The organism is Chryseobacterium taichungense (assembly GCF_900109935.1).
In the GTDB taxonomy this organism is placed as follows: Bacteria; Bacteroidota; Bacteroidia; order Flavobacteriales; family Weeksellaceae; genus Chryseobacterium; species Chryseobacterium taichungense.
In genome coordinates this window covers 57,672-157,443 of sequence record NZ_FOBV01000009.1, presented here as the reverse complement: position 1 = coordinate 157,443, position 99,772 = coordinate 57,672, and the positions used below count along the sequence as shown (strand labels likewise).

Annotated in this window: 78 protein-coding genes, 1 tRNA gene and 1 pseudogene (1 of these 80 running past the window's edge); 21 read left to right on the top strand and 59 right to left on the bottom strand. The window is 35.9% G+C overall.

Annotated features, from left to right (window positions below):
* Nucleotides 1–816: 816 nt before the first annotated feature.
* The 3 genes from BMW64_RS17485 to BMW64_RS17475 all read right to left on the bottom strand — a co-directional run bounded on the left by BMW64_RS17485 (nucleotide 817) and on the right by BMW64_RS17475 (nucleotide 4,862).
* On the bottom strand, nucleotides 817–1,479 hold the full coding sequence (locus tag BMW64_RS17485) for a copper homeostasis protein CutC (protein WP_090001486.1): 663 nt from the start codon (nucleotides 1,477–1,479) through the stop codon (nucleotides 817–819).
* Nucleotides 1,480–1,562: 83 nt separating this feature from the next.
* Complete coding sequence (locus BMW64_RS17480) at nucleotides 1,563–2,558, bottom strand: isoaspartyl peptidase/L-asparaginase family protein (protein ID WP_090001484.1); 996 nt, start codon at nucleotides 2,556–2,558, stop codon at nucleotides 1,563–1,565.
* Nucleotides 2,559–2,609: 51 nt separating this feature from the next.
* Entirely contained in the window at nucleotides 2,610–4,862 is a 2,253-nt protein-coding gene (locus tag BMW64_RS17475) for a beta-N-acetylhexosaminidase (protein ID WP_090001482.1), read from the bottom strand.
* A gap of 360 nt (nucleotides 4,863–5,222) precedes the next feature.
* Here BMW64_RS17475 and BMW64_RS17470 point away from each other — a divergent pair, with 360 nt between their 5' ends.
* Nucleotides 5,223–5,903 carry an outer membrane beta-barrel protein gene (locus tag BMW64_RS17470; protein ID WP_090001480.1) on the top strand — a complete coding sequence of 227 codons (681 nt, stop codon included), beginning with the start codon at nucleotides 5,223–5,225 and terminating at the stop codon, nucleotides 5,901–5,903.
* A gap of 94 nt (nucleotides 5,904–5,997) precedes the next feature.
* Here the strand turns inward: BMW64_RS17470 and BMW64_RS17465 are convergent, their stop codons facing one another.
* Both BMW64_RS17465 and BMW64_RS17460 read right to left on the bottom strand, forming a co-directional pair.
* Nucleotides 5,998–6,651 carry a CoA transferase subunit B gene (locus BMW64_RS17465; protein WP_090001478.1) on the bottom strand — a complete coding sequence of 218 codons (654 nt, stop codon included), beginning with the start codon at nucleotides 6,649–6,651 and terminating at the stop codon, nucleotides 5,998–6,000.
* Nucleotides 6,652–6,767: 116 nt separating this feature from the next.
* Nucleotides 6,768–7,472, bottom strand: a complete 705-nt coding sequence (locus tag BMW64_RS17460) for a CoA transferase subunit A (protein ID WP_090001476.1) — start codon at nucleotides 7,470–7,472, stop codon at nucleotides 6,768–6,770.
* 171 nt (nucleotides 7,473–7,643) lie between these two features.
* Between BMW64_RS17460 and BMW64_RS17455 the strand changes: the two genes are divergently transcribed.
* The 8 genes from BMW64_RS17455 to BMW64_RS17420 all read left to right on the top strand — a co-directional run bounded on the left by BMW64_RS17455 (nucleotide 7,644) and on the right by BMW64_RS17420 (nucleotide 14,611).
* Nucleotides 7,644–8,021 carry a DoxX family protein gene (locus tag BMW64_RS17455; protein WP_090001474.1) on the top strand — a complete coding sequence of 126 codons (378 nt, stop codon included), beginning with the start codon at nucleotides 7,644–7,646 and terminating at the stop codon, nucleotides 8,019–8,021.
* A 311-nt stretch (nucleotides 8,022–8,332) separates the two neighbouring features.
* Nucleotides 8,333–8,689 (top strand): 50S ribosomal protein L19, encoded by a 357-nt coding sequence (gene rplS, locus BMW64_RS17450; RefSeq protein WP_007846341.1) that lies wholly within the window; start codon nucleotides 8,333–8,335, stop codon nucleotides 8,687–8,689.
* Nucleotides 8,690–8,875: 186 nt separating this feature from the next.
* The gene (locus tag BMW64_RS17445; protein WP_090001472.1) at nucleotides 8,876–10,597 is read left to right on the top strand and encodes a cellulase family glycosylhydrolase; all 1,722 of its coding nucleotides are present in this window, start codon (nucleotides 8,876–8,878) and stop codon (nucleotides 10,595–10,597) included.
* Nucleotides 10,598–10,661: 64 nt separating this feature from the next.
* Nucleotides 10,662–11,540, top strand: coding sequence for a CGA/CIA family class A beta-lactamase (gene bla-A / locus BMW64_RS17440; protein WP_090001470.1), 879 nt, complete (start codon nucleotides 10,662–10,664; stop codon nucleotides 11,538–11,540).
* A gap of 30 nt (nucleotides 11,541–11,570) precedes the next feature.
* Nucleotides 11,571–11,978 carry a hypothetical protein gene (locus tag BMW64_RS17435; RefSeq protein WP_090001468.1) on the top strand — a complete coding sequence of 136 codons (408 nt, stop codon included), beginning with the start codon at nucleotides 11,571–11,573 and terminating at the stop codon, nucleotides 11,976–11,978.
* Between the two features lie 28 nt (nucleotides 11,979–12,006).
* Complete coding sequence (locus BMW64_RS17430) at nucleotides 12,007–12,897, top strand: 3-hydroxybutyryl-CoA dehydrogenase (protein WP_177175318.1); 891 nt, start codon at nucleotides 12,007–12,009, stop codon at nucleotides 12,895–12,897.
* A gap of 116 nt (nucleotides 12,898–13,013) precedes the next feature.
* A complete protein-coding gene (locus BMW64_RS17425; RefSeq protein ID WP_090001464.1) occupies nucleotides 13,014–14,330 on the top strand; it encodes a hypothetical protein in 1,317 nt (438 codons plus the stop codon).
* A gap of 38 nt (nucleotides 14,331–14,368) precedes the next feature.
* Nucleotides 14,369–14,611, top strand: coding sequence for a hypothetical protein (locus tag BMW64_RS17420; RefSeq protein ID WP_090001462.1), 243 nt, complete (start codon nucleotides 14,369–14,371; stop codon nucleotides 14,609–14,611).
* 56 nt (nucleotides 14,612–14,667) lie between these two features.
* Here BMW64_RS17420 and BMW64_RS17415 read toward each other — a convergent pair whose 3' ends face one another.
* From BMW64_RS17415 to dnaN, 3 genes are all read right to left on the bottom strand, one after another.
* Nucleotides 14,668–15,075 carry an META domain-containing protein gene (locus BMW64_RS17415; protein ID WP_090001460.1) on the bottom strand — a complete coding sequence of 136 codons (408 nt, stop codon included), beginning with the start codon at nucleotides 15,073–15,075 and terminating at the stop codon, nucleotides 14,668–14,670.
* Between the two features lie 200 nt (nucleotides 15,076–15,275).
* Entirely contained in the window at nucleotides 15,276–17,678 is a 2,403-nt protein-coding gene (gene pheT, locus BMW64_RS17410) for a phenylalanine--tRNA ligase subunit beta (protein ID WP_090001458.1), read from the bottom strand.
* Nucleotides 17,679–18,264: 586 nt separating this feature from the next.
* Nucleotides 18,265–19,395, bottom strand: a complete 1,131-nt coding sequence (dnaN, locus tag BMW64_RS17405; RefSeq protein ID WP_090001456.1) for a DNA polymerase III subunit beta — start codon at nucleotides 19,393–19,395, stop codon at nucleotides 18,265–18,267.
* Between the two features lie 200 nt (nucleotides 19,396–19,595).
* On the opposite strand from dnaN, the gene BMW64_RS17400 reads away from it, so the two are divergent.
* The 3 genes from BMW64_RS17400 (at nucleotide 19,596) to BMW64_RS17390 (ending at nucleotide 21,038) form a co-directional block, all read left to right on the top strand.
* A complete protein-coding gene (locus BMW64_RS17400; protein WP_090001454.1) occupies nucleotides 19,596–19,952 on the top strand; it encodes a diacylglycerol kinase family protein in 357 nt (118 codons plus the stop codon).
* Nucleotides 19,953–20,109: 157 nt separating this feature from the next.
* Entirely contained in the window at nucleotides 20,110–20,484 is a 375-nt protein-coding gene (locus tag BMW64_RS17395; protein ID WP_090001452.1) for a hypothetical protein, read from the top strand.
* A 2-nt stretch (nucleotides 20,485–20,486) separates the two neighbouring features.
* Nucleotides 20,487–21,038: a hypothetical protein gene (locus BMW64_RS17390; protein ID WP_090001450.1), complete on the top strand. Its 552-nt coding sequence runs from the start codon at nucleotides 20,487–20,489 to the stop codon at nucleotides 21,036–21,038.
* Nucleotides 21,039–21,120: 82 nt separating this feature from the next.
* Here the strand turns inward: BMW64_RS17390 and BMW64_RS17385 are convergent, their stop codons facing one another.
* The 14 genes and pseudogenes from BMW64_RS17385 to BMW64_RS17320 all read right to left on the bottom strand — a co-directional run bounded on the left by BMW64_RS17385 (nucleotide 21,121) and on the right by BMW64_RS17320 (nucleotide 41,411).
* Nucleotides 21,121–21,513 carry a barstar family protein gene (locus BMW64_RS17385; protein WP_090001448.1) on the bottom strand — a complete coding sequence of 131 codons (393 nt, stop codon included), beginning with the start codon at nucleotides 21,511–21,513 and terminating at the stop codon, nucleotides 21,121–21,123.
* A complete protein-coding gene (locus tag BMW64_RS17380) occupies nucleotides 21,491–25,195 on the bottom strand; it encodes a phosphoribosylformylglycinamidine synthase (protein WP_090001446.1) in 3,705 nt (1,234 codons plus the stop codon). Before BMW64_RS17380 ends, BMW64_RS17385 begins: the two co-directional genes overlap by 23 nt.
* Before the next feature lie 272 nt (nucleotides 25,196–25,467).
* Nucleotides 25,468–25,940: pseudogene (locus BMW64_RS17375) on the bottom strand (IS200/IS605 family transposase).
* A gap of 113 nt (nucleotides 25,941–26,053) precedes the next feature.
* Nucleotides 26,054–27,013 carry a WG repeat-containing protein gene (locus tag BMW64_RS17370; RefSeq protein ID WP_090001444.1) on the bottom strand — a complete coding sequence of 320 codons (960 nt, stop codon included), beginning with the start codon at nucleotides 27,011–27,013 and terminating at the stop codon, nucleotides 26,054–26,056.
* Nucleotides 27,014–27,030: 17 nt separating this feature from the next.
* Nucleotides 27,031–27,564 carry a hypothetical protein gene (locus BMW64_RS17365; RefSeq protein ID WP_090001442.1) on the bottom strand — a complete coding sequence of 178 codons (534 nt, stop codon included), beginning with the start codon at nucleotides 27,562–27,564 and terminating at the stop codon, nucleotides 27,031–27,033.
* Nucleotides 27,565–27,616: 52 nt separating this feature from the next.
* The gene (gene purB / locus BMW64_RS17360) at nucleotides 27,617–29,044 is read right to left on the bottom strand and encodes an adenylosuccinate lyase (protein WP_090001439.1); all 1,428 of its coding nucleotides are present in this window, start codon (nucleotides 29,042–29,044) and stop codon (nucleotides 27,617–27,619) included.
* Between the two features lie 211 nt (nucleotides 29,045–29,255).
* Nucleotides 29,256–29,591, bottom strand: a complete 336-nt coding sequence (locus tag BMW64_RS17355; RefSeq protein WP_228400949.1) for a hypothetical protein — start codon at nucleotides 29,589–29,591, stop codon at nucleotides 29,256–29,258.
* 80 nt (nucleotides 29,592–29,671) lie between these two features.
* Nucleotides 29,672–31,999 carry a beta-glucosidase BglX gene (gene bglX, locus BMW64_RS17350; protein WP_090001437.1) on the bottom strand — a complete coding sequence of 776 codons (2,328 nt, stop codon included), beginning with the start codon at nucleotides 31,997–31,999 and terminating at the stop codon, nucleotides 29,672–29,674.
* A 152-nt stretch (nucleotides 32,000–32,151) separates the two neighbouring features.
* On the bottom strand, nucleotides 32,152–32,853 hold the full coding sequence (locus BMW64_RS17345) for a carboxylesterase family protein (protein ID WP_090001434.1): 702 nt from the start codon (nucleotides 32,851–32,853) through the stop codon (nucleotides 32,152–32,154).
* A gap of 169 nt (nucleotides 32,854–33,022) precedes the next feature.
* Nucleotides 33,023–34,411, bottom strand: a complete 1,389-nt coding sequence (locus BMW64_RS17340) for a glucoamylase family protein (RefSeq protein WP_090001432.1) — start codon at nucleotides 34,409–34,411, stop codon at nucleotides 33,023–33,025.
* 22 nt (nucleotides 34,412–34,433) lie between these two features.
* Complete coding sequence (locus BMW64_RS17335; protein WP_228400948.1) at nucleotides 34,434–35,771, bottom strand: glucoamylase family protein; 1,338 nt, start codon at nucleotides 35,769–35,771, stop codon at nucleotides 34,434–34,436.
* Between the two features lie 121 nt (nucleotides 35,772–35,892).
* Nucleotides 35,893–36,966 (bottom strand): LamG-like jellyroll fold domain-containing protein, encoded by a 1,074-nt coding sequence (locus BMW64_RS17330; RefSeq protein ID WP_143052724.1) that lies wholly within the window; start codon nucleotides 36,964–36,966, stop codon nucleotides 35,893–35,895.
* Nucleotides 36,967–36,985: 19 nt separating this feature from the next.
* A complete protein-coding gene (locus tag BMW64_RS17325; protein ID WP_090001496.1) occupies nucleotides 36,986–38,536 on the bottom strand; it encodes a RagB/SusD family nutrient uptake outer membrane protein in 1,551 nt (516 codons plus the stop codon).
* A 13-nt stretch (nucleotides 38,537–38,549) separates the two neighbouring features.
* Nucleotides 38,550–41,411, bottom strand: a complete 2,862-nt coding sequence (locus BMW64_RS17320) for a SusC/RagA family TonB-linked outer membrane protein (protein ID WP_177175317.1) — start codon at nucleotides 41,409–41,411, stop codon at nucleotides 38,550–38,552.
* A 433-nt stretch (nucleotides 41,412–41,844) separates the two neighbouring features.
* Between BMW64_RS17320 and BMW64_RS17315 the strand changes: the two genes are divergently transcribed.
* Nucleotides 41,845–42,522 (top strand): DUF4197 family protein, encoded by a 678-nt coding sequence (locus tag BMW64_RS17315; protein ID WP_090001426.1) that lies wholly within the window; start codon nucleotides 41,845–41,847, stop codon nucleotides 42,520–42,522.
* A gap of 41 nt (nucleotides 42,523–42,563) precedes the next feature.
* Nucleotides 42,564–42,869, top strand: coding sequence for a DUF493 family protein (locus BMW64_RS17310; RefSeq protein ID WP_042721409.1), 306 nt, complete (start codon nucleotides 42,564–42,566; stop codon nucleotides 42,867–42,869).
* Nucleotides 42,870–42,927: 58 nt separating this feature from the next.
* Here BMW64_RS17310 and BMW64_RS17305 read toward each other — a convergent pair whose 3' ends face one another.
* From BMW64_RS17305 to BMW64_RS17260, 10 genes are all read right to left on the bottom strand, one after another.
* The gene (locus BMW64_RS17305; protein WP_090001424.1) at nucleotides 42,928–43,278 is read right to left on the bottom strand and encodes an ArsC/Spx/MgsR family protein; all 351 of its coding nucleotides are present in this window, start codon (nucleotides 43,276–43,278) and stop codon (nucleotides 42,928–42,930) included.
* A gap of 75 nt (nucleotides 43,279–43,353) precedes the next feature.
* Nucleotides 43,354–43,968, bottom strand: coding sequence for a deoxynucleoside kinase (locus BMW64_RS17300; protein ID WP_090001422.1), 615 nt, complete (start codon nucleotides 43,966–43,968; stop codon nucleotides 43,354–43,356).
* Nucleotides 43,969–44,000: 32 nt separating this feature from the next.
* A complete protein-coding gene (locus tag BMW64_RS17295) occupies nucleotides 44,001–44,954 on the bottom strand; it encodes a hypothetical protein (RefSeq protein WP_228400947.1) in 954 nt (317 codons plus the stop codon).
* 104 nt (nucleotides 44,955–45,058) lie between these two features.
* Nucleotides 45,059–46,093 carry a glutaminyl-peptide cyclotransferase gene (locus BMW64_RS17290; protein WP_228400946.1) on the bottom strand — a complete coding sequence of 345 codons (1,035 nt, stop codon included), beginning with the start codon at nucleotides 46,091–46,093 and terminating at the stop codon, nucleotides 45,059–45,061.
* 10 nt (nucleotides 46,094–46,103) lie between these two features.
* The gene (locus BMW64_RS17285) at nucleotides 46,104–47,126 is read right to left on the bottom strand and encodes a glutaminyl-peptide cyclotransferase (protein WP_090001418.1); all 1,023 of its coding nucleotides are present in this window, start codon (nucleotides 47,124–47,126) and stop codon (nucleotides 46,104–46,106) included.
* 97 nt (nucleotides 47,127–47,223) lie between these two features.
* Complete coding sequence (locus BMW64_RS17280; protein ID WP_090001416.1) at nucleotides 47,224–47,649, bottom strand: SRPBCC family protein; 426 nt, start codon at nucleotides 47,647–47,649, stop codon at nucleotides 47,224–47,226.
* Between the two features lie 262 nt (nucleotides 47,650–47,911).
* A complete protein-coding gene (locus BMW64_RS17275) occupies nucleotides 47,912–48,586 on the bottom strand; it encodes a DUF2490 domain-containing protein (RefSeq protein WP_090001414.1) in 675 nt (224 codons plus the stop codon).
* 152 nt (nucleotides 48,587–48,738) lie between these two features.
* The gene (locus BMW64_RS17270) at nucleotides 48,739–49,188 is read right to left on the bottom strand and encodes a VOC family protein (RefSeq protein WP_090001412.1); all 450 of its coding nucleotides are present in this window, start codon (nucleotides 49,186–49,188) and stop codon (nucleotides 48,739–48,741) included.
* Nucleotides 49,189–49,208: 20 nt separating this feature from the next.
* Nucleotides 49,209–49,580 carry a VOC family protein gene (locus BMW64_RS17265; RefSeq protein WP_090001410.1) on the bottom strand — a complete coding sequence of 124 codons (372 nt, stop codon included), beginning with the start codon at nucleotides 49,578–49,580 and terminating at the stop codon, nucleotides 49,209–49,211.
* A gap of 49 nt (nucleotides 49,581–49,629) precedes the next feature.
* Entirely contained in the window at nucleotides 49,630–50,085 is a 456-nt protein-coding gene (locus BMW64_RS17260) for a DUF1569 domain-containing protein (RefSeq protein WP_090001408.1), read from the bottom strand.
* 245 nt (nucleotides 50,086–50,330) lie between these two features.
* Between BMW64_RS17260 and BMW64_RS17255 the strand changes: the two genes are divergently transcribed.
* On the top strand, nucleotides 50,331–51,596 hold the full coding sequence (locus BMW64_RS17255; protein WP_090001406.1) for a hypothetical protein: 1,266 nt from the start codon (nucleotides 50,331–50,333) through the stop codon (nucleotides 51,594–51,596).
* A 95-nt stretch (nucleotides 51,597–51,691) separates the two neighbouring features.
* Here the strand turns inward: BMW64_RS17255 and BMW64_RS17250 are convergent, their stop codons facing one another.
* Nucleotides 51,692–57,550, bottom strand: a complete 5,859-nt coding sequence (locus BMW64_RS17250; protein ID WP_090001404.1) for an alpha-2-macroglobulin family protein — start codon at nucleotides 57,548–57,550, stop codon at nucleotides 51,692–51,694.
* 19 nt (nucleotides 57,551–57,569) lie between these two features.
* On the opposite strand from BMW64_RS17250, the gene BMW64_RS17245 reads away from it, so the two are divergent.
* The 3 genes from BMW64_RS17245 to BMW64_RS17235 are packed head-to-tail and all read left to right on the top strand — an operon-like array spanning nucleotide 57,570 to nucleotide 59,752.
* On the top strand, nucleotides 57,570–58,325 hold the full coding sequence (locus BMW64_RS17245) for a UbiA prenyltransferase family protein (protein ID WP_090001402.1): 756 nt from the start codon (nucleotides 57,570–57,572) through the stop codon (nucleotides 58,323–58,325).
* Between the two features lie 3 nt (nucleotides 58,326–58,328).
* Nucleotides 58,329–59,408 (top strand): DNA replication/repair protein RecF, encoded by a 1,080-nt coding sequence (recF, locus tag BMW64_RS17240; RefSeq protein ID WP_090001400.1) that lies wholly within the window; start codon nucleotides 58,329–58,331, stop codon nucleotides 59,406–59,408.
* Nucleotides 59,409–59,455: 47 nt separating this feature from the next.
* The gene (locus tag BMW64_RS17235; protein ID WP_090001398.1) at nucleotides 59,456–59,752 is read left to right on the top strand and encodes a hypothetical protein; all 297 of its coding nucleotides are present in this window, start codon (nucleotides 59,456–59,458) and stop codon (nucleotides 59,750–59,752) included.
* Here the strand turns inward: BMW64_RS17235 and BMW64_RS17230 are convergent.
* Genes BMW64_RS17230 through BMW64_RS17220 form a run of 3 tightly spaced genes read right to left on the bottom strand, consistent with a single transcriptional unit; the run spans nucleotide 59,730 to nucleotide 63,504 of the window.
* The gene (locus tag BMW64_RS17230; protein ID WP_090001396.1) at nucleotides 59,730–61,760 is read right to left on the bottom strand and encodes a recombinase; all 2,031 of its coding nucleotides are present in this window, start codon (nucleotides 61,758–61,760) and stop codon (nucleotides 59,730–59,732) included. The two genes, BMW64_RS17235 and BMW64_RS17230, sit on opposite strands and share 23 nt — an antisense overlap.
* 13 nt (nucleotides 61,761–61,773) lie before the next feature.
* On the bottom strand, nucleotides 61,774–62,418 hold the full coding sequence (mtgA, locus tag BMW64_RS17225; protein ID WP_090001394.1) for a monofunctional biosynthetic peptidoglycan transglycosylase: 645 nt from the start codon (nucleotides 62,416–62,418) through the stop codon (nucleotides 61,774–61,776).
* A gap of 39 nt (nucleotides 62,419–62,457) precedes the next feature.
* On the bottom strand, nucleotides 62,458–63,504 hold the full coding sequence (locus BMW64_RS17220) for an ABC transporter substrate-binding protein (protein WP_090001392.1): 1,047 nt from the start codon (nucleotides 63,502–63,504) through the stop codon (nucleotides 62,458–62,460).
* Nucleotides 63,505–63,552: 48 nt separating this feature from the next.
* Between BMW64_RS17220 and BMW64_RS17215 the strand changes: the two genes are divergently transcribed.
* Nucleotides 63,553–63,626: transfer RNA gene (locus BMW64_RS17215), tRNA-Arg, on the top strand.
* An 81-nt stretch (nucleotides 63,627–63,707) separates the two neighbouring features.
* On the opposite strand, the gene BMW64_RS17210 is transcribed toward BMW64_RS17215, so the two are convergent.
* The 4 genes from BMW64_RS17210 to BMW64_RS17190 all read right to left on the bottom strand — a co-directional run bounded on the left by BMW64_RS17210 (nucleotide 63,708) and on the right by BMW64_RS17190 (nucleotide 69,974).
* A complete protein-coding gene (locus BMW64_RS17210; RefSeq protein ID WP_090001391.1) occupies nucleotides 63,708–65,132 on the bottom strand; it encodes an MFS transporter in 1,425 nt (474 codons plus the stop codon).
* A 54-nt stretch (nucleotides 65,133–65,186) separates the two neighbouring features.
* Nucleotides 65,187–65,831, bottom strand: coding sequence for a uridine kinase family protein (locus BMW64_RS17205; RefSeq protein ID WP_090001389.1), 645 nt, complete (start codon nucleotides 65,829–65,831; stop codon nucleotides 65,187–65,189).
* Between the two features lie 25 nt (nucleotides 65,832–65,856).
* Nucleotides 65,857–66,984, bottom strand: coding sequence for a glycoside hydrolase 100 family protein (locus BMW64_RS17200; protein ID WP_090001387.1), 1,128 nt, complete (start codon nucleotides 66,982–66,984; stop codon nucleotides 65,857–65,859).
* A gap of 566 nt (nucleotides 66,985–67,550) precedes the next feature.
* Entirely contained in the window at nucleotides 67,551–69,974 is a 2,424-nt protein-coding gene (locus tag BMW64_RS17190; protein ID WP_228400945.1) for a TonB-dependent receptor, read from the bottom strand.
* A 244-nt stretch (nucleotides 69,975–70,218) separates the two neighbouring features.
* On the opposite strand from BMW64_RS17190, the gene BMW64_RS17185 reads away from it, so the two are divergent.
* Nucleotides 70,219–71,154, top strand: a complete 936-nt coding sequence (locus BMW64_RS17185) for a LacI family DNA-binding transcriptional regulator (protein WP_090001383.1) — start codon at nucleotides 70,219–70,221, stop codon at nucleotides 71,152–71,154.
* 136 nt (nucleotides 71,155–71,290) lie between these two features.
* Here the strand turns inward: BMW64_RS17185 and BMW64_RS17180 are convergent, their stop codons facing one another.
* From BMW64_RS17180 to BMW64_RS20765, 16 genes are all read right to left on the bottom strand, one after another.
* Nucleotides 71,291–73,513 carry a pyocin knob domain-containing protein gene (locus BMW64_RS17180; protein WP_090001381.1) on the bottom strand — a complete coding sequence of 741 codons (2,223 nt, stop codon included), beginning with the start codon at nucleotides 73,511–73,513 and terminating at the stop codon, nucleotides 71,291–71,293.
* 1 nt (nucleotide 73,514) lies between these two features.
* Complete coding sequence (locus BMW64_RS17175) at nucleotides 73,515–74,933, bottom strand: autotransporter outer membrane beta-barrel domain-containing protein (RefSeq protein WP_090001379.1); 1,419 nt, start codon at nucleotides 74,931–74,933, stop codon at nucleotides 73,515–73,517.
* 2 nt (nucleotides 74,934–74,935) lie between these two features.
* On the bottom strand, nucleotides 74,936–75,787 hold the full coding sequence (locus tag BMW64_RS17170) for a hypothetical protein (RefSeq protein WP_090001377.1): 852 nt from the start codon (nucleotides 75,785–75,787) through the stop codon (nucleotides 74,936–74,938).
* A 170-nt stretch (nucleotides 75,788–75,957) separates the two neighbouring features.
* Entirely contained in the window at nucleotides 75,958–76,398 is a 441-nt protein-coding gene (locus BMW64_RS17165) for a lysozyme (RefSeq protein ID WP_090001375.1), read from the bottom strand.
* Nucleotides 76,395–76,967, bottom strand: coding sequence for a hypothetical protein (locus BMW64_RS17160; protein WP_090001373.1), 573 nt, complete (start codon nucleotides 76,965–76,967; stop codon nucleotides 76,395–76,397). The genes BMW64_RS17165 and BMW64_RS17160 overlap by 4 nt, the downstream gene beginning before the upstream one ends.
* Nucleotides 76,968–77,359: 392 nt before the next feature.
* On the bottom strand, nucleotides 77,360–78,676 hold the full coding sequence (locus tag BMW64_RS17150; RefSeq protein WP_090001369.1) for an ATP-binding protein: 1,317 nt from the start codon (nucleotides 78,674–78,676) through the stop codon (nucleotides 77,360–77,362).
* 77 nt (nucleotides 78,677–78,753) lie between these two features.
* Entirely contained in the window at nucleotides 78,754–78,972 is a 219-nt protein-coding gene (locus tag BMW64_RS17145) for a hypothetical protein (RefSeq protein ID WP_090001367.1), read from the bottom strand.
* A 723-nt stretch (nucleotides 78,973–79,695) separates the two neighbouring features.
* Nucleotides 79,696–80,436 (bottom strand): hypothetical protein, encoded by a 741-nt coding sequence (locus tag BMW64_RS17135; RefSeq protein ID WP_090001364.1) that lies wholly within the window; start codon nucleotides 80,434–80,436, stop codon nucleotides 79,696–79,698.
* A gap of 779 nt (nucleotides 80,437–81,215) precedes the next feature.
* Nucleotides 81,216–82,067: a hypothetical protein gene (locus BMW64_RS17130; protein ID WP_090001362.1), complete on the bottom strand. Its 852-nt coding sequence runs from the start codon at nucleotides 82,065–82,067 to the stop codon at nucleotides 81,216–81,218.
* Between the two features lie 109 nt (nucleotides 82,068–82,176).
* Nucleotides 82,177–84,186, bottom strand: a complete 2,010-nt coding sequence (locus BMW64_RS17125) for a hypothetical protein (RefSeq protein ID WP_090001360.1) — start codon at nucleotides 84,184–84,186, stop codon at nucleotides 82,177–82,179.
* A gap of 558 nt (nucleotides 84,187–84,744) precedes the next feature.
* On the bottom strand, nucleotides 84,745–85,155 hold the full coding sequence (locus BMW64_RS17120; protein WP_090001358.1) for a 5-fold beta-flower protein: 411 nt from the start codon (nucleotides 85,153–85,155) through the stop codon (nucleotides 84,745–84,747).
* A gap of 436 nt (nucleotides 85,156–85,591) precedes the next feature.
* On the bottom strand, nucleotides 85,592–86,464 hold the full coding sequence (locus tag BMW64_RS17115) for an immunity 49 family protein (protein ID WP_090001356.1): 873 nt from the start codon (nucleotides 86,462–86,464) through the stop codon (nucleotides 85,592–85,594).
* A 2-nt stretch (nucleotides 86,465–86,466) separates the two neighbouring features.
* Nucleotides 86,467–90,618, bottom strand: coding sequence for a hypothetical protein (locus tag BMW64_RS17110; RefSeq protein WP_090001354.1), 4,152 nt, complete (start codon nucleotides 90,616–90,618; stop codon nucleotides 86,467–86,469).
* A 322-nt stretch (nucleotides 90,619–90,940) separates the two neighbouring features.
* Complete coding sequence (locus BMW64_RS17105) at nucleotides 90,941–91,336, bottom strand: hypothetical protein (protein WP_090001352.1); 396 nt, start codon at nucleotides 91,334–91,336, stop codon at nucleotides 90,941–90,943.
* 55 nt (nucleotides 91,337–91,391) lie between these two features.
* Complete coding sequence (locus tag BMW64_RS20770; protein WP_177175316.1) at nucleotides 91,392–91,559, bottom strand: hypothetical protein; 168 nt, start codon at nucleotides 91,557–91,559, stop codon at nucleotides 91,392–91,394.
* A gap of 228 nt (nucleotides 91,560–91,787) precedes the next feature.
* Nucleotides 91,788–91,946: a hypothetical protein gene (locus BMW64_RS20765; protein WP_157456450.1), complete on the bottom strand. Its 159-nt coding sequence runs from the start codon at nucleotides 91,944–91,946 to the stop codon at nucleotides 91,788–91,790.
* Nucleotides 91,947–92,817: 871 nt separating this feature from the next.
* Here BMW64_RS20765 and BMW64_RS17100 point away from each other — a divergent pair.
* Nucleotides 92,818–93,483: a S24 family peptidase gene (locus BMW64_RS17100; RefSeq protein ID WP_228400944.1), complete on the top strand. Its 666-nt coding sequence runs from the start codon at nucleotides 92,818–92,820 to the stop codon at nucleotides 93,481–93,483.
* Nucleotides 93,484–93,551: 68 nt separating this feature from the next.
* On the opposite strand, the gene BMW64_RS17095 is transcribed toward BMW64_RS17100, so the two are convergent.
* From BMW64_RS17095 to BMW64_RS17085, 3 genes are all read right to left on the bottom strand, one after another.
* Nucleotides 93,552–94,502: a hypothetical protein gene (locus tag BMW64_RS17095; protein ID WP_090001350.1), complete on the bottom strand. Its 951-nt coding sequence runs from the start codon at nucleotides 94,500–94,502 to the stop codon at nucleotides 93,552–93,554.
* Between the two features lie 66 nt (nucleotides 94,503–94,568).
* Nucleotides 94,569–97,151 carry a PKD domain-containing protein gene (locus BMW64_RS17090; RefSeq protein ID WP_090001347.1) on the bottom strand — a complete coding sequence of 861 codons (2,583 nt, stop codon included), beginning with the start codon at nucleotides 97,149–97,151 and terminating at the stop codon, nucleotides 94,569–94,571.
* Nucleotides 97,152–97,242: 91 nt separating this feature from the next.
* Nucleotides 97,243–99,772, bottom strand: the 3' portion of a protein-coding gene (locus BMW64_RS17085) for a PKD domain-containing protein (protein WP_090001343.1). It continues 449 nt past the right edge of the window; the window shows 2,530 of its 2,979 coding nt (coding positions 450–2,979); the start codon falls outside the window, past its right edge; its stop codon occupies nucleotides 97,243–97,245.

Here is a 99,772-nt window from a genome sequence, read left to right as displayed (position 1 = left end):
TTCCCTGAAATTTCTTGTACTCATCTAAAAACTAATAAAGTATAAAAGTAGGAATAATTGTGTCCAAACGATAGTCCATGGGAGGGGAATTTTTGTGACGCTTTAAACTCTTCAGAGCCCACACTCTAAAATTCTAATCACTCAATTTGTCATTTTCGTAGGAATCTCAGCTTCGTTGATAATAGTCAGATGGTAATATCCGTGCTTAGATCCCTACGGGATGACAATCGGAGTACCCAGAATGGAAGTTAAAATTTGTAGTTAGTCCTTAAAATATTAGATTTGCTATCATTTGCTGAGCGTTATAGTTTATGCTGAGCCTGGCGAAGTACCTTTGTGAACGAAAAAATAAGCGAAATTATTTCAAATAAACCCTTACGCTCATTGCGTTAAATTCACATAAGAAGTCGGGCGAATGCAAAAAACAACGGTCGACAAATCCTTACCAAGCCAAAGTAAAATATTACAATAAATATCCTATTAAGGTTTGTCGTTTCCGAGAGGTGTTCTCATCGGTCGATGAGAACACCTTATTACGCTCGAGATAGCCTTCTTATTTCGCCCGATGAGAGACCCTTGTGTCGGGCGACGAAAGCATCTCTCGGAAAATAGAGACCTAAGACCTATGCTACCGTCAGTATTTATCGAGAATAGCGGTTCTTGGGTCTTTTAATAAAGTCCCACCGCTATATTACGTTACTACTAATTCATTTTAACGCTATCGACGCGAAGGTTTGTTGAAAGGGTTGCGCATATTTTTGTAGAATGCTAATGCTGAATGCTGTTCGTAAGATTTTATATTTAACAATGCGTATTCTACTTACTTTTTAAAGCAATAACCTCATCCGCATCGGCAAAAGCACCACCATCTGTAATAGCAGAAGAATGGAAATACGAAGCTTTTGTAAAGTCCCGGATTTCCTGAATATTGGCAGAGCGGAGTCCGCCACCAACAAGAATTTCTATTCTTCCTGCTGACATCTCCACCAATTTTTTCAGGTTTTCTTTTCCTTCAGAAACATTTGGTTTCTGACCGGAAGTAAGGATTGTTTTAAATCCACATTCGATTACTTTTTCTAGTGAACCTTCCAGATCAACGGCTCTGTCGAATGCACGGTGAAATGTACATGGATAAGGTTTTGCCAGTTCAACCAATTCCTTATTTTGCTCTACATTAATCTCATCATTTTCATTTAAAATTCCAAAAACGAAACCATCAACATTTAAAGATTTTAATTGGATCAGATCTGATTTCATTTCCTCAAATTCTGTATCTGAATATGTAAAATCTCCCCCTCTTGGACGAATCATCACAAAAATAGGAATGTTGATTTTTTCACGAAGTTGTTTTACTGTTTCAAAATTCGGAGTAGTTCCGCCTTCGTTTAATCCGCCACACAATTCTATCCGGTCGGCCCCGTTTTCAAATGCAGTGATGGCTGATTCGGGATTGAAGCATGCTATTTCTATTTTGGACATTTTAGGTTTAGGTTTAGGTTTAGGTTTAGGTTTAGGTTTAGCAAAATTAATTTCTAATTTCTAATTTCTAATTTCTAATTTAATTATTTCAATGCAAAATCAGGTTTTTCCAAACGGTTGCCTTTCTGATCGTAAACGGCAAAATTGAATCCGTCCTGAATACAATATGAGCCGTATTCCCCTTTTTTATTAATTGCAATAAAACCAACTTGAATATCTTTCAGGTTTTTGTTTCGTCTTTTGGTAATCTGTACAATTCTTTCCACCGCTTCTTTACAGGCCTGCTGTGGATTCCTTCCCTGTCTCATTAATTCTACTACTAAATGAGTTCCGACAGTTCTGATCACTTCTTCACCATGACCTGTAGCCGTTGCTGCTCCGACTTCATTATCTACAAACAATCCTGCTCCGATGATGGGTGAATCTCCTACCCTTCCATGCATTTTAAAAGCCATTCCACTGGTGGTGCATGCCCCGGAAAGGTTTCCCTGAGCATCCATTGCGATCATTCCGATGGTATCATGATTTTCGATATTGACAATCGGCTGATATTTACTGTCTTTCAGCCAGTCTCTCCATTCTTTTTCTGATTCGGGAGTGAGAAGATTTTCTTTTTTAAACCCTTGGGAAACCGCAAACTGCAAAGCTCCATCACCGACCAACATGACGTGAGGTGTCTTCTCCATCACTGCCCTGGCTACAGAAATCGGATTTTTAATATTTTCCAGGCAGGCTACTGAACCGATGTTGTAATTTTCATCCATGATGCAGGCATCCAGCGTTACTCTTCCATCTCTGTCGGGGCGTCCGCCGTAGCCAACACTTCTTTCACTGGGATCATCTTCTACGAGTCGTACTCCTTTTTCCACTGCATCCAAAGCTCTTCCTCCTTTTCCTAAAATGGTCCAGGCTTCTTCATTGGCTTTCAAACCGAAATTCCAGGTAGAAAGAACGATCGGCTTATTGATTATTGTGTGGTCGTTTTCAGGTGCATTCTTGCCAAAAAGATCGAGAGGATTCAGCAATAATGCGGATGATGCAATGGCTGTATGTTTTATAAATTTTCTGCGTGAGTTCATATGTATTTAAGGTTGAGGTTGAGGTAAAGGCTAAGGTTGAGTAAAAATTATTTAGTTTGCTCCGATTTCATCGACGAATAGCCAGGCTTTTGAATCGGCACCGGGATTTCCGGCCGGAATAATTCCTGCATTTTCGATTTTTATTTTTAAATATTTTGAATTCTGATTTCCTACATTTAACCTGATTTTCCCATTGGCAGAAAGAATTTCATCTTTTCCAATTTCTTTGATCATCTTAAAATCAGTTCCATTATCTGATCTAAAAATCTGTGCGGATTTTGCAAAATGGATCCAGCTTCCTTTATTATCCAACGTATTAAAATAAACTTCCGAGAAAGAAGTTTTCTGTCCAAAATCAATGGTCGCAACGACATCTTTTCCCTGAAATCCTAACCATGTTTTTCCTAATCGTCTTGGATTTCCGATAATTCCGTCAACTAAGGTAAAAGCGCCTCCGAAAGAATAATTTTCACTTGGCTGCTCTTCAAGTATAATCTTTTTTCCGGTGCTTTTTGATATGGTAAAATTTTGTGAAGAAATGGCACTTTTCAGTTGTCCGTTTTCAAAATAAGCAGATTTTATTGTTAATGACTTTGAAACTGGTAGAGGGCTTTGATAAGATGGAGAATTTACTGTAGGGTTTGTTCCATCCAACGTATAACGGATTCCATTGGGATTTTGCGAGGTAGAAAGTTCATAAGCGACCCCATTATTAACAGAAATCACTTTTCCTGAAACATTATAGATGCTTTTTGCATAATTAACACCCATTTTATCCAACGTTTTGAATTCATTAATGACTCTCCCTTCAAATTCTTTATAATTTTTAGGATCTGAAGTTCCCCATCCTACTTCTGAAAGGGCGAGTAATCTAGGAAAAATCATATACTGAACCTGTTTAAAATCAAGAATATATTCTGTCCACAGATTAGCCTGAACACCTAGAATATATTTTGCTTCGTCCTGATTTAATTCTTCAGGAATCGGGTTATAAGAATATACTTTATCCAATGGTGTAAAACCTCCGAAAGCATTGGGCTCGGTAGCAGGATCTCCCTGATAGTGGTCGAAATAACAATAAGATCCGGGGGTCATTACCGCGAAATGGCCCGATTTTGCAGCTTCAACTCCGCCTTTAATTCCCGTCCAGCTCATGACGGCAGCGTTTGGCGCTAAACCGCCTTCCAGAATTTCATCCCATCCGATAATCTTTCTGTCTTTTGAATTGACATATTTTTCAATCCTGTGAATAAAGTAGCTTTGTAAACCATGTTCATCCTTGAGATTATTTTTCTTTATTAATTCCTGGCAGTGGGCACATTCTTTCCATCTTGTTTTGGGACATTCGTCGCCACCGATGTGAATATATTTTGAAGGGAAAAGCGTTATTACCTCATCTAAAACATTTTCCAAAAATTTAAAAGTTTCATCCTTTGGACAGAAAACATCATCAAAAACACCCCATTTCGTAGCCGGCTCAAATGGCCCTTTTGTACAAGCCAACTCAGGATAAGCAGAAAGCGCGGCCAGCGCATGCCCCGGCATTTCGATTTCCGGAACAATGGTGATATGCCTTTCCGTAGCGTATTTTACAACTTCTTTAATCTGTTCCTGAGTATAAAAATAGGGCCCGTAGGGTTTTCCGTCGAAAGTATTGTCAACGTAAGCTCCAATCATGGATTCTTTACGTTTCGAACCGATTTGTGTTAATTTTGGATATTTTTTAATTTCAATTCTCCAGCCCTGGTCGTCTGTCAAATGCCAGTGAAATGTATTCAATTTGTACATCGCGAGATAATCGATGTATTGCTTAACTTCATCGACTGTGAAAAAATGACGGCAGACATCGAGGTGCATTCCGCGCCAGGCGAATTTTGGTGTATCAGAAATTTTTACTGCCGGAATATTTCCGTTTTTAGAATTTCGGATAAGCTGAAGCAAAGTCTGCAGCCCATGAAATAAGCCCTCTTTATTTTTTGCTTTTAGTAAAATTAATTTTTTATCAACAGTTATTTCGTAATCAACAGCATCATTTATTTTTTTATCGATGGTCATAAAAATAGCATTCTCTCTACTGCTTCTTTTATTTTTTGATAAATCAAGATTATATTGTTGTTTTAATGAATTTAAAAAAAACTGATATTCAAAAGAGGTTTCAACACCTTTAACAGCTGTTTGATCATTTACATTAAATTCACCATTCTGAAATTCCACTTTTTGTGGATAAGGAATTATATTTAATCTTGTTTGAGTATGAAACAGACTTGAAAACAATACAGAAAATACCAGTAAAAAACGCTGCATTTTGTGAGTTTAAGATTTAGGCGAATATACTTATTTTCTGAAAATTTACAGACGATTTAATATCTTAAGTCTTAACGCGGGAAATTTTTATGAAATCTTAATTTAAATGTAGAAATCCATCCATATAAAATCCGGGCTTACGCAATAGGAAAACCCAATGTAAATAATTCAAATCAAAATAATATAATTTAAAAATATTTAAAACATACACCTTAATCTACTGTAAATTTAAAAACAAAAATTTTATTTTTTAATGAAAATGATAAATATCAAAAGTGACAAATATCAGTAATAAATACTCATAAAAAATGTTAAAACGATAATAAATTTGATCTTGTTAAACAAACAAAAATTAGGAACATGAGAAAATTATTATTGACCAGTTTTGTGGTAATAATGGGATTATGCAACGCTCAAACAAAACAGGAAGGTTTAAAAGGAACATGGTTTGCTACAGCCCAAATCGGTTATCAAAGTACAAATGATGGCTCAGAAAATGGTAAATCGTCTAGTACAACAATTTTGCCTCTTGCAGGATATTTTGTCGGCCCATCTACTGCTGTAGGAATCGCTGTAGGGAATATTGGAGTAAAATCGACCAATCAATTTGCTGAAAATGTTACTTTAAAAACCAATCTGTTAGTGGTTGAGCCGCTGGCAAGAAAATACTGGAATATACACGGAGGTTTATTTTTCTTCGGACAACTTGCAGTTCCCATCATTTCAGGAAAAACCAAAGTAACGGCAAACGGACAATCTATACCGGACAGCGATATCAAAGTAAATCAGATTGGATTAGCTTTATCAGGAGGTTTGGATTATGTACTGACAAAACATTTTACGGTAGAATTCTCTTATAATCTGGCTAATCTCTCTTATACAACAATTAAAAATTATCCGGGAACAACAAAAGATATTAAAACAACAGATTTTTCATTGGCCCATGTAGCAACGGTAACACCAGATTATAATAAAGCTGTACTCGGACCAAACGGTAATGCAATTTCTACCTTATCTTTCGGGTTTAAGTTCTTATTCTGAAAACACAATGAATATTATATTTTCAACACTTTAAAAACATAATACTTTTTCTAAAAAAGCTGTTTCAAGAAAATTGAAACAGCTTTTATTTTATTTAAAACGCCATTTCAGGAATTTCTCCTTCTATAATAAGATCTGCTTCTGTTGATTGTATAATGTGCTCTACGGAAACTCCGGGAGCCCTTTCAATCAGTTTAAAACCGGCAGGAGTAACATCCAGTACCGCCAATTCTGTCACCACTCTTTTTACACAGTTGACACCCGTTAATGGAAGCGTACACTTTTTCAGGATTTTGCTTTCTCCGGCTTTGTTGACGTGCATCATCGCAACGATAATATTCTCTGCAGAGGCTACGAGATCCATTGCACCACCCATGCCTTTCACCATTTTCCCCGGGATTTTCCAGTTGGCAATATCTCCGTTTTCGGAAACTTCCATTGCTCCTAGAATGGTAAGATCTACTTTTTTGCTTCTGATCATCCCAAAACTGAAAGCAGAATCGAAGAAGGAACCACCATCTAAAATTATAATGGTCTGTTTTCCGGCATTAATGATATCTGCATCTTCTTCGCCTTCAAAGGGAAACGGTCCCATTCCCAACACTCCGTTTTCACTTTGGAATTCTACGTTGAGATTTTCCGGAACATAATTGGCAACCAGAGTAGGAATTCCGATTCCGAGGTTTACATAATATCCGTCTTTGACTTCTTTTGAAATACGTTTTGCTATATCTTCTTTACTTAACATGGTAATAATTTGAAAATTTGTTTGATGGGCCAATCTGGAATTGACCTGTTTTTTAACTCAAAATGCGTAAGATTTAATATAAATTACTTTAAATATGAAAGCAATTATCATCTTTACTAATGATCTCTTTTTCTTACGGTACGCTGTTCTATTCTTTTTTCAAATTTTTCACCCTGGAAAATTCTCTGGATCATAATTCCCGGAATGTGTATCTGATTGGGATCTAGTTCGCCAGGTTCTACCAATTCTTCTACTTCTGCGATGGTAATTTTTCCTGCTCCGGCCATCGGATGATTAAAATTCCTTGCTGATCCTTTAAAAATAAGATTACCTGCATGATCACCCTTCCAAGCTTTTACAATGGAAAAATCTGCTTTGAATGCATGTTCCAGAATATGAGGCTTCCCATCAAAATCTTTTACTTCCTTTCCTTCTGCCACCTCTGTTCCGAAACCTGCCGGCGTATAGAAGGCCGGAATTCCTGCCTGTGCCGCTCTACATTTTTCCGCCAAAGTTCCCTGTGGAGTAAGCTCAACTTCAAGTTCGCCGGAAAGCATCTGTCTTTCAAACTCTGCATTTTCTCCAACGTAAGAGGAAATCATTTTTTTGATCTGTCTTTTCTGCAACAGCAATCCCAATCCGAAATCATCGACTCCTGCATTGTTTGATATGCATGTAAGATCTTTTACATCACTCTCTACCAAGGCGTTAATTGAATTTTCAGGAATACCGCAAAGTCCGAACCCGCCCAGCATTAATGTCATTCCGTCTGTAATGCCTGCAATGGCTTCCTTTGCATTTTTTACTCTTTTATCTATCATGAAATATTAGATTTTTCTGTTGGCTTAAATTTAATACTTTTTCTCATATCGGGAAGAAACAGCTAAGGATTTAGCATAGTGCATAATACATCTTACCAGACAATAGCTTATCATGGTCTGGATTTTGGTTAAGATATGACACACCTTTTATCACAATTAAATTTTATTATTATGGAAGCGAAAAACATTTCAAGAATTGCCTTAGGTGCATTTCTCATAACAGCAGGAATAGGACATCTCACTTTTGCAAGGAAAGAATTCCAGGCACAGGTTCCTGAATGGGTTCCTTTGGATAAGGATGACACGGTTGTTTATTCCGGAATTGCTGAAATCGCATTAGGAACAGCCGTTATTGCAACACCCAAGAAGTACCGCAAAACCATGGGAAAGATAGTAGCCGGCTTCTTTGCCGCCGTACTTCCGGGGAATATTGCCCAATATAAAAACAGAAGAGATTCTTTCGGACTCAATACCGATAATCAGCGATTTGCGAGGCTGTTTATGCAGGCACCGCTAATTGCCTGGGCCTTAAAATCTACGGATGAATAATTGAAGCGGCAAAAATTTTAAATTTTTGCCGCTTCTTTTTAAACAGGATGCTTAATTTTGATTGGACTGACATCCAATCCTGATATAGGTCGTCCCTTCGGGACTCTTTAACGGATGATTCTTCAATTTGGTTAAATGATAGAATTATTGTCCCTATTCTTAAATTATTACTTTGGACATATGATTTTTATTTAACGTATTAATTTATTTGGAATATTTGAAAAATGATTTGTATATTTGCAGCCTGTTATTCAACCTCTGACGAAGTCCGTGTAAGTTGCTTAGCTTTAAACATTTTATTTTAATTAATAATGGATTTATTAAAGTACGTACAAGACAAGTACATTACAAAAAAAGAATTCCCTGAATTCAAAGCGGGTGATACAATCACTGTGTATTACGAAATTAAGGAAGGACAAAAAACAAGAACTCAGTTCTTCAAAGGAACAGTTATCCAATTAAGAGGTACTGGTTCTACAAAAACTTTCACGATCAGAAAAATGTCTGGTGATGTAGGGGTAGAAAGAGTATTCCCTATCAACATGCCTGCTCTTCAGAAAATTGAAGTTGACAGAAGAGGTAAAGTTAGAAGATCAAGAATTTACTACTTCAGAGATCTTAGAGGTAAAAAAGCGAGAATTAAAGACGCTGCTTACAAAAAGAAATAATTCAGACAACAATACATACGAAAAGAGACTGTTTATCAATAAGCAGTCTCTTTTCATTTATACCTATACCACATTTTTCTTCATGTATAAATATTTAAATTCTATTTAATAAATTTTAAATATATTTGTCATTATCAAATAATCATTCTTAAAAATATCCCATAATATTTAATAATTAAAACAACTATGAAACGAGCCATCCTACTTTCCGCTTTTTTATTGTCTCAATTTGGGACATCACAACTTTTAAAGACAAACGGACAAAAGATCGTAAATGACAAAGGTGAAAACATACAATTGAGAGGTCTCGGTCTGGGAGGATGGATGCTTCAGGAGGGATACATGTTGAAAACCGCTGATTTTGCCGGTCCGCAATATAAAATCAAGGAAAAAATCGCAGAGCTTATCGGTGAAGACGGAATGAATGAATTCTATAAAGCTTATCTTAAAAACGGAATCACCAAACAGGATATTGATTTTCTGAAGAAAGCCGGATTTAACTCAATCAGGTTGCCGATGCATTATAATCTGTACACATTGCCGATTGAAAAAGAGCCTAAAAAAGGGCAGAATACCTGGCTGGAAGAAGGATTTAAAATGACAGACGACCTTCTGAAATGGTGCGCTGACAACAAAATATACCTGATTCTGGATCTTCACGCTGCTCCAGGAGGACAGGGAAATGATGTGAATATTTCCGACAACGACAAGTCTAAGCCATCACTGTGGCAAAACGAGGAAAATCAGAAAAAAACTATTGCACTCTGGAAAAAATTGGCAGAAAGATACAAAGATGAGCCATGGATCGGAGGATACGATCTGATCAATGAGCCAAACATCAATTTCACAGGAAAAAATCCGAACGGAACTGATGAAATGTCAAATGCTCCACTTTGGAAATTACAAAAAGATATTACGGATGCTATCCGTACCGTTGATAAAAAGCATATTATCATTATCGAAGGAAACGGTTGGGGAAATAATTATAACGGATTAACGCCACTTTGGGACAACAATATGGTTTTCAGTTTCCATAAATATTGGAATTACAATGATGACGCTACCCTTAAGTTTGCTTTGGATCTTAGAGAAAAGCACAATATCCCAATCTGGCTGGGAGAAACAGGAGAAAACTCAAATGTGTGGTTTACAGAGCTGATTCAGCTTCTGGATAAGCATAATATCGGTTATGCATTCTGGCCGATGAAAAAAATCGACAATATCGCAGGAATTACCAACGTAAAAATCACTCCGGAATATCAGAAACTGCTGGATTACTGGAAAAACGGCGGCGAAAAACCATCAAAAGAATTTGCCAGAAAAGCACTAATGCAGATTGCTGACAATTATAAGTTCAGCAATGTGGAAATAAAAAATGATGTCATTGATGCGATGTTCAGGCAGACAACCGATTCTTCTACAAAACCTTTCAAAAATCTCCAGGCTCCGGGGAAAATTTTGGCCACAGATTATGATTTAGGAAGAATGGGTTCAGCTTATCTTGATAAAGATTTTGTCAATCTTTGGGTAAGTGATCCTGAAAAAAGATCGGAATGGAATTCCGGAAATCAATTGAGAAATGATGGAGTTGATATTTATAAAACCGGCAATAATCAATATTATGTAGGAAAAACAGAAAGCGGTGAATGGCTTCAGTACACGATTAACGCTAAAGCCGGGAAAGCCTATACTTTTGATATTAATTATGCGAGTAATTCTCCGGCAAAAATCAGGATTGAAGATGCTTCCGGAAAGCAATTGGCAACAGTTTCTCTCAGCTCCACAGGAGGAAATGAAAACTGGAAAACTGTTTCTGCCAAAGGAATTAACCTTACGAAAGGCGAAAACAAGATCAGGATCTATTTTGAAAATGACGGTGTCAACCTGAATTATTTAGACGTTAAATAAAAAAAATCTTAAATTGCAAATCCCTTTTAGTTTCTAAGAGGGATTTCTTTTTAAACAAAATATTATGAAAAAGATAAGCCTGATTCTTCTTTTGATTTCAGCATTTACATTTGCCCAGCAATCTGTTTTGGAACAAAAAATTGACAGTATTATTCAGGATAAAAATGCAACGGTAGGAATTTCCGTTCTGGGTTTTGAAGATGGTTTTAAATACTATAAAAATGCCGATAAGAGACTTCCGATGCAGAGTGTTTTTAAATTTCATATTGCCGTCGCTTTGCTGAATTATGTGGATAAAGGGAAACTTTCTTTAGATCAGAAGGTTTTATTAGACAAAACCAATTTATTTGAAAATACATGGTCGCCACTTCGTGACAAATATCCTGACGGAGTCGTTGAAGTTCCTTTAAGTGAAATTCTTGAATATACGGTAGCTAAAAGCGATAATAACGGTTGTGATATTATACTGAAACTACTGGGTGGCACACAGACCGTTCAGCGATTTATGGATTCCAAAGGTGTAAAAGGCTTTCAGATTAAATACAATGAAGCTGAAATGCGCAAAGACTGGAATATTCAGTACAAAAATTACAGCACCGCAGCTTCTGCAACGGATGTACTGAAAAAATTTTATGATGGAAAACTGATCTCTCGAAAGTCGACAGATTATTTAATGCAAATTATGTTTTCAACATCAACAGGAAAAAATAAACTGATCGAACAACTTCCGGAAAATACACCTGTGGCAAGAAAAACGGGAGCTTCCGGCAAGAATAATTCAGGCTTAACCGGTGCCGAAAATGAAATTGGCATCGTGACTTTGCCCAATGGCAAGCATTATGCAATAGCTGTATTTGTCAGTAACTCAACGGAAACGAATGTGGTGAACTGCAAAATGATTTCAGATATTTCAAAGTCTGTCTGGGATTATTTTAATAAATAAAAATTTAAGCTTAATTTTAAAACCGTTAACATGAAAAAAATAGTATTAACAATAGCAATCTTCGGCTGCACCTTATTCTTTGCTCAAAAGAGTGAAAATTACCTTCAGATAGGATACGCAAGTGTATGCTGCGGAACTCCTTCTGACAAGCCTGTCATGGATTATTTGACAAAATTTAAACAGAAAAATAAGGTAAAAAATCTTGAAATTTATAAACAGAGCGGATTGGGAAGAGAAGGCGAATATAACCTTTATATTGGTACCGATGGACTTTCAAAAACTCAGAAGAATAATTTCATTAAAGGATTAAAAGCCGCGGTTAGCAGCCAGAATAATGCAAGAAGCAAAAACAGTGACGGAATGGTCAATTTTAATGAATCAGAAATTATAAAAAAAGCTGACCTTTCCAATGCAAGAAATTTAACGCAGATTAAATAATAAATAAATTAAACTAAAAGGTAAAATGATCAAAAACATTGTAGTTATCGGAGCCGGAACCATGGGGAATGGTATTGCGCATACATTTGCACAAAGTGGTTTTAAAGTAAATCTTGTAGACGTATCACAGGAAGCTTTAGACAAAGGCCTGAAAACTATCACCACTAATCTTGACAGAATAATTGCAAAGGGAAACCTTACTGAAGAACAAAAAGCTGAAACTTTAGGAAATATTACCACTTTTACAGCGCTTAAAGATGCTGTCGGAAACGCAGATCTTATTGTGGAAGCTGCAACGGAAAATCAGGAATTAAAACTGAAAATTTTCGGCCAGATGGACGAGTTTGCTCCTGAAAACTGCATATTGGCTACAAACACCTCATCCATTTCCATCACAAAAATTGCAGCGGCCACCAAAAGAGCAGAGAAAGTAATCGGAATGCATTTTATGAATCCTGTTCCCATCATGAAGCTGGTGGAAATTATCAAAGGCTATTCGACCTCAAAAGAAACTTTTGATGCGATTTATGAAATGAGCAAAACATTAGGAAAAGTGCCTGTGGAAGTAAATGATTATCCCGGTTTTGTGGCGAACAGAATCTTAATGCCGATGATCAATGAATCTATTGAAACACTTTACAACGGTGTTGCCGGTGTTGAGGAAATTGACACAGTAATGAAATTGGGAATGGCGCATCCGATGGGACCGCTTCAACTGGCAGATTTTATTGGACTTGATGTTTGTTTGGCGATCTTAAATGTAATGTATGACGGTTTCAAAAACCCTAAATATGCACCAAATCCGTTATTGGTCAACATGGTGATGGCTGGAAAATTAGGCGTAAAATCAGGTGAAGGTTTCTATGATTACTCAGAAAGCAAAAAAGCAGAAAAAGTAGCGAAAATGTTTTTAAAATAAATGGTCGTGAATGGTGAATTGTTAATGGTCAGCTTAGATAGGTAAAAATTGTGAAGTTCAATTTAAATTCACTTGAAGAAATTGACTTATTTATTAAAATTCACTATTTTCCATCCATGAAATTTAAAGAAAGAACAATTCAAATATCAATGATCATCATTACTTTAATGATGATCATTTTGCGTTTTTTACTCAACGAGAAAGGAAGAACAAATCCTGATTCTATACGCTATATGCGTTTTGCGCACGTTTTTCCAACAATTGACAATACGACGACGCCATTGGGCTATCCTTTAAGCATTAAATTTTTTACTTTTTTCGGGCCTGATGAATTCTGGAGCAGTAAAATTGTGGGAATTTCAGCATTTTTATTTATTATTTTTTTTGCCTGGAAAAAGAAATTTTTCTTTAAAGAAGCAGTTGTCTTAAGCGCATTATTCAGTTTTCTTTCGATATTCTCGTATACCATGAGTGAGGCAGTAATATTACCTTTTGTATTATTATTTCTTTACACTTCATCTCTTATCATCGAAGGAAAAATTACTGGCGGAAAAGCTATTTTTTATCTTTCATTGAATTTAATTTTGCTATATAATATCCGTTACAGTTCACTATTTATTATGGCAGGTACAGGACTTTTCGGATTGATTTTCTGGAAAAAGCCATATTCAAAACCATTTGTTATTTCAGGATTGATCGGAGGGATTTTTGTTGTTTTATATAAATTTTTATTTATCGATTATTTTAATGAAAATTATGTAAATGAATTTTTAGAAATTGGTCTTCATCCAACCTCAAAGCTTTTAAAAGAACTATTTCAGGGATTATGTACCACTTTCAATCCGTTTATTCATATTGCGAATCCGGCAGGAGGGGCAATTAATTATGCAATCTATGGAATTGGCTTTCTCAATATCCTTTTAATGGTATACCTGTTTATCAAATATAAGCTTTCAGAGACTGAGTTTTTCTTTATATTCGTAAGTATTGTCGGAATAATCTGTTCTTATTTTATCCAGTATTTCTATTCTGTGAATGCTATTGATTATCGTCTGATGGCGCCATTCAGCTTTCCTATATGGCTCGTTTATTTCAGAAAATTATTTTTTATTTTTAATTATAAAGTATATGCGATAGGCTTTTTAAGTATTCTTTCAGGAATTGCTTTCACATGGCTATCAAGAGGAAATTATCTTGAAAACAGAAAAGAGATGAAACAGTTTTTAAAATCCGAAAATCTTGATAAAGGCCCGGTAAAATTTTACGTGGAAGATATTGAGGATCTTGAATATATTCAGGTTGCAGAACTTATCAGTACCGTAAATCCCTATGTAGTACTCAGTTTCAAGCCAAAAGACACCTTACAGAAAACAACTTTAACGAGGTATAAAGTTTTACAAAAAATGAAGATTGACAAGAACAAATATCAATAATTTTATTATCTTTGAGTTAAAGTTAAAACATTAAAAAAATGAAATTACCAAAGTTTTTATTAGCAGATAATTCGGAATTTCCAGAAGATTTGTTCGTAGTTCATACAGAATATCCGAGATTCATCCTTAATGTAGAGGAGGAAGAAGTTGAGTGGCTGGATGATCTTGAAGGTGACGACGAAGAAACTATGGCAGACGAAGCTACAAAGGTGGTAGAAGCTGCATTCAAATGGTGCGATGAAGAGCTGGCTAAGTACGACGAGGAAGAAGATGAAGATTAAATTTTAATAATCTAAGCATAAAAAAGGAACTCAAATGAGTTCCTTTTCTTATTTTATTATTCTGCTTTGTTGAATTTTAGCAAGAGGAGATTATCCTGATACAATTCGAGAACATTTCCGGTGATGACGTATTTGTTGGCTTTCGACATCATGTCCATAAAGTTTTTCTCTACGCTCATATTCTCACAAGCCATTTTTGTGGAACCCATCTGCCCTGCAGAAAAATTTCCCGTAGAAGGCTCTACCTTAGCTGTTCCGAAATAGTTGTTACATCCTGTATTTCCGTTGATCTTTTCCCCTTCAATATTTAAAGTAGGTGTTTTTCCTTTCACATTGTCCGCCAATGCCCATTTTGTCCCTGACAATGAAGGTTGAGCCTTACCTACTTTCGAGGCAGAACCAGACATTGCACCACAAGAAACCAAAACTGCGGCCGTACATATACTTAAAAAAAGATTTTTCATTTGTTTATTTTTGATTTAAATCAAATTTACGGAAATAATATTATTTAAACAGCCCTCATAAAACTTTATTGTTTTCCGAAAGCTATTTTTTCTTTGCTGATATGTAACTTTTATCTATTCGAACTCATTAAATATCATGATAAAGAGCAATAAAAAAACGGACAAAAGTCCGCTTTATATAAATGTATTTATTTTATAAATTATCCTCTTAATTCTGCATTAAATTCTTTTTGGAAAGATTTAATCAAAGAATCCATTACAGTTGCAATTTCTTTCTCTTCCAACGTTTTTTCTTCGTTTAAAAGTTCAAAACTCATGGCATAAGATTTTTTACCTTCAGGAAGATTTTTTCCTTCATACACATCAAAAAGATTGATATTTTTAATATAAGGAGATTTATTCTTTTTAGCAGCCTGATAAAGATCTTCATAATTCACATTTTTATCAATCAGTAAAGCTAAATCTCTTCTGATTTTGTTAAATTTAGGAATATCTATAAACTTCAGATCATTTTCAACACGGAGTTCTTGGGCAAATTCGAGCTCGATTTCTGCATAAAAACATTCCTGATCAATATCAAAATCTTTTAGCATCTGGGCGCTTACTTTTCCGATTCTTACTAATGTTTTGCCGTTAACCTCATACGACAGAGCATCAGAGAATCTTTCATCAGACAAAGCAACTTCTTTATAATCAATAGCAAGTTTCTCCAATAAAACTTTTACATAAGCTTTCAAATAATAAAAGTTTGTTGCTGATTTCGGCTGAAGCCAGTTTTCTGCAACTTCCCTTCCAGAAACAAGAATCGCCAGTTGTTTTCTTTCTTCGTATTTTTCTCTTTTATGATAAATTTTTCCGAATTCGAAGAATTTGATATCCTGGTTTTTCCTGTTGATATTATAGATTGTATTCTGTAAAAGTCCTTCCAGCAAAGATTTTCTCATGAATGCAAGATCATTGCTTAGCGGGTTTAACAGCTTTACAGCATCTGTTTCATCTTTTACGGCAGTGAGTGAATTATTCATTACTTCATTGAAACCAAGACTTTGCAATGTTCTTGCCCAGCTGTTTTCTAATTCATCCTGATCTTTTGCATTTAATTTCACCGGAGTAAAAGATATTTTCTGAGGAGCATCGATCTTATTGTATCCGTAGATTCTTAAAATCTCTTCAATCACGTCGATCTCTCTCGTTACGTCTGCTCTGTAAGCCGGAACGGAAATCTCAAGGCCATTCTGAATTTCATTTAAAACCTGAATATCCAAAGCCTTCAAAATTTCTTTCACTTTTTCCCTGTGAATTTTTGTTCCTAAAATCTGTTCGATTTTGGAAAATCTGATAATCACATAATTATCTTCAATTTTCTTTGGATATTCTTCCAAAAGGTCTCCTACTAATTTTCCTTCGGCCAGTTCCTGAATTAATTTGATGGCGTGAGTAATGGCTGTTCTGGTAATATTAGGATCCACACCTCTTTCAAACCTGAAAGACGCATCTGTATTTAGTCCGTGAAATTTAGCCCCTTTTCTTACCGCAACAGGATTAAAATAAGCGCTTTCCAGGAAAATGGTTTTCGTTTCAGCAGAAACCCCTGAATTGGCACCACCGAAAACTCCGGCGATACACATCGGATTGTCTTTTCCGTCTTTAATCATGATTTCAGAACCATTCAGCGTTCTTTCCACACCATCTAATGTTGTGAATTTCGTGCCTTCTTTTACGGTTCCTACCTTAACGGTTTTGTCAGTGATCTTATCAGCATCAAAAGCATGAAGCGGCTGACCGAAACCGTGAAGAATATAATTGGTAATATCCACAACATTGTTGATCGGGCTTAAGCCGATGGCTTTCAGTCTGTCTTTCAGCCATGCCGGAGAATCTGTTACCTTCACATTTTCGATTACTGCCCCGATGTATCTTGGGCAAAGCTCAGCGTCTTCCACAACCAGCTTAAAATCATTGGTTCCTTCATTGTTTAATGCAACTGAAGAAACTTTTTCAAATTCTGATTTCTGCTTATTGGTAGAAAGATAGGCATGTAAGTCTCTTGCCACTCCGTAGTGCGACATGGCATCGGTACGGTTCGGAGTCAAACCAATTTCTATCACTTCGTCATTGGCAATTTCAAAATAATCAGCGAAGTTTTTTCCGACTTCAAATTTTTCTTCATTCAGCACCATGATTCCTCCATGATCATCACTAAGACCCAGCTCATCTTCTGCACAGATCATTCCCTGAGAAACCTCTCCTCTGATTTTAGCTTCTTTGATTTCAAAAAAGCTTCCGGTTTTATCATAGATTTTTGTACCGACCACTGCTACAGGAACTGTTTGTCCGGCTTCTACATTTGGAGCACCGCAAACGATATTCAGAATTTTTCCGTTTCCAACATCTACCGTGGTTTTTTTCAGTTTATCTGCATTCGGATGTTTTTCGCAGGTCAGAACTTTACCTACAACAATTCCTTCCAGGCTACCTTTTATGCTTTCAAATTTTTCTATCCCTTCAACTTCAAGACCGATATCTGTAAGGAACTCACCGATTCTTTCAGTTTTCAATTCCGTTTTGATAAAGTCTTTAAGCCAATTGTTTGATATTTTCATCTGATAATTTTTATTTTTTCTGAAGTCAGATGTAATCTATGGTTTCATCTGATCTGGTTTGAAAAATTTAGTTAAATTTTAAGTCTACAAATGTCGTGTTTTTTTGAGAAATAGAGAAATTTATAACAGACTTTAAGAGCTTAATGTATGCTTTTTTTGCCACCTTTTTTTATCTTTCATGTTAAAAATTGGTAGATTTATTTTTTAATTTACTTTTATTGAATCTGTTTTTTCTCTCTTTGATTTCACAGATTTACGCAGCTTATTGCTCATAAATATTTGAAAAAACATTTAAGGCTGTCAATTATGAAAGCATCTAATCTTTCCAGAATTTTTTCTAAACTATGTCTAGATATTTTCAGAAGGATAGACGTTGAATTTCCTAATGTTTATCAAGCGACTGTCTCATAGCCCCGATTGCAGCATTTGTTTGAGCTCATTTTTGTGATTTCGGCTGCGGCGGCTTTGCCGCCGCAGCCGAAATCACAAAAATAGCGAGTGCGGAAAGCGGGAAAAAGCTCCTAAGAAAATAAAAGAGGCTTTGATTTGAAACCAAAACCTCTTTATATTTTATTTATGTTTACTATTACAATCCGATCACCGGCATTGATAACATTAAGATACTTTCATTTTCTTCAAGACCATCAAGGGGCTCAATAATACCTGGTCTGTTTGGCTGCGACATTTTCATTGTAATATCGTCTGAACCAAGAATTGTCAGCATTTCAGTTAAGAATTTAGAGCTGAATCCGATATTGATATCTTCCCCGTTATAATCGCAAGGAATCTGCATATCTGCCTTGTTTGCATATTCAGTGTCTTCAGCATGAAGGTGAAGAATATTCGCAGACAATTTAAATCTCACCTGGTTGGTAGATTTGTTTGACATGATGGAAGCTCTTTTGATAGCCCCTAAAAGAAGATTTCTATTAATCGTCAATACATTCGGATTTTCTTTTGGAATTACCGCTGTATAATTAGGATATTTTCCATCAATTAATCTACAGATCCATGTATGTTTTCCGAAAGTAAATCTGGCCATATTCTCATTGAAGTCGATGGTGACGTCATCATTAGAGCTTGCCAAGATATTTTTGAAAATATTCAATGGTTTTTTCGGCATGATGAATTCCATAGGCTCAGCATTCATCAGATCATTTCTTTTATATACGACCAATCTGTGAGAATCTGTAGAAACGAAATTCGTTTCATTTTCTCCAAACTGGAATAAAACCCCTGTCATTACAGGACGAAGTGAATCGTTACTTGTTGCAAAAAGGGTGTTGGTAAGGGCTTCAGACAAAACTCCTGCAGACATGGTAACACTTTGTGAAGCATCGAATTCAGGAAGTTCAGGATAATCATCTGCATTGTCAAGCGCCACGGCAAAGTTATCTTTTTCATCTAAAATCTCAAGCTGACTTCCCGTACCTTCTGCATTATCCTTCACAACCAATGTCAACGGCTGTTCTCCATACGTCTTGATAAAATCCTGAAAAATCTTTGCAGGAACGGCAAACTTACCGGTATCATCAGACTTTACTTCAAGAGAAGTAACAAGAGTTGTCTCGCCATCGGATGCTGTAATGGTAACCTGAGTTCCGTCTAATTCAAAAAGATAATTTTCTAAAATCGGTCTCGACTGAGAGCTTGATATTACGCCACTTACAGTTTGCAAAGCCTTCTGCAGTTCACCACTTGAAATAATAAATTTCATAGATTTAAAAATAAATTTTTACAAATATAATAAATAGAAAACAGATGGAAAAGAATAATCCTGAGAGTTACTAACAACCATCAAAAGATTTCAGCCCTGTTTTTCCTTCTTCATTTTGAGATAAAAGCTGCCAAATGACAACAACTAAAGATAAGGATTTTCTTTGAGTAAATCCCTATATTTGTAAATATCTTTTCAGTATGCGAAAACCACCTGTTCATAAAAGTTTTTTCAATGCTTTACGTGGTATTTTCCTGATGATAAAATGGGAAAGAAATTTTCAGATTGAAATGGTGGCTTTACTTATTAATCTTTTTCTGATTTTTTATTTGAAACTGACAACGATCGATGCTATTCTTATTGTGATCGTCTGTTTTGGTGTTTTAGCTGCTGAAATTTTTAATACAGCCATTGAGAAAATCTGCGATATTATACGGCCGGAATTTGATACAAGAATTGGTTTTATTAAAGATATTGCTGCCGGAGCGGTTCTTTTAATGGCTGCTTTATCGGTTATTGTTGGCTTTCTCACATATATCAACTATATTTTTCCTTAAATCGATTATTTTAAAAAATTCTATTTAACATCGTATAACTGTATTTTTTTTAATTAAATTCATTTTAAAACTAAAATTTTTACACTAAAATTAATTTTTCACTATGTTTTGATTAATATTTTAATTATATTTGTTTTACAATTAACAATTTAATAATATGAAAATCAAATTACTCTATGCCTTTCTTCTGGCAGGAATTATTTCGTGCAGTACCGAATCATCAACAATCAATCCGTTGAGCACGAAAAAAAGTGAAGAAGTTTTGAATTTTGAAAAATCTATTAAAAGTCTTTTCAGACCTGAAAATGCCGAAACTCCCGAGGAAATGAGAACTCACAAACCGATGGAATTAAGCGACAGACGTAAAGCTATTCTTATCCCCTCTGCAATCGAGCTTATAAAATCCAGTGGAGTAAAAGAAAAAGAAATTGAAAAAGCCACGCAAGGAGACAAAGAGAAAGTTCTGACGTGGGCAATGAAAGTTTATAATGCTAAAATAGATCAGATTAACAAAAATTCAAAACTACAATAATCATGAAGAAAATACTTACCTTAATCTTAGGCTTAACTTTAGGAGCCACTACTTTTGCGCAGATCGATCCCGTTACCGGAGAGGGAATTATCCATATCTGGAATACGAATGATTACCATGACTTAAATCTTAACTTTACGCTTTTTACACTGAATCCTACAACCTGTTCACCCAGTTTCCAGGCAATGGGACCTTCGATTCCACTGCCTCCTGGTGAGCTGACGAAATACGCAAAATACACAGACTCCGATACTGCAGCCGGACATCCTTATCCTATAGACAGCTGGTATGACGGGAGCTATCTTTTACCTAATCAGATACCGCAAAGTATTGCAGATGACCAACGATGGACGTATGTGAAATTTGAATTGAGGGAACCCAGCAATCCGGGACAATTTATTCCAGGAATGAGTGGTTCAGTAGGATTTTATCAGTCATGTACAGGTATTCCTGATTATTTGGTCGGAAGTGGTACCACATCAGGAGGCACAAATTATAATTTTGAAGTTAAAGCCTATGTCATAGGAGGCGATTTATGGGTTGAATTCCATTAATTGTCAACAATACAAAATCCTGTCAAAATAATGACAGGATTTTTATTTTATTATTGTTCTTACAGTGATTTTTTTACATAAATCAATCCAAAATAAGGTGAATATTCTTATGTGATTCTATAATTTCAAGTAAAATTTCAAATAAGGTTTGTCCGTTTCCATCTATCAATTCATCCAGTTTTTGTTGAATTAATTCTGTATTAAAAGGCTTCCCTTGCCTAATTTTATTTTGGTAGAATTCTTTGGTTACATCAAAACCTAAATCTTCACTAGACTTTTGAGAATTTTTCCATATAATTTCGCCCTGAAATCCATATAAAATATCATTAAAACCATCCAAAGTCCCAACTTTCCAATCTTCATCTTTCATAAAAAGCTGAGAAACTTCTTCATAAAACCCTTCCAGATTTGAAAAATGACTGCCATTAATGACAGTCACTTTCTTTTTATTGTTATTTGAAGTATTCCACTCCATTTTTAAAGATGTTATGATAATTTGCGGTCGGAATATTTTTCATCAATCCTTCTGCAAAACGTTCCGGGTGTCCCATTCTACCGAATATTTTCCCGTCCGGACTGGTAACTCCTTCAATTCCGAACAATGAATTATTTGGATTGAACGGCATTCCGTGAGCGATATTTCCTTCTAAATCTAAATATTGCGTTGCAATTTGTCCGTTTTCGTATAACTTCTGAATTTCACCTTCCGAAGCCATAAAACGACCTTCACCGTGAGAAATCGGAATGGTGAAAACCTGGTCTTTCATTCCTTTTAACCAAGGAGACTCGTCATTCACTACTCTTACGTTTACCATTTGTGAAATGTGTCTTCTGATGGCATTGTGAGCCAACGTCGGAGAGTTTTCATCCAAATCTTTGATTCTTCCGTAAGGCAACAATCCAGATTTAACTAATGCCTGGAAACCATTACAGATTCCGATGATCATTCCGTCTCTGTCAAGCAATTCGTGAACCGCATTTCTCATCTTTTCGTTTTTCAAAACATTAACAATGAATTTTGCAGAACCGTCCGGCTCATCACCCGCAGAGAAACCTCCTGAGAAAGCTAAAATCTGAGAAGTTTTGATTTCCTCTACCCACGCATCAATACTTTCATCCAATAATTGGTGATTGATATTGATTAAAGGTAAACTGCTGATAACAGCACCTTCTTTTGCGAAAGCGTTCAGCGTATCGTACTCACAGTTTGTTCCCGGAAAAACCGGCGCAAATACTTTTGGCTGGGCAATTCCGTGCTTTTTAATGATGATATTTCTTGGGTTGATCGAGTTTAATTTTTCATCGATTTCAACCGTTAATTTTTCTTTTTCGATTGTTGGGAAAAGATTCTCGAATGTATTCGTATTTGCCGCTAATAATTTCTCAATCGCGAATTCAGCATCATTAATTTTAATAACATTTGAATCTTTAACTTCTCCGATTAAATGAAGATTGACAGAGTTTAATTCCTCTTTAGATTCAATGATTAAGCTACCAATATTTTTAGCTAATAAAGAATCTGTTACATTGAGCGGAGTCGAAATGTCAGCACCTAATCGGTTTCCAAAGCTCATTTTTGCTAAAGCAACAGGAATTCCGCCTTCTTTCACTGTTTTTACAGAGACGATTTTTCCGGCTTTAATATTTTCGAAAATAAATTCATAAACATTTTTTAAAGCATCATAATTCGGAAGTCCGTTTTCCTGAGCGGTATGGCTGAAGAGATACACTTTATTTCCTGCATTCTTAAATTCAGGAGAGATAATATTTTTCTTTTCTCCGTTAGCACAAGCGAAAGAAATCAACGTTGGCGGTACATTCAGATCCTGATATGTTCCACTCATTGAATCTTTACCTCCGATGGCTGCCAAACCAAAGTTGATCTGGGCATCATAAGCTCCTAAAAGCGAAGCCAATGGTTTACCCCATTTTTCAGGGTTCTGGCCTAATTTCTCAAAATATTCCTGGAAACTGAATCGGATATTTTTGTAATCGCCACCCATTGCAACGATCTTCGCAACACTTTCAACTACGGCATAAGAAGATCCTAAAAGTGAATTCTGCTTAGAAATCTCTGCATCGAATCCCCAACTTGCCAAAGAAACCGTTTCAATATCTTTTGCTCCGATGATCGGCAATGTCTGAACACTTCCTTCCATCAACGTCTGCTGATATTTTCCACCCAAAGGCATCGCCACCGTAGTGGCACCAATCGATGAATCAAACATTTCCAGCAACCCTTTTTGAGAAGCTACATTTTTATCGCCTAATATTTTCAGGAAATTCTCTTCGTTAAATGCAGGAGTTTCTTCTTTTACTTCATTAAGGTGGGTAATTTTAACTTCCTGACTTTTTGAACAGCCGTTCGTATCTAAAAATGCTCTTGAAAGGTCAACAATTTTATCGCCCTTCCAGAACATTTGCATTCTTCCGGAATCTGTCACTTTTGCAACCTCAACAGCCACAATGTTTTCAGCTTCACAGAATTTGATAAACTGCTCTTTATCTTTTGGTTCAACCACAACCGCCATTCTTTCCTGAGATTCAGAAATAGCAAGCTCGGTTCCGTTCAGACCTTCATATTTTAAAGGTAAAACATCTAAATTAACTTCCAAAGAATCGGCAATTTCACCGATAGCCACAGAAACACCTCCCGCTCCGAAGTCGTTTGATTTTTTGATCAGTCTCGTCACTTCAGGATTTCTGAATAATCTTTGGATTTTACGTTCTTCAACAGCATTTCCTTTCTGAACTTCAGAACTCATCGTATGGATAGAAGTCTCATCTTGCTCTTTCGAACTGCCGCTCGCTCCACCAACACCGTCACGACCTGTTGCACCTCCTAAAATAATGATAGAATCGCCAGCTTCAGGCTTTTCACGTCTTACCCAATCCACAGGAACGGCTCCGGCAACGAAACCAACTTCCATTCTTTTCGCTTTGTAGCCTTCGTCATAGATTTCGGAAACCATAGTAGTCGCCAGACCGATCTGGTTACCGTAAGAAGAATATCCGTTTGCAGCCTGCTTTGTAATGGTTTTTTGAGGCAATTTACCTGGTAAAGTCTGATCAACCGATTCTAAAACGTCTGCAGCACCCGTTAATCTCATCGCCTGAAAAACGAAAGAACGCCCGGACAAAGGATCTCTGATCGCTCCTCCCAAACACGTTGAAGCCCCACCAAAAGGCTCAATTTCTGTCGGGTGATTGTGTGTTTCGTTTTTGAATAATAAATACCAAGGTTCTTTTTTACCATCGTATTCCGCTTCGATTTGGATCGTACAAGCATTGATTTCATCAGAAACCACAAGATTCTCCAAATTACCTGTTTTATGGAAATATCTGCCGCAAACTGTTGCAAGATCCATCAAAGAAATTGGCTTTAATTCACGTCCTAAGAATTTCCTTTTTTCAATATAGTCATTGAAAATGGTTTCCAATGTATGTTTAAATTGTCCTTCAAATTCAATATTTGACAATTCTGTTTCAAAAGTTGTATGACGACAGTGATCGCTCCAATAGGTGTCTAAAACCTTAAGTTCAGTTTCCGTAGGATTTCTTTGTTCAGATTTAAAGTATTCCTGAATGAATTTCAAATCATCCAACCCTAATGCAAAACCATGATTATTAAAGAATTCCTCGAGCTGAGCATCATCGAAATTGATGAAATTTTCGTGCACAATAACTTTCGATGGCGTTTCTTCTGCAGGAATATCCAAAATAGATAAGTCTTTTTCCTGAGATTCAACTTTATTAATAAGAAGATCCTTGATTTTTGTCAAATCTGATTCTGAAACGCCTTCAAATTCAATAAGTTTACCGCTTCTTACTTTAGACTTCTCATTTCCAGTTAATAAAGCGATACATTGTTGAGCAGAATCCGCACGTTGATCGTACTGACCTGGCAGGAATTCCATTGCGAAAAATATTCCTTTTGCAGGATTTTCTGTATGTAAAATATCAGTAACAGGATCTACGAAAGTGCTGTTTACCACTTTTTCGAACTCACCTTCATTTAAGCCAAAAATATCGTAAACGTTATAAACCTTTACACTTTGGACAGACGGAGCAACTGCTTTTACTTCATCAAAAATTTTTGGACTTTCAACATCGAAAATTCCTCTTTTTTCTACGAAAATTCTTTTGTTTTGAGACATTAGATGTCAGATTTTATTAGATTTATTTTATTTAAAAACTTATTTGGCAAATGCCATATTTTTCTGATTGCAAAGATAGCATTCCTACGGAATGCATATATCTTTTAATGTTATTTCTACACAGATTTCATTCCTACGGAATGATATGATTTTCTAATGGTGATTCCGTCAGGAATCATAGCTGTGTAGAAAACCTATTTGAATTAAAGGCGCAGTCCGTAGGACTGCTATCTCTTCTCATTGATTTCGAAAAATAATACTGTAATCAGAAATTATTTTTCGTTATCATAGAATTCAAACAAATATTCATTCTTAAATTCAATTTCAAAAGCATTCAGCATTTCAATATATTTTTCTCTGAAGCTCTTTTTGAATGATGTTTTTCCTGGTTTAGCACATAATTAACAACCTTGTCTTTCTGACTTTTTGCATAAGAAAAAGCTCCATAACCTTCTTGCCAGTAAAACTTACCAAAACACAACTTTTTTTCATTAATAAAATTTGTTGATTCAATTTTAACCGTTTTAATTAATTCCGGAATTGTTATCTGCAAATTTTTATAACTAAAGAAAACATGTACATGATCAGGATTTGCATAAATCGCTAATACCTTTTGTTTCTTATTGTTAAATATTCCACAAATATATTTTTCAATTTCAACTCTTACTTCAGATTTAATTTTAATGCTCCTTCCTTTTGTAGCAAAAACAACCTGAATATAAATCTGTGTATAGGTGTTCGGCATATTTTATTTCCATCATTTTTGCAAAGATAACATTCCTACGGAATGCATATCACCTTTAAATTTCATTTCCTACACAGATTTCATTCCTACGGAATAAATATTTTCGCTATTTCTTATTTACTTAATTTATTCGGATGATCCGGATGTTCTTTCTGAAATTTCCCGGCCTCTTTTATTTTATTCTCAAGCCATTTTTCAAAAGGGATCCTTTCATCTTCAAATTCCAACGCGATAACTCTTTTACCATCTGCCGATACAAGAAATTTAAAATCAGATAATCCTGCTTCAGTCTTTCTGTAATCATAAGTGTTTACCTGATAAAACGGAAAGTTTTCCTTCGGCCGCTCTACAATTTCAAAGAAAAGTTTTTTTTCATCAGCAGATAATTTATTGTAATGGTTGACGTAATATATTTCGGAAAGCATTTTATTCTGTTTCTCAAAAAATTTGAGAATGTTCTTTTCCTTTTCATTATAAGAAAAAGGATACGGATAATATTTCCCATTTGATTCAACCGTCTTAGCCGATTTCTCAACAGGCTGAACAGTTTCTCCTTTGAAATTCATAACACCCCATGTTCCACCGACTATGGCTTTATGCTCTTCTTGTGTCTTCTCCCAATCACAGCCGTTGCAGTAGGCAGCATAGCCATAATTAAACGACGATACAAAATCATATTTAGGCTTGATAATAACCGTCCCGTTTCTGTCTGCAAAGCCAACTTTTCCGTTTTTAACAAACCTTCTTACTCCTTCTGAGAAATAATCTGCTCCGTTGTCGTAAAAGAAAGGTCTGTAAAGAAAGTTTCCATTTTTGTCATAAACATATCCCCACGCATTTTTTTCCGGTTTCTCGTCTTGTTTTGGTCCGTCAAAATAAATAGTTTCCCCTTTTACCAATTCTCCATCTTTCAGATAAGAAAAAATTTTAAACTGTGCCGGAACGATGATTGTACCGTCTTCATTTTTAACACCAACCAAAGAATCTTTCGTTTTAAAATACTTCAGAACATCCTTTTTCTGGGAAAAAGAAAGCATAGGCATTAATAAAATAATTAAAAATACTTTTTTCATTTGGCGTTATTTATTCATTAAAATTTATTTCCAGAATAATTATGATGCAAATTTAAAAGCTCAAAATGAGGATCTTTTTCATAAATCAGATAAGATCCATCAGCAAGAATAACCGCAGAAGTTCCACACTCAACTTTCTCTTTAAAAATAAGCTTTTTTAAAATTTTATCACTATCAATGATAATTGTCTCATCCCAAAGTTTCAATTTATTAAATCTTTTTCCCGGCTCCCTAAAGTTATATGCAACGGCTGTTTCAAAGCTAGTATTGAAATATGAAATATGAGTCTGAAAGTTGCTGACAATTTTATTAATATACTTTTTGCTATGAAGATCCAATTGATCCCAACATTTTTCATTGTTGAAATCATATTTGATAAAGATTGTATCTTTTACTTTTAAGTTTTTTGAAATTAAAAAAGTTTTAAACTCGCTATATTCCTCTTTTGTTAACTGAAAATCTTTCAGATCATCTGATTTAATCTGAGCAACAGTTTCCAGTGGAATCAAATTCAGACAAAAGATAATAAAAAAGAGAAATATATTTTTCATGAATTAGTTTAATTTCAAAAAAATATGCAGCCAAAAAGACTGCATACATTAATTATACTTTAAGGTCAGCCTCCAGTCCGATAAGATCTTTGTTCTGATCGATGATTGGCTGTACTTCATTCTTTATAAATTCTTCCGTCTGGATCGGAGCAAAACCGATAAAGTTTTTAGGATCCAGAACTTCTTTTAATTTCGATTTATCCAGTTTTAATGAATGGTCGTTCAAGATTCTTTCGATAAGGTCGTTTTCTTTTCCTTCTACTTTTACCTGCTTAGAAGCTTCCATGGAATGAACTCTGATCACCTCGTGAATTTCTTGGCGGTCACCGCCTGCCTTCACTTCTTCCATGATGATATATTCTGTCGCCATGAATGGAAGCTCATCCATAATATGTTTGTTGATTCTGTTCGGATACACTACGATTCCGTTCATGATGTTGTTCCAAATTAATAGAATCGCGTCCACCGCTAAAAATGCCTGAGGAATAGTCAGTCTCTTATTAGCAGAATCATCCAGTGTTCTTTCAAACCACTGTGTTGAAGCTACCATTGCAGAACTTGTTGTCAAAGACATCACATATTTTGCCAATGCTCCGATTCTTTCGCTTCTCATCGGATTACGCTTGTAAGCCATTGCAGATGAACCGATCTGGTTTTTCTCGAAAGGCTCTTCAATTTCTTTAAGATTTTGAAGTAAACGTAAATCGTTGGTGAATTTATGTGCAGATTGCGCAATATTTCCTAATAAAGCAACAACTTTAGCATCAATTTTTCTGTCGTAAGTCTGTCCGGAAACTCCGAAAACCTTTTCGAAACCGAATCTTTTGGATAATTCTTTATCTAAATGCTTCACTTTAGAGTAATCTCCGTTAAAAAGCTCAAGGAAACTTGCAGCAGTTCCCGTAGTTCCTTTTACTCCACGGAATCTCAAAGTTTCCAAGAAAAAATCAAGTTCTTCAATGTCGAGAACTAAACTTTGTAACCAAAGAGTTGCTCTTTTCCCAACAGTTGTTAATTGGGCCGGTTGAAAATGAGTAAAGCCTAACGTTGGTAAATCTTTATATTGAATAGCAAAATCTGCTAAATTTTTCATTACGTTAACCAACTTCTTCTTTAAAATTAAAAGTCCGTCACGAATCTGAATTAAATCTGTATTATCTCCTACAAACGCCGAAGTTGCTCCCAAGTGAATAATTCCTTTTGCGGAAGGCGCCACATCACCGTAAGCATGAACATGAGCCATTACATCGTGTCTGAATTTTTTCTCATATTCAGCTGCTTTATCATAATCGATATTTTCAGCGTTGGCTTTCAATTCTGCAATTTGCTCATCTGTGATTTCAAGGCCAAGGTCTTTTTCGATTTCAGCAAGGGCAATCCAAAGCTTTCTCCAGTTCTGGAATTTATTGTTGTGAGAGAAGTTAAACAACATTTCTTCGCTTGAATAGCGTTCTTCCAATGGATTTTTGTAGGAATTCATTCTTTCTTTTACTTTTTAGCTATGCAAAAATAGGGTTTTTCTGTGAGAGTTGAAAATCGTTTCGATACTGAATAGTGTTATAAAAATATCTAATAAAATGATAAAAGCCACTCCTTAGAATGGCTTTCTGTTCATTATTGATAAATTACTACATCGTTTTTCTTAATCTGATAGCCTTTTTTCTTATAAGGAACCAATACATAACTATCTTTTATTGCCTTTCCACTTTTCCAGATTCTGCTTTTACCCTGCCTTTCAAGGATAATGCTTTTGCGGCGCCATCCGGAATAAATATTTCTGCCTTTTTCATGTTTTTGCTGAAAATAACCGCTGTCATGGTGGAATAGCTTTTATCCCCATCCACTTCTTTAAGCTTGATTTTTTGTTCAAAAACGCGTACACATTCGTTCTTTATCTGGGAATAAGTATAGCCGGCAGAACCGATACACCCGTGTACATCTCTGTCGTTCCCTACAACCGGCGTCTTTTTTTGACACAGCATCAAAGAACTCAGAAACATTAAACTAAATAAGATTGTTTTTTTCATATGTTTTATTTTAAAGTTTTCAGGTGGTTTAATCTTACTCTAATATACAAAAAAGTCACTCAATTTGAGTGACTTAAAATTTATTTTGTCCAGTTAATCTTTGAATGTTTCACGTCTGCAGAACTTGTTCCGATCATGATATCAAATTCTCCCGGTTCCCAATCATATTTCAGATCTCCGTTATAGAACTTAAGATCTTCAGGAGTAATATTGAAAGTAACCTTTTTAGATTCTCCTTTTTTCAGCATTACTTTTTGGAAACCTTTCAGTTCTTTTACAGGTCTTGTAATGGTTCCTACAAGATCCCTGATATAAAGCTGAACCACTTCTGCCCCATCGTAATTTCCGGAATTCGTAACCGTTACAGAAGCCTGAACAGTCTGGTTTCCTTTAGGGTTTGCATTAGAAACCGTAACGTCAGAATAGTTGAATTTAGTGTAGCTCAATCCATATCCAAATGGATAAAGCGGTGTATTGCACTCATCCATATAATTTGAACGGAATCTCTGGTATTCACATTTATCAACAAGCTTCTGATCCAAAGGTCTTCCTGTATTTTTCTCATTATAATAGATAGGCACCTGTCCTAAGCTTCTCGGGAATGTCATCGGTAGTTTTCCGGAAGGATTTACTTTTCCGAAAAGAACATCTGCGATTGCATTTCCTGCTTCTGAACCTGGGAACCATGCATTCAGAATAGCATCAGGAGTGTCTTTAACATTGGTAAGTGCTAATGGGCGACCAGTGAAAAGTACCATAGCAATTGGTTTTCCTGTCTTTTTCAATTCGTTTAATAAATCTACCTGAGACTGAGGGATGGTAATTTCTGTTCTTGAAGAAGATTCACCGCTCATTTCCGCAGATTCTCCGATGGCTAGAACGATAACATCTGCTTTATTGGCCACATCAACGGCTTCTTTTAATAAGGCTTCTTTCGAACGGTTGTCTCGGTCTGTTTTCTTACCGTGAGCCGCGTAAATTTCTTCCAGTTTTGCATCATAATCAATATTAGCGCCTTTTGCGGAGATGAATTTTACATTTTTGCCATAATTAGCTTCAAGCCCCTGCACCAAGTTGACCGACTTATCATGTTTAGCAGCCACACTCCACGTTCCGGTCATATTAATGGAATTATTAACCAATGGCCCGATTACAGCTACTGTTCCGGAAGCTTTTAAAGGAAGGATCTGATTTTCATTTTTCAATAAAACCATAGATTGAGCTGCGATATTTCTGGCAACATTCCTGTTTTCCTGACTGAAAACTTCTTTCGCTGCCAGTTTTGCATCCCCATGTTTATAAGGATTATCGAATAACCCGAGGTCATATTTTGCTTCAAGGATTCTTCTTGCCGCCATATCGATTTCACCCTGGGTCACTTTTCCCTCAGATAAAGACTTTTTAAGGGTTGTTAAAAAACCTTCACCCACCATATCCATATCCACTCCCGCTTTCAAAGCCAGTGCAGAAACCTGCTGAAGATCACCCATGCCGTGATCTACCATTTCGTTGATTCCCGTATAATCGGTTACTACAAATCCCTTGAAGTTCCATCGATTTCTCAATACCTCTGTCTGAAGCCATCTGTTTCCTGTAGCCGGAACCCCATCTACTTCATTGAAGGAAGCCATTACAGAAGCAACTCCCGCGTCAACAGCAGCTTTATAAGGAGGGAAATATTCGTTAAACATTCGGATATGGCTCATATCAACAGTATTGTAATCCCTTCCCGCTTCACCAGCTCCATATAATGCGAAGTGTTTAACACAAGCCAAAATGGTATTTCCTGCCGAAAGATCTTTACCCTGATATCCATAGACCATATTTTTAGCAATCTCGCTTCCTAAGTACGGATCTTCTCCTGAACCTTCAGATACTCTTCCCCATCTTGGTTCGCGGGAAATATCAACCATCGGCGAGAATGTCCAGTTGATTCCGTCTGCTGAAGCCTCCTTTGCTGCTACACGCGCCGATTGCTGAACGAGATTCATATCCCAGGATGAAGCTAGCCCCAACGGAATAGGGAAAGTCGTTTCATATCCGTGAATAACATCCATCCCGAAAATCAACGGAATTTTAAGTCGGCTGTTTTCAACGGCTACTTTCTGAACAGCCTTGATTTTATCAGCACCTTTTATATTGAATAGTCCACCTACTAACCCCTGTTCTACTTTTTTTCCAATGTCTGAGCTTTTAGCCAAACCGGTGGTAAAATCGCCAGAACTTGGTAAATTCAGCTGTCCGATTTTCTCATCCAATGTCATTTTCGACAAAAGATTGTCTACGAATGCTTTCTTTTTAGCCTGATACTGAGCCGTCTGATATGACTGAACGGGCTTCGATACCATTTCCTGAGCCGAAAACACAGGCGCCAGTGCTAAAGTGGCCATTACAATTAACTTTTTCATAAATCTATCTTCTTTAATTATATAGTTCTTTTGTAATAATAATTATTTAAATGCAAACAACAAACTTTTTAATAACAATTGTCATTTTTCGATATCGTATATTTGGTAAAGATCGTCAACATTATAAATGATTATTATTAAATTTTGTTTAATTATTTCCTTTTTGACAGCATCCATTCATATAATTTAGGATCAGAATAGGTTGAATCCCAGGAATTGTGATTGTCATTCGGGAAAATTTTAAGTTCTGCTGAAGGATTCACAGGATGTAATTTTTGGTAAAAATTAAATGCATTTTCAGGTAAAACCACATCATCCATTCCGCCATGGAAGATCTTCATATTCAGATTTTTGTATTGATCAATATTGGCATACATCACCCTATCGGTAGGAGCACATACGGAAACCACTGCTGCAAACATTTCAGGATGTTCCATCGCCAGTTTTAAGGTTCCCCATCCTCCCATCGAAAGTCCTGTAAGATAAATTCTTGAAGGATCAATTTTATATTTTGCCTGAATTTCTTTGATCAAAGCATAGACCGTTACCGTATCCCACCAGGTATTTTCAGGACATTGCGGAGCCAAAATGGCAACAGGTTCTTTTATTAAATTTTTATAAGTAAAAGGACTGTGTGCCTTAACCATTTCCAGGTTATTACCTCTTTCCCCGGATCCGTGGAGAAAAACGATCAAAGGAACATTGCCTTTGGCATTTTGCGGATAATCGAGAATATAGGAAATTTTTTCCTGCCTTTTAATTTCTTTATTTAATTCCGATTTTATTTCCTGTGCATGTAAGCTTACTGAAAAAGGTAAGAAAATAAGTGGCAAATGCTTTAGTTTTAATTTCATTTTACTTTTAAGTTTTAGTAAAGCCGTTTGATGAATTGATATTTAAATTCGGTATGTTATTTCTATTCAGGTTGTCCTCCTAGCCCTGATGGGAACGGCATCCTTTTTTTGGTAGGGAAAAGCCCGGCAAAAAAAGATACAGTGAACAGCAGGATCAAGCTCCTGAAAATTACCGGATGCCGTACTTTTCAGATTTAAAGCTCAATTTTTTCAATCCCTGCTGAATTTCCGGAGCGTTCATGAAGAGCTTCCATAAAAATCCGGTTCGATAATTTTCGATCATCGGGGCAATGGTTCCCTGATCGATCGCAAGATATCTTGGGGTTGTCCAGTTGTCGTACTGAATCGAATTGGCATCATAAGGCCCTGCGGACCCTATAAATTCAGGCTTCTGTGTGTATAAAAATCGTAAAAAATCCATAGATTCCTTAGGGGTGTATGGAAAACTGCTCAATGCTGCCGTAGGGGTAATTACTCCTCTGTCATTTTGTGGAAAATGAGCATCATACCCAACACTTCCATCGCTATTTCTTGAATAACTGGCTGTTAACCCCCAATAATTTGGTCCATAACCTGCCCATTGCTTAGGATTTTCAACACAGTATTTATAATCAATAAGAACCTGATTTTTATTTAAATCGAAATAATTCTTGATTAATTTATCTGAAAGATTTGTAGGATCGAGACCGATGTATGAATAATGCGCCCAGAATAGTGGGCCTCCATATTCTTCAGCTCCGTTGTGTTTAACGTATAAAGGAAGTCCGTATTTTGTTTTATCTGAAAGATAGGTTCCATTTCTTGTCCAGCCTTTATAATACGTTTCAGCATCGATGGGATAAGTTGGTGAGGATGCCGCTAAAATATACGTTATCAAACATTCGTTGTATCCTTCCAGCGGAAAATTCATTTCCCATTGGTAATCCGGTGACCAGTGCCAGTACAATACTTTTTCACCGCCTTTTGTGTACCAGTTCCATTGAATGCCTTTCCAAAGTTCGTCACATTTTTTGGCTAATGCTTTTTCTTCAGCATTTCCGTTTTTAAAATATTCCCGGACCATTAATATTCCCGATGTCAAAAATGCTGTTTCTACCAAATCACCTCCGTTGTCTTTTTTCCCGAAAGGTACTGTTTTACCGGTTTCACCATTGATCCAATGTGACCATGCACCTTTATGACGATCGGCCTTTGCGAGGAAATCCATCATCGTTGTTAACCGTTTCACCGCCTCTTTTCTTGGTACAAAACCTCTTTCAACTCCTACCAGAACAGTTGCAAGCCCAAATCCGGAACCACCCGTTGTAACGACATGTTTATCATTATCGGGATAGATATTATCTTCATGGTAGCGTTCCCTTCCAAGCAAAGAATTCGGTTCGGCATAATCCCAAAAGTATTTCAGGGCATCTTTTTGCACTTTGTCCATTAATTGTTGATCAGTAATATCATTTTTAACCATTTGCGGTTTCACAACTTCTTGTCTTGAAGCCTGCGAATTTTTGCAGGAAACCGTGAGTAATGATATTAATGTCGCTGACATTATAATCCTCTTCATATTAATATTTTTTATATTTTTATTAGAATCCGTATTGTGTAGAATGGAAACCTAATTTAATTAGCCCCTGTTTAACATCCGGAGCGTTCATAAATAATTGCCATAAAAATTGGCTTTTATAATTTTCAACCATTGGAGCAATTGTACCCTGATCTATGGCTAAATACCTGGGGGTAACCCAATTGTAATGCACAGAATAGGCGTCATAAGGTCCTGCAACTCCAATATATTTATTATAATTTTCATTATACAAAAATCTAAGTACATTCATACTTTCTGTAGGAGTATAAGGCATACTTGACAATGCTGCTGTAGGGGAAATAACTCCTAAGTCATTATTTGGCTGGTGTGCAGCATATCCTGTTGAGCCATCTGCATTTCTTGAATAACTTGCGGTAAGTCCCCAGCTTTTTGAGTTATAACCCTGCCATCCTTTTGGGTTTGTAACACAGTACTGATACATTATTTTTGCATGGTTTGTTGTTGCATCACCATAATTCACATATTCATCTGATAAACCTCTGGGATCCAAGCCTAAAAAAGAATAATGAGACCAAAACATGGGACCAACTGTACCATTTGCTCCGTTATGGTTAACTACCAAAGGAATTCCATATTGTGATCCTGTATTTTTAATACTCCCATTTCTTGCCCATCCTTGCTGGTAAACAGGTTTTTCTATAGAATAATTTGGTGAAGCTGCTGCCATTACATAAGTAATTAATGTTTCGTCGAAACCTTTTAGTTGCAAATTCATCTGGAAATTGTAATTAGGAGACCAATGCCAATATAATACATTTTGTCCCTGAGTGTACCAATTCCATTCGATTCCCTTCCATAAAGTGTCTGCCTTTTGAGAAAGTGCTAATTCTGAATTGTCAGAAGAAGTTTTAAAATATTCTCTTACACAGATTAATCCTTGTGCCAAAAATGCAGTTTCAACCAAATCTCCACCGTCATCCATTGCACCAAATGGAATAACCTGTCCTGTAGCTCCGTTCATCCAATGAGGCCATGCTCCGTGAAAACGATTGGCATTCTGTAAGAAATTAAGCGAAGTTGTTAGCTTTGAGACTGCTTCTGCTCTGGAAATATATCCATTCTTAATTCCCACCAGAATCGTCATCAATCCGAAACCTGATCCTCCCGTAGTTACAACATTAGCATCCTGCGAAGGATTATCCGTATGATATCTTTCTCTTGCAAGCTTTGAATTGGTTTCTGCATAATCCCAGAAATATTTTAATGCATCTTTTTGGACCATCTCGATGAGCTGGGGATCGGTGTAACTGTAAGTTGGATTAGGATTATAAGTGTCACCTAGTGATGGAATGTCTGAATTTGAACAACTATTTAACATAAGCATCAATATCAAACATAACACAAAATAACCTAAAAATTTCTTTTTTTTATACATAATATTAAAAAACACTTTATAGCAAATATAGCCATAAAGTGTTTATCGATTAAATTACATAATATTAAAATAATTTACTTGCCATTACCTCAGCCTGATCGAGTGCTTTGTTATAAACTCTTACCTCATCTATTAAGCTTAAATCGGAATTGTGTCCCCAGTATGAAAATGAAGGAGCACCAGAGCCAATCACTATATTATTACTAGATGAAAAATCAAATGGAGAAACATACGAAGTTGTTCTTACTAGCACACCATCAAAATAAACTTTTGATTCAGTTTTAGAGATCGTAACAGCTATATGCACCCACTGATTATTAACAGCTATTACTCCACCATCATTCCAAGATTCATCACTTCCAATACCTAAATTAAGCTTAATCGTTTGTGATAATGTATTGCCTTCTCTAAATAATCTAAAGCCTTTTTTTCGATTCTCATTTGAATTATCATCATCATCGTTTATGGTAATAATGCCTGCGCGATCAGGTGATGAATTAACCTTATACCAAAAAGTAAAGCTTATTCCATTTTCACTATATAATCCCGATAATGGAAAACTTAAGTACGAATTATTTCCACCTCCATATGCTGCCCCAGAATAACCGTTAGAAACTGTAATAGGATTACCAGTTACTGTCGGATTATTAGTAGTAATGACATCAGTAAAGACATTTCCCCCAGAAAAAGGCATATATAGGGTTTCGTATTGACTCTTTTTTGTGTATTTATCAATAGTAAATGTAAATGACTTAGTTGACATCTTACCTGTCATATCCTTAGCATCTACCTTAATTGTATGAGATCCTGTAGAAAGATTATTATATGAATAGCTACCATTATAAATTCTGTAGTCAAGAAATGAATTTTTACTTTCAATTTTAACTCCATCCAAATAAAGATCAACATTACCAATTTCAATATCATCAATTACTTTATATTGAAATTTGACATTAGCACCAGATGCAGATGAAGGGATAAGTAGGTTTCCTGCTGGGCTAATTATTTCTACTGTAGGGGCTACTATATCGCTTCCTTGTGCAACTTCATTGATATCATCAATGTATTTGTCTGAACACGAAATAGACATTAATAGAGAAGCTAGTGCAAAAGCTAATTTTACTATATTTTTTTTCATTTTATTTAGATCAAGTTGTTTATTTATCCAATGCTTGTATTTTCTCAAGCTGTGCTAAAGGATATGGCAAAAATTGCTTATCCATTGTAAAGTTTCTGCCATCATAACTTAATGCGGCAGTATTACCTAATCTTACCATATCAAAATATCGAATTCCCCACTCCATGCCCAGTTCAGCAAATTTTTCATCCATTACCTGATCGGCCGTTACTGAAGTTAAGCTACTCAATCCAGCTCGGTTTCTTACAATATTAACAGCGTTAACAGCTGAACCGGCACTAGGACTAGCACCTCTCGCAACAGCTTCTGCATACATTAATAATATTTCAGCGTATCTAGTAATAATATAATTTTTATTACTACCATAACTAAGCCTTCCTGGTATCAACTGATTACTAGGCAAATAATGCTTACCACTAAAAAACAAAGCTCTTGCAGAATTATTAATTTGGTCATTATCTGGTGTTACATTAGAAACCCAAGTAGGTAGTGTTGCAAAATTTGGATCTTCTTTGATTTTTGATATTCCATCTGGTGTGAAAAGAACATTTGTAACTAATCTTTTCTGTTCATTTCTACTCAGCATAAATTTGATATATTTAAGGCTTGGCTCATAAAACCCCCAACCTGCTCCAGCTCCTGTTACGGATGGAGTCCAACTTGTGGGTCCATAGAAATCCCACAGGTGTTTAACATTATTACCTGTTCCAACTCCAAAATCTGAATATTGAATTTCTAACAAGTTTTCATCAGCTAATTTACCTGGTGTTTTGAATAATTCATAGTAGTCACTATAAAGTGTGAATTTTCCTGAATTAATTATTGCACCTGTTGCATCAGCAACACCCTGATAATTTTTCAATTCTAAGTTAGCCATTGCTTTAATTGCTAAAGCAGTATATTTTGTAACTCCTCCTTTTATATCTGTACGTTGATTCGGTCTCATGTCTAAAAGACTAGGTATAGCCTGATCCATCTGAGAAGAAATCCAAGACATGACATCGTCTTTAGATCTTAAAGTAAGCTTGCTCTGATCTAATTCTTCCATTACAATAACTTTCCCCCAAACCCTTGATATTTCTAATGTATAAAAAGCTCTAAGTGTTTTACATTCAGCGATGTATTGGTCAATTAATTGAGAATTAACACCACCTGATCTAAATTTCTCTAACTGATCCATTTGCGCGGTAACTTGTACAATTCTTTGATACCAAATTTCCCATAAGGAATTATACATCCAATAACTACGATCGTAAGCGAATCTATCTGTATCAGTGAATGGAGCCTGATCACCTTTTCCACCAGCATTAACATCATCACCTCTTACAGAAATCAATGGGATTTGTTCCCATCCTAATCCAGTATCATCATAACCTCCATTATCATTCAGTTTTTGACCGGATAATGTCGCATAAGCACCCATTACTGCACCTTTTGCTCCCTCTGTGCTCGAATAATCATAGCTACTACCAGCATCTAATTCCATAGGTTCATCTAACTTATCATCACAACTTGATAAAGCAATTAGGCTACTAACTAAAGCTATTTTTATATATTTAAATCGTTTCATTTTTATATTATTTTTAAAATTTAATACTATAACCGAAAGAAATAACAGATGGGGTTGGGTATACATCCAAATTAACACCATCATTAGCTACCTCGGGATTCATTAGATTTTTGCTTTTTGTCCACATAAATGGTCTATCAGCAGTTAAAGTAAATCTCATTTCAGGAACACCTTGTTGTTTTAATGTGTAGCCTATTTGAATATTTTGTACCCTGAAGAAGTCTCCATCTTGTAACCAAAACTTAGAAAGCTTCTGATTATTCCAACTTTGACGATATCCCTCTGAAGAAACATAGTCATTTGTTGTACCTTCACCGTGCCAACGGTTTATTGCAAAATCAGCATCAATATTTCTTCCTGTAGTTCTTATAACCTCAGCTCTATTTCTATTTAATATTTTATTACCCCCTTGTCCATAAACTGCTACAGAAAGATCCCAATTTTTGTAATTTACTGCTATAGATCCTCCATAATAATATGTTGGAACAGGTGAACCTAAATACATTCGATCATCCGAATCTATTTTCCCATCACCATTAATATCTCTATACTTAAAATATCCAGGTTTAACAGTTCCTGCACCTTGGTTAGCGTTCGCATAAACAGCTGTGGGATCTGCATTAACTTCAGCTTGATTTTGGTACACTCCAATAACATCATATCCATAAAAGACATCTATAGGCTGGCCAACAACTAAACGTTGTGGAAAATCACCCGAACCTCTGGCTATAAAAGCCTGACCATTTAAATCAGTAATCTCATTTTTAATATGGCTAAAATTTCCATTTATACTATATCCCCAATTTTCACCTATTTTATCTCTCCATCCAGCAGATATTTCATATCCTTTATTTCTCATTGTACCAACATTCTTATAGCTCACTTCACTTCCTACTATTGGTTGAACAGGAATAACCATGTTTTTGGTGTCCTTTATAAAATAGTCTGCCTCGAGAGTTAATCTTCTGCGTAAAAACTCTGCCGATAATCCAATATTTGTTTCTTCAGTAAACTCTCTTCTAACATCATCCTTAAAAGTGGTAAATTGATATGCAGCGACATATGTATCAGCAAAAACAGTGTTAACAGCAAAAGGTGTGTTTGCTCTATTTGCATTAACCGCGTCGTTAGCCAATCTTCCCCAACCAGCACGTAACTTTAAAAGGTTAAGCCAACTAACATTTTTCAAAAAAGATTCTTCTGAAATTATCCACCCTAAGCCGAAAGCTGGAAGATTAATTGTTTTTTGATTTGGAAATTTGTTTGAACCTTCATTTCTAAGCGTAGCATATGCTATATATCTATCCATGAATTTATAAGACAATCTTCCAAAATAAGAAGTCCTATAGAAACGATATGGCTGTCCTTCTGATGTTATTCTTCCATCTGGAGAAGCATTATTAATATACCAAGAGCTTTCATTGTCTCTCGAAAATAAACTGCCATTAAAGAAAAAGCCCTTCATACTCATAAACTTGTATGATTGATCAGCATATGAAGTACCAACTAATAATGTTAAATCATGTTTTCCAAATGTTCTATTCCATGTCAATGTATTATCCCAAATATAATCTTCGTAAGTTGAATTATTTCTTGTTATTGATGATTGATCTAAAGTTCTTTGAAATCCATTTCCAATACTATTAACATAATAAGGTAGTTCCATTAAACGCTCACTTATATTCCTATTATTGTAAGAAAGTGTTGTCTTAAATGTTAATTCTTTGGGAAGTAGAGTTATTTCAGCATATGTATTAAAATTCAAAGATTTTTGTACACCAAGTTTATCAACATTATCCATTAAAGCGAATGGATTATCATGTCCTCTGTACCCGAGAACCTGAGCATCAGCATAAGGCATTACAGTAGCACTAGTAAATAGATAGTCATATACAGGCATTACAGGAACCGCATAATAAATTTGCTGCCATGCAGATCCTTCGTCATCATATTTCTCACCTCTAGTGTAGTTAATAACTGTTCCAACGTTTAACCAGCTTGTTGCCTTAGCGTCAACTTTAGCTCTAACATTAAACCTTTGGTAACTATTTTTCATATTTAGAATACCATCTTGCGAAAAGAAGTTTCCACCTAGTGAATATGCTACTTTTTCAGATCCTCCATCAACCGATAAACTATGACTTTGAATAGGTGCAATTCTTAATGCTTCTTTATACCAGTCCGTATTCACATCAGGAAGGTTAGGGTTTGTTCTACTTCTTCCAAATCTCTGAATAGCAGCTCCAATAGCATCAATTTCAAACTGTGATCCAGACTCTAGTGCAAAATTAGTATATTGCTCTGTATTGGCCATTTTAATCACATTATTTGCAAATTGATATCCATAATAAGTATCATATGTTAATTTGGCCTTTCTATTATAACTTCCACCTTTAGTAGTTATCACTACCACCCCATTAGCAGCTAATACCCCATAAATTGCTGATGCAGAAGCATCCTTAAGAACAGTGAAATCCTGTATATCATTAGGATTTAAAAACTCAATATTATCTACAAAGAGACCATCTACCACATACAACGGTTGATTATTCCCGTTAATGGAATGTACCCCCCTAATATTAATTTTAGGAGCTTCACCAGGCGAGCCATTTGAAATAATCTGAACGCCCGCAACTTTTCCTTGTAGCGCCTGTGTTGCCTGGCCAGATGGTGTTTTCACAATATCGGCAGCTTTAACTGTTGCAACGGAACTGGTCAAATCAATTTTCTTTTGTTTACCATACCCAATCATCACCACTTCCTCGATTTTCTGTTCCTTGGCAACAGTATCTCTTGGTGTAGTCTGTGCATTGACATTCATACCAAAGTATAAAACAGCAATGAGACATGAATACTTTAAATCACTTTGTTTCATATAGTTAAATTTTATTCGTACAATCATATTTAACAAAAAAGACAGTGTCTTTTTTTCCTGCTTATCATGAAAAAATACATGTTATCATAAAAAGACATTAGTCAAAATTATAAAAATATATTGAACAATGTTAATTTTACTTAATGTTTTTATTTTTATGTTAAAGTTTAAATTTTATTAAATACAATAATATTTATTTACTGTTAAAAACTATATTTTAAATACATCATAATACAACAGATTTTAAGTTAATATTCATCGTATCTTAAATAAAAAAAATTTTATCAAATCATTAACATTAGACAATTTTGATTGGATTCTGGAATATTTATTAGACACAATTATCATTAATCAATATAAAAAATTTGTTAAAATAATAATTGTAGGTAAATTTGGTTCATTATTTGAAAATATAAGTGTTTAATCAATAAGAATGAAAAAGTACATTATTGCTGCTGCCCTAATAATCGGTACAGGAGCTATTATCAATACAGCTGTGCAATCTTGCACTACGCTGGCAACATCTGATCTTGGTCTTTCCATCATTAAAAGGTTTCTTTTAAGCGGGATTGATAAAGGCGTAAACATCTACAGCAACAGAGAAGCGTTTTTGCAAAATAATATGGTAGACAAAGCTCTTCCAAAACAATTGAGAGAAATCAATTCGATGCTGGAAAAAGTGGCTCCTTCACTGGTACAAAAAGAGAGAGCATATATTGCAGATGCGGCCGTTTATACAGTTAATATTTCAAAACCTATCCTTGTTAGTGCAGTAAATAGCTTAAATGCACAGGATGTAACAAGAATCATCCAGGGAGAAAAAGGAACTGCAACATTAATTCTTAAAGAAAAAACATCACAGCAACTCATTGCGGCCATCACGCCAAAAGTTGAGGAACAACTGAATCAGTATGGAATTGTAAGAAGCATTAATACTGCATTATCCGGAAGCAACCTGTTAGGAAGTCTGCTTGGAGGGAATAAAAGCACCTTAAATGCCGGAGGATTGAGCCAGCTTGCATCTGAGCAATTGGTAAACGGAATGTTTAATATTATCGAAGATTATGAAATCCAGAACTCCCAGTCACTGTTGGGGCCTCTTGGAAAATAGAAATAATTTCGTTATATTTATATATTATTTAAAATTGGTAAATGGATATTTTACAAGGAAATCAACATGCAAGTCCTGAGGATTTTTACAATTCACTAAAGACAAAATTGGAAGATCACCACGATTTTCCGGAAGATTATTTATTTAAATTTATTATTCCTACGGATCAGGCAAAATTAACAGAGATATACAGAGTTTTCGACGGAATAAAATTTACACTGGGAAACAGAGAAAGCAAAAATGGAAAATATACAGCATGCAATATTAATGCATTTGTTTTAGACGCAGACCAGGTCGTTAAAATTTATAAAGAGGTCGCAAAAATAGAAGGTGTAATTCTATTATAAATTGAAAAAGTCAGCAATTAAGCTGACTTTTCTGTTTACATTTTTAATATGTTTTTATTTATTTTTCGATAAAATATTTCACATTTTCAATAGGTCTTCCCAGCATCGCTACAGAACCCTTAATAAGAATTGGTCTTTGAATCAGCGAAGGATTTTCAGCTAAAATCTGAATCCATTCTTCTTCTGAAAAATCTTTACCCGCGAATTTTTCAAGATATAATTTCTCATTTTTTCTGATGATATCAAAAACACTCTGATTAAGTTTCTTCAGAACAGTTTTAATTTCCAAAGGGCTTAATGGTTCTTCGACAATATTAATGATTTCAAACGGAACTCCATTCTCATCCAGATATTCCAACACGGCGTTGGATTTTGAGCAGTTGCCATTATGTAAGACTTTCACTAACATTTTATTTGATTTGAGAGCTAAACAAATTTACTAAGAAAAAAAGGTCGAATTGCTTTAATTTATAATAAATCTTTGTTAAAACAATCCATAAAGTTCGGCTTCTATTTTTTCGAGAATAAATCCGAAGTCTTCAGGCTTTTCCACAAAATCAAGATCATCAACTTCTATAATCAGTAATTTTCCTTCCGTATAATTGGAAATCCACTTTTCGTACTTCTGATTGAGTTTGGAAAGATATTCAATACTTATGGAAGCTTCATATTCCCGGCCTCTTTTATAGATTTTTTTAACGAGATTCGGAACGTCGGATTTGAGATAAATCAAAAGGTCGGGCGCAGAGACAAATGATTTCATCAGATTAAAAACAGATGCATAGTTGTTAAAATCCCTATCAGAAAGCAATTTCATATCATTAAGATTTTCTGCAAAAATATGGGCATCTTCATAAATCGTACGATCCTGAACAATATTTTTACCACTCTCTCTAATCTCTTTTACCTGCTGAAATCTGCTTCCTAAAAAGTAAATCTGCAATGCAAAGCTCCATTTGCTCATATCCGCGTAAAAATCTTCGAGATAAGGATTGTGATCAACATCTTCAAACTGTGCATCCCATCCATAATGCTTTGAAAGCATAGTCGTTAAAGTCGTTTTACCGGCTCCAATATTTCCTGTAACTGCAATATGCATATTTTTCTCCTTATGTTAAATGATTTATCCCACTAATCCCCTGCAGACTCTAGCGTGGAAATATCCTCAATCAGCTTTTGTAAAGAGCTTTCCGAAGGATTTTTATCTTCAATTTCCTGGGTCTTTTTCTCCAGTTTTTCTTCCGGGCTATCTGGTTCTGAAGCTTTCCTTTCCGATGGGTTTACATCCCGCTCCGTATCTTTCTGTTGAGGTTCAATTTCTGTCTGTGGCTGGATTTCTTTATTTTTTTCGAGGCTGTAAAGATAAAGTTTGTTGGCCTTGATTTCAAAATAAGAAAGCGTATTTTTATCCACAATCTGCGCATCAGGATCCTGAAAAATTTTAACCATTTCTTTTTCCGGAACGTATTTCAGAATAGCATTTTGAGTAATCACTAAAATATATTCGTTTTCCCTTCTGAACCGTTTTCCGTTTTCAACAGGTGCTTCAAAGATTTTTTCAAACTTAAAAGTATAAACTCTGATGTTCTGTCTCGTTAATATATAAATCTTATTTTCATACACCAGAAGATCCATCAGATCATCAAAACTGGCATCAAAGGGATAAGAATTAATAATCGTTTCGTTTCTGAAATTGTACTGAATAAGCCTCTTGGTACTTTCATCCAGCAACCAAAGCTGCTGCAGATCTTCAGCGTAAGTCATTTTAATAAAACCGAATTTCTGTTTGAAATCCACTAGCTGGATTTCATTCATATTCTGGTCAACAAATTTAAGCTCCTGAGCGTTTTCAGAAAAAAGCGGCACACTGAGCGGATTCTGTACCGTCTGTATTTTGTAGGGAACCGTCAGCATCATTTTACCGATCTGTTTTCCCAGTGAATCATATTTAGTAAGACTAAAATCTTTGTTTTTGTAGATGTAGAGATTACCATAATCATCGGCAAGCATATCTTTAGCTTCCTTCAGTTTCAAAGTGTCTAAAGGAAGGGCTTTCTGTGCTTGAATCGAACAGAAAACGAACATACATATCAAATATAATACTCTCAAATTATTCTACTGAAGTAGTACTCCAAAAGGAACACTACCAATTTACTATTTTATTTCTATTTAAGATGTTTAAAATTTTACTATTGAACAGCCATTTCATAAATCTTCGGCCAGTTTTTACCGGTAATCAGCATATTTTCACCTTTAAAAGCTATTCCGTTGAGAACATGTTCTTTATCGTCTTTTGTATTTTCCTCTGTAATTTTTGTGAAATCAAATTTACCTACAACTTCTCCTGTTCTAGGGTTTATTTTAAGAATAAAAGGCTGATACCAGATATTTGCATAAATAAAACCTTCATGATATTCCAATTCATTCAATTGAGTGTAAATATCTTTATATCCTCCTACTGCCAGCTTCTTTACCACTTTAGAAGGATTATTCACATCAAGAAAATACAGTGTGTTTGAACCATCCGTAGCGATAAGATTTTTACCGTCAAAAGTCAGTCCCCAACCTTCGCCGATCTCATTGGGCAAAGGAAATTCCGAAAGTTTCTTTAGCGTATTTTTATCGTAAATAAATCCTATCTTATTCTGATAAGTGAGTTGATAAATTTTATCTCCCGCAATAGCGCATCCTTCAGAAAAAATATGACCGGGCTGTTTTTCTGCAATGATTGGTCTGGTAGTTCCTAAAGTATATTTAATAAGTTGAGAAGAATTTTTCAAACCATCGCTCTCATACACCGTATTTCCTTCGAGAAGAAAACCTTCCAGAAAATTATTTGGATCGTGAGGATATTCTGCTACCACTTTATAAATAATATTCTGTTCGGGATATTTTGAAAAAACATTAATCGTCGCATCCTGATTCAGCATTTCACCATTCTTGGTTCTGATATTGAATGTCACCTTATTTTCTCCGTATTCAAAGAATTTCGGATCAATCGCCATCTCAGATGTTTCCTTATCTCCGAAGCTTATCGAAATAGCCTCTGCGTGATCCGTTACATCTTCAGGAAGTTTCAGACGATCACCAAGATGATATCCTTTTTCTTCCATTGAATGGTTGTAATCAGCAAGAGCATTCAACATGTCTTTGTCATTCCTGCAAGAGGTTAACAACAGAATTAGTGCAAAACCAGAAATCAGACTTTTCTTTACAGCTTTCAATATTCAATAATTATTTAACTGCAACTTCATAAATTTTCGGCCAGTTTTTTCCTGTCACAAGCATATTATCGCCTTTAAAAGCAATTCCGTTCAAAACGTCGTCGCTTCCTTTGGTATTCTGTTTTGCGATATTTGTAAAATCAAAGGTTCCTACAACTTCTCCGTTTTCAGGATTAATTTTTAAAATAACAGGTTTCTGCCAAACATTTGCGTAAATAAATCCATTGTGATATTCAAGCTCATTCAGCTGATCGTATGCCTGGGAACTTCCGGCTACAGCAATATATTTTACTAGTTTTGAAGGATTTGCAGGATCCAGGAAATACAGCAGTTTACTTCCGTCTGATGCGATCAGGTTTTTACCGTCATATGTTAATCCCCAACCTTCTCCCAAAACATTCGGATAAGAAAATTCAGACAATAATTTCAGTGAATTTTTATCATAAATATATCCTTTTTTACTCTGCCAGGTAAGCTGGTACACTTTATCTCCAACGATGGTGCTTCCTTCAGAAAAATCCTCCTGCGGCTGTTTGGTTGAAGCCAGAGGGGTGGTCGTGCCCAACGTATATTTTAAGATCTGTGAAGAGCCATTTTGTCCGTCACTTTCATAAATTGTATTTCCTTCGATCTGGAAACCCTGAACAAAGTTTTTAGGATCGTGAGGATATTCAGCTACGATTTCATAAGACATCTTTTTTTCAGGACTTTTTGCAAAAACATTAATGGTAGCATCCTGCGTTAGCGTCTCGCCACCTTTCGTTTTGATATTGAAAGTAACCGGATTATCGCCCAAAGTAAAGAATTTTGGATCTATCGTTAAATTGGAAGTTTCCTTGTCTCCGAAGCTAATGGATATACTTTCTGCATTTTCAGTAACCTCTCCCGGCAATGTAAGTTTATCTCCGAAGTGATATCCTTTCTGCTCCATTGAATTGTTGTAATCCGCAAGAGAATCAAGAATTTTCTTATCGTTTTTACAAGATGCCAACAACATGATCGCCGCAAAGCCGGCTATAATATTTTTTTTCATTGATTTCTAAAATAAATTTCTCCAAAATTAGCAAAATTTATTTCTTGCTGCTAATTTCAATACGATGTTGATCAAATTGTAATATGCATTGTTTAATTTAAGCTTCAACATATGATTTCAGGCTCTGGCCGATAATCCCACTCCATCCTTCATTAAAAGCTTCCCGGGAAAAGTTTTCACCAAGATCTTCAAAATGATCAATATCGTCATGAGTTAACCTGATCAGTGTACGGTCTCCTTCAGGCAGAATCTCCCAGATGACCGTTGTCTTTTTATCTGAAAAATCGGGATAATACCAAGTGTGCTTAAATTTATTTCCGTGAATTACTTCCAGGATTTCTGCCTGATGATGATATTTTCGTTCATCTCCGGGCTCATAAAAATTAAACACTTTTCCAGTTTCTAATATAAAATCAGGAATATCAAAATACCATATTTTCATTTCATTCTTATCAGTAAGTGCTTTCCAGACCTTTTCAGCCGGGGCATTTACCTTTTGTTCTATGATGATCGGATGGCTCATATATTTTGTTTAATTTAATGTGATACAGAATCTCTGACATTATTAAATATGACAATATCATTGATTCTTTCTGATAATAAATGTAGTGTTTTTTTTAAAGAAAAATATGAATTTCTCATTCAAAATATTTTAAATCATTACATTAGTTATGAATTACCAATAGTTTAAAACTTGTTTAAACTAATTTCAGAATTAACCATAAAAGTTTAAACCAACTTATCGTTAATCATTCAAAACAAAATAATAGATGTATCTATGAACCTTAATTTTTCGTAAAAGGAATATTGTTGTAAAATCCTATCTGAATTTGTCCGCGGTTTTTATTCTCCTGAAGCTGGTTCATATACCCTGCTTCAATTCTCATATTCTTGCTGATGACATATCCCAAAGCTCCGTAGACTCTGTTTCTGTCGAAAACCGGACGGTCAAAGTGCAGGAAAATTTCATTATAAGCAGAAGCGTAAAAGGTTTTAGGCGTAAGTTCTTTATTATTAATCGGAATATTAAACCCTAAAAAATACCTGAACCTAATCCTGAAATCATCTTTCAGAAACCTTTCTTCCAGGCGATAACGATGCTGAATATTGAAACGTCCGAATTTTTGTTTTGTAATATACTGTTGAAATATTCTATGCTCAATATTCTCAGTCTTTTGGCCGTTTACATAAGGCTGACTTAAAATAAATCCATATCCCAGCAAGATATTATTGTTGTTTTCCGTAAGATCATATCCGATTCCCGTACGGATAAGAAGTTGCTCAAGATCTCCGATAGCATCAAAATTCCTGTACTGAATTTCATTGTGTAAGTTTAGTTTTTTACTGATCTTATTATTCCCAAAATACATATACCACGCACCGAGATCATTTTTCTGAGCTTTTACTACCGAAGTTGCCAAAATAAAAACGCTTACCGCCAATGCTTTTATAACTTTCATATCGTTTATTATTTATTACTAAAATCTATTAAATAGTGCGATTTAATATTTAGCATCAATAATAAGGAAAATATTTATGTTATAAAAGTTTTGGCTCAATCATAAAAAAACCGGCATTTATAGCCGGTGTGTATGTATATTGTAAGAAAATTTTAAGGATGCTGCTGTGTCTTTGTAGGATCATCATAATTCACCATCCAATTGATTCCGAATTTATCGGTGAACATCCCGAAATAAGCACCCCAGAAGGTATCCTCCATAGCCATGGTAATATTTCCACCTTCAGACAGTCCATTAAACAGTTTATCAGCTTCTTCTTTAGATTCTGCATTGATAGAAATTGAAAAATTATTGCCTTCTTTAAAATGAGAAGCCCCTTCACAACCTATATCACTTCCCATCAGTATGGTTTCTTTGGAAATTGGAAGAGTGACATGCATGATTTTATCTTTGTCTTCTTCGGGAGTTTCTCTACCTTCCATTGGAGGCATTTCTCCGAAAGTTCCGATGTAAGGAAATTCTCCTCCGAAAACTGATCTGTAAAATTCAAAAGCCTGTCCGCAGTTGCCGTTGAATGTTAAATAAACATTTACTGTTGCCATAATATTATCTTAGTTTTAATTTATCTGTGCTGGTCGATCAGAATCATATTTCCATCAGGATCTTTAAGATAAATATGCTCCGGTCCGGACGTATTTTCGTCGGCTTCTTTCTGAAGTTCAATGCCCTGTTCTTTTAGGTGTTTCTGAATATCACGAACATCATCAAAGCTGTCGAGATTCTGGGCATTCTGGTCCCAACCGGGATTGAAAGTAAGCATATTACCCTCAAACATAGCCTGAAAAAGTCCAATGATATGATCTCCGTTTTTCATGATAAGATAATGATGATCCATTTCTCCCGCCATATGACTAAATCCCAGTTTCTCATAAAACTCTTTGGATTTCTGAAGGTCTTTTACACTTAAGCTGACTGAAAAAGCTCCTAGTTTCATTTGTATTTTATCTTTTAATTATTATTTAAAATATTGTTATGCGAGAGATTTACACACCAAATTGTGCAAGATGATGATTCAGGTGTTTAGCAAACATATTATTCCATTCCTGAGCTTTGAGTTTACCGAAAGAGAAAGATTCTTTTCCATCAAAAGCAGATGCGCCTAATTGCTGGGTTTTCTGAATAAAACCGATAAGTCTTTTCTTTTCTTCAGCAAAATTTTTTCTACCGGCAATAATAAACTGCGGTGCGGTAGGACTATTTCTCGGATATGATTTTTCTCCGGTAACTTTTGGTTTCAAAAATGTTTTCAGGATAAATTTGGCAATGCTTCCCGGCTTTTTATGTTTTTCCGGCTCATATACCATTTCATATGATACGCAGCAGTGCGCCAGCATTTGGTCAACGGTCATTTTTCCCCATAACGGCTGTGTTTCAGGAGTAAGACTATTGATCCTGTCAATGTAATTCTGAACAACTTTTACATCAAAAATGTTTTCCATAGTTAGCGAATGTTAAAAAGCAAATATATTGGTTTTTTCTGATCGTTTTAACTAAATCTTAAAATCTAATCTAATTAATTAGAAACTAAATAATTAGACGATAATTTAAAATAAATAATGAAATGTTCAGAATAAAATGCGTAAGATAAAAATTAGTTGAGATTTTGAGTAAATTGATATTCTATGTTGCAGTTGCAATAAAATAAATCCAATGCATTTACGTTTAGGATGCAAAAACTGAAACTTTGAAAAAAATTCTTATTATTATTGTTTTATTCATCTATAAAATTTCTATAGCGCAAGAGAGTAATATCTGTAAATGTAATGCATTAACAAAAAGTGAAGACAGTATTAAAAAATTCACTAATTACAATGTAACCACAATTTCTAAGAAAGATGCTTTAAAACCACCATTCCATTTTATTTCTGTAAAATATTTAAAAAGTCATGCGAATTCTGGAGAAATGGTAGACTCGGTGGATTTGAAAATTAAAAATTTTTTAAAGCTTAAAAACATTGATCATGACGATGATCTATTACATTATCAAGTTACTGATTCCATTAAAAAAGCTGAATTTGCAAAAACATTTGGAATTGTTCCCAAACCACTTATAGTCAAATCCGGAAAACTCCATCATTCTATTGCTATTCTTTATTCTACTGATAACTATTATAAAAGCAAATATTATTTAGCCCTATCAACAGACGACGGAAAGACATGGAAAAATTATTATACAGGATTAGTAAGGAAATTTAATTATATATTGAAGAGTAATTCACAAGTTCCATTATGGAAAGACAGTGAGCATATTCAGATTGAAGCCGATATTGTAAGGATGATTCAACCTATGAATTTTCCGGGGCCACAGGAACAATTTGAAACTTTGAAAAACAATGCCTTGCTTACTCTAAATTTAAAAGAAATTTTAAAGGATTCTGATAATGACGGCTTTAATGATCTCGATGAAACATTGGAACTTTTTACGAACCCATTAAGCTCTGATACAGATTACGATGGGATTTCCGATTATGAAGATCCTAATCCAAAATATAAAAGTACAGACAATGATTTTAACAGATTGTTACTGGCAATTTTATATGGAAATTATCCTGTTGTTGAGAATTCAGACCCAAGACAAACTGAATTCATTGTGAATTTAAAAACATTTGAAAAAGACTTTAAAAATCCAGATATTTTTTTTCATGAAAAAGAAATGCAGTCTTCAGATCCGTTTGATTTTTCTTTCATCATAACAGATAATCAAAGTCTAAAAACAATTACTCCCATTGATAAAAAAATAATTTTTCTAACTTCTCAAGAATTTGCAAAGTATAAAAAGAATACTTTTATGAATTTGTATACGTCCCATTATAGCAAACTGTTTCCATGTGATGATGCTGAAGACACATACATATTTGTTATGGACAATGTTTGGATGGGTCATACTTACCTTATTAAAAAAATTCCGGATGGCTGGTTCATTAAAATTGTTTCCGGATGGCAAAGTTAAACTGTACATTTAAGAGGTAATTTAAACAATAAGTAAAATTAAAACTCCGCATATCGATTGACTTGCGGAGCTTTATATTAAAATTTAATTTAAAATTATTCCGAAATCTGCACTTCAGATCCTTTCGTATGCGCATTCATTTGCGGTGCATAATAATTCTGGATGGTTGTAATTCCGTTTGAGAATTTCCCTGAAGCATTGGCCAGATAATCATATTCAAATACATACTTTCCTTTCGGCAGATACTGAATGTAAAAATTTGTGGATGCATCTTTGGTGGACTGGTAATATCCCAGGTTGTTCTTCCACTGGTAACCGGATAATACGTCTAAAGGCTCAAATCCTGCCGCTCTCATATCTTTAATGTGAATAAATTCCATCGGGCGATCTGTATTCAGAATCATTCTTACCGTTACTTTATCTCCTACTTTTAACGGAGTTTCCGGAGAAATTTCCTGTAATTCCTCACCGTTCACTGTTTTTATTTTTCTGTAAAGCTCTTTCGTTACGGAAATATAATTTTCAGAGGATTTTATTTTATCCAAGTCTTCATAATATTGCCAGAACAATCCGCCCTGCACAATTCCAGGACCAGGTTTTGAAACACTAACCTCAGCAAGATTTTTATTCAAAACATCTGATTTAACCGTAGATTTTATATATCCTGTAGCTTGGGTTTCCGGTTTTAATTCTTTACCTCCCCAGACAATTTTTGCTTTATCGCTTTCCGCAGACGTCCATGAATTCCCCGAATTCAGGATGGTAAAAATAACTTCTGCCGTTCCTCTTGAACTGCCCCACGAATTAACTTCTTTTTGGGTAATCAGCCAGATTTTCATTTCTTCAATGAATTTCTGATCATTGGGCTGCAGTTTATTAAATGCTTCTAACGCTCCGGCCTGGTTTACCACCTTAGAACTGAACCAGCCCCAACCATCCAGATTCTGCTTCCAGTAAACTCCCTGGGTTTTCGTTTCTACAGACGTTTCTTTTAAATAATTCATCAGCTTGTCTGAAACATCTTTCAGCCCGAAATCATTCATTAATAAAGCGGCACGATGCAGACCGAAGAATGTGAAATCGGTAAGCTTTGCCGTTTTTGCTTTTTGTTTTACCAGAGATTTTAAAGTTGACCCATTACCTTTTAAAGAATATTCTTTTTCCCAGTAATTTCTGGCATCCAGATAATCGAGTGCCCAGTTGGTCCAGACATCTTGCGTTTTTACATCATAATAGGTGTTGATTTCTTTATCCACATAGGCAATCAGGTTTTTCACTAATTCTTTCTGTTCAGCATTTTGATAATCTTTTACATTATCTTTTAACCACAGATTAATTTTCCCCAAGTTTTTCAGGATATACAATGAAGTTGGATACGAACTCGGATATCCCTGATACCATGAAAAACCGCCGTCAGGGTTTTGAAGTTTTTTGAGTTCATCCCAATCCTGGCTGATGGAGTTTTTCATCGTGTTGGCATCAAACAGCAATGCCAATTTCTGCATTTGTTCCTGTTCATTGTTACTTTCCAAAACCCATGGTGTTTCGTCAAGCAACAGTTGTTTCAGCTCCTGATTTTTTTCAAGGTTTGAATTAAGTAAGCCTTTATTCTGATATTCTTCAAACACCGTTTTCATTTTCGGATTGGCTTTAAAAATCTCGGATGCCAAAACATCGGCAAACCATTTATTGAAAATAACATCCGCAGAATTGTTCGGGTCATTTTTAAGACTTGGAAGCGCAAACATAATTTCCCAGATCGGATTAGTCGTAAGCTCCAGTGTATTGGAAACATTCGAAATGGTTTTTGAATTGGTATTTTTAAGATTTTCAAGCTCAAATGTTTTGGTTTCTCCTTCTTTCACAAAAACCGGAACCGCATCGGTTACCAACATTCTGTTTGGGAGAACAGCAATTGCCTGCTGCTCTCCATCTGAATATGCCCCTGCTTTTGCCACTACTTTGATGATAATGGAAGAAATATTTTCAGGAACCTTTAATTTCCAGGTTAATGCTGAATTTCCATTTTCGTTAATTTCAAAATTCTGCACATTGGCATTTAGTCCAAATTTTGCCGAAATATCTTCATTGGTAAATGCATCTAATATTTGTACGGTTGCTGAACCATTAAGTTTTTTATTTGTTAAATTTGAAAGTTTTGATTGTAAATTAAGTTCATCGCCTTCTCTCAAAAATCTAGGATAATTTGGTGTTACAGAAAATTCTTTCTGTGTGATCACTTCTTTTTCCAGTATTGCTGCTCTGGCATCTTTGGTGTGAGCAAGGAACATCAATTTCCATTTTGTTAAGGCTTCAGGAGAAGTAAATTCAAAGCTTACGTTTCCTTCAGAATCGGTTTTTAAATCCGGATAAAAGAATGCGGTTTCGTTGAGGTTTTGACGCACGGAAACTTTTTCTGTTAAGTCATCCTTATCTAATACTTTATCAGCAGCAACCACTTCTGAAGCTGTAGCCGCAACTTCTTTTTTAATTCCGTAACCCGTCATGACAACTTCTTCTATATTTTTACTAACTGCACTGTCTGCTGCCATAGGAGCGCGACTCGCAACACCTCGAATAGTAACTCCGGCGGCTCTGCTCTGCAGCATGATCAAACCATTCCTATCGAACCAGTTAAATTGAGGAACTTCTACATAATTTCCAGTAAGGAATTTTATTCTCTGCTGATAATATTTTGTTAAAAGATTATCTCTCAAATCATAAGTGGTCACTAACGAATAAGGTGTATATAATTTCTCCCAGGTAAAACTATTGACCGCAAACTGATCCAGCGACATATCATACATATTGGCCAGCACTTCTGCATTGATCTTTTCTTTATCATTTCCTGAAACTTTTACCGCCCATTTTTCTTTCACATTAGGTTCAAGTTTATCTCTAAATGTCACTGTCTCAATTTTCAACGGCTGTTCGGAATCTTTGATCTTTAAATTTACCGTTGCCGTCTGAACATCATTATAGGCCACAACCTGGAATTGAATATTCATGGCAGATACTCCTTTATCTTTAGGAATATCAACAACATATTCCAGTTTGCCGTTTTTCGTTTTTTGAACATCATAAACGGTTTTTCCTGAGCCATTCTGCACAAAAATATTTACCGAAGCATCCGGAATTGCAGAATACACATAAACTTTGGCTTTTTCTCCTCTTGAAAATTCTGTTTTTGGCTGTAAAGCGGTAAGGAATGTCTTCTGATTTGCCTTCAGACTATTTTTATCCCAAACACTGAAATACTGAGAAGTTTTAATCGTATCCTTTCCTTCGATATTGTACAGTTCAAGCTGGTAATCGCCGGCATCTAATTTCCCTAAATCCAATGATTCTTCTGTACGCTGAGCATCATTTAGAATGACAGAAGAAGTTTTCCAGTTTTTCAGTTCATCATTTTTATCAAAAAGATCATGAGGGAATTTTCTGATAAATTCTTCTTTTGAAAATACCGGAAGATTCTGTACAGCATCTTTAAAATTACTTCTGAAAATCCTGTCCGGAGTCTGAAGTTTAGAGAGTTTTACGTGATAAGATTTTTTTAAATTCTGTTCGTTATAATTCTTGGTTTCAACCTTGAATTTCACATTTTCGTCAGAAAAAACATCCTTTATTTCATCTGCTTTGATATAATGTGAAACTGAAGCAACTTTCAACTGTGTATCTGCAGATTGCGTCTCACCATTGATATCCGTAACGGAAGCATTGATTTCATAATTATCAATCTGAATCCCCTCCAGTTGTTCATCTTTTTTAAGTTCCAGACGGATGACAAATTCACCTTTTTCATTAGTCTGAGTTTCTCCCAGAATAGAGTTTTCATTATCATTTCCTTGTGGATACCACCAGAAATATCTCCAGCGAATATTACGTTTTTTTATTTCATAATTCACTTTCGTATTGCTTAATGCAATCCCCGAAAAAGTTGTCGCCTTACCTTTCAGCTCGATGGTCTGACCGTATTTATATTCTTCTTTTACAGGTTCAAAATTGACTTCAAACTTCGGTCTTTTATATTCTTCCACGCTGAATCCTTTGAAAACGGGCGTTTCACCATCTGTACTCAAATAGAATTCCCCATTCAACTTGCCTTTAGGAAGTACAAAACTTCCGTGATAAGAACCAAACTCATTAGTCGTAAAGTTTTGGGAAGAGACTTCTTTACCGTTAGCATCACCTAAAGTGATTTTTTGCTTTAACCCTGCATCTACAGATTCTTTATCTTTATTAATTTTCGTGTTGATTACTTTAAAATAAACAGTCTGTCCCGGTCTGTAAATGGCTCGGTCCGTAAAAATCTGAGTTTTTGTATGTACTTTGTCATCAATATCAAATTCATTATCATAATTATTTCCATAGACTTGCATGATTTGGAAATCATTTGTTTTGGGCTGCTGAATCAGAAACATCCTAAAATACTTTTTATCAGATGAAGACGGAAATTTGAAAACGCCTTTATTATCAGTTTTACCCGTATTTTTAATTATATCAGAATTTCCGGAAAATTCATAAAACGCAAGGCCTTCACTGGATACCGGCTCACCGTTTTCACTGTTGACTAATTTTAATTCATTATCAGAGAAATTTCCTTCAGCTTTATTTTTGTAAATAATTTTATGATCAGATACTAAGAAATAGAAATTTTGGTTCTTATCGTTGGTTCCGTTACCGACCAGATATTCAGCCACATATATTCCTGACGGAAGCGGTTTTATTTCAAAAGATGTTTTATGCAACTGATAATCTTTAAGATCCGGAACCTGATACGTTTCTTTTCTGATCAGTTCTTTTTTTACCTTTCCAAACATTTCAGGATAGGGATTTCTTGAATACTGGAAAAAAGACGTAAAATCATCATTTACCTTATAAATATTCAGAGAAAAACTGTTAATATTTTTGTATTCTGCAACAAAATGAATGGGTTTATTGCTCTGTGTCTGCTGCTCATATTTTATGTTTAAAGAAGCTTGTCTGATCTGCTCTTCTTTATTTTTAATATTTTCAATAAACGGCGATTGAGGATACTGAGATTTGGCTTTTGCAGCAATTTCAAGCGCTTCATTCTCCTGCTTTTTCGCCAATAGTTCATTCATGATATCATCCATGATGACTACTTTATAGTCACCTTTGGTATCAGAATTTAAAAGGCTGTTGAGCTGCTGAAGTTTGTCTTTACACTGATTGTAATTACAATTCTCCTGCAGTTTCTGATGCATAAAGTATAGTTTGGGATTTCCACTATTCTGCGCAATTAACTCATTAAAAATATCATCAATCTGCTTACGGTTACCTGACGATTCATTTTTAGTAAAAAGTCCGTTATCAGATAAGAAATCAACTTTTTTAAGTGCATAGTAATCTGCCAGTGTTGGAAAAAAAGAAATGGACTTTGTATTGGTAAACAGTGACTGGTAAGGAGCCAGGGCGATTTTCCTCATTTCAGCTTTTTGCTGATCAAGTTCTTTAAAGCTTTTGCTGATGTAATTTTTAAAATCAAGTTTGCTCCAGGTTTCGATCTGTGTAATATCCTGAGAATTTATATTTGTTCTACCATTGATCTTCCAGCTGTTACGGCTGTAATAATCCATGATAAAACCATTCATTAAGACTTTATAAATGATTTTTTCGTCACCTTTCAATTTCTTTTCAATATCCGTTAGTTTACTGAAAAACTTTGAGGCAGCATTGTTCTGTTCATCATCCCGTGTTTGGTTTACAATCGCGAATTCTGCTTTTAAGGAACGGATGAGCTGCAGTGTATTATTATCTTTCATGGCTTGATTTTGGATATCCAGAATGGTAGGAAGATTAGATTTAACAGTTCCTTTTGTACTGTTTTCTTCAATTTTTTTCCATTGCTCATCGTAATATTTCTGAGCATATATCACTGTTGAGGACAGCAACAGAAGGAAAAATATAAAAGTCTTGGATAATCTTTTCATAAATGTTATTTTTGATCTAATGAATTTATTAAAAATACTGAAAAAAACCATTATTGATAGTCAATTGTACGTCTCTATAATGGGAACTCTTTTTGCAGTATTCTTCATGGAGGAGCAAAATACATTCCGTTATCCCACATTTTTCCTGATTTTCATCACTTATTTCAGCGGATATCTTTACACCAAGTACCAGAAAACCAAGCATCTTTTTAAAATACTAATTTTCAACATTATAGCAGGTTTAGTTTGTGCTTTTTTAATTATTCATAACCATAATGAAATACGCTTGTTGAAATGGTCAATTATTGTTATCCTGGGACTGCTTTACAATAGCTTTTTTCTAGATATATATATCCGGAAAATTCCGTTGCTGAAGGTTTTTTATGTCGGACTTGTCTGGGCGCTGATGAACTGCTGGCTCACGTTGCCTGAATTTAATGTGCCTATATTTCTGATTAGTTTTTTCTTTATAACCGCATTGGTTCTGCCTTTTGATATCCGTGATATGAAAGTTGACACTGTAAAGACATTTCCAACAATTATCGGCGTACAGAACACGAAATATATTGCTTATGCACTGATTTTCATCAGTACTATTCTTGCTGTAGAATATCTTAGCTTGAATTACGCTATTTCTTTCTTTCTGTCAGGAATCATCTCTTATATTCTCATTTATTTTTCTGAAAATGAACGGGATGACTGCTATTTCTCTTTCGGAGTTGAAACCTGTTCTGCACTTCCTTTTTTATTTTCAGTAATAATGAAGTATTTTTGACAAATGATTATCAAGAAACTTTCGCTGTATAATTTCAAGAACCATTCCGAGAAAAAATTTGAATTTTCCCCGCAGATTAACTGTTTTGTGGGAAACAACGGTGTGGGAAAAACCAATATTCTTGATGCCCTGCATTATCTTTCGGTCGGTAAAAGTTTTTTGGGAAATACTGATCTCAACAACATCAGGCATGATGAAGATTTTTTCACGATCGATGCAGAGATCATCAATGAAGACAGTGATGATATCATTAAAATTTCACAGCCGAAAGAAGCAAAAAAAATTATTAAAAAGAACGATAAAAGCTACGACAGACTTGCAGATCACATCGGCTATCTGCCCAGTGTGATGATTTCTCCCTATGATTCTAATTTAATTTCAGACTCCGGAGAAAGCAGAAGAAAGTTTCTGGATGCCATGATTTCACAGACTGATTCGGAATATCTTTTTGATCTGATTCAGTACCAGAAAGCGGTTCAGCAAAGAAATGCTTTGTTAAAATATTTTGCCAAAAACAGAGTCTGGGACAGAGATTCTCTGGAGATTTATGACGATCCGATAACAAGATTAGGAACAAAAATATTCATTAAAAGAAGAGATTTTGTAGAAAAACTCAATCCTATCGTTCAGAGTTTTTACAAGATTATTTCGGGAGGCATGGAAAATGTTTCAGTTATTTACGAATCCCATCTGCTGGAAAATTCTTTTGAAAATCTGTTGAAAGAGAGCATTGAACGGGACCGAATGCTTACTTACACTTCTAAAGGTATTCACAAAGATGATCTTCTTTTTGAGATGGATTCTGTTCTGATCAAAAAAATAGGTTCACAAGGTCAGCAAAAATCTTTCCTGATTTCTCTAAAACTGGCACAGATGAGTCTGGTAAAAGAATTGACCAAGAAAACGCCGATTCTCCTCCTCGATGATATTTTCGATAAGCTTGATGACAACCGGGTTTCTCAGCTGATCGAACTGGTCAATCAGGAAAATTTCGGACAGATTTTCATTACGGATACCCACAGGGAACGCACGGAAAGTGTTGTTAAAAAAATCAATGAAGAAAGTATTATTTTTGAACTTTAAATTACTTCTGTTTCAATCAAAAAATCTCAGATTAAGCTGTATCCATCATGAAAAAAAATAAAAAGCGCGAATATCAGTCATCAGAACTTGTGAAATCTTTTGCAAGAATTTATGGCTTTGAGCATAAACTCATTGCCTTTGAAATAAAAGATTTTCTTGAAGAATATCTTGATGAGAGCCTGTTTCGTGAAATCAAAAGTGTGAATATTGAGGATCAGACCGTTATCATAAAAATTAATTCTCCGCTCTTAAAGCATGATTTCCAGATGCGTAAAAGTTTTTACCTTAAAAAATTCAAAGATAAATTCGGGTCTGATAAATTTAATGATCTTCAGATTTTGTAGGAATCGTGCTGTTCATTAGATCATCAGTTTTTTTGTCGAGCCCGGATCGTAAAGGAATAAAAAACCTCAGCGGATTCTTTAAAAAATATTTAAAAATTCCTTTATAAATTTCGCTTACCTGTCCAAAATTCAATTTTCTGGACCGGAATGCCAAAAACATCGAAAGACTAAAACTTACCGCAAAGTTGAAAAACCCGATCAGGAAAACGGTAATTAGGGAAATCCAGAATGTATACGAATCTACTGTAAAATCTTTTCCATACAGTCCCAAAGCAAAATTTCCTGCAGCAAAAGTGATGTGCCTGATATCGAGATCGAGCCCTAAAAACAATCCTACCGGAGCGGTTGCTCCAAGAAAAACACCAAACCAGAAATTAGATACGATTCCGGGCCAGTTTTTAGCATAATATTTAGACAAAGCTTTTGCGAAATTCTTCCCGAATAACCTTCTGATGGATAGGTTTTTCGATATTCTTTCTGGTATTTGATAAAACACGGAATTGTTTCCGATGTTCCCTGAAATAATTCCAGAGATAAACAGATAAAACCCTGCAATACAAGCGTGTAAAATAGCTTTAGACTTAAACGGATCAAGATCTTTCAGTAATTTATCTGATCTTTCAACGGCAAGATTTTGTGAGAAGAAGACATCCAGCCCGTAAATGATAATTAAAGCAATAGGAAAAGATAAAAGAACGTTCCCGACAAACGCAATAAATTGACTTCTAAATAGTTTCGAAACCAAATGTGCGAATTCCTTACTGTCACTTTTTATATTTCCTTCTTCCGAGAGAACTTTCGTCATCGTCGCGGCCGTCATTGCCGGTTGTTTTGTTGCCAGCGTGAATCCCATTAAATAAATCATCACGAAACCCATCGCATAATTCATGGAATACAGAAATGCGTGTGAAAAATCACTTCCCGGCACATAGCCATAGAGCATTTTCAAAACACATAATGCACCTACGATTATTCCTCCACCGCTCGCTTTGTAGAACATCGTCATATATTCTTTCCGGGTCGAAGTGATGTAATGTGCGCCGGTTTCCGCAGTATGGTTGGTAATAAGATGTGAAATCAGCCTTGTACTATCGTTGATCAGCTCTGAAATATTATTCCTGTGAGATTTATAGCTTAAGATATTAAATACCAGTTGCTTGGAATTAATTAAAATATCTCTTTCCTCGTCAATTACCAAAAGCTGAACAGTTTCATAAATTCTCTGAACCTGTTGGCGGATCTTTAATAAGGATTGGTTAATTTTTCCGGAAATTCCGTATTTTGAAGAATTTTTAAATGAAATGTTAACAAATTCGAGACATTGCTCAATATAAATTTTAATCTGCTTATATCTGCTGTCTTTTGAATGCAGCTGAAGCCCGGGATTTTTTTCAAATTCTTCGGCAAGCTCTTCAAGTTCATTCTGTAACGCCAGAAATGGATTATCAAAATTACGGTATTGCGGTGCCATCCTCACAACCTCAACTTCCATCGCCGAACCGGTAACACGCCACGAAAGGATGTTCATGGAGAAAAGAAGTTCCTTTTTTACTTCCGGTCTTACAATAAAATCGGATATGCCGAGAATAATAAAAAGCTCATCAATTTCATTCTCAGGAAGATTCTGAAGGAATTTAAGATCTTTTTTGGGCGTAAAACTCACGTTATCGATCATATACCAGATCGTTTGCTCATTGACAACCGGAGGTAAAATCTTATTAAGAACTCTTTTTTTAAGTTCCGGTACAAAGGCGTTTTCCGAGAGTATATTTGCTTCTGTTAAAGACAGATTAAAAGTTTTATCCCTGAAAATATTGTGGATGTATTTTCTGAAGTTTTCTGCAACCTGGGAATTGTTTCTTAAAAAATTGAGTACATCAGTAAAATCCGCACTTTTAACACTCTCCAGAAATTCCGAAAAGGGTTCCAGAGAATGCGTCTGATTCTTAAAAGAAAAATACTTTTTAAGAACAGACTCAAAGCTTGTGCTGGAATTAAAGAGTTTCATTAGTACAAAGATACTATTTCAAACTTACATTCCTCATCTGTCTCATGATCCAATTGTGTTTCTTTCTTAAATAAGCCGAAGGGTTCTTAGGATCGTATTTTTTAGGATTGGGCAAAACGGCTGCAATCCATGCTGCTTCCGACACGGTAAGATCTTTTGAAGGCTTTCCAAAATAATATTGAGCCGCAGCTTCAACTCCGAAAACGCCCTGCCCCATTTCAATAGAATTAAGGTATCTTTCAAGAATAATATCTTTGCTCCATACTTTTTCAATGATAAAAGTGTAAACCGCTTCAAGGCCTTTCCTTATCCAGCTTCGTCCCTGCCAAAGGAAAATATTCTTTGCGGTCTGCTGGGAAATAGTACTTCCTCCCCTCAGCTTCCTACCCTTTTCATTATTTTTCATCGCTTTTTCAATAGCCTTATAATCAAAGCCATTATGCATGAAGAACTTCTGATCTTCGGAAGCAATGACTGCTTTTTTGACATTATTGCCCATTTCATCATAGGAGATATAATCCCTGTGCAGTTTTCCATATTCAAAAAAACCTCCGATCTGAGTAATTGTGATGGGAGGATTGAAAAATCTGCCCCAAACGATAAATACCACGTTCAGAATCAGAATAATAAATATGATGCGTTTAATTGTTTTCCACATAATTTAAAAAGAAAACCCAAAAATAAGGAAATACTCGAGTTATTGCAATTCTTTCATGTAAGTAAGCTGATAATCCGGTAAGAGCTCAGGATGGAAAATTTTTATATAATCTTTTAGAACAAGATCTGATCTTACCACACCGCTTTCAAAGAAATCGTTTGCTTTAACTTTTTCTTTTCCCGTAATAACATAAATTTTTCCTTTATTGAAAACACTTAATTTGCTGTAAACAGGATTCATTCCCAGCATTTCTTTTTTCGAAATATGATTTCCCGCATTGATCCAGTACTGAACCTCACCCGATTTGGCAAAAACTTCCTCAAAGCTCATGGTAATAGCTTTTTCGTCTGTATTATTTTTTAAGATATAATTCGCATTTGCATCTGCAATAAAGTTGGCCACAGCCGTTTTTCCGCCTGGAAGATACCATACATCACCGTACATTTCATTGGCCAAAACTGTCGGACGTTCTTTTGCTTTTGAAGCCAGCTGTTTTAACTTTTTATAGTTTTCTTCTACTTCTCCATATTTAGCTGCCGCCTGTTGATCTTTTCCCAAAAGTTTTCCGAAAAGTTTGATATAGGCCGTTTTCTGCAGTGGCTCCTGCTCCATGTATTCATCAAGAAAAACAACCTGTATTCCATTATCTTTTAACAATTTATAAGTATTATCAAAGCTCGAAATATAATTGGTAAAAATAGCATCTGGTTTTAATGAAAGAATTTTCTCAATATCATATTTCTGTTCATTTCCTACATTCTGAATTTTCCCTGATTTCAACAAATTTTGAATCTTATCGGAATAAATATATTCAGGACTTGAAACGCCGATGATCAGATTTTCTACATTTAATTCGGTAACATAGCCTGCCATGCTTGCATTCAGCAGTATAATTCTTTTAAAAGGAAGTTGATTTTGCTTAAAATCATAAGTGAAATTTCCCGACTGAATGTGAATATTTTCATTTTCTTCCTTGTACTGCACAAGATTTGAGATCGAAACGGATTCTGAAGGTGATTTTTTTTGTTCTCTTTTACAAGCCGTTAGCGTTAAAAACGCGATTAATACTAAAATTCTTGATTTCATGTTTCAAAGAAAAGAAAAAAGTGCTATATTTGCAAACCATTTATTAACGGCCTCGTGGCGCAACTGAATAGCGCATCTGATTACGGCTCAGAAGGTTACAGGTTTGAATCCTGTCGAGGTCACAAACAGCCAAAGGCGTCAACTGTATACAGTTGACGCCTTTTTTAATTCCCAATTTATAGTATCAATGGCTTTTTAACTTTTTAGTCAACAAGCACCTCGTAAGAATCGGGCTTATTATCAGGTTTCATACGCAGTACGCACACACCGGCACACAGGAACAAAACTCCGGTCAAAACAATGACATAAGATGGATTTTCACCTAAAAAGTTTTTATAAATGAATCCGAAAGAAATAGTCTGTATCAGCATTGGTATTACAATCATCATATTGATAACGCCCATATAAACTCCTCTCTTCTTCGGTGGAATCGATGGAGAAACCATTGAATAAGGCAATCCCATCATGGATGCCCAGCCTATACCCAAAGCAACCATCGGAAGCAGGATAAGGTATTCATTCTTAATGAATGGTAATGTCATTATCCCCAATCCCGTGATGCAAAGACAGAAAATATAGGTGTTCTTGGAAGTAAATTTTTTGGCAAAAGGTACCAGCAGCAGGGCCGATATCATCGTTATGATATTATAGGAGCCGTTCATCAGTCCGGTTTGCCCTACTGCTACTTCTACCATGTGTAACACGTTTTTTGCCCAGGACATATCTTTTTCTGCCACGGAAACTCCGCTCTTCGCCAGCGCAATGATTTTGTCTGCCTTTTGCTCATCATTTTCAGAAATTCCGTAAAGTGACCACTTAAGCATTGGCGTTATGAACTGCCAGTAACAGAAAAGTGCATACCACTGGAACATATATACCAAAGCCAGCTGCCAGAGTAATTTCGGCATATCGCGTATCGCAGAAAAGATTTCGATAAATGGTGTAAAAAAGTGGCTTTCTTCCTTTGATTTTCTGAGTTCTTCCAGCTCTTCGTCAGATGGAGGAATCTCAGGTGTTTTGTAAACCGACCACACAACTGATGCAATAGAACAGAAAGACCCCAGGAAGAAAGAATAATAGACCCAAACAGGAATGCCACCGCCGGAAGCATTGCCGCCCAGATATTTCTGAAAAATAAACAAGGAAAGGTTAGCAAGTGTAATCCCGGCTCCTACAAACAAGCTCTGCATCTGAAACCCAAAAGTCTGCTGTTTCTGCGGGAGTTTGTCTGCAATGAAAGCACGGTAAGGCTCCATCGCCGTATTATTGGCGGCATCCAGAATCCAAAGCAATCCGACTGCCATCCAAATAGCGGAACTGAAAGGAAACAAAAACAAAGCGATACTGCAAAATATAGCTCCCAAAAGAAAAAATGGTTTTCGGCGTCCCCATTTCGGACTCCAGGTTTTATCACTGATGGCACCAATTAATGGCTGAATCAGCAATCCTGTAATAGGACCGGCAAGATTCAAAATGGGAAGCTGCTCGGCGTGTGCCCCGAGAAAAGTATATATCGGGTTCACCGCGGTCTGCTGCAATCCAAAACTGTATTGTATTCCGAAAAAGCCAACATTCATATTCCAGATTTGCCAAAAACTTAGATGCGGGATTATTTTTTTTATTGTCATAATTTATTTTCTTTTGTGAGAATCAACAGGGTAAAGCACAATTAAATACATCATTTATTTCAGCAAGAGCTCGTAATTCTTTCCAAGAACCAGGTCTGCTTTTGCTTTGAATTGTTTAATAATCTGATGTTCTATTTCCAGCACCCGTTCTACAAAATCACTCTTTTCATCACGGTTTCTGCTCATCCTGTTTTCGTAAGTGTCTTTGTAATTTCTGTCGATGAAAATTTTAAAATCAAAATCATCAATCTCCAGAATGTATGTTCCTTCTACGATAAGAACTTTGTAATCTGCTGCATCTATCTTTTCATTTGCAATTCTGTTCTCTTTGTAGTGTACCAGAGGTTTTTCTATTATTGTTTTCCCGTTTTTAAACTCGGAAATATTTTCAGAAAGCTTTACTAAATCGACTTCCTGCATTCCTACATTTTCTATGGATTTTAGGCGATTTTCGTGATTGCTTTTTGGTGGAATTTTAAAATAATCATCCATCTGCCACACCATACTTTTAATATCATTTTTATTTAAAATCTTTTGAAGCGCAAAAGCGGTCACCGATTTACCGCTGCCACTTTCCCCTGCTATTCCTATGGTGAATTTGTGTTTACTTTTTAATGGCAATTTTGTATTCAGTATTTCAAATATTTCTTTACCTATTGCCAGATGATTCTCTTTAAGTTCTATTATATCTCCAATCATTTTATTCTTTCTTAATTTATTAATTCTATTTTTCCATGGTCATCATCAGATATCCTGAAGCCGAAAAGCACAATTGCTCGGTTCCCAGAGGCAGGAGTTTATCGGTGGAATAATATTCCCTGAAATGAAAACCTTTTTCCTGCAACAACTGTTCGTACTGAAAAATTATCTTTCCAGGGATTTCCGCCAATCCTTTTCTCTTAAGTGCCAGACAAAGCCAACCCAGAAATATAGGCCAGGAACCCCCATTGTGGAAATGGTGCGGCTCATTTTTGAAGCTGTAGCTGTAGTTGTTTTCTAGAAGTTTCCAGTCGTAATCGCCGGGATAAATCACGGGATAGAAAACAGGAAGCATCCAATGTCCGAATTGTATGTACAGGTCTTCCAAAAATTCTGAAAAAACTTTAAAATCCAAATCAAAATCTAAAAGAATCGCCAAAGCATTTCCTGCTAAGTCGAAACGCACATCGTAGCCATTGGCATTCAGTGAAGCCCAGAAATAGGGCTTAAATTCGGTTTTGGAATAGGCTGTTTCGTGGTATTTTGGAGAATCAGATTCGGTTTTATAAAAGTTGTCCTGAATTAAGGTTTTAATAGTCGTAGCCTGATTTTTCAGTTCCTCATTTTGATATAATCCTGCTGTATTTTTTACCGCCCAATATCGTAAAACGTTGTCATACAAAGTGTATCCGGAAGTCACATATTCGTCTGCCCAGTTTCCGCCAAGTGGGCTGTATAGCAAACCTCGCTGATTGTATTCCCATGTTTTGAGACAGGACAATGCTTTGAAAATTTTGTCTTCCAACTGTTGTTTTAGCTCTGCTTTTTGGTAAATTTTCAAATATTCACAGGTTACGATAATCCACCAGGTGGTGGCATCAGTTCTGCCGACGTGCGTTCCATAGCTCGCTTTTCCGTTCACGACATTGGACGGAATCTGTCCGTTTTCTGCCTGATGTTTAGCAAGCGTGAGGATGGATTGTTCCAGGCCTGCAAGAATCTCTTCATCATTGGCCAAAATCCCGGCATAACCTGCCATCATCGAGTCTCTTGCCCAAACTCTGGCATAGTTGTCCCTTTGCTGCGCCGATGCTAAAATTCCTTCTTCTGTAATCGCTTTCCTAATGATGTTCAAGGCTTCTTCTTTAAACATTTTAAATTGGTTTGTTCATTAATATTTATTCAAAAGGGGAGTCATTAAATTGACTTTGCTCTTTCGAAATTATGTTGAATCATTATTGTCCGATTAAAAATACAAGTGAATCGAAGAACTGAATGTCTATAGCATAAAAAGACAGGTCGCTCCTCCGGAGCTTTGTTTTTATCGGCTTAATTTTTTCTATTAACAGCAAGTCTCTCTGAGACCAGATACAGCTCTGATAGGAGCAAAACTGTTAATAGCTAAGTTTTTTTCAAGCAATTAAAGCTCCGTAGGAGCGACCTGTTTATGATATCTATTTTCATCTGACAATAATTTTTGTTGATAGGATTGCCCTATCCTTTGTTAAATCGTCCCTTTGGGACTCTGCCCTTTTAAAATGCGACAATTTAGATTGCACACCTACGGCGTGCTCTTTCCAAATAGTTCTTTTGTCTACACAGATATTGCTCTTACGGAGCAAAAAAATCATTTGCTGACTCCTATTTACCCCGAGCTTCAGCTCGGGGCTATTGATAGGAAACATCACAGAGCTTTTTATAATCAATTATTTATAATATTTATAAATCAAATTTTACACTCACGCTATAGCTGGCTCCCGGAAGAGTTCTCGCTCTCACGATTCCGTTTCCACCGGCAATTGAACCTTCTTCTGCTTCTGTCACTGCAATGGTATTGAAAATATTATTGGCATTCAAACTTACAGAAAGGTTTTTGAGTACCTGATAAGAAACATACGGATTGACAATAGCATAGCCTGGCATTACCAATTTGTTGTTATCCTGGGTGAAGGCTTTGGTAGCACCAATCAGGTAGAATCCTACATTGAACTTGTTCGCATTGAAATTAGGATTCACAGAATACATCAATTTCGGTGTTCTTCTCGGCATATTTCCGATGATCGTAGGGTCTATGGCATTTTTGATTTCAGCGTGGGTATAGGTAAGACCTGCTTTCACATCCAATCCCTGGGTGATTTTGTAATAACCATCCAATTCTACCCCGAAAGACTGGTATTTATTTTCAGTTTTTTTCTGAGTTGTAGCTTCATAATTGGCCTCTTTAGTTCCTGCATAGAACAAGGTGGTGTTAAGGAAATATCCTGAGCCTCTTAATTTATAACCCGCTTCCACTTGATTCACTTTGTTTACTTTAACAGCATCCAAAGCAGGATCGTCATTATTGGTATAATTGTATCCGGAGAACAGGATTCTGTCCGCAGATGCGCTTCCGCCCCGGCTCACTCTTGCGAAAACGGCATTTTTGTTGTTCAAAGCATAGTTCGCACCCATTGAATATCCGAAAATTCCATATCTGTAATTTACAGGAATATTAATGTTATCATTAGATCCAACCATCTGTTCAGGAATATCAATCACACCGTTTCCGTTCATATCACGGCTGGTGTAAGTTACCGTTGCGCCTGAAAAATAGCCTGTAACTTTTCCAATATCATATCTTGCGCCTGCATCGATGGTTAATTTGTCTGTTGCATTGATTTCCACCTGAGCGTGAGGAGCGGTGATATCGTATTTGGTATTATAGTCTCTTTTCAGGTTGCCCCAGTCTTTCATTCCGTAGTTAAGCAAACCATTGTCGGTAATGTACTGTCCTGCGGTATTTTTCACATCAATTAATCTTGCATTTTTATCGCTGACTTCCTGCAAATAATTGTTCCACATCCAGGACATATTGATATTCTGGGAAGATTTGTACAACCCGGCATTGAATTTCACAACATCCCATTTTTTGCTGATGTTAAAGTCATTCACAAAATTATTGAAGTTATTCAGCTTAACGTTGAAAAGAGCGATTTTCATATAGTTCGCATTCATATCAACCGGCGTGTTGGTTCCTGCATAGACTGCGCTTCCGAAATTGGCAAAATTAGCCGTATTGAAGAAGTCGCTACCTTTGCTCACGCTTGCCGGAAAAGGTGCTACAAACTGTCCGCCATTGGCAGCATACCTGATTTTTTCTTCCAATTTCCAGCCTTCGCCAAGATTATAATTGAATTCAGCACCGATAACTTTTGACAAAGAATGCATCCCGTCTGAAACATCAGTATTAAAAATATTACCGTCATTACCCAAAGTTCTGTCGTGCTGCAGGTTGATGGTTTGCAAAGCCCCTGTAAGAATGTTGTAGTTAGGCAGTGAAGACCATTTCGGGTCAGCATCTGTACCTGTAACACCAACAGGCATAGGCATATACGCCGCAGTTCTGTCGTCCAGAACTTTTGCATAGATCCTGAAGCTTCCTTTTTCAAATTTTTTAAGCAAAGAAAGTCTGAACTGGCCGCCGTTATTGGAATTGAATCCTGTTTTTCTTGGTCCGTCCCCAATTCTGTAGAAACCTCCTACTGCCATATAAGTGTCATCTCCTATTTTGGTTCCGTAATCGAAATCGGTTCTGTAATTTTTGTAGTTAAGTCCCATTTGTTGGGTAATGCTTCCGCCTTCTTTCTCACCGGTCTTGGTAATAAAGTTGATAATCCCCGCTGGAGAATTGCTGGCAAATACGGAAGCCGAACCTCCTCTAAGCGCCTCTACTCTTGATACAAACGAGTCAAATCTTGTAAACTGGTCCTGGGTTCCGAAAGCGATGTCTCCAAACTGCATTACCGGAAGACCATCTTCCTGAATCAGCAAATATCTTGAGCCGCCGGCTGAAACAGGCACCCCTCTCACTGTAATATTGGAGTTACCTTCCCCACCAGAAGATTCTGAACGGATTCCCGGAATGGTACGGAAAATCTCTGCGGTAGTTCTTGGCGCTGCATTTTCTATATCTTTCATTTTTAATGTGGAAATAGACGTACTGGTTTTGATGGATGCTTTCGGGTTCGAATTTCCGGTAACAACAACCTCATCAATGGCTTTACCTCTTGTTATCGTATCATTTTCAGTATTTTGAGAGAACATAAATGCTGCTGTGTTCATGGCACCGAAGATGAGTAATTTGGTAAAAATTTTTGATTCCATATTTTTTAGGAGTTTTTAATTATGGCTTAAAAGTATTTTTTTTTACCTTATCCAAAATACCATTTATCAGCTGTGTTAAATTAGCTTTAATTTCAAACGTTTGCGCAAACGTTTGCGGTGGAAAACTTATTTTTATTTTAACTTTTGGTTAACTTTTTAATTTAAAAATATTAACATTTTTTAACTTAAATTTAGCACCATATTATCACTAAATTAACCCAAAAATTGCCTTCATTAACATAAAATGAAAAGAATCACTATAAAAGATCTCGCAGAAATGCTTAATATCAACGTTTCTACGGTATCCAGAGCTTTAAAGGATCATCCCGACATCAGCCATGCCGTAAAGGCTCGGGTAAAGGAGGCGGCAGAAACTTTTAGTTACATTCCCAATGATTTTGCCATTAATTTTCGGAAAAAGTCCTCTAAAGTGATAGGACTCATTATTCCCGAAATGTCTATGTTCTTTATACCATCTATTATTAAAGGAATTTCTTCCGTGCTGCATTCGGAAGGCTATAATTTTTTTGTACTTTCTTCGGAAGAATCTGTCGGCATTGAAGAAGAAAACCTGCTTACTTGTATCAATTCCAGAGTAGATGGTATACTGATCTCACTTACCAAACATACGAAGGATCTGAATCATCTCAGCAGAATCCTTCAGCTAGAAATTCCTTTGGTTATTTTCGACAAGACAATGCCACAGCATTCATTTGAAGAGGTGATATTTGACAACAGACTTTATGCACAAGCTGCCGCTAAAAAGCTCATAGATGCTAACTGCAAAAACATCATTGCTATTTTTGGTGATGAAAATCTTGAAATATCTCAAACCCGGAAAAATCATTTTTTAGAGATTATTGATAAATATAAGGATGTAAAATGTAAGATCATTTATTGTGATTCTGCTGATATGGTAAAGGAAAAACTGAATATTATCTTTGATTATGAAGATTTCGACGGTTATTTTGCGATGAGCGACGAAACTCTTGCCGGACTGCATAGTTCACTTGTAAACAAAAGAATAAATTCCTCGAAGGCAAAAGTTGTTGCTATCACAGAAGGAATTCTCCCCAAGTATCTGGACGACTCCTACGAATGTATCATTAATGATGGTTTTGAAATGGGTAAAACGGCTGCAATGAAACTATTGACAATTATAAAAAAGCAGTCTGTGTAGTTTATATTTGTACAGTATAAGCGGACTATTAAAAGATTTGAAGATTTGTCCGTTTTGGGAGCAAAAAAGATAAATGGCGCCACCTATTGTAAAGTAGCGCCATTTTTTATCAATCAATATGATTATTTTCTCATATTTACCAAACAAAATCACAAGACTGTAATCTTTCAGCAATTACTCGTAAAGATTTGGTTACGTACAATCTTAAAAAAGACCGTGGTTCAATATAATATATTGTTTTGCCATGTATCTTTACCTCCATCGGGCCATCATTTTGATCAAAATTATAAATGACGATCTGCTGTTTAGGATAAACTTGTTTAAAATCAACAACCATCTTAACATATTCCCCGATGATATGGATGAGCCTGTTTCTATCATCTATACCAAGAGAGCTAAATGAATCCAGTACATACTCATGCGGATCTAATCTGATGGCATATTCAGGTTGATCGTTAATAATTTCATCTCTTAACAAAGACGTACGACCATCAGGTATAAACAATGTATCAGGGCTTTCATCTTCCGATTTAAAATTATTACTGGCTTTTACAGATCCCTCTACCGTTAGTTTATCAGTACCATTAGCTTCCCTTCCCATTCCGAAGGTTCTCATATCGATATGATAATTCAGGCCATCAAATAAATCAAGTTCGGAACCATAAAAATAATATTCACCTCTTCTCGCTGCTACAAATTTTTTCTGGGATTCATCTATCATTCCCGATTCACCTCCGAAATAATTATCAGCAATCATTAAGCCTGAATTTGAGTTGGTAGTAAATTGTTGATTTAGCTTTAACCCATACTGATAAGCATAATTCCACTGTTGGATGTTTGACGAAGTGAAATCTCCTTCTGACCACAATTTATACCATAATGATGACCAGCTTCCATCAATCCCTTTTCTTATTTTGAGCATTGGAATACCTGCGCCGTCTACACCGGTCTGATTAGCAAATGCCAACTGGTAAGATGAGTCGCCCGTAGATGCCTTAGTGCCGTCCCAAGGAGAATAAGTCATTATTCCAGCATAATTTCCTGATGCTTTTAATCCTGCAGTGTTCGATTGTGCAAAATCAAATCGCACTCGTTTGGGTGTGGAATTAGGAGCAATATCGTTAGGGTTTCTTGTTCCGTCTCTCGATGTTACAAAAAAATTTGTAAGGCTGACAGCGTTATTTCCACTTATACTCAATTGTTGCCCACCTTCTCCTTCCTGAGTAGCACTTAATTCAATCTGATTTTTGTTTACCGCATGGGTTCCAATTGTTCCGTTTGGAATAACAGGGCTGTGGGTAAAGGTTTTTGTATCGCTGATCGTTTCAGCCCCACTCTTCTTGACGAACAAGTTTGAAGTTTCGTTCTGCGTATAGTAGTTGGAAGGATTAAAATCTGCACTCGTTAAAACCTTCTTCCATGCAGTCCAGCTTGCACCACTATTTTCAGTGCTTCTTATAAATGTTACAGTCCCCCCGGAACTTCTGGTCTGGTACTCTTGCACAATGCCTGTAGAAATTGTTCTATATACTCGTAAACTTCCGGCAAATAACCCCTCTAATGGGTAATTATTGGCTAAAATTGATCCTGAATTGGTAAGCTGATTATAAAATCCAGGCGTTAAAACCGTATTAAGGTCAGTAGATCCCAATACCGTAGCGGATTTAGGGATCGACCCTATATTGTTTTGATCTACCCACGTTCTGGATGCAACTATGTCAGGGACTATATTCAAAATTGACTGATAGGTCGATGTATCTGTTTCAGTAGTCATTGACCATCCTTTCGACCAGTCCGCCGTTCTTCCGGTGTATATAACACCAACCCTTTCAACCTCCACAGCAAAATTGGTATTCCAAAATGTTGTTGCTTCACCTATATTGATACATACGTTTCCAGCAGCATCAAGACCGGCATTAATTACAGTTGTGGGAAATGTTTCGGAACATTCCAGAACCGCTTTATGGCCAGACGGATGAATAAGAATTGCGGTTTGTTTGTAAAATGAGATTCTCAGGTTCCCTAAATATCTTGCCTGATAGCCATAAATTTTTATAGTAACGTCAAACATCGTAGCGGATATTGATGCTTGTGGAAATTTTATACTCAAAATTCCAGTCTGCGCGACATCTGTAAACTTCTGAAAAACTTTATGAATGACCTTGCTGTTATTTTCATAACGCGAAAGACTTCCCGTTGTGAAATTAATACTCTTATCTGCCATATTAATATCCGTACCTGCCGGGATATAAGAATTGGCATCTACCGAACCATCCGCCTTCAGGAATTGTGCAGCTATACCTCCTACGACTTTAAAGCCCTTTGAAGAGGTATAAAGTGCATATTTGATATCGCTCATATTACAAATCTTTGCTGGTTACTGTGACTGATACCGGATTTGGTAAATTAGAATCAAATTCAATATCTAATTTGTTCGGATCGGTTAATTTTATTCTACCATCGATTTTGTAAAAAGTTACGGTATCATACATCGCAACTTCAACATTTCTGGTACCTAAATTGTGCCCTATTGTTGCAGTTCCGGAAATTGAAGTCGTGTATGATCTTACAAGATTATTTCCGGCGACTACTCTACCTTTGGCATCAACGGTCACCTGGTCGTAAGTTCCTGCTGCTACTCCTGTTGCAGCCAATGTCAATGATGAGGCAACGTTTGTTGAACCGTCAAAGCTAACCGTCCATGTTCCATCACCTGTAGCGGAAATTGTTCTTGCTGTTGTCAGTTTTGCGGCTGATCCGGTTGTATTGATTGCTGCGGTACCTGTTAATAAAGTCGCAGGAACAGCAGTAACAGGAATTGCGACATTCCCGGAACCGTCAATAGTTTGTGCCGTTGCGGTAACTCCGGAAAGGGTAATGGTTCTTGATGCAGTCCATTTTGTAGCAGAAAGAACACTTTTCGCTGAATCGGCAGTGTTGTCAACGTTAGCTAAGCCAACATGAGATTTATTGAGAACCACCACGCCGGTCTGACCGTTAACGGAATCCACCGCCCCTGAAGTGATATAAACGAATGTTGTTCCCGTCCATCGGTAGGTTTTGTTGGTATCAAGCGATACATAAATTTTACCTGTTTCTCCATTGATGAGGTTAGTATATGATGCCTCTTTGTAAAACTTTCCGTCAGCAGATTTGTAATATCCTTCCAAAACATCATCTACATACGAAGGTAACTGAGATGCAGGTACCAGTCCGGATGCATCCAGCACGGCAACTCCATTTGCAGCACCTTTTTGTGACAATGGGACATAATTTGCCAAATCCGACGAAGTGGGCATAGAACCCAGATTCACAGTGATTCCGTTGGCGTTCTGAACGATCCCTGTCACTACATTCCCGCTTCCTGAAGTCGTAACCGGTAAGGAAAAGGTAGTTCCAGATAATGTAAGACCGTTACCCGCGCTGTATGTTGTATCTGTAGAGGCTAAAGTAATCGTATTTCCAGATTGGCTGATCGCCATATTAGCACCTGCTGCAAGAGTAACATCTCCGGAAACTAAAGAACCGGATGCCCCACCTTTTAAACGGGTAATGGTGTCAGGCGTTGTAAATGATCTGTTTGCCGACAAATCATAAGCTGTACCGTTGATGGTTAACGTTCGTGTTTTTGGCACATAATCCAAAGGATTAAAGTTCCCGTCATGCCAGAAAGAACTGATTGATCTTGTGCCACCGCCGGCTGTTAAAATTTCATTGTCTGTTTTTCCTTCGATTTTGTATCCAACAGAACTTCTGTAATAAGCATATTTAATATCCATAATTATATTTTTTTAATGGTTAACTGAATTATATTTGGTGGTATTGAATCAAACAGCACTTCAATGCTATTTGTATCAATTCTTCTCACCTTAAGGGGCACTGTAAACATGGTAATGATGTCATAGGCATCAATTACAAAGCTTAATGTATTAAGGTCGTGTTTTATGACAGAGTCGCCCCTGACCCTCTGCTCGTAGGTGATTTTTTCAGATGCGACTTCCTCTTCAACATGTTGTATTTTACCATATACCAAGTCATTAAACTGATTTTGATGCGTGACTGCACTCCAGTTTGCATAACTTCCGATAAGTCTGATTTCATCATCTGAGCTACCGTTGACAAGAGCATCTTTAATGAGTTCTATCTGCTGCCTGTTTTCTTTGATATAATCAACGATTTCCTGAATTTTATCCAGATTTACATCATCAGAGGCCAGCATTTGATTGATAATTTCAATCTGTTCAAGCATTTCATCATCCTTTGCCTGGAACACACTCACAATTTCTCCGATCTGTTGTTTTGTATAGACATTTCCGGGTTCCTCACCCCCGTCTATAGTAGCCGCCAGATTGATTTTTAATTTTTCTTTCCACTGATCGATATTGGCAGGTGTAAGATTGGATGCATTGAGTTTTGCAAGCACCGAATTATGTGCATTTTCATCATTTAAATGATTTGTAAAAGTTTCGGTGGACAGCGTTTTTTGAAAAGCTTCAGGTAAGCCCGCCACCTCATCTATTTTAATTTTTTCTTCTAAATGACGGAATGAAGAAAAGGTTTGCTGAAACTGATCTTGTGTAGGAGTATCACCCTTTTCAAACCAGCTAAATATTGTTGTTAATGGTACTGCCATGATGATTGGAAATTAGGTTTGAGTTCTTCATTTTATCAATTTTATTTTTTGATTAATTAATTGTCTATTTTTTTCATCTGTTTAATTTTCTCTCATTGTCAAGCTATTTTTTTAAGTTAATATTGATTTAAATTCCGTTTATTAATGTTCGGGATATAGATTGAAAAATCTTATTTCGAGAAAAACAAATCGGCTTCTGCTTTTCGGCGTCTTATTAATCCGTTCAGAACTTTACCGCCGGCAGTAATATATTTTTCTGTGAACCATTTTCTGATAGCACCTGAATCTGCTTTCTTGTTAATCAAAGAAAATAAAGTATCAGAGCCTCCCGTATTGTAAGTATGCGACACCAGCGCATCAAACTGATTCTGTGTAAGGGCAACTTTGATTTTATTGTTAACGATCTTCTCGTAAGTTGGCAAAACGGATGAAAATAATTCAACTCCTCTTTCTCTGCTGATGGCAGAATCGTTCATTGTTACTTTCTTTCCACCGGGATAATAGGTATTTCCATAGCCAATGGTCGGAATGCCTGCGGAATCCAAATAAGGTTTGGAGTTGAAACCTTCAAATAATAAGATAAACTGTATCCCTTTTTGTGACGTTTTCATTTCTTAAAATATTTATAGGCGAAAAACATGAGTATTACAGTAATTCCCAAAATGGTCATGAAAATCCAGGTTGCGATTTGAAAGCCGGTCACTTTTATTTTTTCCGTTTCTTCTGAAACTACCGAAGTCTTTTCTTTCTTAATTTCTTTTGAAACCGCATTTTGAGTGACATCCTGAAAATGATCTTTAAATTCTTCTTTTCTGTTTTCGGTTTTATGGTTTGATGATTTTACATAATGATTACTGATTGAATAATCCGCAGCTCCCATAATAGAAATACTTTGAACCGTATCTTTTCCAACTATATTGTGAAAAACAAAGGGATTGGAAATATCAGCTTTTCCTGTAATCAACAGATCTCCGGATATTTCATTTTTCTTTTCTGCAGATGAAATATCGGCAGATACATTTTGAACAGATTCTATGCTGTTTAAGCTCAAGGAATCGGCTTTCACTTTTTCAGTTTCCTGTTGATGTTCTTTGGAAACGGTGGTAATTTTCTGTTTGCTTCGGCAGCAGCCTAATATAAGACCACTGAATATGATCAGTAGCAGAATTTTTGCTTTCATGAGCTTTAGTTTTAATGATTAAATGGATGAAAATCTTTAGTCTTAACTTTTTTAATCTTTTAAAGAGTTTCTTTGAAATATTGTTTCGGTTTAAAAACCTGATTTATTTTTTCTTTACTGACATCAGTTTGTTGGAAACAGCATTCAGGCCTTCAGTTGAGACGATCAACCCTTTTGTTGAAGCCTTCAAGTACTTAGAACAGGGGATCAAGCATTTCGATAAAGCAATCAAGTGTTCCGAATAGCCAATCAACCGTTTAGAAGAGCCGATCAACCGTTTAGAAGAGCCGATCAACCAGTCAGAAGAGGCGATCAAGTACAATTTATTACATTTCAACAACTTACAGCACTTTTAAAAACAATGGAATCCATTCTTTTTATCATGTAATTTTTTATGAGAAAATTTTGTCTTCTTTTATATATTCTTTTCTGATGCTCTCTAAAAGCATCTCCAGACTTACTTTGTAATCGGGATCTTTTAATGCGATCGCTTTTAAGCTTACATCCTGTATGACGTTCATGATATTAGATCCGGTAAGCTCGTAACGTCGGGCAATCTGTTCTAAATCAATACCCTCAAGCTGTAATTGTTCGGGTAAATTGTGTTGCCAGATACGCAGACGCTCCTCTTGCTTGGGATTATTAAATTGTATGCAGCTGTGAAAGCGTCGCGTAAAGGCTTTATCCATATTATTTTTGAAATTGGAGGCCAGAATAATAAGCCCGGAAAATGTTTCTATACGTTGTAACAAATAAGAAACTTCCTGATTGGCATATTTATCATGAGCATCTCTCACATTGGTTCGTTTTCCGAAAATGGCATCTGCTTCGTCGAAAAATAAGATCCAGTTTTTATTTTCTGCTTTGTCAAATAATTTCGACAGCTGCTTTTCAGTTTCGCCGATGTATTTTGAAACCAGCATAGAAACATCAACCCTGAAAACAGGGCGTTTTGTGTATTTGCCCAGAAGGCTGGCCGCCAGTGTTTTTCCTGTTCCCGGATCTCCGTAAAAAAGAACTCTGAAACCGGGCTTAAGTTTTTTCTGCATGTCCCATTCTTCCATTAAAATATGACTGCTGCTGTACCAGTCTTCAATACTTTTAAGTTCGTGCAGTGTATTCTCAGGAAGTATCAAATCGTTCCACGAGCGGCTGGTATGTAATTGTTCTGCCGGAAAATCATTACTCATCTTCGGCAATAATTCTGATCCTAAAACAATCGTGTTAAAAGCTTCGTGATAAACATTGATCTGGCTATTTACCGCTATATGGTCCTGTGCTGAACCAGAAAAAATAATAATTTCATCTTTAACCAATACGGAATCTGAACTGAAATAGTCGAGCGCTTTTAATCGTCCTGAAATGCTTTCGCCACCCAAAATATACTGAACAGTCTGAATCGTGGGATAAAAGAGCCTGCCGTTTTCATTAACTGAACAGAAATCAAACAGCACACTGGTGGGGAACTCCAGGTAGATGCGCTTCAGCAATGCAGGATCCAGTCTTGGCAGCAAAGCCATTAAAAGAACAATGACTTCCTGATGGGCAAGCTCTTTCCCTGAAATATAGTCTCCTAATTGAAAGTTTTCATGGTCATTGGTTCTAAATTCAGGTGCCCCTATAGTAAAGTCTTCTGCAGAATTGTTTATACGCCAGATAATAACGTCTTCTAAATGAGTAAATAATTTCTGTATTTTTTCTGTCTGCATTGGTTATTCGTTTTTATTTTTTAGATTCAGAATTGATTCTTACTGAGTTCTCGACAAATTGTGTTTTAGTTCAGCGGTTAAAGCTTTTTGATTTTATTTTTTTGAAAATATGCATTGATATAACACACATCACTCATCTGGAAAAGTCTTACCAAAACTGCCACAGCAGTTATTTTGAAAGTCTTTCTCTCACCGGAATTCCTACTTTTTAAAGAAGTGATCTGACTCTTGAAAGAAAATAAAAGATCAGCTGATCTGTCATTCTGCATGCTGGATGAGATTCTGATGTCTGACATCAAAAAATTCCGATATTTCAAAAGTAAAAGGGATCCTGCTTCGGAGTATCTTACCCGAGTTTTTAAAACATACTGTTTACATCTTAAGATGTTTCCACCTGTTTTCTGGTTTATTTTACTAAACCTCAACCGGAAAGTAGCGCACAAATGAATATGAGCAATGTAAGTAAAACCTATTGTGCATTTTGCAAAGTTTGGGTATTGGATTTCTCAGTTCGCGCGTTTTTTGAAAGATGTATCAAGAATAAATTTATCTTCAAAATCAACAAATTTCTCGATACGATTTTTTTCAAAAATCTACTCGAATTGACGGCAACAAATCAAAATACACTACAGGTTATAAAATATGTTATTTTCATGGTTATCGTTTTTATAGTTTTTTTTCTGATGAATGTTGTTTATGCTTTAAACTATTTAAGAATTAATATTTAATTTGAATAGTAACGCATTATTAAAAATAACCCCAACCGGAAAGCAGCTCACTTTTGAGAGTCTTACCCAACTGCCGTGACAATTGTCTTTGAAAGTCTCCCTATTACCGGAATTCCTACTTTTTAAAAGAATCAATCTTACTTTTGAAAGAAAACAACAGATTTCCATTATAGATTTTCTGTCATTTCACATCCTGGATAAGATTCTGACAAGTAAGCCTCAGAAAATTCCAGTATTTCAAGAATAAAAGGGGTCCTGTGATGGAGTATATTACCCGGTTGAGGTTTAGTTTTAATTGATGATATAATTGATCAGATCGTTTTCGTCCCTTCCAAGAATAATCTTTATATTAACAGGGTTCGATCTGAATTTTGTTCCGTTAACATCAATTTCCAAAAGCATCTGAATAAGAGAAAATGGTTTTCTGTGATGAACAGAATATCTGAATGATCCGGGTCTGTTGATCGTACCGGCGGGATAGAAATCCCTGTAGTCCTTACCCGGTCTGAAATAGCTGATCGGATTAATATCAAGAACCATTTCATTAGATTTCACAGGATATTCCGACTGTCTGTCCCATGATTTTGCATCTTCGGGAAGTTCCTGGTAAAAACCGGATGGTTTTCTGTAACCACTTTTCATTATTTTCTTTTGCTTGTAACGCTTGATGATGATCTTCGGCTGATGCTTATCAATATCCAATTCGCCTGATAACTTTACGTTTAGAGATCTGTAGCTGATATCGCGAGACAGAACATGTGTGTAACGGGCTATTTCCTCCGGCTTACTGTCTTTTACACTTTCTATATTGATATGGCCTCTGTTCGCTTCTCCGAGCTTATCAGCTTTGTAAAAATGATAATGTTTTGTTTTATAATCTCCTGTTGGTTTTATTTCCAGTCCAAAATTTAACTCATTCAGATGGACATAATTATCTATGAATTGACCAAATTGACTTTGTGTAGGATATTTACCCGTTTCAAAATAGGTTTTCAGCTCTTCTCTTTGGGTTAATTTATTTCTTTCTTCCATAATATTTTAATGTTTTATGCTTATGTCCTTTCCTGTCACCCATTATCATGATGATCATGGTTTAGTATTGATATTTATTTTGTCTGACATTTTTGAAAATATATTTTTTATTAAAAATAAACCTCAGCCGGAAAGCAGCTCACCTTTGAGAGTCTTACCCAACTGCCGTAACAGTTGCTTTTGAAAGCCTTCCCATTACCGGATTTCCTACTTTTGAAAGAAGTCAATCTGCTTTTGAAAGAAAACAACAGATTTTTCTGATAAGATTCTCTGTCATTCCACATCCTGGATAAGATTCTGATGTTTATGGATCAGAAAATTCCAGTATTTCAAGAGTAAAAGGGATCCTGTTATTGAGGATATTACCCGACTGAGGATTTATTTTTATGAATTAATCATGTAATTGATTACATTTCGCTTTCGCGATATCCAATTAATTTAGTATTAATTGACTTTGGCCTGTATCTGCCTTTTTATGAATTAAAGTTCAAAGTTCAGTCTTTTTTTGTTCTTATAAAAGCTTTTTGCATTCTCTGTTCTGTAGTTGCAGTGGCTTTTTGACTGAATGTTTAACCTTTATTTTGATAGTCCAAAGTTCAGACTTTTTTTATTGTTATAAAAACTTTTTGCATTCTCTGTTCTGTAGTTGCAGTAGCTTTTTGACTGAGTGTTTAACCTTTATTTTAATAGTCCAAAGTTCAGATTTTTTTTCTTTTTGTAAAAGTTTTTCGCTCTGTCTATTCTGTAGTTGCAGTGATTCTATTTAATGATCAGATCATTTAGCTTTCATAATCACATTCGATTCTGGCATTTCTTACTCCTGAAAGGACACCTCCTGCAGAGACATTGATATTTTTCTGACCAGGTATCAAGGAGGCTGTCATCAGAAGAGTATCATTATCGGCGTCATAAATTCTGCATCCTATGGATTTACTGATTCCGGAGAGGTCGGCTCTGTAAAAACAGACTAAAAAATCCCCCAGATCATAATGATCCGTTACCATATCTTCAGAAATATACTTATTAGACCAATAATTCCCGTATAATGCGTATTCAATAAATATTTCAGTTTTATTAACAAAAGTAAGACGTGTATGTAAATTATTTATTTTACGATCAAAATCTTCGTTACTTATCCTTACAGAAATTTTTTCATTTTCCACTGTTCCCAGTCCAAAATTCTCCGGAATGGGAGGCAGATTATTTCCGAACAGCCTGCTCGTTGTATGGCCGTCGTCGATCTGAGTGTTCAGATAGTAATATTTGTTTCCTTCTAATTGGTCTACCATAAACTCTTTTGTACTGACCGTGTAAGGCGCGCTGCCCTGAAAATAGCGTTTCTGTTCTTTGTTTTCGGTTTTGCCGATCGTAAAAGTTTGACTTTCTCCTTCTTTTGAGCTTACAACGATTGAGAATTTCTCATTCTCAATATTGCTGGTACTGTAAAGAATATATCCATTATCAAGGGCAGCAAGGTGATTGGAAAGATCTACCAATTCTTTATTTGTCAATATATCTTCTTTAAGTCTCAAAAAATCGATCAATTCTGCAAATTGCCCTTCTGTTGGATATTTGCCTGTTTCAAAATAGGTTTTTAATTTTTCTCTCGTGGTTATTTCAGTTTTTTCCATGTATTTACTATTCTATTCAGCTTATGATTTAAAGTTCAAAATTCATTCTTTTTTTGTTCTCCTAAAAGTTTTTTGCCTTGCGGATTCTGTAGTTGCAGTGAGTCTTTATTTATGTTGATTGAATTCCACTATTTCGGTCTGCGGTTAATTTTGCATTAAATTGCTTTTTAAGTTCGTTGACTAAGGTTAAAGCTGTCGGAAGATCTATTGCATCGTCAAGGGTAATGTTAGAAACCGCCGCGGATTGTTTAACCAGACCTGGTGTAGATAGGCTAGCGCTAGGTATAAAATCTATCCATACACTTCCGTTATATACCCAGCCTGACAATTTATTAGCGACGGCCGTTGAATATACAATTGTTCCTGTTTCATATATTGTGGTGGTGGGTGTTTCAGAGGCATACCAACCTTTTTTATTATAGGGATCAATAATAGATGAAGGAAAGTCTAAAGCTTCGATACTAAATGATTTTAATTCACATGCCGCCGAACCGCCACCTATCAATATATCAGCATATTTTACATCATCGTCGAATTTAACATACATATATGTATCTACATCTGAACCCATTCGATAAACGCCACCAAAAGCTGAATTGTAAACCGGGGGAGTAGTTGCTTCACCTTTTACATATATTTTATCATTTGTTAGCACCGTACCACTATCATCGTAACATCTGACCATTATACGACCAGGTAGTCCGTCTTTTACAACGTATTTATTGATTATAAAACGTTTATTTTTTGAAGTATCTACTCTAACTCCCAATGCTCTGGAAGTGCTTATATTCACATTGGTATTGGTTACTGTTATCCCTGTTGATGAATTCTTACTATTTGCCGCACTTCCTGAAACCGCGATAAACATTTCATCAGGCGCGTAAACATGCGTACCGTCTTTTGTAAATATTTTTTTCGGTAGATACCCTGAATTATAAACTTGATATTTGTTTGACTTTTGTCGAACAGAATTTTTGCGAGTAGTAAATATTGTAGTGGGGTAAGTACCTAAATCTTGTACTGCTTTAGGTGATGAATATGAGAATTCGCTCGAATAGCCAGTTTCAAAAACATTATCAGTTGAGTTCCCTAATGTTCTTATAACACAAGGAACAGGACCGGTCTCAAGCCTTACATTTGTGAAACTATTTGTGTTACCTTCGTAAATCACCACAGGAACCGTATCTCCACCACCTACTTCGGGGTTAGGATTATAACCATATTCAAACGAAGGTCCTATAAAATTATTATTGTTGTGCGAATAAGGAGTACTTTCAGATCTTATAACTATGCCATACTTATCAAGTCCTGAGTTAGTTGTTGATACTCTTTGAAACTTGCCTTTTAAAAATATATTCTCATTGCACCATCCATCATCAATCCTAGTTATGACTAAATCGATTTTATTGTTGGCTAGTTGACCTAACTTAACAATATTGTGAACAAAACCTTTTGCTAATGTACTTACTCCTGCTCCTGCAAACCATCCACCTTCAGTAAAACCAATTACTTGAGCTATTTCAAAGTCAGTACATACCTGTGCGTTAATAATTTTAAACCCTACATATGTCGAATTCGTCCAGTCAGCCGGTCCTTCTGATCTGATATTTATTTTAATTTTTGTTTTTTCATTAATAATTCCTGCTGAACCAACAGTTACAACAGTGACGTTGTTTTTTGTTCCCGTAAATAAAAGTGTACCGTCCATTATACAATTGACCATCGCAGGGACAACGAGTCCCAATGTAGTTTTGTAATAATTTTCTGATGCAGGAATAATGAAAGTAAATCTTGTAGCATCTGTCGCAGGAGCATTATTAGCTAAATAGGTGTTTACTTTTGTTATAATTGGTCCATTGTCAAAATCTGTATTAGATTTACCTCCAAAGTCTCTTAATGTGACAACTCTATTAAATTGTGCAATCCAGGAACCTAGTGTTGTCTTAATTACAGCCCCACCATCATCTACCAATGTAGAAAAATTCTGAGTCGTATATTTATATAGCAACGGATCTTTGTCGCCTGATTCGTAATAGCCTAAAAGAAGAATCTCTTCTCCATCATAATCTGCATCTGTTAGTTTCAGCTCTGAAATTGTTCCCGCTTTTTTTATATTCATGATCTAAAATATTTATTTGTTTATGTGTAATGTGATATTTAAATTTTCAACTTTATCAATGGATATTTCTTCTTCTGAAAGGAATTCTATGATTCAGTATTGGTGTTCGGCTGGAATCGCCTGCCTGGAACCATCTTAAGATTGTCTTTTAATGGTATTGCCATTTTTTATCAAAAACTTAAATCTTATTCCGGAATATTTTTAGATTTTATAAAAGATATTTCTATGAATAAGAACCGCTCTCATGAATAGATCTGACGATATATTTCCAGTTAATTACTCTACATATTTCACAGTTCAAAAGTCATGATTTTTTCACTCTTACTAAAGTTTTTTGCCCTGTCCATTCTGTAGTTGCAGTGGATTTTATGTAGGAAGACAAATGATGGAAGCCGGAGGTTAATAAACCCATACAATGAATTATTGTTTCAAGTGCATTATTGTTAAAGAAACATTTTATATCAGGACCACTTATCAAAAGCCCTCAATCTACATAAAAACAAAGGCTCAGATTATAAAAATCCAAGCCTAATATTTTTAACTTATTCTTATTTTCTACTAATCCACCTTAAAGAAGAAAAACACTAATGCCGCCCACTCTTTCTTCACTCCTTTGGCATAGCCGATCGTACTGTGGCTGCTATTTTCCACCGTTCCATCATCCTTGATATATCCAATCGTTGAATGGCTGCTGTTTTCTACCGTTCCGTCTTTTTTAAGGTAACCAACTGTAGAATGGCTTTTGTTCTCGATAGTGCCATCACTTTTGATGTAGCCAATGGTTCCGTGGCTCTTGTTTTCAATAGTTCCATCGCTCTTAATATACCCTACCGTTGCATGACTTCTGTCTTCGATAGTTCCGTCATTTTTGATATAGGCCGCCGTATTGTGACTTCCGGATTCTATAGTTTGTGCACTTACAATGGAAAGATTAAATAGCAGGAAACAAATGAATAGCGCTTTTTTCATGGGGTTAAATGGTATTTGGTGATTATTTTCGTTTCATTTTTTGTCAATACAATATATAACGATTTTTTTTAAAATAAAAAGACGAATTTTTTAAGCAGAAACACAAATCTTAAGACACGATCACAATTCTTTCCGAATCGAAATTTTAAAAATTTGATTGCACTTCACGACTTCATATTCAATGTCTTTTGTATCGTACGGTCAAGGGCATCACACTCGGGCGGTCAACACCTTCTTGACGGTACGGTCAACATACCATTGACAGTGCGGTCAAGAAGGTGTTGACTACAGAGCATGTTTTTTATATTGAATAGTTCCGCATTTGATATAGTTTCTCCATTTAGTTAAAATTTTAAATGATATATTTTTTAGCAATAAAAGCATCCCGTTATTGGGATGCTTATTTTTAGGCCTAGTCACTAGTCAATAAAAAATATTACTTATTTATACTACCATCAACCATAAAACTTGGTATATAATCTGATTCAACTTCAAGCTTCCAGCCTTTATCATGAGCCATTGCTGCCAAAGCCGTACAGCCCCACGATAAAAATCCTTCATTTTCTCTACACAAAGGAGTGCCTCCTTTATTTAAAGCCTTCTTTTGGCTCCAGACTTCTTTGTGTGCTTTAATGGCTTTAATCAAATTCTGATTGAACTCTGCTTCATTATTATCAATTAAAGATTTAAAAGCTATTAAAAATTCATTCATGTAATAGATCCAAAACTTTTGTTTAATATCTGGTCCTATTTCAGATTTATTTAATATTACATATTGTTGTGATTTTTCAAAAAGCTCTTCATTAAAGGTTTTATTTGAGTAATATTCTTTCATTAATAATAAGAAACAAGTTACAAAATTACCATTATTATGATTTTCCTCTTTTATTTCCCATAAATAAAGTGGGCTATCGGCAATAACCTTTTGCTTTACTTCGTCTCTCGCAATGGTTGCCATAGAAAGCGCTTTCAAAATATTAATGTGTTGGTTGGTTTCTTCTACTTTAATAGAGAAAACACCACTTTCATCTATTTGCGCTTCTTTTACTTCGCCTGAGAAATGGGCCAAACGACAAAACTCGCTAATACAGTTAAGTCCATAAATAAACCAATACTTTTGCTGAGATACTTCTGGTTTTTCCACAACAGATAATTCAAGTAATTCTGAAAAATCTTTGAAAGTGTAATATAAATAACTAAATTTTCTTCTACATTCTGAAATATTATCCTCAAAATAATCTTTTATTGAATTGTAAAACATATTTACAGCTTCAGGTTTGTCAATTTTATGCAAATCAATTTTTTCCATATTTATTTTGTTATATCAAATTCTTTAATTGTAAATTCTCCTATATCTCCAGCTTTATTTAACTTCTGCTGGACTACCATGTATTTTACATTACCATTTCTTAAAGCTCTATTTAGTTTTGATGCTGTTGCAATTTTTTCTGCGTCTCCAGATTTAATCATATCCTGGATAGTTTTTTCTAGATATTCTCGAGAGCCTTGCTCCGCAATATGAAAATCTCCAGTAGCTTCATTAATTATATCAACCTTTTTACCTCCCAATGTGCTTCCTCCTCCTTTCGCTTCAAATACATAGAATGTATCTCCTTTTTGATAGACTTTATCTAAGGTATAAGCTCCACTACCTGTATATATTGGTGTTAAGCCGTGTGCATTTGCATGTGCATCAGCTGCTGCTTCACCAATCTGTTCTGAATATCCTCTGAGTTCACTAGGGTTACCTATTTCTGCTTTTCTTCTTGTCGCTAAATCGTCTAAATGATCAATATCCGGCTGACTACGAGGTCTAATTTCAGTGACTCCATCCAAATCCTGAGTTTTAAATGTTGCAGGAATAGTAACTTCTGGTCTGGAGCCTTTCATCCCTTCTGCTCGGCGGACATGGAAATCATCATCTACTAATTTTCCTAATGTCTCCTGTTGTTTTTCCGGGCTCATCCCCATGAATCTATCATTGAAAGAATTTGAAACTACAACACCATCACGCATTTCAGCGCCTACCTGCTTATCTCTTCCTAAAATTTCATAATCAGCACTATCGAGCTCTCTATACATCGGGTTTCCATCCGCATCGAGTTGAGGTGATTTATTCCCATCTGCATCTTCTCTCATCAACAGCACTTTAGAGTTAAATTCTCCCCAAAGCTCTATAAATTTGCCATGCTTTTCAAGCCAAATTTTCTTGAACCCGAATTTAGTTAAAATTTTGTTACGAAGATCATCTAATTTGCCGGCTCCTTTTACTGCAATTTTTTCCAGATAGATGACAACCCTTGTACCTCGTAATGTAGCAACTCCTTTCTTAAGAAGATCTCTTGTTCTTCTTTGTGTCCTTTTAAGAAAAGCAAGACCTGTTCTAATTGCTCTTCCAAATTTGGTAGATTTAAAGACTTTCAACATACGTTTATATACATTACCCATTCCTGCCATAATCTTATCGATGAAGAATTCTACAACAATGATGGCAAATGCAGTAGCCAATGCTTTTGCGGCTCCTTGTTTATCTCCTGCCCATGCTTTTTTCACATATTCCCAAAGCATTCCCATTGCCCGGTATACAGCAAAAGCCCCGAAAATAAGCGTTAAGGCCTCACCTAAAGCAGAAACGACAGCACCCAAAGCAGTTCCTCCACTAAAGATCAGAATAGCTGCGATAGCAACTAATGCAGCTACAAATCCTGCAATGATCCATGCTTTATATTTATTCCAGAATACTTTTATTCCTGTTAACATTTGTTCACCCATAAACTGTAATCTGCGCCCTGCATTTAAGCGTCCGGTTTTGGTAATCAGTGCTTCAGGAGAATTATCTTCGGTTGCTTCAGGGGCTGCTTTTTGAGGGGTCGGTTCAGCATCACCTTCCTTAGCAGACTGCACAAGCATCTGATCATTATATTCTTTCAATTTTTCTTCATCACTCATATGCCTCCAGTCCGGTTTAGCATCTTTCTGAACTTCACCAGTTGCTTCAGCCATATTAGCCGATTGCTCGGTACTTTGTTCTTCTCCGTGAATACTATATCCTGCATCAAAAGCAGCCGACTCCTGGAATTGTTTTGTGGTCACGCTGTTTGCTCCCGCTCCTCCCAATTCTAATTTTTCTCCATCTTTCAGACTCGGTAAAGATTTCATAAAATCTTTATCCACAGAAACTGCAGGATAAGTTTCTAACACTACATCATCATCATCCAGTTTAGATTTCGTTAAAACCGGAATCGCATCGTTTACAGAAGCTTTTCCTTCCTGAGCAACTTTATTTTCCGTTTCACTTCCCATGGCAGAAGCCCATGCTTTTTCCTGACCTAAAGGTACCTCTACATCCTGAAGTGGTTTTGCCGGATTACCTCCTAATGCTTCTTCCGCCAATGCTCCGAAGAATTCTAAAACAGACATTGCTGCAGCCATATTCAGATTAAATAAAAATTCCATTATCTTTATGATTCCGGCTACAATAAAATTGATTGAATCAAGAATGAAATCATACACCGCCTGTAGTGCTCCCAATAAATTATCCACTACATCCGCCAGGAAGTCAATAATCTCAATAACCGCTTTTTTGAAGGCTTCAAAGGTTTGGTTTACGTATTTCTCGGCGACTGCTACATATTTGTCAATTTTAGCTTTTAACCGGTCTCTGATACCCGGGAATGCAGCCAGGGCAATATCCAGGAAGCCTTTTAATAACGAAGCAAATCCCTTGATAAGACTTACAATTGCTTTTCTGGCCAGTTCTAAGACTTCCAAAACTAATTTCTTGGCAGCCTCAAAAATAGTTTTAACCGCTTCGCGAAGTTTAGTGAAAATGTAATTCAGTGCCTCTTTGAGCGCATTGATAAATTCCGAAGCTTTATCAGCCAACCAGCCAAAGAAACCTTTACTTTCTTTTTTCTTTTCTGCAGTTTTATCTCTTGCTTCTTTGTCAGCCGCTTCTTTTTTCTTGCGTGCATCCTCATTGGCTTTATTAACATGCCCCTGAGCTTTAGTTTCACCTTCTGTTTTCTTCGTATTTATTGAACTCAAGGTTGTCTTGGCATGATCACCGGATTTTTTCGCAAAATCAGATTCCGTTTTATCCAGTGCGTTTTGCCATTCAGTTCTTGAACTGTGCACATCCGCATGGGCTTCTTTTACCGATTTCAGCTGCTTTTCCTTCGATATATCTTTTTCATTACTTATCTGGGTATCTGCCGCTTTTTCATGCTCCAGTATTTTTTGATTATGCTCCAGTTCAGCTGACTGGTATTTTTCATTTTCAGCTCCTATTTTTGACTGAATTACAGGTTCAAACTGAGCATTAATCAGTGCTTCATCAATACCTTCAAGTTTCAGCTTGTCAACAGGCTGTTTTTTAACTGCTTTGAAACTTACTTTACGTGAAGGCTTAAGCATTTCATCATGTGGTTTTTTAATGATGTCATTTTCACCATAATCTTTATGAATGTCTTTTGCCGCCTGATTTTTTTTGACACTCATATCCTGAGCCACATCCTGTTGCTCGATTGCCAGATGCTCCGTATCAGCTTCACCTGTAAGATCTAAGCGCGTATTTTGCTGCATAACCGTAGGGATAGCTGAGGTATTCAGACGAACAGCATCCAATTGATTTTGAGCTTTTTTTTCAAAACCTCCGTTTTTAGCCGCTGTGTTAAAAGAATAGCTTTCTTTTTTCAGAGGCTCATTTTGTGGAAAAGAAATCTCCTTTGATTTAGGTTTCTGACTCACAGATTTCACCGTCTTTTTGCTTGATTTTGCTGCCGTTTTATCTGCTTTTGTCTTAGTTTTTGCCTTAGATCCGGAAAAAGCACTCCCGGTTTTTGCATTTACCTTCGGCAGTCCGGCAGTCGCTTTACCCGCTTTGCTGCTGAAAAGACCTGTACTGTTGTTTTGAACGGCATTAAAATTATCCGCTAACTGTGTCGCTGAAGAATGCGATAAATCAGCTAAAGAAATATCATTGTTTTCTTTATCAATTGATTTGATCTTTTCTTTTTGATCTTTTTTGTTTTGCTGATGTACCTGAGCCTGCTCCTGCACCGTTTTAGGAACCTCATTTCCGGATTTAAGATTTTGATAATCCTGTACCTGGTCCGGATTCAAGGTTGTCATGTACCCCTTTTCCGTCTCTTTGGTATCAGGATGATTGAGATCACCTGTTTGTTCCAGGCTTTCCTGAAATCTTCCGTACATGACCTCCGAGCCCTGGTCATAAATGGTTTGCGAACCATGAACGGCTGCTATTGTACCATTGAGACCAATCTTGCTACTACCGGGATTCTCAAATCCTGAATTTACTCCTGAGTCTCCTGACTTTTGGGTCTGTGCGTTGGTTATTTCTGTTCCGGAAAGTGGTATAACTACCGGGTCTTTCGGCTTTTGTTTATTACTTTGCCTCTGGTGGACTTTAGGGTCTACTTCTACAGGTTTTGCTGTTTTCATTGACTTAGTTTTTTTAATTCATATTGATTTAAAAGGCATACAAAACGCAATCGTGTGAATTGCGTTTTATATACCTGTTGAATGTGAAAAATCAGTCCCGGTACGGGAGATTTTTAAAGAAATGTAAGTAATCAGAAGTGGCACTTAGCTTTGTAATGAGAAACAGGTAATGGTGAGCCACTCCAGGTTTTTTTGCTTTCTGATGTTTTTTGAGTTTTTAGGTTATCTGATTCAAAAATCATATTTTTTATGGAGAATCCCTTGCTTTTTGAGCGATGGATTCTGTAGTTGCAGTAATGATTTTTTTGAGAATTGCTTTACTTTACTTTTCAACCTGATCTTCAGGAAGTTCAATTACTTTTTCTTCCTGGTTACCAGGCTGTCTGTCTGTTCTGATACCATATCGGGTTTCAATAAAAAGATTTACTGATTTATCGATCCAGTTGGGCAGATTGGTGGTGATCATCTTTAAGTATTTATCATAACCGTAGCCAAGCACAAATAATATTCCCGTTGAATACCACTTATCATGCAGCTCGGCCCTGTTCATCAAATAGCTCATGGTGAAGCCGACTATCACAACGATCATCAAGGTGATGACGTGTTCCCACGGCTTTTTTTTTTCTTTGTTCTGTATGGAGATTAAGACTCTTAATAATCCTCCTGAAAATGCAATGGCAGTTCCGATTAATAGAGCTTTTATACTGTCTAAATTCATTCTTTCATTATATATTACGTATTAAAATCGATTTTTTTACAACCTTCGGATGTTGTTATTCCAGATCCAGGATGTATAAATTATCTAAAAACCTTTTGCTTTTTTGGATGTTTTCATTTTCATCTCCATAAGCCAGTTCGTCGATAAGATCATTGATGTCTTTTCTGGGATTCTGTAGTTTTTGTCTGTTTTGCTTTATCTTTTTTCTTCTCTTTTTATTCATGGTTTGTAAAGTTTTTTAGTGAATAATTATTTTTAATCTCTTAAAGTTGTTTAAGCCAAGGAGCAACGGTTTTTTTAAGCTTCATTTAAAAATGAACTAAAGCAAAACCGTTTTCACCTTTGCATTTTTACCTATAAAATAAGTTTGGGAAATGATTCAGACATCCTTTCATCAGTGATCAGGAATGAATCATTCAGGTTTGATAATTAATAATGCACGTATCATGCATTATGCCTGAAGAATAATGTTGTATATTGTTCTTTCAGATAAAAACAGCATTTCGGTCAATTCGGTTACAATCACTTTCATCTGTTTATCCTGATTACGTTTTACATAATCGATTACAAAATCTTTTCTTTTTTCTACTAATTCTTTGCTACGTTTCATTGGTTAAAGTTTTTATGTTAAAGTTTTATTTTTGAATTAAACGGATCTTTGTGCTTCAAAATTTTCCGCAGCTGATCAAGTCCACAAGAAACCCGAAAGACTTAACCATAAGCCTCTGAAGAGATGTTTAATTACATTATTTAGTTTTTGATTTTAGATGTTGACATCAAATATTTCTACAACAAACAGATCCCAACCTTACCATACAGATTTTATTTATCAAATTGGCCCACTAATGCTTATGAAGAATTAAATTCATGAGCAATTAATATCATTTAAAGGGAAGTAATTTGTATTTAAAAAGAGCGCAACATTCTATCTTACAGACAAGTAATCCGCTATCATGTCTGTGTGGCATTTTAATGTGTCAACAATTATTACTGATGCCTATAATTAACCGATATTTTATGTTGAACAGTAATGTTTGCTGAATTTTGTATTGCTTTTGTTTTGAACAGAAATAAATACACGATCTCATCTTCATAAACGAACAAAATAAAACGCATTTTATTCGCCATCCGATCAATATCAATTCAAAAAACAAAGACAAAAGCGAACTTTGTACATTTTTAAGATTAGAAAATATTTACTTTGTTCTTATCAGCGCCAAACAGAACAAAAAAAGAGAAAATCTAACCATAAAGATTACCGAGTGTGAAATATACACTCCAACATACTGATTATAAATCATATATTTAATTTTAACTATATATTAAAACATAAATAAAAAATTAAATCATTAATATAATTTTGTATATTTGCAGTGTTTCATCTTAACCGCGAAACAAATATACGAACATTGTTCGCTTTTTTGAAAACAATTATGAATATTTTTCATATTTTTTTCCACAATTACCGTAAAAACATCAAAATGAACTATTTAGAATTTAAAGAAATCAGAAAGAAGCTGAACATGAAGCAGGCAGACATCGCAAAATCCATTGGGGTCGGCACGAGAGCCGTACAGTATTGGGAAAAAGGCGAACGTAAAATACCTGAAACAACAGCTTATTTCGTAACCAACTTGCTTCTGGAGCAGGAAAAGCAACAACATGAAGACAGTGCCTCGCCTGTTGTCTTTTCAGATATGAAAATAATGTACGTTCCTCTTGCCAACCAATATGCACAAGCCGGCTATCTGAGCAGATTTGCAGATGAGGAATATATAGAAACCTTACCTACCATTCCTTTTACGGACGATGTAGAGCACAGAGGTGAATACATGTGTTTTGAAGTGAGAGGTGACAGTATGGATGACGGATCCTATGAAAGCTACCTGGAAGGTGATATTATCTTATGCCGCAATGTAAGACAGGATTACTGGATGAGTAAGCTGCATTATGACAAATGGGATTTTGTAATTGTTCACAAAGAGAAAGGGATTTTGATAAAAAGAATCATCAATCACGATGTTGAGAAAGGGATCATTACCCTTCATTCTCTAAATGAATATTATGATGACTTTGAAATCCACCTTCAGGACGTTGCAAAACTTTTCAACATCATTAGTACAAGACGTAAGAATAACAGAAGATAACTAAAAGATCATCGACTTAATAAAATCCTCGCAATTGAGGATTTTATCAGTCTTTTATATAAACACAATTAGAAATTACACTTATAACCTGAAACACCGGTAATTTGCCCGGTCGCCGGATTAACATTGTAAATCAGCGCTGGGTTATTTTCAAATCTGATCCATCTTATTCCAGTTTGATCAAATCCGGTACTTACCCCTCCCTGAGGATCATCAAAGCTTGCTATACTTCCTGGTTTTGCAGGTTTTTCAGGTGTTAAACCATTGGTATAAATAAAACTTCCTTCCTGTGGAATACTTGTGGTAAGTTTTACCTTTTTCATTAATGGATTACGGTCTGTAATACATATACTTGCCTTGAATTCTCTGATATCCGTAGGATCAAATTCTTTAAATTTATCCGACACACAATAAGCATCAAAAGGATAAAGAACCTTTTGATTAATCCATGTTCCGGAAGTAAAACCTTCTACATCTGACCAATCTGAAACATCTGATGATGAACAGTATTTTCTTACTCTGATGTATAGTTGCGTATTATCTTTAATAGTGCCATCGTTCATTTCAATATATTGCGTTGGATTGTAGTCACTTGCCATGATTACCTTCAGCTGTACGATGTCATTAAAATCGCTGTCTGTTGCTATTTGGTATTGTATCGCATAAAAATTCGTAGTATCTACAGAATAATCCATAACGATCTGATCATTCTCTCCAAGGTATACATTTTTAATAGATGGTGCTGCACAAGACGAAGGCTTACATTTACCAATCTGAAAAGAACTTGTCTGAGTTTTAGTAACTCCATTTACACCCAATTCTACCATTAAATCATATTCACCCGGCGTTAGAATTTCAGGAAGTTCCACCAGCGTAACCTCACTTACCGGTAGCGTTGGCAGATCATATTTCGTAAACGATGATGTATTTTTGATTTTATAGTAAGCAGTTGCTTGTGTAATCGGCTGAGAAGATGTGTATTTTATCTTAAATGAAACTTTGCATGCTGCTGTTGCCATTATATTACTTTTTTGTTGTTATTTTATATTCGTTGTTATATAAGGGATGATTTGATCATCCCTTTATTAGTCTTCATTGATTACATTTACGACTACTTGTGCAGATTTAGCAAATAAACCGCTGTCAACATCCACAACTGTAAGCTGGAACACATACTCTTCAGCAACCAGGTCTTTAACCTCCAGCTCAGGAGTATTGACTCCGGAAAGAGTTGCTGTCGGACCCTGGATTTTCTCCCATGAATACAAAAGCGATGAAGGTGAAGGTCCATCACCCTGCCCTTGAACCACAAAGGACCCATCTCTTAAATAGACACTTCCAGGACCTGTAGCTTCTGCTTTAATCACAGGCGTTTTTCCTTCGCAGCAGTTTATTCCATCTGAAAAATTAATATTATCAAACGTAACGGTAGGAGCAGAAGGAGCATTATACCAGTTTGTGAATGGTATTTCCTGAGTACATCCGTTATTGCTTACTCTGACTTTTATTGTCGGAATTATTTTCGGATTTAAATTGTGGAAAGTATAACTTACAAATCCTCTTGAATTTGGATTCAGTGTAACCCAGCCTCCATTATTCCAGAAATCCCAGCTGTACGTATAGTCTGTAAAATTCTGTCCGGAAACATTAAATTCTACCGTTGCGGTGGTAGGATCACCATCTGCATAGACTACAGAAGTAACAGCAATGTTTACTTTTGGCACTGCATTAACCTTGATACTGCAATTAGTTGGTTTTCCGTTTACTGTAAATCCAATAGCCTGACCATATAGATCGGAGCTTACTAATTTCGGATTAAAGAAATATTTTCCATTGTCGAGCTCTACTCCATTTGAAGCTGAAGTAACGCTGGCTTTCACCACTCCATTTACTGGAATTACGGTGAAAGGTATACGATCCGCGCCAGCGCAAATAACTGAACTCGGCAGGCTTAGTCCGATTTTAACTTTTGGAGTACAGCAGATATAGGGAAGTGAGAAGTCTGCAAAAACTGTCGGATCTTCCGATGATTCGTAGACAATGATAAATGTACCTCCACGTTCCACTCCGCGTTTATGCTCCAAACCAGGATGTTTTTCTACATATTCGTTAAAATAAGCTTTAAACATATCCTTATTATCAACCAAATCTTCTAATGACAAAACCATTACATCAAATGCAAGCTGCTGCTGATCCTTGATTTGATTGATCTGCTGAAAAGCCTTCTGGTAATCCATCCCCTGATGCCCTTCTATAGTATAAAATGAATTGTTATCAATATTAAACTGCAAAGGTTCTTTGATGTGCGCATCCGGTGACAGCCAATTGTTATATCCTAAATTATCCCTGAATGACCGATTGCTGGTTTTATCAAAATTCCAGGCTTTCAGAAATTCATCATTAACTAAATAATAAAAAGGAATTGCTTTACGACTTAACGGATTTAGTTTTTGAGACGGTATAATTTTAATTTGTGCATTTCCGTTATCTATCACGTTAAAATTTTGAAAGTTCTGTACCTGCTGTACAAAACGACTCATCAGCAATCTTACTTTCTGTGTCGATTTTTCATCATCTAAAACGGATGAATTATAAAACCGATGTCTTGAAAAGTCCAGTTGGCTATCTGTAATAAGCTTCCCAAGCATGATATGTTTAGGAAAAGAATCCAGACCGGGAAGATTTACCGTAAATGCTTTAGGTAGTAGTTTTATAATTTCACAATACGTATCTGCCAAATCTTTCACGACATCATAAGCATACTGAAAACCCGCTTTTTGAGTAAGAAAGCTTTCTAATGTGCTTTTAAACCCATCATAGTAAACAGTTGTATGTCCGATTAATTGGGCAATTGCATTGATTTTATCAAAAATAACTCTACCATATTCATTATTCTCTAACACAGCGGAATACAGCTCTTTTACATCAGAAGACGAAAAATGCGTATCAATACCCTGCCCTTCTATAAGTCGTTCCACAATTACCCGTTCCTGCTTTCCGTACTTCAAGACATCATCTATGAATAAAGGGTGCGGCTGAATATGGTCTCTCCCAAGAATATTTGTGATTCCATCTGAAGTAGTGACTAAAACTTTGAGATTCCGGATTTGCTGAATGCCATGATTATCACAATCGACTCCCCGGCAGGGCTTTACTTCTTTTTCGTAGCTTTCCAGATACAGCAAGAGATATTTATCCTCTAAATCCGTAAGATTAGCAATCGGCTGAAAACCGGAACCTGCTTCTTGTGCTGTCGCCAGTTCCCAGAGTTCAATTTGCTCCCTACCCTGATAGAAGGCAGGATATTCTACTTTGAAGTTGTCATACGCTTTAAAATGTGTATAGCTTTTGCTTTCCAGATCAATGGTTTTCAGATCACTTACATACAGGTCTTCGCTTACCTTATTGGTGTTATTTAAGGTCAGCAAATCACCGTCGGTTGTTACCGCTACTCCCTGAGAAAGCTGTATACTGCTCAGGATCCTGTTGGTATAAGTGAGACTGGGTTTTAAGCCACACACAATACCGACTCCCTGAAGCATCACCCTGGACAAGCGGTCCTGGTCTTCAAAGAAATCCAGAAATTCATTGAACTGGGTATATTCTATATATTGTCCTTTACTGAATTTTCTGTATTGGGTTGATATATTACTTAATTGATTATTCATTATTATTAATTTTTTAATGATTTATTAAGATGGTTTAATAAACTTCACAGACAGCAACCTGCCTATGAAGTTATTATACAATTCTTAGAATTTATCTTCTTTCTCCCGTACAAGGATTGATTTCTAAGAAATTACCAACCGGATAACCAGCATAAATTGGTGTAGGATCATTTGCCAGGAACAATTGTGTATATGCTACGCCGGTATGACAGTATCCTAATGCACACTCAAGAGAGAATTTCACGAAACCTTGATTAGCACCTGCTGCCAGTTGTTCTGCTTCGTCCTGTGTTATAATGATTTCATTATATCTGCTGAGCCCGGTTGTAGCACCATTAGGACGGTTAAGTCTATCCTGATCTCCACCGGTATTACTCAAATGTACATTTCCTTTTCTCAATCCTCTTGGATCTGCAGGTGGTGGATTGGATCCGATGATGAGATGTCCGTTTCCTAATAAGTTAAAACTCGCATCATTACACGCATGATATGGATCGACACCATCTCTATACTGAATTACAACCCGCATTCCGTTAAGACACACTACCGTCATTTGACCGGTCAGTTTCAGCGGAGCAACCGCAAAGGTAGTACTACAACCGTTTCTGTTGGTTACCGTAAGCGTAGGATTAAAGGTATCTTCTCTTCCTGCAACAAGCGTGTAGGTATGCTGAACAGTTCCGTTATTTGGTAATGACGTTAATGTCAGAAGTGGTGAACCATCTCCAAAATTGAATGTATATGTAAATCCAGGATTATTAATTGGAGTAACATGGAAATCAACAGTGGCATCCGGATCTGATGTATCTTCACCATAGCTGACAGTACCTGTAGAGACAGAAATCGTTGGTTCTTCGTAAACAATCAATTGTACATCCACAGGGTCATCATTAACGGTGAAAGTAATCGGCTGTCCAAGGTAAGCAGCGCCTACCATACCAGGGTTAAAGTAACTCTGACCGCCAGACTGAGTAATTACCGAGATTTGAGTACCGTTCACAAACGCCTTAACTTCACCATCTGCAGGAACGATCGACATGGCCATCGGAGCATCTTTCTGACACAGTGCGTTTTTCGGTAATGATAAGAACACAGGATCTTTTTTGGAACAACACAGATAAGGTAATGAGAAATCTGCAAGAACCTGATTATTGGTTTCTGATTCATAAATTAACACAAAAGTCCCGCCAGGTTCTACGCCGGCAACATGTTCTAAGCCTGATTTTCTTTCTAAAAATTCACTTAAAAGCTCACTTACAACATCATCTTTTTTAGGATCCTGCCTTACAACAGTTACCCCATCTCCTTCTTTAGAAAATTCAGCCTTGTTCAGCAATTTTAATTTTTCGTCTAATTTTGAAATATTAAATAAAGTACTTTGTGAATTAGTCCTTTGGTTGCTGATGTCACTGGAAATCGATACGAGCTGTTTTCTTAAATCGTCAATTGATACTACTTCTTTAGTTGGTTCAACAGGTTTTTCCCCTTTTTGAAGAACCAATGCGATGACATCAAAAGCCAATCCGTATTTTGCCTTAAGATCATTAATGTTTTGCAATGCCGTTTTATAAGGCATTCCAAGATGGCCTTCTATTCTGTAGAAGTCGTTATCATCTATATTGTAATTTAACGGATTCTGAACAAAATCATCTGATGCTAAATTCCCTGTATGATAACTTAAATTGTACGTTTCCCTATCCGTTTTTGTTTTTTCATAATTCCATTTAGTCAATAATGACTTGTCTACATTATAATAATAGGGAATCGCTTTATCACCTAATCTTACAAACATATTAGAAGGAGTGATCTTAACAGGTCCGATATATGACTGGAATCCATTGATCTTCTGAACAAAGCGATTAGCAAGCATTACGACTCTTTCATAATTTTCATCTTCGGTTGTAGTTACTGGTGAATGATAAAAGCCATGACGGTAAGGCGTAGGCTCGCCCAATTCAAGTGTAACGCCCACACGTCCCAACAATAAATGCTTTGGAAATGAGTTGATACCTGGACAGCATTCAGCATTAAGATGCAGGATCAGTCCTTTGATCTCGTTGTAGGTATCAATTAAATCTTTGAGGAGATCATATCGGTATTGATAGTCTTCCAGTCTTGAGCTTCCCGGTACCGGATTTAATAAAGAAGTCAGTTTATCGTTAAGATTTTGTCCTCCAAAGTTGAGACTCACCTTGAAATTATCTGCAACAGCATTAAAACCTTTACTTAAATCTGCAATGGCAGTACCCGCATTCTGAAATCTTGCCTTTAAATCTAACGCCCTCTTAACAGTGGCATCCAGAATTACTCTTTTAGCCTCAATTTTAGGCATCTGATCAAAAAGTACCTGATAATCACTGTGCGCTTTATAAATGGTGTCTTTTGCATCACCTCTGGAAATGAGATTTGAAACAATTTCTGAATCTGCTAAAAGCACTTTAAGATTGGATACCTGCTCAGCCCCGGTATTATCGCAATCCGCGTCCTGACATGTGGTTTCGTCATTGGAATAGCTTTCTAAATAAAGAATAATAACTTTATCATAGAGGGTACTGCCAATTTCTTTTACATTTTTAAAATCATTTCCGCTCGCTAACTGATCATATTCTTCCTGGGTAATT

Bases quoted from the DNA above. Each gene is read 5' to 3' on its own strand.
- BMW64_RS17485 (WP_090001486.1), bottom strand. From the start codon at position 1,479: ATGTCCAAAATAGAAATAGCATGCTTCAATCCCGAATCAGCCATCACT.
- BMW64_RS17480 (WP_090001484.1), bottom strand. From the start codon at position 2,558: ATGAACTCACGCAGAAAATTTATAAAACATACAGCCATTGCATCATCC.
- BMW64_RS17475 (WP_090001482.1), bottom strand. From the start codon at position 4,862: ATGCAGCGTTTTTTACTGGTATTTTCTGTATTGTTTTCAAGTCTGTTT.
- BMW64_RS17470 (WP_090001480.1), top strand. From the start codon at position 5,223: ATGAGAAAATTATTATTGACCAGTTTTGTGGTAATAATGGGATTATGC.
- BMW64_RS17465 (WP_090001478.1), bottom strand. From the start codon at position 6,651: ATGTTAAGTAAAGAAGATATAGCAAAACGTATTTCAAAAGAAGTCAAA.
- BMW64_RS17460 (WP_090001476.1), bottom strand. From the start codon at position 7,472: ATGATAGATAAAAGAGTAAAAAATGCAAAGGAAGCCATTGCAGGCATT.
- BMW64_RS17455 (WP_090001474.1), top strand. From the start codon at position 7,644: ATGGAAGCGAAAAACATTTCAAGAATTGCCTTAGGTGCATTTCTCATA.
- rplS (WP_007846341.1), top strand. From the start codon at position 8,333: ATGGATTTATTAAAGTACGTACAAGACAAGTACATTACAAAAAAAGAA.
- BMW64_RS17445 (WP_090001472.1), top strand. From the start codon at position 8,876: ATGAAACGAGCCATCCTACTTTCCGCTTTTTTATTGTCTCAATTTGGG.
- bla-A (WP_090001470.1), top strand. From the start codon at position 10,662: ATGAAAAAGATAAGCCTGATTCTTCTTTTGATTTCAGCATTTACATTT.
- BMW64_RS17435 (WP_090001468.1), top strand. From the start codon at position 11,571: ATGAAAAAAATAGTATTAACAATAGCAATCTTCGGCTGCACCTTATTC.
- BMW64_RS17425 (WP_090001464.1), top strand. From the start codon at position 13,014: ATGAAATTTAAAGAAAGAACAATTCAAATATCAATGATCATCATTACT.
- BMW64_RS17420 (WP_090001462.1), top strand. From the start codon at position 14,369: ATGAAATTACCAAAGTTTTTATTAGCAGATAATTCGGAATTTCCAGAA.
- BMW64_RS17415 (WP_090001460.1), bottom strand. From the start codon at position 15,075: ATGAAAAATCTTTTTTTAAGTATATGTACGGCCGCAGTTTTGGTTTCT.
- pheT (WP_090001458.1), bottom strand. From the start codon at position 17,678: ATGAAAATATCAAACAATTGGCTTAAAGACTTTATCAAAACGGAATTG.
- dnaN (WP_090001456.1), bottom strand. From the start codon at position 19,395: ATGAAATTTATTATTTCAAGTGGTGAACTGCAGAAGGCTTTGCAAACT.
- BMW64_RS17400 (WP_090001454.1), top strand. From the start codon at position 19,596: ATGCGAAAACCACCTGTTCATAAAAGTTTTTTCAATGCTTTACGTGGT.
- BMW64_RS17395 (WP_090001452.1), top strand. From the start codon at position 20,110: ATGAAAATCAAATTACTCTATGCCTTTCTTCTGGCAGGAATTATTTCG.
- BMW64_RS17390 (WP_090001450.1), top strand. From the start codon at position 20,487: ATGAAGAAAATACTTACCTTAATCTTAGGCTTAACTTTAGGAGCCACT.
- BMW64_RS17385 (WP_090001448.1), bottom strand. From the start codon at position 21,513: ATGGAGTGGAATACTTCAAATAACAATAAAAAGAAAGTGACTGTCATT.
- BMW64_RS17380 (WP_090001446.1), bottom strand. From the start codon at position 25,195: ATGTCTCAAAACAAAAGAATTTTCGTAGAAAAAAGAGGAATTTTCGAT.
- BMW64_RS17370 (WP_090001444.1), bottom strand. From the start codon at position 27,013: ATGAAAAAAGTATTTTTAATTATTTTATTAATGCCTATGCTTTCTTTT.
- BMW64_RS17365 (WP_090001442.1), bottom strand. From the start codon at position 27,564: ATGAAAAATATATTTCTCTTTTTTATTATCTTTTGTCTGAATTTGATT.
- purB (WP_090001439.1), bottom strand. From the start codon at position 29,044: ATGAATTCCTACAAAAATCCATTGGAAGAACGCTATTCAAGCGAAGAA.
- BMW64_RS17355 (WP_228400949.1), bottom strand. From the start codon at position 29,591: ATGAAAAAAACAATCTTATTTAGTTTAATGTTTCTGAGTTCTTTGATG.
- bglX (WP_090001437.1), bottom strand. From the start codon at position 31,999: ATGAAAAAGTTAATTGTAATGGCCACTTTAGCACTGGCGCCTGTGTTT.
- BMW64_RS17345 (WP_090001434.1), bottom strand. From the start codon at position 32,853: ATGAAATTAAAACTAAAGCATTTGCCACTTATTTTCTTACCTTTTTCA.
- BMW64_RS17340 (WP_090001432.1), bottom strand. From the start codon at position 34,411: ATGAAGAGGATTATAATGTCAGCGACATTAATATCATTACTCACGGTT.
- BMW64_RS17335 (WP_228400948.1), bottom strand. From the start codon at position 35,771: ATGTTAAATAGTTGTTCAAATTCAGACATTCCATCACTAGGTGACACT.
- BMW64_RS17330 (WP_143052724.1), bottom strand. From the start codon at position 36,966: ATGAAAAAAAATATAGTAAAATTAGCTTTTGCACTAGCTTCTCTATTA.
- BMW64_RS17325 (WP_090001496.1), bottom strand. From the start codon at position 38,536: ATGAAACGATTTAAATATATAAAAATAGCTTTAGTTAGTAGCCTAATT.
- BMW64_RS17320 (WP_177175317.1), bottom strand. From the start codon at position 41,411: ATGAAACAAAGTGATTTAAAGTATTCATGTCTCATTGCTGTTTTATAC.
- BMW64_RS17315 (WP_090001426.1), top strand. From the start codon at position 41,845: ATGAAAAAGTACATTATTGCTGCTGCCCTAATAATCGGTACAGGAGCT.
- BMW64_RS17310 (WP_042721409.1), top strand. From the start codon at position 42,564: ATGGATATTTTACAAGGAAATCAACATGCAAGTCCTGAGGATTTTTAC.
- BMW64_RS17305 (WP_090001424.1), bottom strand. From the start codon at position 43,278: ATGTTAGTGAAAGTCTTACATAATGGCAACTGCTCAAAATCCAACGCC.
- BMW64_RS17300 (WP_090001422.1), bottom strand. From the start codon at position 43,968: ATGCATATTGCAGTTACAGGAAATATTGGAGCCGGTAAAACGACTTTA.
- BMW64_RS17295 (WP_228400947.1), bottom strand. From the start codon at position 44,954: ATGTTCGTTTTCTGTTCGATTCAAGCACAGAAAGCCCTTCCTTTAGAC.
- BMW64_RS17285 (WP_090001418.1), bottom strand. From the start codon at position 47,126: ATGAAAAAAAATATTATAGCCGGCTTTGCGGCGATCATGTTGTTGGCA.
- BMW64_RS17280 (WP_090001416.1), bottom strand. From the start codon at position 47,649: ATGAGCCATCCGATCATCATAGAACAAAAGGTAAATGCCCCGGCTGAA.
- BMW64_RS17275 (WP_090001414.1), bottom strand. From the start codon at position 48,586: ATGAAAGTTATAAAAGCATTGGCGGTAAGCGTTTTTATTTTGGCAACT.
- BMW64_RS17270 (WP_090001412.1), bottom strand. From the start codon at position 49,188: ATGGCAACAGTAAATGTTTATTTAACATTCAACGGCAACTGCGGACAG.
- BMW64_RS17265 (WP_090001410.1), bottom strand. From the start codon at position 49,580: ATGAAACTAGGAGCTTTTTCAGTCAGCTTAAGTGTAAAAGACCTTCAG.
- BMW64_RS17260 (WP_090001408.1), bottom strand. From the start codon at position 50,085: ATGGAAAACATTTTTGATGTAAAAGTTGTTCAGAATTACATTGACAGG.
- BMW64_RS17250 (WP_090001404.1), bottom strand. From the start codon at position 57,550: ATGAAAAGATTATCCAAGACTTTTATATTTTTCCTTCTGTTGCTGTCC.
- BMW64_RS17245 (WP_090001402.1), top strand. From the start codon at position 57,570: ATGAATTTATTAAAAATACTGAAAAAAACCATTATTGATAGTCAATTG.
- recF (WP_090001400.1), top strand. From the start codon at position 58,329: ATGATTATCAAGAAACTTTCGCTGTATAATTTCAAGAACCATTCCGAG.
- BMW64_RS17235 (WP_090001398.1), top strand. From the start codon at position 59,456: ATGAAAAAAAATAAAAAGCGCGAATATCAGTCATCAGAACTTGTGAAA.
- BMW64_RS17230 (WP_090001396.1), bottom strand. From the start codon at position 61,760: ATGAAACTCTTTAATTCCAGCACAAGCTTTGAGTCTGTTCTTAAAAAG.
- mtgA (WP_090001394.1), bottom strand. From the start codon at position 62,418: ATGTGGAAAACAATTAAACGCATCATATTTATTATTCTGATTCTGAAC.
- BMW64_RS17220 (WP_090001392.1), bottom strand. From the start codon at position 63,504: ATGAAATCAAGAATTTTAGTATTAATCGCGTTTTTAACGCTAACGGCT.
- BMW64_RS17210 (WP_090001391.1), bottom strand. From the start codon at position 65,132: ATGACAATAAAAAAAATAATCCCGCATCTAAGTTTTTGGCAAATCTGG.
- BMW64_RS17205 (WP_090001389.1), bottom strand. From the start codon at position 65,831: ATGATTGGAGATATAATAGAACTTAAAGAGAATCATCTGGCAATAGGT.
- BMW64_RS17200 (WP_090001387.1), bottom strand. From the start codon at position 66,984: ATGTTTAAAGAAGAAGCCTTGAACATCATTAGGAAAGCGATTACAGAA.
- BMW64_RS17190 (WP_228400945.1), bottom strand. From the start codon at position 69,974: ATGGAATCAAAAATTTTTACCAAATTACTCATCTTCGGTGCCATGAAC.
- BMW64_RS17185 (WP_090001383.1), top strand. From the start codon at position 70,219: ATGAAAAGAATCACTATAAAAGATCTCGCAGAAATGCTTAATATCAAC.
- BMW64_RS17180 (WP_090001381.1), bottom strand. From the start codon at position 73,513: ATGAGCGATATCAAATATGCACTTTATACCTCTTCAAAGGGCTTTAAA.
- BMW64_RS17175 (WP_090001379.1), bottom strand. From the start codon at position 74,933: ATGGATATTAAATATGCTTATTACAGAAGTTCTGTTGGATACAAAATC.
- BMW64_RS17170 (WP_090001377.1), bottom strand. From the start codon at position 75,787: ATGGCAGTACCATTAACAACAATATTTAGCTGGTTTGAAAAGGGTGAT.
- BMW64_RS17165 (WP_090001375.1), bottom strand. From the start codon at position 76,398: ATGAAAACGTCACAAAAAGGGATACAGTTTATCTTATTATTTGAAGGT.
- BMW64_RS17160 (WP_090001373.1), bottom strand. From the start codon at position 76,967: ATGAAAGCAAAAATTCTGCTACTGATCATATTCAGTGGTCTTATATTA.
- BMW64_RS17150 (WP_090001369.1), bottom strand. From the start codon at position 78,676: ATGCAGACAGAAAAAATACAGAAATTATTTACTCATTTAGAAGACGTT.
- BMW64_RS17145 (WP_090001367.1), bottom strand. From the start codon at position 78,972: ATGTCAGACATCAGAATCTCATCCAGCATGCAGAATGACAGATCAGCT.
- BMW64_RS17135 (WP_090001364.1), bottom strand. From the start codon at position 80,436: ATGGAAGAAAGAAATAAATTAACCCAAAGAGAAGAGCTGAAAACCTAT.
- BMW64_RS17130 (WP_090001362.1), bottom strand. From the start codon at position 82,067: ATGGAAAAAACTGAAATAACCACGAGAGAAAAATTAAAAACCTATTTT.
- BMW64_RS17125 (WP_090001360.1), bottom strand. From the start codon at position 84,186: ATGAATATAAAAAAAGCGGGAACAATTTCAGAGCTGAAACTAACAGAT.
- BMW64_RS17120 (WP_090001358.1), bottom strand. From the start codon at position 85,155: ATGAAAAAAGCGCTATTCATTTGTTTCCTGCTATTTAATCTTTCCATT.
- BMW64_RS17115 (WP_090001356.1), bottom strand. From the start codon at position 86,464: ATGGAAAAAATTGATTTGCATAAAATTGACAAACCTGAAGCTGTAAAT.
- BMW64_RS17110 (WP_090001354.1), bottom strand. From the start codon at position 90,618: ATGAAAACAGCAAAACCTGTAGAAGTAGACCCTAAAGTCCACCAGAGG.
- BMW64_RS17105 (WP_090001352.1), bottom strand. From the start codon at position 91,336: ATGAATTTAGACAGTATAAAAGCTCTATTAATCGGAACTGCCATTGCA.
- BMW64_RS20770 (WP_177175316.1), bottom strand. From the start codon at position 91,559: ATGAATAAAAAGAGAAGAAAAAAGATAAAGCAAAACAGACAAAAACTA.
- BMW64_RS20765 (WP_157456450.1), bottom strand. From the start codon at position 91,946: ATGAAACGTAGCAAAGAATTAGTAGAAAAAAGAAAAGATTTTGTAATC.
- BMW64_RS17100 (WP_228400944.1), top strand. From the start codon at position 92,818: ATGAACTATTTAGAATTTAAAGAAATCAGAAAGAAGCTGAACATGAAG.
- BMW64_RS17095 (WP_090001350.1), bottom strand. From the start codon at position 94,502: ATGGCAACAGCAGCATGCAAAGTTTCATTTAAGATAAAATACACATCT.
- BMW64_RS17090 (WP_090001347.1), bottom strand. From the start codon at position 97,151: ATGAATAATCAATTAAGTAATATATCAACCCAATACAGAAAATTCAGT.